The sequence below is a fragment of the Paucibacter sp. Y2R2-4 genome (assembly GCF_025717535.1).
Classification (GTDB): Bacteria; Pseudomonadota; Gammaproteobacteria; order Burkholderiales; family Burkholderiaceae_C; genus Paucibacter_A.
Genome location: NZ_JAJIRO010000002.1, coordinates 806,508 through 921,850 on the forward strand (window position 1 = coordinate 806,508; position 115,343 = coordinate 921,850).

General features: G+C 63.6%; 94 protein-coding genes and 2 pseudogenes (2 of these 96 cut by a window edge). 43 read left to right on the plus strand and 53 right to left on the minus strand.

What is annotated here, in order from left to right:
• From glyS to LNV06_RS10490, 4 genes are all read right to left on the minus strand, one after another.
• Window positions 1-189 carry the 5' end (the start) of a glycine--tRNA ligase subunit beta gene (glyS, locus tag LNV06_RS10475; RefSeq protein WP_263538188.1) on the minus strand. Its footprint begins 1,917 nt before the window's first position, so the window shows 189 of its 2,106 coding nt (coding positions 1-189); it begins with the start codon at window positions 187-189; the stop codon falls past the left edge of the window.
• Between the two features lie 3 nt (window positions 190-192).
• Window positions 193-1,134, minus strand: a complete 942-nt coding sequence (gene glyQ / locus LNV06_RS10480) for a glycine--tRNA ligase subunit alpha (protein ID WP_263538189.1) — start codon at window positions 1,132-1,134, stop codon at window positions 193-195.
• A gap of 79 nt (window positions 1,135-1,213) precedes the next feature.
• Window positions 1,214-2,686, minus strand: coding sequence for an apolipoprotein N-acyltransferase (gene lnt, locus LNV06_RS10485; RefSeq protein ID WP_263538190.1), 1,473 nt, complete (start codon window positions 2,684-2,686; stop codon window positions 1,214-1,216).
• Complete coding sequence (locus LNV06_RS10490) at window positions 2,686-3,561, minus strand: CorC family transporter (protein ID WP_411970100.1); 876 nt, start codon at window positions 3,559-3,561, stop codon at window positions 2,686-2,688. Before LNV06_RS10490 ends, lnt begins: the two co-directional genes overlap by 1 nt.
• A gap of 138 nt (window positions 3,562-3,699) precedes the next feature.
• On the opposite strand from LNV06_RS10490, the gene LNV06_RS10495 reads away from it, so the two are divergent.
• The 6 genes from LNV06_RS10495 (at window position 3,700) to LNV06_RS10520 (ending at window position 10,368) form a co-directional block, all read left to right on the plus strand.
• The gene (locus LNV06_RS10495) at window positions 3,700-4,746 is read left to right on the plus strand and encodes a CobW family GTP-binding protein (RefSeq protein ID WP_263538191.1); all 1,047 of its coding nucleotides are present in this window, start codon (window positions 3,700-3,702) and stop codon (window positions 4,744-4,746) included.
• A gap of 153 nt (window positions 4,747-4,899) precedes the next feature.
• Window positions 4,900-5,625, plus strand: coding sequence for an RNA polymerase-binding protein DksA (dksA, locus tag LNV06_RS10500; RefSeq protein WP_263538192.1), 726 nt, complete (start codon window positions 4,900-4,902; stop codon window positions 5,623-5,625).
• Window positions 5,626-5,737: 112 nt separating this feature from the next.
• A complete protein-coding gene (locus LNV06_RS10505; RefSeq protein WP_263538193.1) occupies window positions 5,738-7,543 on the plus strand; it encodes an STAS domain-containing protein in 1,806 nt (601 codons plus the stop codon).
• 66 nt (window positions 7,544-7,609) lie between these two features.
• On the plus strand, window positions 7,610-8,158 hold the full coding sequence (gene hslV, locus LNV06_RS10510) for an ATP-dependent protease subunit HslV (protein WP_263538194.1): 549 nt from the start codon (window positions 7,610-7,612) through the stop codon (window positions 8,156-8,158).
• The gene (gene hslU / locus LNV06_RS10515; protein WP_263538195.1) at window positions 8,155-9,474 is read left to right on the plus strand and encodes an ATP-dependent protease ATPase subunit HslU; all 1,320 of its coding nucleotides are present in this window, start codon (window positions 8,155-8,157) and stop codon (window positions 9,472-9,474) included. The genes hslV and hslU overlap by 4 nt, the downstream gene beginning before the upstream one ends.
• A 108-nt stretch (window positions 9,475-9,582) precedes the next feature.
• Window positions 9,583-10,368, plus strand: coding sequence for a potassium channel family protein (locus tag LNV06_RS10520; RefSeq protein WP_263538196.1), 786 nt, complete (start codon window positions 9,583-9,585; stop codon window positions 10,366-10,368).
• Window positions 10,369-10,375: 7 nt separating this feature from the next.
• Here LNV06_RS10520 and LNV06_RS10525 read toward each other — a convergent pair whose 3' ends face one another.
• Window positions 10,376-11,161, minus strand: a complete 786-nt coding sequence (locus tag LNV06_RS10525; protein WP_263538197.1) for a type III pantothenate kinase — start codon at window positions 11,159-11,161, stop codon at window positions 10,376-10,378.
• 198 nt (window positions 11,162-11,359) lie between these two features.
• Here LNV06_RS10525 and LNV06_RS22580 point away from each other — a divergent pair, with 198 nt between their 5' ends.
• Together LNV06_RS22580 and icmF are read left to right on the plus strand one after the other, a co-directional pair.
• On the plus strand, window positions 11,360-13,063 hold the full coding sequence (locus LNV06_RS22580) for a methyl-accepting chemotaxis protein (protein ID WP_318013472.1): 1,704 nt from the start codon (window positions 11,360-11,362) through the stop codon (window positions 13,061-13,063).
• A gap of 167 nt (window positions 13,064-13,230) precedes the next feature.
• Window positions 13,231-16,521, plus strand: a complete 3,291-nt coding sequence (gene icmF / locus LNV06_RS10535) for a fused isobutyryl-CoA mutase/GTPase IcmF (RefSeq protein WP_263538198.1) — start codon at window positions 13,231-13,233, stop codon at window positions 16,519-16,521.
• Between the two features lie 142 nt (window positions 16,522-16,663).
• Here icmF and LNV06_RS10540 read toward each other — a convergent pair whose 3' ends face one another.
• Window positions 16,664-17,527: a substrate-binding periplasmic protein gene (locus LNV06_RS10540; protein WP_263538199.1), complete on the minus strand. Its 864-nt coding sequence runs from the start codon at window positions 17,525-17,527 to the stop codon at window positions 16,664-16,666.
• 277 nt (window positions 17,528-17,804) lie between these two features.
• On the opposite strand from LNV06_RS10540, the gene LNV06_RS10545 reads away from it, so the two are divergent.
• The gene (locus tag LNV06_RS10545) at window positions 17,805-18,599 is read left to right on the plus strand and encodes a DUF6683 family protein (protein WP_263538200.1); all 795 of its coding nucleotides are present in this window, start codon (window positions 17,805-17,807) and stop codon (window positions 18,597-18,599) included.
• A gap of 293 nt (window positions 18,600-18,892) precedes the next feature.
• Complete coding sequence (locus LNV06_RS10550) at window positions 18,893-19,270, plus strand: rhodanese-like domain-containing protein (protein WP_263538201.1); 378 nt, start codon at window positions 18,893-18,895, stop codon at window positions 19,268-19,270.
• Window positions 19,271-19,303: 33 nt separating this feature from the next.
• Here LNV06_RS10550 and LNV06_RS10555 read toward each other — a convergent pair whose 3' ends face one another.
• From LNV06_RS10555 to LNV06_RS10585, 7 genes are all read right to left on the minus strand, one after another.
• Complete coding sequence (locus LNV06_RS10555; RefSeq protein ID WP_263538202.1) at window positions 19,304-20,251, minus strand: SMP-30/gluconolactonase/LRE family protein; 948 nt, start codon at window positions 20,249-20,251, stop codon at window positions 19,304-19,306.
• An 82-nt stretch (window positions 20,252-20,333) separates the two neighbouring features.
• The gene (locus LNV06_RS10560) at window positions 20,334-20,789 is read right to left on the minus strand and encodes an Lrp/AsnC family transcriptional regulator (RefSeq protein ID WP_263538203.1); all 456 of its coding nucleotides are present in this window, start codon (window positions 20,787-20,789) and stop codon (window positions 20,334-20,336) included.
• A 56-nt stretch (window positions 20,790-20,845) separates the two neighbouring features.
• Entirely contained in the window at window positions 20,846-22,444 is a 1,599-nt protein-coding gene (locus LNV06_RS10565) for an oleate hydratase (protein ID WP_263538204.1), read from the minus strand.
• A 109-nt stretch (window positions 22,445-22,553) separates the two neighbouring features.
• On the minus strand, window positions 22,554-23,126 hold the full coding sequence (locus LNV06_RS10570; RefSeq protein ID WP_263538205.1) for a Crp/Fnr family transcriptional regulator: 573 nt from the start codon (window positions 23,124-23,126) through the stop codon (window positions 22,554-22,556).
• A gap of 124 nt (window positions 23,127-23,250) precedes the next feature.
• Window positions 23,251-25,350, minus strand: coding sequence for an FAD-binding oxidoreductase (locus LNV06_RS10575; RefSeq protein ID WP_263538206.1), 2,100 nt, complete (start codon window positions 25,348-25,350; stop codon window positions 23,251-23,253).
• Between the two features lie 35 nt (window positions 25,351-25,385).
• On the minus strand, window positions 25,386-26,006 hold the full coding sequence (locus LNV06_RS10580) for a glutathione S-transferase family protein (protein ID WP_263538207.1): 621 nt from the start codon (window positions 26,004-26,006) through the stop codon (window positions 25,386-25,388).
• 158 nt (window positions 26,007-26,164) lie between these two features.
• On the minus strand, window positions 26,165-29,665 hold the full coding sequence (locus tag LNV06_RS10585; protein ID WP_263538208.1) for a YhaN family protein: 3,501 nt from the start codon (window positions 29,663-29,665) through the stop codon (window positions 26,165-26,167).
• Window positions 29,666-29,821: 156 nt separating this feature from the next.
• Here LNV06_RS10585 and LNV06_RS10590 point away from each other — a divergent pair, with 156 nt between their 5' ends.
• On the plus strand, window positions 29,822-30,424 hold the full coding sequence (locus LNV06_RS10590; RefSeq protein WP_263538209.1) for a 2-hydroxychromene-2-carboxylate isomerase: 603 nt from the start codon (window positions 29,822-29,824) through the stop codon (window positions 30,422-30,424).
• Window positions 30,425-30,610: 186 nt separating this feature from the next.
• On the opposite strand, the gene LNV06_RS10595 is transcribed toward LNV06_RS10590, so the two are convergent.
• The 7 genes from LNV06_RS10595 to LNV06_RS10625 form a co-directional block, all read right to left on the minus strand.
• Window positions 30,611-30,850: a hypothetical protein gene (locus tag LNV06_RS10595; protein ID WP_263538210.1), complete on the minus strand. Its 240-nt coding sequence runs from the start codon at window positions 30,848-30,850 to the stop codon at window positions 30,611-30,613.
• 80 nt (window positions 30,851-30,930) lie between these two features.
• Window positions 30,931-31,623 (minus strand): DUF3313 family protein, encoded by a 693-nt coding sequence (locus LNV06_RS10600; RefSeq protein ID WP_263538211.1) that lies wholly within the window; start codon window positions 31,621-31,623, stop codon window positions 30,931-30,933.
• Window positions 31,624-31,789: 166 nt separating this feature from the next.
• Window positions 31,790-33,064: a metallophosphoesterase family protein gene (locus LNV06_RS10605; protein WP_263538212.1), complete on the minus strand. Its 1,275-nt coding sequence runs from the start codon at window positions 33,062-33,064 to the stop codon at window positions 31,790-31,792.
• A complete protein-coding gene (gene recD, locus LNV06_RS10610; RefSeq protein WP_263538213.1) occupies window positions 33,061-35,109 on the minus strand; it encodes an exodeoxyribonuclease V subunit alpha in 2,049 nt (682 codons plus the stop codon). Before recD ends, LNV06_RS10605 begins: the two co-directional genes overlap by 4 nt.
• 14 nt (window positions 35,110-35,123) lie before the next feature.
• Complete coding sequence (gene recB / locus LNV06_RS10615; protein WP_263538214.1) at window positions 35,124-38,903, minus strand: exodeoxyribonuclease V subunit beta; 3,780 nt, start codon at window positions 38,901-38,903, stop codon at window positions 35,124-35,126.
• The gene (recC, locus tag LNV06_RS10620; protein WP_263538215.1) at window positions 38,900-42,400 is read right to left on the minus strand and encodes an exodeoxyribonuclease V subunit gamma; all 3,501 of its coding nucleotides are present in this window, start codon (window positions 42,398-42,400) and stop codon (window positions 38,900-38,902) included. Before recC ends, recB begins: the two co-directional genes overlap by 4 nt.
• 141 nt (window positions 42,401-42,541) lie before the next feature.
• Complete coding sequence (locus LNV06_RS10625; protein ID WP_263538216.1) at window positions 42,542-44,623, minus strand: hypothetical protein; 2,082 nt, start codon at window positions 44,621-44,623, stop codon at window positions 42,542-42,544.
• A gap of 224 nt (window positions 44,624-44,847) precedes the next feature.
• Here LNV06_RS10625 and LNV06_RS10630 point away from each other — a divergent pair, with 224 nt between their 5' ends.
• Window positions 44,848-45,582 carry a hypothetical protein gene (locus LNV06_RS10630; RefSeq protein ID WP_263538217.1) on the plus strand — a complete coding sequence of 245 codons (735 nt, stop codon included), beginning with the start codon at window positions 44,848-44,850 and terminating at the stop codon, window positions 45,580-45,582.
• 43 nt (window positions 45,583-45,625) lie between these two features.
• On the opposite strand, the gene LNV06_RS10635 is transcribed toward LNV06_RS10630, so the two are convergent.
• The gene (locus tag LNV06_RS10635) at window positions 45,626-47,344 is read right to left on the minus strand and encodes a hypothetical protein (protein ID WP_263538218.1); all 1,719 of its coding nucleotides are present in this window, start codon (window positions 47,342-47,344) and stop codon (window positions 45,626-45,628) included.
• Between the two features lie 193 nt (window positions 47,345-47,537).
• Between LNV06_RS10635 and alkB the strand changes: the two genes are divergently transcribed.
• Complete coding sequence (alkB, locus tag LNV06_RS10640) at window positions 47,538-48,176, plus strand: DNA oxidative demethylase AlkB (protein ID WP_263538219.1); 639 nt, start codon at window positions 47,538-47,540, stop codon at window positions 48,174-48,176.
• A gap of 7 nt (window positions 48,177-48,183) precedes the next feature.
• Here alkB and LNV06_RS10645 read toward each other — a convergent pair whose 3' ends face one another.
• On the minus strand, window positions 48,184-49,317 hold the full coding sequence (locus tag LNV06_RS10645) for an ABC transporter substrate-binding protein (RefSeq protein WP_263538220.1): 1,134 nt from the start codon (window positions 49,315-49,317) through the stop codon (window positions 48,184-48,186).
• A gap of 307 nt (window positions 49,318-49,624) precedes the next feature.
• Here LNV06_RS10645 and LNV06_RS10650 point away from each other — a divergent pair, with 307 nt between their 5' ends.
• The gene (locus LNV06_RS10650) at window positions 49,625-50,251 is read left to right on the plus strand and encodes a hypothetical protein (protein ID WP_318013473.1); all 627 of its coding nucleotides are present in this window, start codon (window positions 49,625-49,627) and stop codon (window positions 50,249-50,251) included.
• A 10-nt stretch (window positions 50,252-50,261) separates the two neighbouring features.
• Here LNV06_RS10650 and LNV06_RS10655 read toward each other — a convergent pair whose 3' ends face one another.
• Together LNV06_RS10655 and LNV06_RS10660 are read right to left on the minus strand one after the other, a co-directional pair.
• A complete protein-coding gene (locus LNV06_RS10655; protein WP_263538221.1) occupies window positions 50,262-50,831 on the minus strand; it encodes an SRPBCC family protein in 570 nt (189 codons plus the stop codon).
• A gap of 3 nt (window positions 50,832-50,834) precedes the next feature.
• Window positions 50,835-51,449, minus strand: a complete 615-nt coding sequence (locus tag LNV06_RS10660; protein ID WP_263538222.1) for a 3-hydroxyanthranilate 3,4-dioxygenase — start codon at window positions 51,447-51,449, stop codon at window positions 50,835-50,837.
• Between the two features lie 79 nt (window positions 51,450-51,528).
• Between LNV06_RS10660 and LNV06_RS10665 the strand changes: the two genes are divergently transcribed.
• On the plus strand, window positions 51,529-52,596 hold the full coding sequence (locus LNV06_RS10665) for a LysR family transcriptional regulator (protein WP_263538223.1): 1,068 nt from the start codon (window positions 51,529-51,531) through the stop codon (window positions 52,594-52,596).
• Here the strand turns inward: LNV06_RS10665 and LNV06_RS10670 are convergent.
• The 5 genes from LNV06_RS10670 to LNV06_RS10690 are packed head-to-tail and all read right to left on the minus strand — an operon-like array spanning window position 52,586 to window position 57,901.
• Window positions 52,586-53,410: an aspartate dehydrogenase gene (locus LNV06_RS10670; protein ID WP_263538224.1), complete on the minus strand. Its 825-nt coding sequence runs from the start codon at window positions 53,408-53,410 to the stop codon at window positions 52,586-52,588. The two genes, LNV06_RS10665 and LNV06_RS10670, sit on opposite strands and share 11 nt — an antisense overlap.
• Complete coding sequence (locus LNV06_RS10675) at window positions 53,407-54,222, minus strand: FAD binding domain-containing protein (RefSeq protein ID WP_263538225.1); 816 nt, start codon at window positions 54,220-54,222, stop codon at window positions 53,407-53,409. Before LNV06_RS10675 ends, LNV06_RS10670 begins: the two co-directional genes overlap by 4 nt.
• Complete coding sequence (locus LNV06_RS10680) at window positions 54,209-54,700, minus strand: (2Fe-2S)-binding protein (RefSeq protein ID WP_263538226.1); 492 nt, start codon at window positions 54,698-54,700, stop codon at window positions 54,209-54,211. The genes LNV06_RS10675 and LNV06_RS10680 overlap by 14 nt, the downstream gene beginning before the upstream one ends.
• A 5-nt stretch (window positions 54,701-54,705) precedes the next feature.
• A complete protein-coding gene (locus LNV06_RS10685) occupies window positions 54,706-55,665 on the minus strand; it encodes a dihydrodipicolinate synthase family protein (protein WP_263538227.1) in 960 nt (319 codons plus the stop codon).
• Between the two features lie 22 nt (window positions 55,666-55,687).
• Window positions 55,688-57,901, minus strand: coding sequence for a xanthine dehydrogenase family protein molybdopterin-binding subunit (locus LNV06_RS10690; protein ID WP_263538228.1), 2,214 nt, complete (start codon window positions 57,899-57,901; stop codon window positions 55,688-55,690).
• Window positions 57,902-58,191: 290 nt separating this feature from the next.
• Here LNV06_RS10690 and LNV06_RS10695 point away from each other — a divergent pair, with 290 nt between their 5' ends.
• Entirely contained in the window at window positions 58,192-59,334 is a 1,143-nt protein-coding gene (locus LNV06_RS10695; protein WP_263538229.1) for a porin, read from the plus strand.
• Window positions 59,335-59,373: 39 nt separating this feature from the next.
• Window positions 59,374-60,921, plus strand: coding sequence for a methyl-accepting chemotaxis protein (locus LNV06_RS10700; RefSeq protein ID WP_263538230.1), 1,548 nt, complete (start codon window positions 59,374-59,376; stop codon window positions 60,919-60,921).
• Between the two features lie 430 nt (window positions 60,922-61,351).
• Here LNV06_RS10700 and LNV06_RS10705 read toward each other — a convergent pair whose 3' ends face one another.
• Together LNV06_RS10705 and LNV06_RS10710 are read right to left on the minus strand one after the other, a co-directional pair.
• Window positions 61,352-61,855 carry a hypothetical protein gene (locus tag LNV06_RS10705; protein ID WP_263538231.1) on the minus strand — a complete coding sequence of 168 codons (504 nt, stop codon included), beginning with the start codon at window positions 61,853-61,855 and terminating at the stop codon, window positions 61,352-61,354.
• A 41-nt stretch (window positions 61,856-61,896) separates the two neighbouring features.
• Window positions 61,897-62,784: a GntR family transcriptional regulator gene (locus tag LNV06_RS10710; protein ID WP_263538232.1), complete on the minus strand. Its 888-nt coding sequence runs from the start codon at window positions 62,782-62,784 to the stop codon at window positions 61,897-61,899.
• A 312-nt stretch (window positions 62,785-63,096) separates the two neighbouring features.
• Between LNV06_RS10710 and LNV06_RS10715 the strand changes: the two genes are divergently transcribed.
• Complete coding sequence (locus tag LNV06_RS10715) at window positions 63,097-63,567, plus strand: VOC family protein (protein WP_263538233.1); 471 nt, start codon at window positions 63,097-63,099, stop codon at window positions 63,565-63,567.
• A gap of 9 nt (window positions 63,568-63,576) precedes the next feature.
• Here the strand turns inward: LNV06_RS10715 and LNV06_RS10720 are convergent, their stop codons facing one another.
• Window positions 63,577-64,539 (minus strand): 2-hydroxyacid dehydrogenase, encoded by a 963-nt coding sequence (locus LNV06_RS10720; RefSeq protein WP_263538234.1) that lies wholly within the window; start codon window positions 64,537-64,539, stop codon window positions 63,577-63,579.
• 226 nt (window positions 64,540-64,765) lie between these two features.
• Between LNV06_RS10720 and LNV06_RS10725 the strand changes: the two genes are divergently transcribed.
• The 10 genes from LNV06_RS10725 to LNV06_RS10770 are packed head-to-tail and all read left to right on the plus strand — an operon-like array spanning window position 64,766 to window position 72,764.
• Window positions 64,766-65,710 carry a fumarylacetoacetate hydrolase family protein gene (locus LNV06_RS10725; protein WP_263538235.1) on the plus strand — a complete coding sequence of 315 codons (945 nt, stop codon included), beginning with the start codon at window positions 64,766-64,768 and terminating at the stop codon, window positions 65,708-65,710.
• Window positions 65,711-65,759: 49 nt separating this feature from the next.
• Window positions 65,760-66,755 (plus strand): ABC transporter substrate-binding protein, encoded by a 996-nt coding sequence (locus LNV06_RS10730; RefSeq protein WP_263538236.1) that lies wholly within the window; start codon window positions 65,760-65,762, stop codon window positions 66,753-66,755.
• A 37-nt stretch (window positions 66,756-66,792) separates the two neighbouring features.
• Complete coding sequence (locus tag LNV06_RS10735; protein ID WP_263538237.1) at window positions 66,793-67,368, plus strand: VOC family protein; 576 nt, start codon at window positions 66,793-66,795, stop codon at window positions 67,366-67,368.
• A complete protein-coding gene (locus LNV06_RS10740; RefSeq protein WP_263538238.1) occupies window positions 67,368-68,111 on the plus strand; it encodes an ABC transporter permease in 744 nt (247 codons plus the stop codon). The genes LNV06_RS10735 and LNV06_RS10740 overlap by 1 nt, the downstream gene beginning before the upstream one ends.
• A gap of 25 nt (window positions 68,112-68,136) precedes the next feature.
• Entirely contained in the window at window positions 68,137-68,961 is an 825-nt protein-coding gene (locus LNV06_RS10745) for an ABC transporter ATP-binding protein (protein ID WP_263538239.1), read from the plus strand.
• Window positions 68,951-69,883, plus strand: a complete 933-nt coding sequence (locus tag LNV06_RS10750; protein ID WP_263538240.1) for an alpha/beta hydrolase — start codon at window positions 68,951-68,953, stop codon at window positions 69,881-69,883. The genes LNV06_RS10745 and LNV06_RS10750 overlap by 11 nt, the downstream gene beginning before the upstream one ends.
• Before the next feature lie 55 nt (window positions 69,884-69,938).
• Window positions 69,939-70,868, plus strand: coding sequence for a dihydrodipicolinate synthase family protein (locus LNV06_RS10755; protein ID WP_263538241.1), 930 nt, complete (start codon window positions 69,939-69,941; stop codon window positions 70,866-70,868).
• Window position 70,869: 1 nt separating this feature from the next.
• Window positions 70,870-71,292: a RidA family protein gene (locus LNV06_RS10760; RefSeq protein WP_263538242.1), complete on the plus strand. Its 423-nt coding sequence runs from the start codon at window positions 70,870-70,872 to the stop codon at window positions 71,290-71,292.
• Window positions 71,289-71,912, plus strand: a complete 624-nt coding sequence (locus LNV06_RS10765; RefSeq protein WP_263538243.1) for a malonic semialdehyde reductase — start codon at window positions 71,289-71,291, stop codon at window positions 71,910-71,912. Before LNV06_RS10760 ends, LNV06_RS10765 begins: the two co-directional genes overlap by 4 nt.
• 15 nt (window positions 71,913-71,927) lie before the next feature.
• A complete protein-coding gene (locus LNV06_RS10770; protein WP_263538244.1) occupies window positions 71,928-72,764 on the plus strand; it encodes a sulfite exporter TauE/SafE family protein in 837 nt (278 codons plus the stop codon).
• Between the two features lie 138 nt (window positions 72,765-72,902).
• On the opposite strand, the gene LNV06_RS10775 is transcribed toward LNV06_RS10770, so the two are convergent.
• Complete coding sequence (locus LNV06_RS10775; protein WP_263538245.1) at window positions 72,903-73,385, minus strand: hypothetical protein; 483 nt, start codon at window positions 73,383-73,385, stop codon at window positions 72,903-72,905.
• Window positions 73,386-73,727: 342 nt separating this feature from the next.
• Between LNV06_RS10775 and LNV06_RS10780 the strand changes: the two genes are divergently transcribed.
• Both LNV06_RS10780 and LNV06_RS10785 read left to right on the plus strand, forming a co-directional pair.
• Window positions 73,728-74,159, plus strand: coding sequence for a hypothetical protein (locus tag LNV06_RS10780; RefSeq protein ID WP_263538246.1), 432 nt, complete (start codon window positions 73,728-73,730; stop codon window positions 74,157-74,159).
• A gap of 37 nt (window positions 74,160-74,196) precedes the next feature.
• The gene (locus LNV06_RS10785; RefSeq protein ID WP_318013478.1) at window positions 74,197-74,628 is read left to right on the plus strand and encodes a hypothetical protein; all 432 of its coding nucleotides are present in this window, start codon (window positions 74,197-74,199) and stop codon (window positions 74,626-74,628) included.
• A gap of 15 nt (window positions 74,629-74,643) precedes the next feature.
• Here LNV06_RS10785 and LNV06_RS10790 read toward each other — a convergent pair whose 3' ends face one another.
• On the minus strand, window positions 74,644-75,207 hold the full coding sequence (locus LNV06_RS10790) for an ATP-binding protein (protein WP_263538248.1): 564 nt from the start codon (window positions 75,205-75,207) through the stop codon (window positions 74,644-74,646).
• A 37-nt stretch (window positions 75,208-75,244) separates the two neighbouring features.
• Window positions 75,245-75,715 carry an Lrp/AsnC family transcriptional regulator gene (locus tag LNV06_RS10795; RefSeq protein WP_263538249.1) on the minus strand — a complete coding sequence of 157 codons (471 nt, stop codon included), beginning with the start codon at window positions 75,713-75,715 and terminating at the stop codon, window positions 75,245-75,247.
• 183 nt (window positions 75,716-75,898) lie between these two features.
• On the opposite strand from LNV06_RS10795, the gene kynU reads away from it, so the two are divergent.
• The 6 genes from kynU to LNV06_RS10825 all read left to right on the plus strand — a co-directional run bounded on the left by kynU (window position 75,899) and on the right by LNV06_RS10825 (window position 88,302).
• On the plus strand, window positions 75,899-77,128 hold the full coding sequence (kynU, locus tag LNV06_RS10800; protein ID WP_263538354.1) for a kynureninase: 1,230 nt from the start codon (window positions 75,899-75,901) through the stop codon (window positions 77,126-77,128).
• Between the two features lie 119 nt (window positions 77,129-77,247).
• Window positions 77,248-78,318 carry a porin gene (locus LNV06_RS10805; RefSeq protein ID WP_263538250.1) on the plus strand — a complete coding sequence of 357 codons (1,071 nt, stop codon included), beginning with the start codon at window positions 77,248-77,250 and terminating at the stop codon, window positions 78,316-78,318.
• Between the two features lie 41 nt (window positions 78,319-78,359).
• On the plus strand, window positions 78,360-80,048 hold the full coding sequence (locus tag LNV06_RS10810; protein ID WP_263538251.1) for an LVIVD repeat-containing protein: 1,689 nt from the start codon (window positions 78,360-78,362) through the stop codon (window positions 80,046-80,048).
• Window positions 80,045-80,431, plus strand: a complete 387-nt coding sequence (locus tag LNV06_RS10815; RefSeq protein WP_263538252.1) for a c-type cytochrome — start codon at window positions 80,045-80,047, stop codon at window positions 80,429-80,431. The genes LNV06_RS10810 and LNV06_RS10815 overlap by 4 nt, the downstream gene beginning before the upstream one ends.
• A gap of 80 nt (window positions 80,432-80,511) precedes the next feature.
• Window positions 80,512-81,648, plus strand: coding sequence for a branched-chain amino acid ABC transporter substrate-binding protein (locus LNV06_RS10820; protein ID WP_263538355.1), 1,137 nt, complete (start codon window positions 80,512-80,514; stop codon window positions 81,646-81,648).
• A 483-nt stretch (window positions 81,649-82,131) separates the two neighbouring features.
• Window positions 82,132-88,302 (plus strand): SPM autocatalytic domain-containing protein, encoded by a 6,171-nt coding sequence (locus tag LNV06_RS10825; RefSeq protein ID WP_263538253.1) that lies wholly within the window; start codon window positions 82,132-82,134, stop codon window positions 88,300-88,302.
• Window positions 88,303-88,323: 21 nt separating this feature from the next.
• Here the strand turns inward: LNV06_RS10825 and LNV06_RS10830 are convergent, their stop codons facing one another.
• The 4 genes from LNV06_RS10830 to LNV06_RS10845 all read right to left on the minus strand — a co-directional run bounded on the left by LNV06_RS10830 (window position 88,324) and on the right by LNV06_RS10845 (window position 93,354).
• Window positions 88,324-89,652: an MFS transporter gene (locus tag LNV06_RS10830; RefSeq protein ID WP_263538254.1), complete on the minus strand. Its 1,329-nt coding sequence runs from the start codon at window positions 89,650-89,652 to the stop codon at window positions 88,324-88,326.
• Window positions 89,645-90,397 carry a MerR family transcriptional regulator gene (locus LNV06_RS10835; protein WP_263538255.1) on the minus strand — a complete coding sequence of 251 codons (753 nt, stop codon included), beginning with the start codon at window positions 90,395-90,397 and terminating at the stop codon, window positions 89,645-89,647. The genes LNV06_RS10830 and LNV06_RS10835 overlap by 8 nt, the downstream gene beginning before the upstream one ends.
• 89 nt (window positions 90,398-90,486) lie before the next feature.
• The gene (locus tag LNV06_RS10840; protein ID WP_263538356.1) at window positions 90,487-92,352 is read right to left on the minus strand and encodes a GGDEF domain-containing protein; all 1,866 of its coding nucleotides are present in this window, start codon (window positions 92,350-92,352) and stop codon (window positions 90,487-90,489) included.
• A 108-nt stretch (window positions 92,353-92,460) separates the two neighbouring features.
• Entirely contained in the window at window positions 92,461-93,354 is an 894-nt protein-coding gene (locus tag LNV06_RS10845) for a LysR family transcriptional regulator ArgP (RefSeq protein ID WP_263538256.1), read from the minus strand.
• A gap of 110 nt (window positions 93,355-93,464) precedes the next feature.
• Between LNV06_RS10845 and LNV06_RS10850 the strand changes: the two genes are divergently transcribed.
• Both LNV06_RS10850 and LNV06_RS10855 read left to right on the plus strand, forming a co-directional pair.
• On the plus strand, window positions 93,465-94,106 hold the full coding sequence (locus LNV06_RS10850) for a LysE/ArgO family amino acid transporter (RefSeq protein WP_263538257.1): 642 nt from the start codon (window positions 93,465-93,467) through the stop codon (window positions 94,104-94,106).
• A gap of 46 nt (window positions 94,107-94,152) precedes the next feature.
• Complete coding sequence (locus LNV06_RS10855) at window positions 94,153-95,118, plus strand: DMT family transporter (RefSeq protein WP_263538258.1); 966 nt, start codon at window positions 94,153-94,155, stop codon at window positions 95,116-95,118.
• Window positions 95,119-95,588: 470 nt separating this feature from the next.
• Here the strand turns inward: LNV06_RS10855 and fba are convergent, their stop codons facing one another.
• Complete coding sequence (gene fba, locus LNV06_RS10860; RefSeq protein WP_263538259.1) at window positions 95,589-96,653, minus strand: class II fructose-bisphosphate aldolase; 1,065 nt, start codon at window positions 96,651-96,653, stop codon at window positions 95,589-95,591.
• Between the two features lie 247 nt (window positions 96,654-96,900).
• Between fba and LNV06_RS10865 the strand changes: the two genes are divergently transcribed.
• Window positions 96,901-97,920, plus strand: coding sequence for an ATP-binding protein (locus LNV06_RS10865; RefSeq protein ID WP_263538260.1), 1,020 nt, complete (start codon window positions 96,901-96,903; stop codon window positions 97,918-97,920).
• Between the two features lie 22 nt (window positions 97,921-97,942).
• Here LNV06_RS10865 and LNV06_RS10870 read toward each other — a convergent pair whose 3' ends face one another.
• From LNV06_RS10870 to def, 13 genes are all read right to left on the minus strand, one after another.
• The gene (locus LNV06_RS10870) at window positions 97,943-98,980 is read right to left on the minus strand and encodes a TIGR02285 family protein (RefSeq protein ID WP_263538261.1); all 1,038 of its coding nucleotides are present in this window, start codon (window positions 98,978-98,980) and stop codon (window positions 97,943-97,945) included.
• A gap of 224 nt (window positions 98,981-99,204) precedes the next feature.
• The gene (locus LNV06_RS10875) at window positions 99,205-99,957 is read right to left on the minus strand and encodes a substrate-binding periplasmic protein (RefSeq protein ID WP_263538262.1); all 753 of its coding nucleotides are present in this window, start codon (window positions 99,955-99,957) and stop codon (window positions 99,205-99,207) included.
• Between the two features lie 199 nt (window positions 99,958-100,156).
• Window positions 100,157-101,590 carry a pyruvate kinase gene (gene pyk, locus LNV06_RS10880; RefSeq protein WP_263538263.1) on the minus strand — a complete coding sequence of 478 codons (1,434 nt, stop codon included), beginning with the start codon at window positions 101,588-101,590 and terminating at the stop codon, window positions 100,157-100,159.
• A gap of 94 nt (window positions 101,591-101,684) precedes the next feature.
• Window positions 101,685-104,003, minus strand: coding sequence for an NADP-dependent malic enzyme (locus LNV06_RS10885; RefSeq protein WP_263538264.1), 2,319 nt, complete (start codon window positions 104,001-104,003; stop codon window positions 101,685-101,687).
• Window positions 104,004-104,162: 159 nt separating this feature from the next.
• Window positions 104,163-105,497, minus strand: a complete 1,335-nt coding sequence (locus LNV06_RS10890; RefSeq protein ID WP_263538265.1) for a GGDEF domain-containing protein — start codon at window positions 105,495-105,497, stop codon at window positions 104,163-104,165.
• 62 nt (window positions 105,498-105,559) lie between these two features.
• Window positions 105,560-106,765 carry a phosphoglycerate kinase gene (locus LNV06_RS10895; protein WP_263538266.1) on the minus strand — a complete coding sequence of 402 codons (1,206 nt, stop codon included), beginning with the start codon at window positions 106,763-106,765 and terminating at the stop codon, window positions 105,560-105,562.
• A gap of 107 nt (window positions 106,766-106,872) precedes the next feature.
• Window positions 106,873-107,202 carry a branched-chain amino acid transport AzlD family protein gene (locus LNV06_RS10900; RefSeq protein ID WP_263538267.1) on the minus strand — a complete coding sequence of 110 codons (330 nt, stop codon included), beginning with the start codon at window positions 107,200-107,202 and terminating at the stop codon, window positions 106,873-106,875.
• Window positions 107,199-107,924 carry an AzlC family ABC transporter permease gene (locus LNV06_RS10905; RefSeq protein ID WP_263538268.1) on the minus strand — a complete coding sequence of 242 codons (726 nt, stop codon included), beginning with the start codon at window positions 107,922-107,924 and terminating at the stop codon, window positions 107,199-107,201. Before LNV06_RS10905 ends, LNV06_RS10900 begins: the two co-directional genes overlap by 4 nt.
• Window positions 107,925-108,024: 100 nt before the next feature.
• Entirely contained in the window at window positions 108,025-108,774 is a 750-nt protein-coding gene (locus tag LNV06_RS10910) for a head GIN domain-containing protein (RefSeq protein WP_263538269.1), read from the minus strand.
• A 172-nt stretch (window positions 108,775-108,946) separates the two neighbouring features.
• The gene (locus tag LNV06_RS10915) at window positions 108,947-109,360 is read right to left on the minus strand and encodes a hypothetical protein (protein WP_263538270.1); all 414 of its coding nucleotides are present in this window, start codon (window positions 109,358-109,360) and stop codon (window positions 108,947-108,949) included.
• 51 nt (window positions 109,361-109,411) lie between these two features.
• A complete protein-coding gene (gene htpX / locus LNV06_RS10920) occupies window positions 109,412-110,272 on the minus strand; it encodes a zinc metalloprotease HtpX (RefSeq protein WP_263538271.1) in 861 nt (286 codons plus the stop codon).
• A gap of 116 nt (window positions 110,273-110,388) precedes the next feature.
• The gene (gene fmt / locus LNV06_RS10925; protein ID WP_263538357.1) at window positions 110,389-111,348 is read right to left on the minus strand and encodes a methionyl-tRNA formyltransferase; all 960 of its coding nucleotides are present in this window, start codon (window positions 111,346-111,348) and stop codon (window positions 110,389-110,391) included.
• Between the two features lie 108 nt (window positions 111,349-111,456).
• Complete coding sequence (gene def, locus LNV06_RS10930; protein WP_263538272.1) at window positions 111,457-111,975, minus strand: peptide deformylase; 519 nt, start codon at window positions 111,973-111,975, stop codon at window positions 111,457-111,459.
• 262 nt (window positions 111,976-112,237) lie between these two features.
• Between def and LNV06_RS10935 the strand changes: the two genes are divergently transcribed.
• From LNV06_RS10935 to LNV06_RS10950, 4 genes and pseudogenes are all read left to right on the plus strand, one after another.
• Window positions 112,238-113,455 (plus strand): LysM peptidoglycan-binding domain-containing protein, encoded by a 1,218-nt coding sequence (locus tag LNV06_RS10935; RefSeq protein ID WP_263538273.1) that lies wholly within the window; start codon window positions 112,238-112,240, stop codon window positions 113,453-113,455.
• A 26-nt stretch (window positions 113,456-113,481) separates the two neighbouring features.
• A pseudogene (dprA, locus tag LNV06_RS10940) lies at window positions 113,482-114,273 on the plus strand (DNA-processing protein DprA); the annotation flags it as partial.
• Between the two features lie 2 nt (window positions 114,274-114,275).
• A pseudogene (gene dprA, locus LNV06_RS10945) lies at window positions 114,276-114,956 on the plus strand (DNA-processing protein DprA); the annotation flags it as partial.
• 84 nt (window positions 114,957-115,040) lie between these two features.
• Window positions 115,041-115,343, plus strand: partial view of a Smg family protein gene (locus LNV06_RS10950; RefSeq protein WP_263538274.1) — the 5' portion only. It continues 150 nt past the right edge of the window; only the first 303 of its 453 coding nucleotides appear in the window; it begins with the start codon at window positions 115,041-115,043; the stop codon falls past the right edge of the window.

Sequence of the window (115,343 nt, forward strand, 5' to 3'; positions counted from 1 at the left end):
ATTCGTCAGGTGCAGGCCGAGGCGACGTGGCGTGGCGATGGCGGTCGCTTGCGCGCCCTCGCCCACCAGGCCCTGGGCCTTGAGGCTGTCCACCAGCACGGCGGAGAAAGCCTCGCCCAGCTTTTTGAGCGCCTTGGGCGGCAGCTCTTCGACAAACAGTTCGATCAGCAGGTTCTTGTGCGCGCTCATAACTCAGGCCGCCTTTGCTTTCTTTTCAATCTGGGCGATGACTTGCTCGGCCCATTCCTTCGGTGCCATCGGGAAGCCCAGGCGTGCGCGGCTGTCCAGATAGCTCTGCGCCACGGCGCGTGCCAGATTGCGGATGCGGCCGATGTAGGCCGCGCGCTCGGTCACGCTGATGGCGCCGCGGGCGTCCAGCAGATTGAAGCTGTGGCCGGCCTTGAGCAGCTGCTCGTAGGCGGGCAGCGCCAGCTGCTGCTCCATCAGGTGCTTGGACTGCTTCTCGTGCGCGGCAAAGGCGGTCAGCAGGAACTCGACGTCACTGTGCTCAAAATTGTAGGTCGACTGCTCGACCTCGTTCTGATGGAAGACATCGCCATACTTGATGTCCGGCGCGCCGTCCTTGCCTTCGACGTAGACCAGGTCATAGACCGACTCCACGCCCTGCAGATACATGGCCAAACGTTCCAGGCCGTAGGTGATCTCGCCAGTGATGGGCTTGCAGTCGATGCCGCCGACCTGCTGGAAATAAGTGAACTGGGTCACTTCCATGCCGTTGAGCCAAACCTCCCAGCCCAGGCCCCAGCAGCCAAGGGTCGGGTTCTCCCAGTCGTCCTCAACGAAGCGCACATCGTTCTTCTTCAGATCAAAGCCCAGGGCTTCGAGCGAGCCGAGATAGAGCTCCAGGATGTTGGCCGGCGCGGGCTTGAGCACCACCTGGTATTGGTAGTAGTGCTGCAGGCGATTCGGGTTCTCGCCGTAGCGGCCGTCCTTGGGGCGGCGGCTCGGCTGAACGTAGGCGGCCTTCCAGGGCTCAGGGCCCAGGGCGCGCAGAAAAGTGGCGGTGTGGCTGGTGCCGGCGCCGACTTCCATGTCGTAAGGCTGGAGGAGCGCGCAGCCCTGCTTGGACCAGTAGTCCTGCAGGGTCAGAATGATTTGCTGGAAACTCAGCATGGGCGTGATGGTGAAAAGCCAAACATTGAGGAAAGCGGCCGCGCCAAGACTGAGCAGCCGCTAGAAACTGCGCCCGATTCTACGAGGCGCGCCGACGCCACCCGGCAAAGCCCAACAGCAAGGCCAAAGCCGCGTAGAACGGCCAGAGCCCAAAGGCCTGCAGCCAGCGTGCATAAGGGGTGCTGCCGCTGCGACCTTCGACCTCGGCCTCTAGGACGCCAGTGGTGGCAGGCGCCAGGCGAGCTGTGACGCGACCACGGTGGTCCAGCACGGCGGTGGCGCCGGTATTGGTTGAACGCACAAAGGGCCGCTGAAACTCCAGCGCGCGCATTTGCGAGAACTGCAGATGCTGGTCTTGCACCATCAGCGTGCCGAACCAGGCCAGATTGCTGGCGTTGAAAAACACGGTCGCTGCGGCCTCGCCATTGACGCTGTCCACAATGTCTTCGCCAAACAAATCTTCATAGCAAATCAAAGGGCGCAAGCGCTGGCCGGCCACCGTGAAGCTGCGTTGATGCTGGCCACGCCCCTGGTCGTCCATGGGGATTTGCATGGCGCGCACAAACCAATGGAAGCCGGGCGGTATGAACTCGCCAAAGGGCAGCAAATGGCGCTTGCCGTAGTCGTAAGGCGCATTGCCGCCGAAACTGACCAGGGAATTGACATAGCCGTCCCGCTCATTGCCGATGAACACACCCAAGAGCAAGGGGCGCTGGGCCGCGCTTGTCTGCAGGCGCAGCAAATAGCCTTCGTCCAAATAGTCGAGCGGCAAAGGCACCACCGATTCGGGCGTCAAGACCACCTGGCCTTTTGCGGATTCGATCAGCGTGGCCAGGCGATCCAAGTTCGACTCCATCAAATCGCGGTCAAACTTTTGGTCTTGCGGCACATTCGGCTGCAAGAGCGAGACCCGCAACTGGCCGGTGCTTTGGGTGAAATCTTGCGGCAAGAGCAGACCCAGGCCGATCAAGATGGCAATGGCCAGCGCAGGACGCCAGCGCTGCTGCAGGCTCAAGCCCGCCAAGGCCATGGCCAAAGCAGCCGCCAAGGCCGTGATGCCGTAGACCCCGATCCAAGGCGCCCAAGAAGCCAAGGGCCCGACCGTGTGGGCATAGCCGCCCACAATCCAGGGGAAGCCGGTCATCAGCCCGGCGCGCAGCAACTCGCCGCCTAAGAAACAGGCGGGCCAGATCAGCCAAGGCCAGCCGCGGTAATCCGACGTGCCGCGCAGATAAGCAGCCAGCGCCATCGCCGCCGCGTAATAGCAGGCCAAAAAGGCCGCCAAGAGCGAAATCGCCAGCGCCGCCAGCAGCCAGGGAATATGACCAAACTGGTGCAGACTGACCTGAATCCACCAAACGCCAGAGCCCAGCCAAGCAAAACCGAAGAGACCGCCGCGCCAGGCCGCCTCTTTGGGCGTGGCCGCCCAAGTGACGCGCGCCAACAGCGCCAGCGCCAAGGGTTGCAGCCACCAGAGTTCGGTGGGCGAAAAAGAGGCGGTGTGAAGAAAGCCGGCCAGCAAGGCCAGGCCGGCGGCGAGTCGGCCCCGCATCAGTCGGCAGGCTTATCGGCTCGAGTGACCTTGAACCAGCGCACCGCGCCGCCGCGAGTCAACATCACCGAAAAGCGCAGGCCGCCAACTTCAACCACTTCGCCCCGGCGCGGCACGCGGCCATGCTCTTGGGCGATCAAGCCGCCGATGGTGTCGAACTCGTCCTCGGGGAACTCGATCGCAAAGGCCTGATTGACGGCCGCGATGGTGGTGTCACCGGCCACACGCTGGCTGCCATCGGCCAAGGTGTAGATGCTGGATTCGCCGTCTTTGTCATCGAACTCGTCTTCGATCTCACCGACGATTTCTTCCAGCACATCTTCAATCGTGATCAGCCCGGCCGTGTTGCCGAACTCATCGATGACGATGGCCAAGTGGTTGCGATTCGAGCGGAAATCGCGCAGCAATTCGTTCAGGCCCTTGCTCTCGGGCACGAAGACGGTGGGGCGCAGCAAGGCGCGCAGATTCAACTCGGGCGCGCGCTGGATCTTCAGCAGGTCTTTGGCCAGCAAGATGCCAATGATGTTGTCACGCTGCCCCTCAAAGACCGGGAAGCGCGAGTGGCCGGCATCAATCACCAGCGACAGCAACTCGTCGTAGGGCGCCTCGATGTCCAGCAGGTCCATGCGCGGCGCGGCGACCATCACATCACCTGCGCTCATCTCGGCCATGCGCAGCACGCCTTCCAGCATCTGGCGTGATTCGGGTTCAATCAACTCACGTTGCTCGGCCGAGGCCAGGGTTTCGATCAGCTCGCTCTTGGAATCGGGGCCGGGATGGAGAAATTCCAACATACGGTCCAGCAGACCCCGTGGTTCAGCGGCTTGTTTGTGGCCCCCTCGATGAGAGGGCCGACTAGGATGAGGTTCAGACACAGGAACTTCGTGTCGTAGTTGCACAGGCCTGCAGAATAACCGATTGACATGACTACCCTCTTGCAGGACAGTCACCCGCCCCCATATCAGGGCCAGTCATTCTCTGTGCTTCTCTTCGTGCCTCGGCACCTGAACATCATGTCCAACGAACAAAAAGGCCTCATTCCCGTCACCATCTTGACGGGTTTTCTCGGTTCCGGCAAAACCACCCTGCTCAAGCGCGTGCTGACCGAGGCTCACGGCCAGAAGATCGCCGTGATCGAGAACGAGTTCGGCGAGGAAGACATCGACACCGACATCTTGGTGGCCGATACCGAAGAGCAGATCATCCAGATGAACAATGGCTGCGTCTGCTGCACCATTCGCGAAGACCTGCGCACCACCTTGTCCGACCTGGCCGCCAAGCGCCGCAAGGGCGAGCTGAAGTTCGACCGTGTGGTGATTGAGACCACCGGCGTGGCCGACCCCGGTCCGGTGGCGCAAACCTTCTTCATGGACGATGAGATCGCCGAAAGCTATCTGCTGGACTCGATCTTGACCCTGGTCGACGCGGTGCATGCTGAAGAGCAGCTGAACACCCGCCAGGAGGCACGCCGCCAAGTCGGTTTTGCCGACCAGATCTTCATCAGCAAGGCCGATCTGGTCGAGCCCGCCAAGATCGACGCACTGGCGCACCGCCTCAAGCACATGAACCCGCGCGCGCCTCAGCAAGTGGCTCATTTTGGTGAAGTGGCCCTGGCCAAGATCTTTGATCTGCGCGGCTTCAACCTGAATGCCAAGCTGGAGATCGACCCCGACTTCCTGAATGCCGACGCGCATGATCACGACCATGACCATGACCATGAGCACGGAGAGCATTGCAATCACCCGCACCACCATGTGCACGACGACGATGTGAAGTCCTTCGTGTTCAAGTCAGAGCGCCCCTTCAATCCCGCCAAGTTGGAAGACTTCCTCGGCGCCATCGTGCAGGTCTATGGCCCCAAGATGCTGCGCTACAAGGGCGTTCTTTATATGAAGGGCACCGACAAGCGGGTGATCTTCCAAGGCGTGCATCAATTGATGGGCTCGGACCTCGGACCGAAATGGATGCCGGGAGAGAAAAAGGCGAGCAAAATGGTTTTCATCGGCATCGACCTTCCCAAAGAGATTCTCTTGCAAGGCATGGAAGGCTGTTTGGCCTGAAGTGACAGATAGAAACAATCGTCATTCAAGCAAGATTTAGGCGTTCAATGAACGTGGCTACAATCCGCGGCGCCTAAAGTGCGAGAACTAGCTGGTCCCGACTGAAATCTAGCCTGACAGAGACATAAAAACTGCCAGAGCGAGGAGAGCAACGTGAACAAGACCCAGGCCCCGAAAACCGCCCTTCCGACAAGCTCAGAGGCCTCGAAATCCGACGCCGCTGAGAAGTCTGCAGCCAAAACCACGGCCAAGGCGGCTTCAAAGTCCAAGGCAGATGCCGAGGTCGGGCTTGCCACGCTCGAAGCCAGCCCCACACCGACCGGAACCAGCCGCTTCGCTGACCGATTCGCCCCTCCGAAGCCGCCAACGCGACAAATGAATAGCCCCGTGATTGAAAGCCCTCAAAACGGCAATAAAGCCGCCAAGTCCGACCCGAAACTGGCCAATGCTTGGAAGACCAAGCCCGGCAACGAGCTGACCGATGCCGAAGTGCTGGCCATGCCCGAAACGGAGTACATGGGCGCCAAGCAGATCGAATTCTTCCGCGCCAAGCTGACTGAGTTGAAGAATGGCGTCTTGTCCAATGCCGGTGAAACCACCGAGCATCTGCGTGAAGACACCTCCATCGTGCCCGACCCGGCCGACCGCGCCACCATCGAGGAAGAGCACGCCCTGGAACTGCGCACCCGCGACCGCGAGCGCAAGCTGCTGAAAAAGATCATCCAATCGCTGGCGCGACTGGACAACGGCGAGTACGGCTATTGCGACGAAACCGGCGAGCCGATCGGCCTGGGCCGCTTGATCGCCCGTCCGACCGCCTCGCTGTCGCTGGAAGCCCAGCAACGCCGCGAAATGAAGCAAAAGATGTTTGGGGACTGATCTGATGCCGAGCCAGCGGCCGCTGCTGAACAGTGGCCCGGCTTGCAGCTCAAGTCTTGGGCCCCATGGCCCAGACTGATCGTTCACCCGATTCACGACAGGTCCAGCGCGCATGACAGAACCGAAAGACGGCGAGAGCTTCTTCCGCAAAGTCGCGCGCTTTGTGGCCAACCCAACCACCGATTGGGCTGAAATCAATTCCCGCCAAGATGACCCCGAGGGGGATCAGGCCAAGGCCGAACTGCGCGCCATGGTCGACCGCAAGCGCCGCAACGACTTTGTGCGCAAGCGTGAACTCGATATGTTGCGCCGCATCCGCCGCGAAGGCCTCACACCCGAGCAGCTGGCGGCCCTGGGCTCGGCCGCATCGTCACGATTGGACGATGTCGACCGCATCAGCGAGCTGAATTCCAAGATTGATCTGGGCGTGAAGGCCAAGATCGACGAGATTGAACAGCAAATGGCGGGCGAGCATTTCCCCACCACGCAAGCGCAACCCAAGCATCCGCCCGGTTTTTTTGAAACCAGCACCCGGCCGCAGCACTTTGCGCCGACCACGACCACCGATGCGGCTGCCCCTACGGTGTTGGCCAACTCGCCAACTGGCCGGGTCAGCGAGTTCGCTTCCGCCGAAGAATTAGAGCGCCTGGAATCGGTGCCGCCGCCTGCTGCCGTGGTGATGGGCGCCGGTATGTCGCCGCTGTCGGACGCCAAGCCCAGCGTGCTGCCGAACCTGCCCCATCTGCCTGAAGCGCCTGCGCCGCGCGACTTGCCGCCCTTGGATATGCCCTTGAGCTTCAGCATCGCGCAGCGTGCCCCAATGGCAGAGTTGCGCGAGATGGTGCACGACCCCGAGTTGGACGAAGCGGTGATCGCCTTCGCCAATGCAGACTACGACAGCTGCGAGCGCAGCATTCATGAACTGATCCAAGCCGGCGGCCAGCGCAATCTACAAGGCGAAACCTGGCTGGTGATGTTTGATCTGTTCCGGGCAACCGGCCAAGCCGCCAAGTTCGAAGCGCTGGCGGTGGACTATGCGCAGTTGTTCGGCCTGTCCGCGCCGCAGTGGTACTCCATGCCCAAGCTCTTGGCCGAGGCCGCCAAATCGGTGCGTGCGCCCATGGGCAAATCGGCCGGCGTGAGCTGGGCGGCCCCTGAGCAGCTGAGCGCCGAAGCGGTCGCACAACTGAGCAAGCGCTGTCAGAACCTGCCCATGCCCTGGGTGCTGGACTGGTCAGCGCTGCGCCAACTGGACGCCGAGGCCTGCAGCCAGTTGCGCAGCTTGTTCCGCGCTTGGGCCGGCCAACAAATCGATATGCGCTGGGTGGGCGGCGATCATCTGCTGCAATTGCTGACCGAGCTGGCGCCTGTGGGCCTGCGCGATGTGGACCCGGCCTTGTGGATGTTGCGCCTGGAAGCGCTGCGTCTGATCAACCGCCCGGACCACTTTGACGAAGCGGCCATCGACTATTGCGTGACCTACGAGGTCTCCCCGCCGAGCTGGGAGCGTAGCCAGTGCCGGGTGCGACTCGGCAGCGTCGGCATGTCCACCATGGGCCCAGCCACCAACTCGATGGCCACCGAGCAGTCGACCAGCTTCCTCGAGTCCCAGATCACCGAGCAAGGCGCACCCGAGTCCAGCGTCACCCTGGAGCTGAGCGGACAACTCAGCGGCGATATTTCTGAGCGACTCAGCCAGATGACGGCGGAGATCGGCAACGCCACGGTCATCAACGTCAGCTGCCCCAAGCTGATCCGCCTCGACTTCATGGCCGCCGGCGATCTGCTGAACTGGGTCTTGAGCCGGCGCAGCGAGAACCGCAGCGTCACCTTCAGCGAGGCGCACCGCTTGGTGGCCTTGTTCTTTGTGGCCATGGGCATCAATGAACATGCCAAGATCAAGGTGCGCCAGGTCTGAGGGTTCGCGCTGCGGACAAAGTCGCAGCGCTTGAAGTCACGGTCTTTGACCTCAGATGGAGCGGCTATGGACCAACAATCTCCCCTCTTTCACGGCACGACCATCGTCAGCGTGCGCAAAGGCAATCAGGTCGCGATCGGCGGCGATGGCCAGGTCACGCTGGGCAATATCGTCGTCAAGGCCAGCGCGCGCAAGGTGCGCAAGCTGCACCGCGATCAGGTGCTGGCCGGTTTTGCCGGCGCCACCGCCGATGCCTTCACCCTGTTCGAGCGCTTTGAAGCCAAGCTCGAGAAGCACCAGGGCCATCTGACCCGTGCCGCGGTGGAGCTGACCAAGGACTGGCGCACCGACCGGGTGCTGCGCAAGCTGGAGGCCATGTTGATCGTGGCCGACCGCACCGCCACCTTGATCATCACCGGCAATGGCGACGTGCTGGAGCCCGAACATGGCATTGCCGCCATCGGCTCCGGCGGTGCCTACGCGCAAGCCGCCGCACGCGCTCTGCTCAAGCACAGCGAACTCAGTGCCGCCGACATCGTCAAACAGTCGCTGGAAATCGCCGGCGATCTGTGCATCTACACCAATCACAACCACACCCTGGAAACGCTGGAATGAGCAGCATGACCCCTCAGGAGATCGTCTCCGAACTGGATCAGCACATCGTGGGCCAGAACGCCGCCAAGCGCGCCGTGGCCATTGCCATGCGCAACCGCTGGCGGCGCCAGCAGGTGGATGACAAGCTGCGCGCCGAGATCACGCCGAAAAACATCTTGATGATTGGCCCCACCGGCGTCGGCAAGACCGAGATCGCACGCCGCCTGGCCCGCCTGGCCGGCGCGCCCTTCATCAAGGTGGAAGCGACCAAGTTCACCGAGGTTGGCTATGTCGGCAAAGATGTGGATGCCATCATCCGCGACCTGATCGACGTGGCCGTCAAGCAAGAGCGCGAGCTGCAGATGAAGCGCCAGCGCTTGCGCGCCGAAGACGCCGCCGAAGACCGGGTGCTGGACATCCTGGTGCCCGGCAGTGATGCTGAAAACACCGCCCGCCAGATCATGCGCAAGCGCCTGCGCGAAGGCAGCATGAACGACAAGGAGATCGAACTCGATCTGCTCGATGCCAAACCCAGCATGGAGATCCTCACACCCATGGGTCAGCCCGGCATGGAGGACATGGCCGAGCAGCTCAAGAGCATGTTCTCGCAGATCGGTGCGGGAAAAAAGAAAACCCGCAAACTCAGCATTGCCGAGGCCTTGAAGCATCTGGTGGAAGAAGAAGCCGCCAAGCTGCTCAATGAGGACGAGATCAAGGCGACCGCCCTGCAAGCGGCGCAAGAGATGGGCATCGTCTTCATTGATGAGATCGACAAGGTCTGCTCACGCTCCGGGCACATGGAAGGCGGCTCCGCTGAGGTGTCGCGTCAGGGCGTGCAACGTGATCTGCTGCCCCTGGTCGAGGGCACCACGGTCAACACCAAATACGGCATGGTCAAGACCGACCATATGCTCTTCATCGCCTCGGGCGCCTTCCACCTGGCCAAACCCAGCGATTTGATCCCTGAGTTGCAGGGTCGCTTCCCGATTCGGGTGGAGTTGAGTTCGCTGTCTGTCGATGACTTCGAGGCCATCCTCACCAGCACCCATGCCAGCCTGGTCAAGCAGTACCAAGCCCTGCTCGCCACCGAAGGCGTGACGCTGGAGTTCAGCGCCGACGGCATCCGCCGCATGGCCGAAATCGCCTTCGAGGTGAATGAGCGCACCGAAAACATCGGCGCGCGCCGCCTCGCCACGGTGATGGAGCGCCTGCTCGACGAGATCAGCTTCGATGCGCCCAAGCTGCAAGGCCAGACCATCACGCTGAGCGCCAGCGAGGTCAACGCCAAGCTGGGCGAATTGGCCAAGAACGAAGACCTGTCGCGCTTTATTCTCTGAACCTTGCTCTGACTGTTGCTCTGATTTTTCAGACGCAAGCGGTGGCTCCGTGCGATGCTTGACCCACATCAAGCATCGACGGGCCCTGCGGCCCTAGGCTAGCCACCCATGCCACATCGTCTGACCACGCGCACCTGGGGATTGGCCCGCCCGCCGGCCATGAATGCCGCCGCCTTGCGGACCGAAAAGCGCTGGCGTTGGCCGGTGTTGATCGGCCTGCTCTGCACCATTCCGGCCTTCTACATCGAGCTGCTGGAAAACCTGCCCACGCCGCTGGCGGTGGCCATCTATCTGGGCGCGGCCGGCTTGATCGTGTTGTCGCTCGCCCTGGTAGCGCGTCAAGTCAGCCACCCCAAGCAGTATCTGCGCAGCAATGCGATGGATCTCTTGCTGGTCATTGGTTTGCTGGCCGCCGCCTTGCTCCCCCCCAGCTTGCACTCCGAGCTGGCCCTGGGCCTGCGCCTTTTTGTGGCCTTGCTGACCTTGGTACGCATGGTCTGGGCCATCAAGTTCTGGGTGACCCGAGGCGGCTTGGGCTATTTGCTGGCCCTGGCCATGCTGGTGCTGTTTTTCTGCGGCGTCGGTTTTTGGGCGCTGGAGCCGCGCGTCAAGACCTTGGGCGACGGCCTTTGGTTGGCCTTCACGACCGCTGCGACGGTGGGTTATGGCGATATCGTGCCCACGACCTCGGCGGCCAAGATTTTCTCCGTCTTCGTGGTCTTGCTGGGCTATGCGGTGCTGTCCCTGGTGACGGCGGCCATCGCCTCATTCTGGGTTGAAAGCTCGGAGCGCCGCATGGAACAAGACATCCTGCGCGATATGCATGCGCAGCTGCGCAAGGTGCATGAAGAGCTGGCCGAGTTGAAAAGCCAGCTGAAGTCAGACCGCGACTGACTGAGGCCTAGAGCGCCAGTCGGTGCGACTGCAAGGCCAGAATGCCGTCAAAGATCAAGGAATCGAGCAGCTCATGCTCGATCTCCAGCGTGGGCGCCACTTTCCAACCAGCGCCGCCGGTCATCAGCGTCAGCGGCACTTCTTGCGAGCGTTTGCTCAAATGCCGGTGCATGCGCTCGATGGCCCCCGTGATGGCAAAGGTACCGCCGCTGGTCAGGGCGTCCGAGGTGTTGGTCGGGAATTCGCTGACTTCGCCGGTGGGCACGCGCAGACCCGCCGTGCCGCCCTCCAAGGCACGCAACATGATGCCGTGGCCGGGCATGATCATGCCGCCCAAGAACTTGCCTTCGGCGTCCAAGGCGTCCACCGTCACCGCTGTGCCAATCATCACCACCAGGGCTGCGCGCGGCTTGTCGTAGACCCCCGCCTTGCAGCGCGCCATCACATGAGAACGCGCACCGACCAGGGCCACAAAGCGATCCGCGCCCAGTCGGCCGGGATGGTCATAGCCATTGGTGACGCCGCCCGCATGGCTGCTCGACACCACCCAACGCGCCTCCACATCCCAAAGCTCTAACTGTTCCTCCACACGGCGGCGCACCGCATCGCCAGCCACATTGCAGCCCAAAACGCTGTGCGGCTCGGGCAGATGCCGCCAGTCGCCATCGGCCAGCTGATCAATGGTCTCCAGAAACACCGCCCCATGGGCCAAGAGCACCGCACCGGGTTGCGGAGAAGCGTAGAGCGCCCATTTGAGGCGGGTGTTACCGATGTCGATGGCCAGAAAGCTCATGAAATCAAGGAGAAGCTGTCAACTATTGCCAGCCTAACAGTTCTTTTGCAGTGAATCGGGGCTCAGGCTCGCTTTCAAAGCGACGATATTGCTCAACGGGAGTCAAACAGATCCGTCGGGCCTAGACCTGCTCAGCAGGCGCGGCGACAAGTGGCACAGCTGATGCCGCAATACCGACCTTTGGGACAGTTCTGCACCATGAAGTCACTTTCCATTTCGGCCCGCTTGTGGATGCCGGTGATCGTCTTGGCCATTTTTGTGGTGTTGATGACCACCGTGGCCTCCAGCCGCACCCAAGGCCTGATCGCCAAGGCCCAAGCCGCTCAACATGAGCAACAGCACAAGATCGAGATGGCCTTGCGCTGGCGCGGTCTGGTCGAGACCCAGGGCGCGCGTCTGGCCGCCGCCGGCGAGGCCGGCTTGCCCGAAGCTGCCAAGGCCGAGGCCCAAGCCAATGCGAGCGAAAGCGCCGATCTGCAAAAGCAGCTGGAAGCCCTCAGCACCGACAGCGAAGAAAAGTCCCTGCTCGACAAGATCAAGCGCGCCCATGAGGACTACAGCGCCGGCAAGAGCAGCGCGCAGCTCAAGACCTATTTGGACGCGCAGCAAGTCTTCATCAAGCTGCAACTGGACAAATCTGACCGCCTGCGCGAGGCCGCCGGCGCCGAGCGCATGCGTACCGTTTGGATGGTGGCCTTGGTGATGGGCTTGATTGTGCTGGGCCTGGCCGTAGCCACGCGCTTCTTGGTCAAAGCCATCAGCCAGCCCTTGCACCTGCTGGCCCAACAGGCCGAGCGCATCGGCAGCGGCGACTTCAGCAGCCCGATCGCGCATGACCGCCAGGACGAGATTGGCGCCATGCAAGCGGCCCTGGGCGCCATGCAAGACGCGCTCAACCGCGTGGTCGGCGAAGTGCGCCGCAGCGCCGACAGCATCCAAACAGCCAGTACCGAAATCGCTTCCGGCAACTTGGATCTGAGCCAGCGCACCGAGCAAACCGCCAGCAATCTTCAGCAGGCCGCCAGCGCCATTGGTCAGCTGACCGGCGCAGTGCATCAGAGTGCCGACAGCGCCAGCACCGCGAATCAACTCGCCAGCACCGCCGCCCAAGTGGCCCAGCGCGGCGGCCAAGTGGTCGGCCAGGTGGTCGCCACCATGGAAGAGATCAACAGCAGCTCCAAGCGCATCAACGACATCATTGGCGTGATCGACGGCATCGCCTTCCAGACCAATATCCTGGCCTTGAATGCCGCTGTGGAAGCTGCGCGAGCAGGCGAGCAAGGCCGCGGCTTTGCCGTGGTGGCCAGCGAGGTGCGCTCACTGGCGCAACGCTCGGCTGAGGCCGCCAAAGAAATCAAGGCGCTGATCGGCGTCAGCGTGGACAAGGTCGAGGCCGGCACCCGCCTGGTGCAAGACGCCGGCAGCACCATGGACGAGATCGTCGCCAGTGTTGGCAAGGTGACCGACATCATTGGCGAAATCCGCGCCAGCACCGTTGAGCAAAGCTCGGGCATCAGCAGCGTCAATGGCTCGGTCGGTCAACTCGACCAGATGACCCAGCAAAACGCCGCTCTGGTGGAAGAGAGCGCAGCAGCGGCCGAGTCGCTGCGCGATCAAGCCAGCAAGCTGGCCGGCCTGGTCAGTGAGTTCAAGCTGCAAGGGGCGAGCTACGCCGGCCCGGCAGGGAGCAATAGCTACAAGCGGCCTGCCGCAGCCCCTGAGAAAAAGGGGCACGCGTCGGCCCTCAAGCCCGCGCCCAAAGCCGCGCAGCCGAACGACGCTCAGTCAGCGCCTGTCGCCAAAGCAAAGATCCCAGCGCAAGCCCCTGTCCGCGCGCGCAGCCCGAAGCCCAGCGCGGCAAGCGAAACGGCTGGCAATGATGGGGACTGGGAAACCTTCTGACCTTCTGATGTCCGGCGCCAGCCGACAAGAATGAGCACAGCAGCCTCAACGCTGCCGTGTTTTGAATCGGCAAATGACGTTTACGTAAACGTCAATCAAGCTCTAGAATCAGCGAAGTTTTGCTGATACAAAAGGCACCCACCCTGGGCTGCCGCTGGAGACCTTCGATGACCGACTTGTCCGCCGAATCCAAAGCCCTGGCCAATTACCGCCCCAGCAACAAGGTGCGCTTCGTGACGGCCGCCAGCCTCTTCGACGGCCACGATGCGGCCATCAACATCATGCGTCGCATCCTGCAAGGCATGGGCGCCGAGGTGATCCACCTGGGCCACAACCGCTCGGTCGACGAGGTGGTCACCGCGGCCCTGCAAGAGGACGCGCAAGGCATCGCCATCAGCTCCTACCAGGGCGGCCATGTCGAGTACTTCAAATACATGGTCGAGTTGCTCAAGCAACGCGGCGGAGAACACATCCAGGTCTTCGGCGGCGGCGGCGGCGTGATCGTGCCGGCCGAGATCCGCGATCTGGCAGAACATGGCGTGCGCATCTTCAGCCCCGAAGACGGCCAGCGCATGGGCCTGCAAGGCATGATCGGCGAGATGGTGATGAAGGCCGACCAGGACTTCAGCGTCTACGCGCCCACCGCATTGACTGCCTTGCAAGGCCATAGCGAAGGCGCCTGGCGCGCCCTGGCCCAGCTGATCACCGCACTCGAAAACGACAAGGCCGACGCGAATTTGGTGGCCGAGTTGCAAGCAGCGGCCAAGACCATCAAGGTGCCCGTGCTGGGCATCACCGGCACCGGCGGCGCCGGCAAGTCCAGCCTGACCGACGAGCTGATTCGCCGCCTGCGCTTGGACCAAAACGACGCCCTGCGCGTGGCCGTCATCTCCATCGACCCCTCGCGCCGCAAGAGCGGCGGTGCCCTGCTCGGCGATCGCATTCGCATGAACGCGATTGGCCCCTGGAGCCTTGGCGCCCGCGTTTTCATGCGCAGCCTCGCCACCCGTGACTTCGGCAGCGAAATCTCCCCGGCCCTGCCCGACGCGATCGCAGCCGCCAAAGTGGCGGGCTTCGATTTGATCGTGGTCGAGACCTCCGGCATCGGTCAGGGCGATGCGGCCATCGTGCCGCATGTGGATGTGCCCATGTATGTGATGACGCCCGAGTTCGGCGCCGCCAGCCAGCTCGAGAAGATCGATATGCTGGACTTTGCCGAGTTCGTGGCCATCAACAAATTCGACCGCAAGGGTGCGCTGGACGCGATCCGCGATGTCGCCAAGCAGGTGCAGCGCAACAAGGAAGCCTGGACCACGTCGCCGGACCAGATGCCCGTCTTCGGCACCATGGCCAGCCGCTTCAACGACGACGGTGTCACCGCGCTCTACCAGGCGCTGAAACCGCGCCTGGCCGAATTGGGCCTGCAGTTCCAAGAAGGCCGCCTGCCCCTGGTCAACACCCGCCACAGCACCCACCAGACCCCGGTGGTGCCCGCTGCGCGTGTGCGTTATCTGGCCGAGATCGCTGACACGGTGCGCGGCTACAAAAAGCGCGCTCGCCAGCAGGCCACGCTGGCCCGTGAGATTCAACAGCTCTGGGGCAGCTCACGCATGCTGCTGGAAGCTAACCCCGATAAGCATCGGGCACGCGAAGCCTTGTCTGAGCTCGCCAAGCTGCGCGAGGACCAGATGGAGGCCGGCGCCCGCCACCTGCTCAAGCAGTGGCCCGATATGCAAAAGGCCTATGCCGGTGACGAGTATGTGGTGAAGATCCGCGACAAGGAGATCCGCACCAACCTCGTCCACACCAGCTTGTCGGGCACCAAGGTCCGCAAGGTCGTGCTGCCGCACTACGAGTGCCATGGCGAGCTGCTGAAGTGGCTGCTGCTGGAGAACGTGCCGGGCAGCTTCCCTTACACCGCCGGCGTGTTTGCCTTCAAGCGCGAGGGCGAGGACCCAACCCGCATGTTCGCGGGCGAAGGCGATGCCTTCCGCACGAATCGCCGCTTCAAGCTGGTGTCCGAGGGCATGCCGGCCAAGCGACTGTCCACCGCCTTTGACTCGGTCACGCTCTACGGCGCCGACCCGGCACCACGCCCGGATATCTACGGCAAGGTCGGCAACTCCGGCGTGTCGATTGCCACGCTGGACGATATGAAGGTGCTGTACGACGGCTTCGACCTGTGCAGCCCGACGACCTCCGTCTCGATGACCATCAACGGCCCAGCGCCGACGATTCTGGCCATGTTCATGAACACGGCCATCGACCAGAACATCGCCAAGTTCAAGGCCGACAACGGCCGCGACCCGACGTTTGATGAAGCCGCCAAGATCAAGGACTGGGTGCTGGCCAATGTGCGCGGCACGGTGCAGGCCGACATCCTGAAGGAAGACCAGGGCCAGAACACCTGCATCTTCTCGACCGAGTTCTCGCTCAAGGTGATGGGCGACATCGCCGAGTATTTCGTGCACCACAATGTGCGCAATTTCTACTCCGTCTCGATCAGCGGTTATCACATTGCCGAGGCAGGCGCGAATCCGATCAGCCAGCTGGCACTCACGCTCTCCAACGGCTTCACCTTTGTGGAAGCCTATCTGGCGCGCGGCATGCACATCGATGACTTCGCGCCGAATCTGAGCTTCTTCTTCTCTAACGGCATGGACCCCGAGTACACCGTGCTCGGCCGCGTGGCCCGCCGCATCTGGGCCGTGGCCATGCGCGACAAATACGGCGCCAACGAACGCAGCCAGAAGCTGAAGTACCACATCCAGACTTCGGGCCGCTCCCTGCACGCGCAGGAGATCCAGTTCAACGACATACGCACCACGCTGCAGGCCCTGATCGCCATCTACGACAACTGCAACAGCCTGCACACCAACGCGTTTGACGAGGCCATCACCACGCCGACCGAAGAGTCGGTGCGCCGCGCCATGGCCATCCAGCTGATCATCAACCGCGAGTGGGGCCTGGCCAAGAATGAGAACCCCAGCCAAGGCGCCTTCATCATCGAAGAGCTGACCGAGCTGTTGGAAGAAGCGGTGCTTGCTGAGTTCGAGAAGATCGCCGAGCGCGGCGGCGTGCTGGGCGCCATGGAAACCGGCTACCAGCGCAGCAAGATCCAGGAAGAGAGCATGCATTACGAGATGCTCAAACACACCGGTGAGTACCCCATCATCGGCGTCAACACCTTCCGCAATCCGCATGGCGACCAGGTGATGGAGAGCATCGAGCTGGCCCGCTCCACCGACGAAGAAAAGCAAAGCCAGCTGCACCGCCTGCGCGACTTCCACGCCAGCCATGCGGCCGACAGCGCCACTCAGTTGCAGCGCCTGCAGCAGGCCGTCATCGACAACAAGAATGTCTTTGAGGTGCTGATGGACGCGGTGCGCGTCTGCTCCTTGGGCCAAATCACCTCGGCGCTCTTCGAAGTGGGTGGCCAGTACCGGCGCAGCATGTAAGCGCTGAGGCGGGCCCGCGTCGCCCCGTCGCCCCGTCGCCCCGTCGCCGAGTTCAGCCCAGCTCAACTCAAAGTGCTCTGCGTCATAAAAAAAGGCCTCCGCGTGAGGCCTTTTTTGCGAGCGCCAACGCCGGCCTAGGCGGTCAAGTACTCAGGCGTCCTGGCTCTTCCCACAACTCGGGGCGGCGCAGCGGTGTGGCGGCCGGCAACAAGGGGTTGCGCAGCGCGAGCACATGGCGCTCATGCAAGTCCAGCCGTTTCGACTGCGTTCGCATATGTTGGTTGAACAGCGCCAGCAAACTTCCGTCGCTCAAGGCTCGTTCCAAGCCGCGGCTGAGGTCTTCTGCCAAGCGCGGTTCGCGAGGACTGACGAAGAAGTAAAAAGCCGTCGGATAACGCAAGAGCAAGCCGGGTGCAATGACCAGATCATGTGAGGCGCCGAAACGCGCCAAGTCATCTTCGATCTCCAGCACCGAACGCGGAAAGTAATCGGTACGCCCGCGCTCCAACATCGCAAACAAGCTGCTGTAAGAGCTGCCGGTGCCCACTTTCAGCCCATTGGCGCGCAGGATCTGCGTGTCAGGCCAGTCATGCATCTGGCCGGCGGTCATGGAAGCCAAGCCGTCCAGGCTGCGGATACCGGCAAAGCGCTGCTGATCGGCCCGTCGCACCAACAAAAGGCGCCAACCCATCAAACCGCGGTCGAGCGGAAAACGCAGCGGCAGCAACTCTCGTTCGCGCACATCGCTGGTCATGCTCCAAAGTACATCGACGGGGCCCTGGCCCGAACTCAGCTGCCGGATCGCCCGGCCCTGCCCGACCGGCTGCGGCACCGGCTGCAAGTGATAAGGCACTCCGCAATGCTCAAGCGCCAGCTTCAAAACCTCAATGCAGTAGCGGCGGAACGGGTCTTCCAGCCCACCGAACAAGGGGTAGCGGATTTGCCGCGACACGGCGGTCGACGCTGACGAAGCCACGGCCGGCGCCGCTGCCGAAGTCCAAGACAAGGCAGGTGGCAAAGTCAAGCGGAGCAAAAGCGAACGTCGATCCATCGGTGCACAGCTTGCAAAAGAAGGCGAGAAGTCGAGCAGAACCAGCGCGCATTGTGCGGTGGCCCTGTGTCACTGTCATCAGGGCAAATCAGCGCTCGGCCGCGAACTGCGCACCTGGCTGTGCAGGTAATAAGCACGCTACACGGGGGTCCATTGGCTTGTCTGCGCCCTCTAGACTGCCAATCAGAAAGAGTTGAGCTCAAGCTTGCTTCGCTACGATGAGGAGCCCGAAATGTCACAAATTGGATTGAGGAGGCAGCAGCGCCGGTCGCTGTCCTTGGTGTCGCCGGTTTTTCTGTCCCTGCTCTTAAGCCTGATGGGCAAACCGGCTCTGGCCTTTGACATCCCGCCACCGCCACCGCCGCTCTACCAAGGGCTGATCTTTCCGCTGTTCCCTGGCTCCTCAGCCCTGCCCTTCTCCAGCAGTTCAACGCGCAACGCCTCTGGCGACAAGGCAGACAAGACCGTCAAGGCCGCTGCGCCGGTGTCGCCAAGTGGCACCGCCACCTCAACTCAGACCCCTGCGCTCGACCGCGCCAAGCTCCAAGCCCATGCTCGTGAATTGGCGAACTTTGCACCCTCAGCGCAGCGTGAAGCTGTGGCGCAGTCCTATCTGCAGTCTTTTGAGGGCTATCTACAGCTCGAGCGCAAACTGAGCCTGCCAGAGAACGATGTAGCCAACGGCTTGGCCGCCTTCATCGCTGGTAACTATATGGCGCTGAATCAAGTCGAGGTGCCGGACGCTCACTTTGCCCGTTTGGCAGGCCAGCTGCGCGAAGCCTTGCCCAAGAACCCGGGCTTCCAAACCATGACAGCCCAGGCCAAACGAAAGCTCTACGAGCAAGGTGCCATGCAAGGCATGTTCATGGCCCTGGCCCGCCTGGCCTTTTTGAAGCAGCCCCAAGCCGCAGCCGAGCAGAACTATCGGGCCGCCGCACGCGCCGCTTTGGAAGCGGCGCTGCAACTGCCGGCAGAACAGGTTCGCATTGATGCGCAAGGCCTGCACCTGGGCACGCGCGCGCCCTGAGCTCGATCAGGTCGACAAGGCGAGGATGAAGCGCCGCTTGGCCAGCTGCTGCACGGTCTGCACTGATGGCCCGCCGCGCAAGGCGGAGGCTTGCTGGGCTATTCCGCGCTGACACCTGCAGAAATTCGCCTGGCCGCCAAAAGCCTGCAAGCATTGAAGCACCGTCTTTCATAAGCCCAACTATTGCTGATCTTGGCGCGCACGATGCGCGCGGCGTGCTGGCGTTCCCGCCGGGCTTGCGGTAAAACCGGCGCTGGCTTTGATTGTTTTCCCTCAAGTTCAAGGAGCAGACCATGAACTGGAATATGAGCTTGTTGCCGGTGGAGGCGCAGCCCCATCCGGCGGTGCATGAAGACCATTCGCACGCCGAAGCCGCTGCAGCGACGTCGCAGCCCTTGCCGCCCGACTGCTTGCTGATCGATGTGCGCTCCTACGCCGAGTACATGGCCGGCCATCTGCCCGATGCCCACTGCCTGCCCCTGCCGCAGATGGCGCATCTGGTCAGCCAAATGGCGCCTGACCACGAGGCGCCCATCGTGCTGTATTGCTCCTCCGGCGGACGCGCCGAGCAAGCGCTGGGCCTGCTGCAACGCCTGGGCTACAAGAATGTGCGCAATGGCGGCGGCGCGATTGCGCTGGGCAAGAAACTGGGCAAATCCATCGAGCATTGAGGCGCCGGGCGCATCACTGCGCCGCCGCACTCCTCAAAACGTCTTGGCTCCACTGACCGCCAGCAAAACCGCGTACAGCGAACTGCTGGCACAGATGAACAGACGATTGCGCTTGGGCCCGCCAAAGACCAGATTGGACACCCGCTCGGGCATCACGATGCGGCCGATCAGCGTGCCGTCCGGCAAGTGGCAATGCACCGCGCAGCCGGCGCTGGTCCAGATGCGGCCCTCCTCATCGCAGCGAAAGCCATCGTAAAAGCCGGTCTCACAAGTGATGAAGACCTCGCCGCCACTCAAGTCGCCCGTCGCCCCCACCTGGAAGCGCCGCATCGTGCCGATGTCCTGCTCCGTATCGGCGATGTAGAGCGTACATTCATCGGGCGAGAAGGCCAGGCCATTGGGGCCTTTGAAGTCGTCGGCCACGACGCGCAAGTCGCCCGTCGCCGGGTCGAGCCGGTAGACGTAGCAGCCCGGCAGCTCTTGCTCGGCCTTGATGCCCTCGTAATTGGAGGTGATGCCGTAGTTCGGGTCGGTGAACCAAATCGTGCCATCGGACTTGACCACCACATCATTCGGGCTGTTCAGGCGCCGGCCCTGATAACGATCCGCCAGCACGGTCAGGCGGCCATCATGCTCGGTTCGCACGACACGGCGGCCGCCATGCTCGCAGCTGATCAGCCGCCCTTGGCGATCGATGGTGTTGCCATTGCTGTAGCCACTGGGACTGCGGAACACACCGACCTGGCCTGTGCACTCGTCAAAGCGCAGCATGCGCTCATTCGGAATATCGCTCCAAACCAGCGAGCGCAGCGCCGGAAAATACGCCGGCCCCTCGGCCCAGCGGCAGCCGGTGTAGAGCTGCTCAAGCCGGGCGCTGCTGCGCACACAGTCTTCAAAGCGAGGATCGATGAACTCGAACGGGCACCTTGAGGGCACGAGTGGGGGCGGGGCAAAACTGGTGGTGGAATTGAGCGTCGTCATGCCCAAAATTCTCGGTCGACTCGCATGCGGCGGCGCGGCGATTGGCGTGTCGAAAACGCAGCTTTGCGGCGTTCTCTCGGGCCTAGAGCGGCAGGTTCAGCCCGCGCTTGCTGGTCTCCAGCACAAAGGTCGATCGGAACTTTTTGATATTGCCTTTGTCAAAAAATAGGCGTCGCGTCAGCCGCTCAAAGCCGGCCATATCGACCGCATTGACGATGAGCACAAAGTCGCTCTCGCCGGCCACGTAATAGCACTGCTGCACCTCGGGCTGCGCATCCATCTGGCGCTTGAAGCCATCGATCACCGCCTCCCGGCTGGCCTCGGCCAGTTGCACCTCGACGATGGCGGTGACGCCAAAACCCAAGGCACGCGGATCCAAGACCGCCACCTGGGCCTCGATCACGCCGTCCTCGCGCAGCTTTTTGATGCGGCGCTGCACCGCGGTGGCCGACAAGCCGACCTCGGTGGCAATCGCCTCCGAACTGAGGCGCGCATCGTGTTGCAGCAGGGCCAGGATGCGGCGATCCAATCGATCCATTTCAGGCATGGCTGAAGTATCGACGATGCCGCACCCCGCCCCTAAAGCAAGGCGCCTTACTTGAAGGCCTTCAGCAAAGCCTCAAACTTGGTCTTCACCGCGTGGTCATGCGGAATGATGGCCGGCACTGCACGCTTCACCTTCAGCAACTCATAAACCGCCATTTGCGCAGCACGCACCGAGTATTCGACGGTGAATACCACGTCGTCGGCGATCTCCACGAACTGGCTGACGAAGGCCAGATTCTTCGAGCTCTTGGGCACCGGCAAAGGCCGGTCGCTGAGCGCACGCGGCATGAACATGCTGGTGATGTAGGGCATGTGGCAAGGGATGCAATTGGCTTGCGCCACGGCATCCAAATCAAAGCGCAGATGGCCGCAAAGCTCGCGCAAGATCTCTTCACCCGTGCAATCAGCCATGGGCTTGGCCACGAAGTTGCCGACGCGATCGGGGAACAAGGCATAACCCCAGAACACCTGCACATCGGCCGGCTGATTGGCAAAGTGCGGCTGATGCGCCAGCACGATGGACATCAACCAGTTGGAGTCCTTGAAGGTCACCAAGCCGCCTGTCCCCGGCTCATTGCCACTGAAGGCGCGCATCTTGTCGAAGAACACCGTGTCCTTGAGGGTGACGGTGAAGGAGTTCCACATCGACTCGGCAATGCTGCTGTTGAAGGCGGCCGGGTTGCCAAACTCAGGCCGATCCTTGGCCAGCTTTTCCCACAGGGTCCAGCCGCCGCTGTCGCGCTTGCTCAAGGCAGGCGGCGCGCTGTGCATGGAGCCCAGGCTGGAGGCATCGGTCATGGAGGCGTTCTGGAAGAAGACCAGATCATCGGCCCCCACCTCAACGCGTTCAGTGGCGCCCGCGCGTTGCAGCTGAATCGCCGTCACCACGAACTTGCCGCCCTCTTCACGGTGCTCCAGGTCGGTGGCCTTGGCGTCCATCACGAACTGCACACCCTGGGCTTGCAACCAAGCTTGCAGCGGGCGCACAAAAGAGTCGTACTGGTTATAGACGGTTCGCTTGACGCCGCCCAGCGTCTCGATGCGGGAGAACTCCAGCATGAAGCGATGCAGATAACGCTTGAACTCCACAGCGCTGTGCCAAGGCTGGAAGGCGAAGGTGGTGGCCCACATGAACCAAAACTCGGTCTGGAAGAAGGCGGGCGAGAGCCAGTCGGTGATGGTGGAGGTGCCCAGCTCTTCTTCACTGGCATTGCTCAGGCGCAGCAGTTCTACCCGGTCATGCATGGAGAAGCCCATGGACTCGACCGGCATCTTGGCGCGCTGGCGATTGACCAAGCGCGCCATCGAATGGGCCTTGTACTTCTCGTTGAAATCCAGGGTTTCGTCGAACACGCTTTGCCCAGCATGCTCCAGCGAAGGGATGGTCTTGAACAGGTCCCAGGTGCACTCGTAGTTATCGGTGGTCAGCATGCGGCCGCCACGCAGCGAGTAGCCGCGCTCGGCGTCGCCGGCGCCGTCCAGGCTGCCGCCCATCAGCGGGGAGGCTTCAAAAATGGTGATGTTGGCGCCGGGCACTTGGGCGTCCCGGATCATGAAGGCCGCAGCGGCCATGGAACCGATGCCACCGCCGAGCAGATAGGCTTTGATGAAAGACGTGGCGCGATTGGAAGCAGGTGTTGTCGACATGGCGAAAGAGTGGAATCAACAAAGAGGTGCTCAGCTTCGTCGCTGCAAGCCGCACTTCAAATGATTCAAATCAATCGCTCGGACTCCTGCGTTCCGGCTTTGCGCCAGATCAATCCCGCAGGCGTTTTCGGATCCGGCTCAAGGCCTCGGGCGTCACGCCCAAGTAATGCGCGATATCGCGCTGCTGAATGCGCCCGGCCAGCGCCGGGTAACTGTTCAAGAAGGACTGATAGCGCTCTTCGGGCCGCATGGTCAGCAGCTCACGCTCGCGCTGCTCCTTGCGCACGATATGCCGCTCCAGCAATTGCAAGACCGCGCCTTGCCAGCTGGCGTGGCGATCCATCAGGGCGCGCAAGCTGGCATAAGCGATCTGCTCGACCTGGCAAGACTCCAGCGCAATGGCCGAGTAGTCGGTCTTCTGGCCGGCCACCAAGACATTCGGGCAGGCAAAGAAATCGCCTTCGCCAATGAAGGACTTGATCCACTCCTCGCCCTGCTCATTGAAATAGCTGAGCTTGACCATGCCACGGCGGATCACATAGACGAAGGGCTGCCATTCGCCTTCGGCAAAGATGTCGGCGCCCTTGTCGAAGTGGGCCAATCGATACACCGGGGCTAGCTGTTCCCAATCCGGAAGCGGTGCCGCGGCGGCTTGTTCAAAGAGAAGTCGGGTCTGATGCATGAAGTGAGACAAAAGGATTCAGCGCTGGAGACACGCGTGGGCGCCAACTCCAGCCCAGGCAGCCGTCCGAACGTTTCGATCGGCCAGGCTCTCCAGCCCTCTCAGTATCGCTGCTGGCCTTCACTCACAACTTCAAGACCAGCTTGACGGGCTGCCCCTCGCCACGTGGTGCCGCCGGCATGGCGCAGCAAATCAAGGCCTCCCCCGGCGCAGTCTTGAAGGCTGGCGCTGTCGAATAACTTACCTCGCCTTCCAAAACCAGGGTGCGGCAGCTGCCACAACTTCCGACCCGGCAGCTGAACTCGGGGCTGAGGCCGCGCGCCTCGGCCAGATCGAGCAGCGTGCCGCTGCCCGGCGTCCAGCGCGCTTCTTTGCTGGAATCGGCAAATTGCACCGCCACATCGACCTGCGCCACCGGTGCCAAAGCAGGCTGGGCGGGCAGGATGGCCGCCAAGTCAAGCCGCCGCTGCAGCGAGGCCGGCCCAAAGGCTTCGGCATGGATGCGCTCATCGGCCACCCGCTGATCGCGCAGCCCGTCATAGAGGGCCTGCATGAACGGCGGCGGGCCGCAGAGATAGAAATCGTGGTCGCCAAAAGGCAGCGCCGCTTGCAAGAGCGCCATGTCGATGCGGCCCTGCAAATCGTAGTCGCGCCCCTTCAGGCTGTCCGTCTCGGGCGCATGGGTCACACGCACGATCTGCACGGCGCCACCGGCGCGCAGCTGCAACTCGGCCAACTCCCGATTGAAGGCGCGATCGGCGTTGTTGCGTGTCGAGTAGAACAGGTAAGTCGGCCGGACGCGCCGCTTGCGCAGGCCCTCGAACACCACATGGCGCAACATTGCCAACATCGGCGTCACGCCGATGCCGCCGGCCAAGAGCACCAGCGGCCGGCGCTGCAGCGCGTCAACGATGAAATCGCCCTGCGGGGCACGAGCCTCGATCAGATCGCCGACCTTGAGCTGCTCATGCAAATACTCGGACACCTGCCCGCCGCGCTTGATGCTGAGGCGATAGAAACCGTCGCTCGGCGCCGCCGACAAGGTGTAGCTGCGGATCAAGACCTTGCCGTCTATCGTCAAGCGGATCGGCAGATGCTGGCCGGCCTGAAACGGCGCCAGCGCATGGCCATCGGCCGGCTCCAGATAGAAGCTGCGCACGCTGATGCTTTCATCCTCCACGCGAGCGAGTTTGAAGGGCCGCCAGGCCTTGCGCAGGGCCGCAGTGGCCAAGCGCGCCGCGGCCTCGTCCCAGGAGCCGGTCATCAAAGAATTGGGCGAGAGCTCATCGAGGCGCCAGCGCAGGGCCAGCGTACCGCGGCGTCGAATCACCTGCTCGACGCGAAAGGTCCAGATCCGCTCGGCGCCTTGGAAGGCATCGATCTCCGCGCCCTCGAACTGAATCTCGGTCGCGCCGCTCAGCTGCAAGACATCGCCATTGCTGAAGTCAATAAAGATCAAGCCGGCACGCGGATTGAGCAGCAGATTGCCAAAGGTGTTGAAGTGCATATTGCCGGCAAAGTCCGGAATGCGCAGCAAATCTCCGCCCGCCTGCACTTTCAGCTGAACAAAACCCGGCTTGCCGCCGCGGTGCGAGACATCGACCGAGCGCTGCGGATGCTCAGGCTCGCCGCCGGGGTGGCTGCTGGCCACAAAGAAGGTGTCGGCAGCGGCGATCAGCGCACGCGCTTCATCGTCAAGCCCGCTCAGCCGCTCCAGCGGCGCCCGGTATTCGCTATCCGGCGCGCGAGCAAAACTGAAGGCCCGGTCTTGGATGTATTGCGGGCAGTTGCCGAAGGAATGGCCCACCTCAAGCGAAAAGCCCTGGTCCGAGGCCGCCGAGATCCGTCCATTCAGCCGGTTACGCCGACGGGTGTCCAACTCGATACCCAGCATGCCCAGCGGCGCGCCGGCCCGAATGCTCTCGCGCACCGGGTCGCCCAAGCCCGGCAGCGCGGCCACATCGAGCCGACGAGGGTCGGGCGAGTGCATAAAGCCGGGCTGGCCCTCGATCAGGCTGGCCCAGGGCGCCCCCTGCTCGTCCACCGCGCCCACCACCATGAATGGCAATTGGCCGTAGAAGATGCGATGCTGGTCGGGCATGTAGTCGCGGATGACCCGCCGGCCGAAGCTGTCCAATTGCGCTGCATTGCCCATGCGTTGATGGATGCGGCGTTCGCCGCTGTGCCAGGGCGAGCCGACTGCGGGAATGAATTCATTCGACATGGCGGGCCTCTTCAATCAAAGCGCAAGCAAGCGACTCAGGCGGCCAGACCGACCGGGGTCTTTTGCATCGCCACGAAGCCGGGCAAGGCTTCGATACGGGCCAACCAGGCACGCACATTCGGGTAGGCCTCGAGCGAGACATTGCCCTCCGGTGCATGGGCGATATAGCTGTAATTGGCAATATCGGCAATGCTGGGCTTGGCGCCAATCAGGAAGGCCTTGTGGCTGAGTTCCCTGTCCATCACGGCCAGCAAGCCATGGGCGCGAGCAATCACTTCCTCAGCCTTGAAGCCGGCGCCGAACACCGTCACCAAGCGGGCAGCGGCGGGGCCAAAGGCTACCAGTCCAGCGGCCACCGACAACCAGCGTTGCACCGCGGCCTCACCGACCGCGTCACTGGGCAGCCAGTCGGCATTGCCATAACGGCGAGCCAAGTAGACCAGGATCGCATTCGAGTCGGCCAGCACGACCCCGGCGTCCTCTATCACCGGCACTTGGCCAAAGGGATTCATGGCCAGGAACTCGGCACTCTTTTGTTCGCCCTTGCGCAGATCGACCTCGATCAAGTCGGTGGGCACATGAAGCAGGGACAGGGCCAGACGCACACGGTGGGCGTGGCCAGAGAGCGGGAAGGTGTAGAGCTTGACTGCGGACATGAGGGATTCTCCAAATCAGAAGGGGGATGGCGCCGGCTGCTTGTTGCACCGATTCGCCGTTCAGCGAATGGCTGAACTGTCCCGTATTCCGACCAACAGCAGAAGTCACACCAAGATCAACTCACCCTTCCACATTTCGGAACAATCGCCAACTAGCCTCATAGGCGAATGATGTTCACCTCAGCGCCCACCGCCTGCCGAACCAAACCCTCCAAATGCTGGTGGTGGCTCAAGAAAATCACCTGGGTGCGCTCCGACAAATCGGCCAGCGCTCTCAAGCCCGCCTCGGCACGAGCGTCGTCGTAATTGATGAACAAGTCATCGGCGATGAAGGGCAAGGCATGGCTGGCGTCCTGCCCCAGATGCAACTCCAGCGCCGCCAAGCGTAGCGCCATGAAGAGTTGATCGCGAGTGCCTTCGCTCATGCCGCCAATGGCCACCAGGCGGCCATCGGCGCGCAGACCTTGCAAACTCAGCGGCGTCACATCGAAGTCAAGCGCCAGGCGCTGGAAAGAGCCGCGCGTCAAGGCGGCAAAAATCTCGCCAGCACGACTCAGCATCGGGCCCTGCTTGGTTTCGCGGTAACGATCGATGGCCCACTTCAGCAAACGGGCCGCGGTGTAGACCTTGACATAACGTTCTGCCGCATTGGCCATCTTGGCCAGCGCATCCTGGCGCTGGCCTTCGGCGCGCGCTGCATCGTCTTGACCCGCAATCTGCGCCAAGGCCGCATCGGCTTGGGTCAGCTCGGCCATCAAGGCGTCGCCTTGCTGCTGTGCCTCCGCGATCTGGCGCCCCAAGTCGGCCATCTGCACCGGCAGCTGCACCAAGTCCACCGCCGCCATCTCGGTTTGCAAAGCTTCGACCGAGAGGCCGTCACCGCCTTCTTGCAAAGCCTGGCGCGCCGCCATCACTTGCGCATTCAGGCGACGCCGCGCTTCGCTTGCCTCAATCACGGCAGGCAGCTCTGAGGCATCGTCCAGCCCCGCCAACTTGAGCAAAGGCTGCAGACGCGCTTCTGCTTTGGCGCACTGCAGCGCCGTGGCAGCCAACTGCGCCTGCAGGTCTTGCACCGACTGCTCCAAGCGCTGTGCTTCCTGGGCCGCGGCACGCGCCGCGCTGAGGTCCAAGCTCAACTGGCGAATCCAGGCCTCGGCAGCCTCGCCCTCGGGCGCCGCCTGGCCCAAGACCGCACCGCAGCGCGCGAGATCGCGCTCAAAGTCAGCCCACTCGGTTTGCATCACTTGAATCTTGTGCTGGCGCAGTTCCAGCACCGCGCGCAGCCCGGCCTCTACCCGTGCCATGGCCGCACAGACCTCGTCAGCCAGGGCCGGATCCAAACCAGAGGCCAAACGCAGGCGCTGGCAGGCTTGCGTCCATGCGTTTTGCCAGGCTTGCATTTGCTGCCCCGCGACCGCGCACTTCTCGCGCAGCCCGGCTTGCGTCTGACTGGCAAGTTCGATCTGCCTTTGCAAGGACTGCGCCTGAACCTGGGCCGCAGTAGCAGCCTCCACTGCAGCGCCGGCCTGCAAGACCAGACTCGCCAAATCCAGCGCTGCGTCGGCACTGGCTTCAAGTGGCCCACCGGCAAGAGCCTGCAAGGCCACCCTCAACTCCTTGCAAGCCGCCTGTGTCTGCTGCTCGTTGGCCAAGGCTTCTTGCTGAGCAAGTAGCAGGGCTGCGCGCGCAGCCAGCACCCGCTCGCGCGCCAGGCGCCAAGCCTCCACATCGAGCAGGTCCAGTCCTGCCAGCCCCAGGCGCTCGGCGCTCGCGGCCCAGTCCTGCTGCTGCGCCAGCAGTTCGGCCTGCTGCGTCGACAAGTTCGCGGCGGTCTCATCAATCATCAGGCTCAAGCGCGCTTGAGCATCCAGCTTGGCTTGCAACTCACTGGCCTCACGCGCTTTGGCATAACGGCGATCGGCCACACCATCGGCTGCTTGTACGGCCGACTCAAAGGCCGGCGCCGCCTCAAGCAAATTCAGCGCGCCGTCGCGAATACGCAGCCATGCGGCGTCACGCTCGGCTCGCTGTTGCGCCACGTCCTCACTGCTGACCGGTTGATGGGCCTGACGGTATTGACTGAGCGCCAGCTCAGCACTGGCCCGCTCGGCGCGCAATGCCGCCAGACGCTCCTCCAGCGCGCTGCAACGCGACTTCAGCTCGGCCACGCGTTGCAAGCGCTGCTGCATGGCGGCCTCGGAGGGCAGCGCCAACTCGGCCAAAGCCACATCAGACAAAGCCTGGGCGCCCAGGCCGCGCCGTGCAATGTCCAAGTCGGCTTGCAGCCGCAAGAGTTGCGCTTGTTCGCGCCGCTGCGTTTGTTGCACATCGCCCAGCGCGCGAGCCCGCGCCAGCCCGGCCTGCAGCTGGGCCGAAGGGGCCTGCACCGCCAGGCTCTTCAGCTGCAATTGCAGCGCCGCCAACTCCAGGCCCTTCTCGGCCAGCGCCGCCTCGCTGAGGCGACAGGTCTGGTCCAGCAGCTCATAACGCTTGGCCAAAACGGCAAAGGCCGCACGCTCAGGCAAGCTCGGCAGCTGCTCGCTCAGGCTTTGCTCATCGCTGGCCCGCCAGCCCAGATAGCGCGCGTCGGCCTGCAGTTGCGAGCCGTACACCTTGATCTCGGACTGGCAACGTTCGATATCGCGCCCGTGGTGACGCACCTGAAAAGCAAGTTGCTGCAAGGCCTCAATGGCGGACTGTTGCTGCAGCAGACGGTGATCGACGTGCAAGGCGTCCAAGCGCGATTGCGCCCGCTCCGCCTGCGCCGTCAGCAACTGCCGGCTGCTGGCGGCGGCGGCCAACTCCAGCTCCAACTCGGCCAACACACGGCCGGCGTCCTCGGGCAGTTGCAGCGCCGGGCTCAGCCCGCTGAGGGTCTGCAGTTCTTCCAAGGCTTGCTGGCCGTGATCCAGCTGACGCAAGGCGGGTGCCACACGCCGAACTCGTTCCAAGGCGCTGCGCTGCAGGTCCAGGACCTGCAGTTGTTGACGCAGGGCTTCACGACGCTGCTGCAAGCTTTCGCTGCGCTGGCGCGCGTCCATCCAATCCTTGGTGCGCACGGTCGCGGCCTTCAGCGCGGCCTCCGCGGCGGCCAACTCGTCGCTGGCCTGGTAGTAGGCCCGGTCGCCCGAGCGACGCTTGGCCCAGAGCTTGTCGGCCTCGGCCTCTAGGCTCTCACGCACCGCACCCAGGCTGCCGATGCCGGCCGCCGACTGGAACAAGATCTGCCCGATATCGTTCTGAGCACTCAGAATTGCCTGGCCGCCCGCCTCCAAGCGGCCATGGTCCAGGCCAAACATCTGCTCGAAAAAAGCCCGGTCACTGCTGGCCAAGAACGCCGCCAATGCGGACTCTGGCAAGACCTGACCCTGCGCATCCAACAAGGACTTGGTCCTCGCCTTGGTGCGCACAAAGTCCAGACTTTGCTCGCCGAGCTCAATACGGCCGCCCAGGCGCATCTCGGCCTTGGCATGCAAAAAATCGTAGTTGGAGCGGTTCTCGATGCCGAAGAGCAGATCAAGAATCGCCTGCCGCGTGGTGGACTTGCCGGCCTCGTTGGCGCCAACAATCAGATGGAAGTCACGCTTGGCTTGCGGAAACACCAGACGCTGGTCGGTGAACTTGCCGTAGCGACTCAGATCGAGGTGTTGGAAGCGCATGAAAAGGACGGCTGGGCAGAGTTTTTAAGGGCGGATTCACAGCGCAAATCTCCCGTGATTCCTGCCGTGAAGACGGGCACTGTACTGCCTACCGGCGCCTTTGATCTGTCACACAATGCCCGCCTACAATCCGCGCCAATTCAAGGGAGTGAATCCATGTCAGCACCGATCGATTTCTTTTTCGACTTTGCCTCGCCCTATGGCTATATCGCCTCGCAGCAAATCGACAAGATTGCCGCGCAATACGGACGTTCGGTGACTTGGCGCGCCATTGTGCTGGATGCCAATTTCCAATCGCTGGAGCGCATCCGCATTCCCAGCAACATCATGCGCAGCGACTACATCCGCCGCGATGCCGAGCGCTTGGCGGCCTATTACTCAACGCCCTACAAGACGCCCAGCAACCTGGGCGCCCATACCGAGCAGGCCGCGCGTATTTTTCACTGGGTGCATGACCGCCAACCCGAGCAGGGCCGCGACTTTGCCCATCGGGTCTTGAAAGCCTATTTCGTCGATGACCAAAACATCGCCGCCGAAGAGGTGCTGCAAGCCATCGCCACCGACATTGGCTTGAGCGCGGATGACTTTCAAGACGCCAGCGCCAATCCCGCCAGCCGCGCCCGCCTGAAGGCGGAAGTGGACATGGCGGAAGCTCGCGGCGTATTCGGCTCGCCCTTCTTCATCGTCGAGGGCGAGCGCTTTTGGGGCAATGACCGCCTGCCGCAGCTGGAGCGCTGGCTGGCCAACGGCCCATATTGAGTTTGTGAGTTTGCCCCCAAGGCCGCCGCACAGCGGCGGCCGCCCCCCGAGGGGGAGCAAAAAGCTCGGGGCGGCCCTTCGCTTTTTCGTTTGCCCCCAAGGCCGCCGCACTGCGGCGTCCGCCCCCCGAGGGGGAGCAAAAAGCTCGGGGCGGCCCTTCGCTTTTTCAATCGCGCAATTCAGAACTCAAGCCAACAGGCCCTGCGCCAGCTTGCGCAGCGCGGCGGCGTCCAGCGTCTTGCCGGGGCTTTGTTCGCAGATGACGGCCACGCGATTCAAGAGGCCGGCCGCGAAACGGTGCGCTGCGGCCAAGGTTTCCTCATCGGTGTCGTAGGTGTCATAGGCCTCCACGGCCACGCCGCTGTCATTGGCGATTGCCTTGACATTGATCTTGTGAGCTGGGTTGGCTGCGCCTGAAGTGGCCATAAAGAACTCCTGAAAAAGGTCGATCCGGCCAATGTACAGGCAGCCTCGGTCCCCCGCGGCTGCCCCTGCGCGAAACGCGCTTACTTTTTGCCGATCTCGTGCGCCTTGTCGAGTGACTTGCGCAAGACCTTGGCCCAGGCCGAGGCCATGATTTCGGCCTCTTGGGCGTTCATCACGCGGTTGCTCCAAGTCAGCTGACCGGGGAAGTTACGCGCTTCGCGGCGGTCCACCATGCGCGCCAAGACCTGGCCGGTTTCTGAATCGCGCAACTCAGCCACCAGCGTGGCTTCGCCAGCCGAGGCCACATAGGTCCGGGTGCGGCCCGCCGCCAAGGTGTCGGGCGCATTCACATACAGATCGATGATGCTGACCTTGACGCGCAAGACGTCTGGCCCGGCGCCCTTCACCAGCGGATAGCCCTCCTTGGCCTGCAAGGTCTTGGCGAACTCCTCTTGCACGATAGTCGCCATGCCGCTGCGGATGTCTTCGCGCTCTTCATTGCTCAGCTTGAAGTTGCTGCCGGTGCGCTTGGGGTCCCAGTATTTGGAGAAGCTGACCTCCACCGGGTCGAGAATCACCTTGCTGTAGCCGGCCAAGCTGGCGCCAGGGCGCGCATAGGCCAGGTCCACCTCTTTGAGCTTGATCTGCTGCAGGCCGTCATGGCTCATGCGCTCTTCCACCTCTTTGCTCAGCTTGGCGGCAAAGGCATTGCTCATCAACATCGACAGAGAAATCAGCACGGCCGCGCCGGTGCTGCGTGAGGAAATCTTCATGGCTTACCCTCCTGGCGTCTATGACAAGTACAGCGATGGCGCCCAAGGCGTTCTTCATGCTGCTGAAGTCCAACTTTAGCGGCGCAGGAGGCCGCTGCCCAGGCTCTGTACGCAATCCATACAAAGAGCGCACCGAATCCCTACCTAAGGGGGAACTCCGGTGGAGCTAGTTCGCCTCGTTCGCCTGTTCAGCCGTGGCCAACTGTGCCAACAAGGCAGGCGTTACGGCATCGATCAAGCCGAGCACCTCGCCGCGCCGAATCGCCTGAAACTCGGGCAAGGCCTCAATCAAGGCCAGCGGCGCCTTGGCGGTCAAGAGTTGCAGGTCCTCGCTGAGGCTGCGCAGAAAATCGGCATCCTCCGGCACCTCGGCCAGCAAGGCCTGCAGGTCAGCAATCGCATCGGCGCGCGCCGCCAATTGGCCAGCGTCCAGCGCCGGCGAGGTTTCGAGCTTGAGCTTTTCAATCCACAAACGCCCGCCTTGCAAAGCCGCGGCCTGGGCCAAGATCTCCTCGCGCAACTGCGCCTCCAGACCAAAGAGCAGGCCGTGCGCCGAGGTGCGCCCCTGCAAGCAGACCCGCACCGCCAGCGGCCAGTTGCCGCATTGGCTCAGCAACAAATGCTCCAGCGCCCGCCCGGCCAGCGCCACCACGGCGGGCAGGTCGGCGGCTTCGCTGACATCGATGTCAAGACGCTCCCAGCGCAAGACGTCCACGATCAAACGCTCCACCGTTTGGATGCCGCTGTGATCGGCCGTCACCAAAACCGCGCCGCGCGGCCCGGCCTCGCGAATATGGCGCCCTTGCAGATTGCCGGGAAAGACCACCCAGGGCGACTCGCTCAGCACCGCATGCTCATGCACATGGCCCAGAGCCCAGTAGTCATAGCCCTTGGCGCACAACTCGGCCAGGCTACAAGGGGCATAACGGGCGTGCGCAGCGTAGCCCTCCAAAGCCGTATGCAGCACGCCGATATTGAGCCAGCCGCTCAGCGGGTCGGGGTACCCCAGGGCCAGGTTCTCGGTGGTAGCGGCATCCTTGAAGCTGCGGCCATGCAGGGCCACGCGCAGATCTTCGATGCGATGGGTGCTGGGCTTGCGGCTGTCGAACAGATGGACATTCGGCGGCAGCGTCAACCGACGCGTCATCTCGCTCTCGGCATCATGGTTGCCATAGAGCAGATAGACCGGAATGCCGGCCTGATGCAGGCGCACCATCTCGCCGACGAAGAAATGACCGGTGTTGTAGTCGCGCCAGTCGCCGTCGTAGAGGTCGCCGGCGATCACCATGAAGTCCACCGCCTCGTCGATGGCGGCGTCGATCAATCGGGCGAAGGCCTCGCGGCTGGCCGAGCGCAGGGTCTGCAGCGGCGCATTGGGATAAGAGGCCAGCCCGCACAAGGGGCTGTCCAGATGGATGTCGGCGGCGTGGATGAACTTCATGGCTGAGCGGGATTGTCGGCGCTCTCGCCCCCAGGTGCTTCGGCCAGCAACTCCAGCAAGCCGCTGGCGCGCCGGGTGCGCTGGGCCAAGGCCATGGCGAAGGCCGGCGCCCGGCCGCTGACCAGGGTGAAGGCTTTGCGGGCGCGAGTGATGCCGGTGTAGACCAGCTCGCGCGTCAGCCCGCCGCCACCCTCGGCCGGCAGTACCAAGACCGTGTGCTCAAACTCCGAGCCCTGCGATTTATGTACCGTCAGCGCAAAAGCGGTTTCCACATCGGCCAGGCGACTGACCGCCACCGAGCGCAAGCTCTGCCCGTCAGAAAAATAGGCGCGCAGACGATTGCTGCCACCCGCCGCTTCGTCCTGCCCTTGCGGGCGCAGCACGATGCCAATATCGCCGTTGAAGACGCCCAGCCCCGCATCATTGCGGGTCACCATCACCGGCCGGCCCTCATACCATTCGCCGCGTTTGCTCAGCAAGCCATCGGCGATCAGGGCGCGTTCTACGGCCAGATTCAAGCCCTCGGTGCCCCAGTCGCCCTCGCGCACCGCGCAAAGCAAGCGGAAGCGCTCAAACGCCGTCAGCACCGCCAAGACCCAGGACGCAAAGGCCTCGGCCGTTCCTGGCCGCTGCGCCAATAACTTCAGATAACTGCGGTAACCACCTTCAGCGCCGGGGCGCCCCTGCAGCGCCAAACGCACCGCCGCCTCAGCAGAAGCCGCCTGAACGTTCAACAAGACTTGGTCTTGGCCTTCACTCAAAAGCTGCTGCGCCTGCCGTGCGTCGCCACGGTTCACGGCCAGAGCCAGCTGACCAATCGGGCCACCAAAGCGCCGGCTCTCGCGCAGCATCACGGTTTGCTGGGCCAGCGGGGAGGCGCCTTCACCTGCTGGCAAAAGGAACTCGTTCGGCAAGGTCTGCCCCGTCACCGCCGCGGCATAGGCCGCCGTGCGGGGCAGATAACGGCCCAACTCCGCGTCACGGCACAAATCGCCTAGCACCGCGCCCGCTTCCACCGAAGCCAGCTGGTCTTTGTCACCCAGCAGAATCAAGCGCCCGCCCGGCGGCATTGCATCCAAAAGCGCCGCCATCATCTCCAAATGAATCATCGAGGCCTCATCGACGATCAAGACATCCAGGGGCAGCGGATGCGCAGCGTCGGCGCGCAGCTTACGGGTGTCGGGCCGAGCGCCCAGCAAGGCGTGCAGAGTGCGGGCGGCGCCCATCTGGCCGGCCAGCTTCTGCAGATCCAGGGAAACCCCCAGCTGGCCTTGCAACTGGCTAAGGGCCGATTCGATGGACTGCTTCAGCCGCGCGGCCGCCTTGCCAGTCGGCGCAGCTAGGCCCACGCGCAAGCGCTGGGCGTCCGGGTCAATGGCGAACAACAAGGCCAGCAAGCGAGCTGCGGTGTAGGTCTTGCCGGTGCCGGGGCCGCCGGTGATGACAGACAGGCGCCCGGCTACTGCAACGCCGCAGGCGAGCTTTTGCCAGTCCAGTGGGGCTGACTCGCCTGCGCTGGGGAACATGCGATCCAACCATTGACGCACCTGGGTGGTGTCAGCCCTCGGCCCCACCGTCGCCCGCGCCAATAGCTGCGCCGCCACCCGCTGCTCATAGGCCCAGTAGCGGCGCAGATACAGCTTGCTGCCGCGCAAAACCAGCGGTTCGCCCTGGCCCGCTTGCGTCGAGCCCTCAGCGCCCGGTGCATCGACAAAAACCAAGGGGCTGGCTTGCAAGGCGCTCAGCCACTCGGCCAGGCTGGCAGGTAGGCAGCCCTGCAGCAGCTCGCGCAAGGCCTGGGCTTGCGGCGGCTTCCAGCCCAGCAGGCCTTCGGCATCGGCCAATAGCTCATCCAAAGCCAGACAGCTGTGGCCGCGCCCCTCCATATGGGCCAGCAGCGCGCTGGCCAGCAATAGCGCGGCAGGCGCATCGGCCTGCTGCTCGCGCACAAAGCCGGCAAAAGCAGCATCCAAACGCCGAATCGTGCCGGCATCTCGCCAGCTCCCCAGCGCTTGCATCACCTGCGCGGCGGCGTCCCTAGGCATCAGCTCTTCCCCACTCATCGCACGCCCCCGCTGTCCTGCAGCGCAGCTTGCTTGTCCAACAAAGCATCCAGCTCATTCAGCATGGACTCACTGGGCTTGACCCAATAGCAGCCCTGAGCCGGGCCTTGCATGCCGCGCATGAAGACATAGACCGCGCCGCCCAAATGCTGCTCGGGTGCATACGACTCACCGAGTCGCGCTCGCAGAAGCCGGTGCAGGGCCAGCAGATAAAGCGCGGCCTGCACGTCATAGCGATGCTGGGCCATGGCCGACTGCAAAGCGGGATCGCTGTAATCGGCGTCGCTCGCGCCCAGATGGTTGGACTTGTAGTCCAGCACAAAGTAGCGGCCCTGGTGCTCGAACACCAAGTCGGCAAAACCCATCAGCAAGCCATGCAGCTGGCGCTGCGGCAGTTCGGGCCGCGCCTCCTCGCCCAGCAGATGGCGCCGGCAGAGCGCATCCAAAGCGCTCGCATTCAGGTGATCGGCCGGGAACCAGAACTCCATTTCCGGCAGATGGCCGCTCAAGTCTTGCAAGGCACAGCCCACCGGCGGCAAGGGCGCCGCACAGACCTGCTGCAACCACAGCAGCACATCGGCCGCCCAATTGCCCCAACCCTGGCGCTCGCAGCGGCGCATCAGCTGCGCCTGCAACTCGCTGGATTCGGCCAGACGGTGAAAGCCCTCTTCGGCCAACCACTCGAGCTGATCGTGCAAGAAATTGCCCGCAAAAGCGCCGCGAGGGAAACGGTGCCAAGGCGGCAAGAGGCTTTGCTCCGGCTGCTGCTGCTGCTGCGTTTGCGGCAGCATCAATTCAGCAGCGGATTGATCTTCGTCCGAACGCGCCACTTCCGTGGACACCGCCCGTACCGGCAGCGCCCGCACCAAAGCCGAGAAGCTGCCAATACCCCAGCGCCGCTCAAACTCCGCTTGGTAGGCCTGGGGCTCCTTCAGCGGCGTGGGCGCGCCGCGCGGCATCACCAAACTCGGGCCCAAGGACGCGGCGCTGGCAGCGGTCTTCACTGCAATCTCGGGGTTGGCAGCAGCCAAGGCCTCGGCCAGTTCTTGCAGCTGATCTTCCGAAAATCGCGCGGCCCCGCCCAGCACATAGCCGATGGCGCTGCGCCAGCTTTCGCAACTCTTGCCGTTGCGTACTTTCAGCGCCGCCACGCCCAACCACAAGGCATGGCGAGCGCGAGTCAGGGCCACATAAAGCAGACGCAGGTCTTCCCGCAAACGCTCGCGGTCGGCCTGGGCAATCTGCTCGGCCGTGGGCTCCAGATAAAGCTGGGCTTCGCCGCTTTGCGACTCGGGCAGCGCTTGCTTGACGAAGCGCGTGCGCGCCTTGTCCACCGCCCGGAAGCTGGCCGCAAAAGGCATGAAAACCAAGGGGTACTCCAAGCCCTTTGACTTGTGCACCGTGACCACCTTGACCAGATCCGCATCGCTTTCCAATCGCAGCACCGCGCCTTCGCCGGCAGCGGCGCCGGGCACTTCGGCCTCTTCAATCTGCGCCGCCAGCCAGCGGATCAAGGCCTGCTCACCGCCCTGTTCTAGGCTGGCTGCTTGCAGCAGCTCGGCGAGATGCAAGACATTGGTCAGCCGACGTTCGCCGTCAGCATCTTTGGCGCCGCGCTCGTCTTGGGCCAGCCATTGCGCCGGCAAGTCAAAGGCATGCAGCAGCTCGCGCAACATGGCAAGAACGCCCTGGCTGAGCCAAACACTCTGCAAAGCCTTCAGCTCATCGCTGCGAGCATCAAAGGCCTCATCGTCTTGCGCCAGATGGGCCAGCTCGGCGAGACTCAGGCCCAGCAAACGGGTCGCCAGCGCGGCGCGCACCAAGCGCATATTCAGCGGCTCGGCCACCGCCTGCAGAACGCGCAAGAGATCGCGCGCCTCGGCGCTGGCAAACACCGAGTCTTTGTCTGACAAATAGACCGAGGCAATATTGCGCCGGCGCAGCTCGCGCCGCAGGGTGGCAGCCTCGCGGCCGGTGCGCACCAGCACGGCGATATCGGCCGGCCGCAAGCGCTCAAAGCTACCGCGCGCCGGGTCGGAAAAACCAGCGGCCTTGTCGTTCAGCAGCTGCGCAATCTGCTCGGCACATCGGGCCGCAAACAAGCGCTGGCTGCTGTTGGCGTCGCGGAGCTGCGCGTCCAGCTGCAGGCTCAGCGCCGGAACCGGCCCCTGGCTGCTGACGAACACCTCGGCCCGGCCCCGCGCGGCCACCGACGCAAAAGGCAAGGGGTTGGCCGCCGTGTCGGCCGCCGCCCGAAACATGAAAGCCCCCTCGCCCTCGCGCTGCTCGGCATGCGCAAAGACCTGATTCACCGCCGCCACCAGGGCAAGGCTGGAGCGGTGGTTGGTGCCCAGCATGTAGTGGCGCCCGGCGGTCTTGTGACGTGCGTCCAGATAACTGTAGATGTCCGCGCCACGGAAGCCGTAAATTGACTGCTTGGGGTCGCCGATCAAGAGCAGGGCCGTGTCGCGCGAGTTCTCGGCCAAGCGATAGAGCCGGTCAAAAATGCGCGCCTGCAGCGGCGAAGTGTCTTGAAACTCGTCGATCAGCGCCACCGGATACTGGGCCAGCATGCCTTGGCGCAGGCGCTCGGCGCTGGCCCCCTGGGTGGCCGGGTCGAGAGCACGGTCCAGCCGGTTCAACATATCGGCAAAGCCGAACAGGCCCGACTTGGCCTTCAATTCGGCCAGGCGCGCGCCAATGCAAGCGGCGGCATGCAAGCGCATCGGTGTGCCAACGCTCTCCAGCGCTTGCAAGGCCTCCAGCAAGTTCGCAAAAGCCTCAAACTCAGGAGGCACTTCGGGCGCTGCCGCATCCGGCTTCAAGGCCTCGGCCAACCCAGCCGGGCTGAGGCGGCGCAGGCCCGCGTCTGAGATTTCAGGCTCGACCTGTGCCTCGTCCAGCGCCCATTCGCGCAGGCTTTGCAGCCAGGGCTGGTAGTAGCCGGGGCGCAGCTTGGTCTTGTTGAAGGGGCAGGTCTTGCCCTCCATCTGGCCATCCAGCCAGGCTTGCATGCGCTCGGCGGCTTCGGCCCAGCCATGCTTCAAGGCGGCCAGGGCCGCCGCATGCTGAAGCTCGGCGCGCTCAATCACCAAACCCAAGGGTTCCGTCACATCGGCCGCCAAGGGCAGGTCTTGGGCCAGCAGCTGGCGGGCGTCTTGCGCCAGCGCGTCCACGCGATTGAACACCGCCAGAGCCTGATCCAAGCACTGAGCGCCGAGCGGATAGACCTGGGCCCGCCAATAGTCTTGCGTGGCCTCCAACAGCAGCTGCTGCTCGTCGCCAATCAGGTCTTCGTTGAAAAGACAACCGCTGTCAAAAGCATGCTCGCGCAGCATGCGCTGGCACCAGGCGTCGATGGTGTGAACCGCCGCATCGTCCATGCTCTCGGCGGCCAGGCCTAAGCGCCAAGCCGCTGCGCTGCGCGCCGGTCCGTCTGGGTAATCGCTTAGCAGGGCGCGTAGCAAAGCATCGCCGGCGGCGGGCTCGGCCTCGCCACGGAAGACCTTGGCCGCCTCCAGCAAGCGGGCGCGGATGCGGTCCGACAGCTCGCGCGTGGCGGCGCGGGTGAAGGTCATCACCAGAATCTCTGAAGGCAGCAAGGGCCGCAAAAAACCGGTCTCGCCGGCCTCCCCGTCCGCACCCCCATGGCCCAGCACCAGGCGCAGGTAAAGCGCGGCAATCGTCCAGGTCTTGCCGGTGCCGGCGCTGGCCTCGATCAGGCGACTGCCCCACAAGGGGAAGTCGTGCGGATTCAGCGTGCTGCTGTTGTTCATTCGGCGGCCTCCTCTTGCTCCGCCTGGGCCGAGGCATGCAATTCCAAACTGACGCCCTGCTGCAACCACGCATGCAGCGGACCATAGAGACGCGGGGCCAAGGTCTCGAAACGGCCATCCGCCGCGAGTGCCGCAAAGTCGGGGTAGAGCCGCGCCAAGCAGGGCTCGCTGACCTCGCCCCGGCTGTTGAAGCCGCCCTCAAACACCGAGGCCACATCCTTGTGCTCGGCCACCTGGGCCAAGCCGGTCAAGGCCGCAATCGGCAAGGGCGACAGCATGCCCTCCTGCCAGACTTGCAAAAGCTCAGCCAAATCAGCCTGGGCCTGCTCGGGTGGCAGCGGCTGCAGCGTCAGCTGCGCATCGCGCCCGATCAGCACGCCTTGCAACTGCAGGCCATGGGCACTGGCCACCAACTGGCGCACCCAAGCTTCCAGCAGGCGCTCGGCGCGAGCCGACTTGGATTTTTCATCAGCGCACAAGCGGCTGGGGATCAGTTCCAGCCAGACGCGCTGGCCGCCCAGCGCTTGGGCTCGCAGATCGGCCAGCCAGTCCTCCAAGAGCGGCTGCTCAAACGGAAAACGCAGCATCTCCTTGGGCGCTTGCACCGGATACAAGGCTTGCAGATCACGCCAGGCTTTCAGCATGGGCGAGACCGTTTCGACCAGGGCGCGCTCGGCGCGGCGACCCTGCTCGGCCATGGGCAGGCGGCCCGCCTCGCGCATGCGCGCCGCCAGACCGGCCACACGCATTGGCACATCGGTTTCGGCATGCAAGTCCTGCAGGGCATCGTCCAAGAGCTCGCGCAGCATCTCGTATTCCAGCAAGCCGTCCACGGCAAAAGCCTCGTCGTCCTCGGCCGCGCTGGCGCTCTCGGCGAACTGCACATCCAGACGCTGGCGGAAGAAGCTCTTGACCGGGTTTTTCAAGAAGGCGGCCAGGCCCTTGATGTCGAGCAGCGGCTGATCGGCGTCCACTTCCAAGGGCGGCAATGGGGCAGTTTCGCCCTCCGCTTCTGCCGGCGTTTGGTGCGCTTGGCGCCACTCGCTGGCGTGAGTGAAGAGCGTACTGCCCTGCTCGAAGTAGCGGCGGCTGAAGGGCTGCAAAGGATGCTCGGTGCTCAAGGGCGCCAACACCGCCTCGCCCCAGCCCGAGGCCAGATAGTCGCGCAACTGCGAGACCAGCACCGAGGGCGGCTGCTCGCTGTTGTCGCGCACGCTGCGGCCGCTCCAGCTGATGTAGAGCTTGCGTCGCGCCGAGAGCAGCGCCTCAAGAATCAACTGCCGGTCATCGTCACGCCGGGCGCGGTCACCAGGGCGCGACAGGCCGGGCAGGCCCATCAGGTCGAAGTCGCTGCGGCTGCCGCGGCGCGGGTAGTCGCCATCGTTCATGCCCAGCAAACACACCACCTCGAAAGGCACGGCGCGCATGGGCATCAAGGTACAGAAGGTCACGCCACCGGCCTTGAAGCGGCGATTCAGCATGGGCACATCCAGCCCGTCCAGCCAGGCCTCTCGCACCACGGCCAGATCCACCGCTTCAGCAAACTCGGCCGACTCACAGGCCTCCAGCCAGCTGCCCATCGCGCTTTGCAAGGCCGCCAAAGTTTGGCGCTCGCTGTCGTCCGCCGGCTGGAAAAAATCTTCCATCAGGCGCCGGCCGCGTTCGGCCCACAGCACCGGGCTGGCCGGCTCGGCCACCTGCTGCCACCAGCCCTCCAGCGCCGTCAACAGGTCGGCCAGCGAACCGGCCAGCGCGGCATCCAAGCCGCCCACTTCGGTATAGGGCTGAATGCCTTGGAAGGCCGGCCCCTGGCCCGCGCTATAGCCCAGCAACATGCGGCGCAGACCAAATGACCAAGCGTTTTGCTCGCCACAGGCGGCCAGGCCCAGTTCGGCGCGTTGCTCGGCGTTCAAGCCCCAGCGGATGCCGGCGCCTTCCATCCACTGACTCAGGCGCGGCAGATCGTCGGCGCTCAAGCCAAAGCGCGCCGCCAGCCCCGGCACCTCCAACAAGGCCTGGATCTCGCTCAAACGGCAGCGCTGCTGCGGCAGGCGCAGCAGCCACTCCAGCGCCAGCAGCAGCGGGTTGTGGCCGCGCTCCTTCAGGTCGGCAATGTCGTAGGGGATGAAGCGCGGGTCTTGGCTGCGCCCGTACTGGCCAAACACTGAACGGATGGCCGGCGCGAAGCTGTCGATATCGGGCACCATGACCACGATGTCGCGCGGCGTTAGCGGTGCCTGGCCCGGCGCGGGAGGCTCGGCCAGCAGGGCCAACAACTGGTCGAGCAGGATCTCGACCTCGCGCTGCGCGCCGTGAGCGATGTGGAAAACGATGGAGCGATCCTGCGGCGCCAGCGGTGTGCGCGGATGCTCGGCCAGCGGCGTCAGGTCGCGAATATGCGCTTGCACCTGGGTCAGCAAGCTCTCGCCGGGGCCTTCGTCAAAGAGGTCGATCTTGGCGATGCCGAAGCGCTCTTGCGCCTGGGTGGCGTCGTCAAAGGCGTCGAGCTGGCGCACAAAGTCGCGCCCCTGGCGGCCCCAGCTGGCCAGCAAGGGGTGGGCATGGGCATGCATCTGCTCCAGCGAGAGCTCGGCCAGGTCGAGCCCGCCGCGCAGTGGCTGACGCCGCTTGTTCTTCTCGTTGCGCAGCAGCTCGCGGCCGTCGATGATGTCGGCCCAGTGATAACGGCAAGGGTTCGGGATCGCCAGAATCACCTGGCAATGCTCGGACAGCGCCGCCAAGGCCTGCAAGGTTTGCATCGGCACATGGGTCATGCCAAACAGCACCAGGCGGCGCGCCATCGCGCTTTGCGGCTTGCGGCCTTCTTGCAGCGCCTGCACAAAGCGCTGATGCAACTGCGGCCGCGAGGCTTCGCGCTGCTGCGCCGACAAAGGCGCCAGCAAAGCGCGCCACAAAGCCGCTTGCCAGCGCTGGTCGGTCGGCAGCGGCGTGGCCGCCGACAGCGGCTCGCCCGCGCTGCGCGGCAGCACGTCATGGCCTTGCGCCCAGGCATCGAGCCAATCGCTGCGGTAGACCTGGTATTGGTCAAACAAATCGGCCAGGGCCTGGGCCAGCTGCAAGCGCCGCTCCATGTCCCCCAATCGTAAAAAACCGGCCAGCGGCTCAAAGCCCGGCTGCTGCGCTAACTCCGGCAGCAAGCGCATCAAGGCCCAGGTCAACGGCAATTTGTCCAGGCGCGACTGCGAGGGCACCGAGTCCCGACCCAACATCTGCCGATACGCTCGCCACAGAAATCGCCCCGGCAACTCCACCCGCGTGGCGGAGCAAATGCCGCTTTGCTCGGCCAGCGTCATCTTCAGCCATTCGGCCACGCCATTGCTCTGCACCAGGAAGATCTCTTCTTCCAAAGCGCCCAGCGGCTGGCGGCGCAACCATTCAAACACCGCATCCCCCAGCAACTCGGCGCGATTGCCGTGCAGCACCAAGAGGCCCGGGGTGATGGGCGTGTTTGAGTTCAGAGTGCTGTTGCCGCTCATAGAGTCGTGGGGGTCCTGCGTCTGCGGAGGTGGCGGGTGTTTAGGAAAAAGCTTTTGCGAAAAAGCTCACAGCTCTTGCTTGAAACCCATCACTCTGCAAGAGGCCGAGCGATGGAGAAGCGTCATTGCAAGGCCCGCACTTTAGCTGGCGCGCGAGCCGCCCCCGCCCTTGCGAGCCAGCGCACTGATGGCGCTCAAAGACGCCAAGTCCAAGGGCTGCTGCGCCTCCAGCGGCTGCCGCTGGGCTTGCAAGGCATTCCGCAGCGCCTCGCTGGCCTGCCAATCTGCGCCCGGCCCTGCAGAACTTGGGGCTTCATGCGCCTGATGCGGCTGATTCGACACCGTCGCCTGCTGACTGACCTGGCTGACTTGATTCAGCAAGGCGCGGAAGTCTTGCAAATCCGGCGCCGGTTTGGCCTGCGGCTGAGCCCGGGCCGCCAAGCCCGACAAATCCAGCTCCGGCGCGGCGGCAGGCGAGCTCTGCCGCGCCAGACGCGACAAACCCAGGCTGCTCAAGTCCAAGTCCGGCGCATCCGTTTTCTTGGCTGCCTGGGGTGCGAGCTTTGGCATGTCGATGCGCAAAAACGGCGCCGCCGCCTCGGCCTGCAAACGAGCGCGCTCGGCCGCCTGAGCCTGCCGCTGCGCCAGCGCCTGGGCTTCGCGCAAGGCAAGCTCCGCGGCTTTTGCTGCTTCGGCGGCTTGGGCTGCTTTCGCGGCTTCGGCAAGTCTTGCGCGCTCTGCAGCTTCTGCAGCTTCTGCAGCTTCTGCAGCTTCGGCAGCTTCAGCGGCTTGCGCTGCCAGAGCGGCAGCTTCTTGGCGCTGCTGCTCTGCCTGAACTGCCTGAGCTGCGGCTAGCGCTGCCGCAGCTTCACGTGCTTCGGCCTCCAGTTTTGCTGCAGCCTGTTTTGCGGCCTCTTGGGCTGCAGCTTCTCGGGCGGCGGCCTCAAGGGATGCTGCCTCTCGCGCGGCTGCAGCACGTGCCTCGGCTTCGCGTGCCTCAGCTTCGCGCATCGCAGCGTCGCGTTCAGCCGCTGCTATTTCCGCCGCTCTCAAGGCAGCCATGGCAGCCGCTTCTTCAGCCGCCTGTTCCGCGGCTCTTTGCTCAGCGGCGTGGCGCTCAGCGACAGCGGCCTTTCTCCTCTGTTCTTCAGCTGCGGCTTCTTGCGCGGTGGCCAAAGCTGCAGCCGCACGCAAGGCGACTTCGCGCTCCTCAGCTTCTCGCTTGGCGGCTTCTCGCGCTTCAGCCTCCGCTTGCGCGGCCGCCTGTTCTGCGGCGCGGCGCTCAGCGGCTATGCGCTCTGCTCGCTCACGCTCGACCAGCTCACGTTCAGCAGCAAGCAATCTCTGCTCTTCTTCAGCCGCCGCACGCTCCGCCTCGAGTTGGGCCTGCAAAGCCTGTCTTTCCAATTGCTCGGCTGCTGCCTTTGCTTCTTGCTCTTTCTTGCGCTTGGCCAACTCAGCCTGCTCAGCCAACTTGGCTTGCTTGGCTGCGCGAGCTTGGGCCTGCGCCACTTGCTTTGCTTTTCTTTCTTCTTGCAGTTTTTCCAGCTTCAAAGCCTTGACGCGAGCTCGCTCGGCCTTGGCTTGCTGGGCTGCCTGTTCTCGCTCAGCCAACAATTCTTGCTGCGCAGCGCGCCTTGCTTCCTCCTCGTGCGCTTCGGCGGCAGCAACAGCGGCGACCTCGGCATCTGAGGCGATCGCCGCTTGCAAGGGGGCTTCAGCCGCCTCCGGTTCCAAAACTTGCCCAACTTGAGCAAATGAATGGGGCGGAGTTTCTTCATCTGCACGCAGCGGCACGTCTTGCTTTGCTTGCAGTTCTGGCTCTTCTTCTACGACAACCTCTGCTTCTTCAATCACCCAGTCTTGCGCGGCCCCTGTGGGTTGCGAGAGCAATGGTGCAGCCAAGGCCGGGCGGCGCTCGCTGATGTCCTCCACATCGCTGACATCACTCATATCCCAGCGCCCCACCGCTGCGCCAAAACGGGCGCGCGCCTGGTTTAGCGATGCAGTGCCAAGGCCTTGTTCGCCCGGGCGCAGCGCCGAAGCCGACAAGGGGCGCTTGACGCTGCTATTGGCACTCAGCGTGGCCTGCGAGATGGACAGATCAACCGGCTTGTCGCGCTCGCGCAAGCGCTCGGCAAAGACTTGCAGAATCGTGTTGGGGTCGAAGTCGCCGTCCGAGCTTTCAACCAAGCTCGGACCCGCAGCGGATTTCTCTGTCATTCAGCCATTGTGCCGGGCCTTAGTGACAGAAGTTGATGGGGACAAGCCCCGAGGCCACGCCTGACATGAGCCGGAAAACCCAGAATTCAGCAATTTGCCGGCCGCATCGGCGGCACAATCCCTGTCAGCTCAGCGGGGCCACCTGTGCCCCATCGGAGTCTATCGATGCCTTACCCGCCTTATCGTCTTGACTTGGCCCCTTGCAGGGGCGGGCCTGCGTCCGCATGAAAGCAAGTCTTGCCGGCTTCGCGGCCGCCTTTGCATTGCTCGCCGTCGCGCATGGGCAGGAGTCTGAGCGCGAACCACCAGATGGCACGATCGGTTTGCTCAAGCTGCCTTTGCTCTTGGGGGATGGGCCCTGCGATGCGTTTCGCCCCGCGCCGGTCAAGCTGTTCGCCAAAACCCATCAAAGCAGCTATATCGGCTTTGCCTTCGTGGCTCAGCCCTGGTCCTTCCCTGATGAATTGAGCTGCGAGGGCCTTGAAGTGCGGGTTCGCCTGCACTCAGGCACTGAAGAGTCCCTGCCTACACTCGAATACGACTACGAAGCGGCAGCCGCCATCGTCCTTGCCCGCCACCAGGCTTGGTGCCAGGTCTTGCTACGCTCGGGTTCAGCCTGGGTCCATGAGGAATGTTCTGCCGGTTTCGTTTCAATCGAAACGCTGCTCCAAACCAACAGAACCATGCTGTACCTGCGCCACGGTGCTCTGAAGCAAGCGAAGCTTCGCCCCAAGGGCGCCAAGTTTGAAGCCCCCAGGTCTTTGGTGGCCGCCCAGCTGTTAAGCGCAGAACTTCTCGGCATCAAACGGATCGATGGTGCGGTCTGGCTACACCTGGCCGTCTCGAACAAAAGCATCTGCGATAGCGACTTCGAGCTCGCAGAAACCCGGCGGCTTTGGCTGCCTTTGCGCGACTCGCTTGGCCGCATCACAACTTGGTACTTTGCTCGTGGGTGCTAGCGCGGCGCTGCCTTGAATCACGGGGGGGAGTGCGAGAACGCCCTTACCAGCTGCAGCCCTTGGTCCCACCCCGCACCGCGTCCACCGCCAGCGGCACCACGGCCAAGAGGCCGAGCGTTTCACCATAAGCCTTGCGGCAATCCGCGCGTTTGGCTTCTTCCATGCTTTCGCTGAGCTTGGACTTGCGCTCCGGCGGCAGTGGCATCAAGGGCAAGACACCGCGCGAGCCGTGCGCCGACAACTCGCCGCCGCGTGGCAGGCTCAGGTTCAAGGGCTTGACCTCAGGCGAGGCGGACGCGGGCGTGGCCACATCACGGCCCAGACGCGGCCCGGCGTCCGGGGCGCCCAAGCGGGGGCGGGAGCCGCCAGGATCTAAGAGGCTGGCCGCACTCGCCTTCTGAGCCGGCGTCTCGTTTGAAGGGCTGGGCTGAGCGCTCGTCGGTGTTGCTGAAGCCCTTGTTGCAGCAGTTGTTGGTGCAGTTGTTGGTGCAGGGACAGGGTTTGGCGCCGGCGCTGCTGGCACCGGGGTCACGGCTTGGGCAGCCGCAAGCGCGGCAGACGAGGCCGCCGGCTCGGCGGCCTTGGCGGCCACGGCGCTCGACTCAGCGGGCGCCTGCACCGGCAGCGCAGCGGGGATTTCGGGCGCCTTGGCCAGGGGCTCGTTCGGCATGGTGGGTAAGGGCGGCAGCTTGGGCACGGCAGCGCTTCGGCTGGCCGGCAGACGGGCAGCAGGCAGGGCCAGCGGCGGCGACAAAGTGGCTGGCGGCAGCGCCGCGCTGTCGCTCTTGGCGATGGCGGGCAGGCGCTCGCTCAGAGCTGCAGGCCGGGGCGGCGGTGCGTCGAGTCTGCGCGTTAAGGTAGGCGCCTGAAGAAGCTCGGCGAGCGGCCTAGGTGCATCCGGCACAGACAAGGGCGCCGGCAAGTCCTCAATTCGCCGCAGCACTGGCGGCAGGCTGGGCAGGGTCTTGGCATCCAAGGCTGGGGCGGCCAGGGCTGCGGTCTTGGGCAAGACCGGCACGCGGCCGAGCGACTCGCTGGGCGCACGGTTTTTACTGAGCCTGGGGCCAGATGGCAGCTCGCGGCCCGACGGCGCGCTCAGCACCGCGGTGCTCCGCGTGGGCTCGGCCAATGCGGCTGTGGCGGGCAAGGCCTCCGCATCGAGGGAGCGCAGCTCAGACAGCTTGGGTGGCGTCGGTGCAGCGGCAAGCACAGGCACAGGCACAGGCGCCGGAGCAGCTGGGGGCGCAGGCGCCTGCGCAACATCCGCCTTGGCCTGAGCCATGATCTTGGGCGTGACTTCGCTGGCGTGTGCGGCGTCTTTCACCTCAGGCGAGATGCTGGCCAAAGCATCGGTCGCCTCACCGGGCTCGGGCACGCGGCTGGCCCACTCGCCCTCGCGAGCGGCGCCGGGCGTCATGGGCAGAGGCTGCGGCGCCTCGGCCGGCCTGACGGTGCCGCCATGGCGTTCTTGCCTGCCTTTGCCCACGGGGCCCTGCTGCGCCTGTGTGGGCGCAGCTTGCGGGCTCACCGCTTTCTGATCGCCTGTTCCACCCGTCAAAGTCACATTGAGACGGCCCCAAACGCCGTCGCCGGGCTTGGCGGTGCCGCCGGGCGCGGTGCCAATCCACAAGAGCAGCAAGGCGTGCAGCAAAACCGCCAAGAGCAGGCATTGACTGAGCTTCTCTGCCTGCGGGGCGGGCTGCGTATTGGAAGACAAAGCGGACGGCCACAGGCGCGCCGCGAGGATGCGCGGAGTCAGCACGGTTGGGCAGTCATCTTCTTCATCATCAATGGGCGAAAGACCCTGAACTGCTGGCCGACAAAGCTGTCGCCCCTTCAAACAGGCATCGTGCTGCGCAGTCTAATGGCCCGGCGCCATACTGGCGGATGAAACCTCCTCACAAAATGCATGCTGCTTGCATCGAAGCGCCACGGCGTTTTTCTTGAATCGATCCATGACCGAGTCTTTGTTTGGGCCGCCGGCCCCCTTGGAATTTGCCCCCGGCGCCTGGCTGCTGCCCGGCTTGGCCCTGGGCGCCGAAGCGGCACTATTGGCGGCGGTAGAGGACGTCTTGAGCCAAGCGCCGCTGCGCCAGATGCAAACACCGGGCGGCCAGACCATGCAAGTGGCGATGAGCAATTGCGGGCCACTGGGCTGGGTGTCTAGCCGCGCCGGCTACCGCTACCAGGCGCTGGACCCACTGAGCGGCCAAAACTGGCCGGCCATGCCGCCCGAGCTGAAAACGCTGGCCCGGCACGCCGCCGAGCTGGCGCATTATGTGAGCTTCGAACCCGACGCCTGCCTGATCAACCGCTACCTGCCCGACACCAAGCTGAGCCTGCACCAAGACCGCGACGAACGCGACTACAGCCAGCCCATCGTGTCAGTGTCGCTGGGCCTGCCGGCGGTGTTTTTGTTTGGCGGCCTGCAGCGCAGCGACAAAACCCTGCGCCTGCCGCTGACGCATGGCGATGTGTTGGTCTGGGGCGGGCCGTCCCGGCTGCGCTTTCATGGGGTGATGCCGGTGGCCGAGGGCCAGCACCCGCTGCTGGGCGAGCAGCGCATCAATCTGACCTTCAGGCGCGCCGGCTAGGCGCCCCTTATTTGTCGCCCTTGAGCTCCACAAACTTGGGCTGGGCGCCCGAACCCATGCCGACGTTGAGCTGAAAGCCGCCCAGATCCTGCGACCCCAGATGTGCCAGTGACTCCAGCACCGAGGCTCGGGTCAGTGGCGCCTTGGCATGGCGCAGGCCTTCGACCATGATGCGGGCGGCGATAAAGCCCTCCAAGCTGATCGAATCAAACTGCTTTTCGCCCGCTTGACGCATGGCTTGTTGATAAGCCGCCACCACGGGCACGGCGGCGTCCGTCGGGTCCGGCACCACTTGGGCCATCGTCACGCCCTTCAAGCTTTTGCCCAAGGCCTCTCGCAAGGGCTCAAGACCTGCAAAGGACAAGGTATAGAAATGACCGCGGTAGTTCAGGCCGCGCGCCGACTTCACAAAGGCCGCGCAAGTGGCATAGGTGCTGACCATGAAGATCGCGTCGGCCTTGGATTTGCGCACCAGTTCGGTGGCGACATCGGCCACGCTCTCGGTGTTGCGCTTGACGGTGGCGCTGGCCAAGACCTGAATGCCCTGCTCCGTCGCCGCCGCCTTGATGGCCTCTAGCCCCGAGCGGCCAAACATATCGGCCTGATACATCACATTGACCGTGCGCACTCCCGCCGCTTTCATGGCCTGCACCATCTTGCGGCCTTCGTCGGCATAGCTGGCCCGTACATTGAAGACATAGGGGCTGGGGGGCTCGCGCAGCACCTCAGAGCCGGTATAGGCGCCAACAAAAGCGACCTTGGCGCGCCGCACATAGGGCAAGGCCACAAAGCTGGTGGGCGTGCCGACATAGCCGAACAAGGCCAGAGTGCGCGGGTCATCAAGCAGTTGCCGGGTGTTGGCCTCGGCTCGCTCGGTCTCGTAGGCATCGTCGAGCAAGTTCAAGGCGATCATCGCGCCGCCGACACCGCCCTGCCGGTTCAGCTGAGTGAAATGAGCTTGGGCGCCGACATGAAAGCGCCGCCCCAAAAAGGCCGCCGGGCCACTGAGCGCGGCCGAGCCACCGAGGTAGATCACCGACGCCGGCCGGCTGGCACCACCGCTGCTGCCTGAAACCTCGGCGTCCGATTCGGCGCGCGCAAGGGAGCCCAGCGTCAGGCCAACAGGCCAAAGCGAGCTCAAGAGAAAGGTCCGGCGGCGCCTTAGCATGGGTATCGTCGCAATGGCCTAGGGGTTGGCGGGGGGGATTGAGCGCAGTCTACGTCCTCGCCCAGCCTGGTGCCAGGTCTTGCCTGCATCGAGACCTTTTTGGACTCGCATGCCGCACAAATCAGCGGGCCCAGCGCGGCCACTTTGACCTTGGTCAGACTTTGTTCAGATGCCATCGCCATGCTGGGCCTGCGTCACTTGAGCGTCATTGAGCGCGGTCACGCTGCCGTCATGCAGCTTTCCTGCCCCCCATCTCATCTGCCAACAAGGAACTTCCGAGATGCTCTTGCATGACTTCCACCAAAAAATCGAAACCCTGCGCTGGGACGACCACCGCTACTACCACCAGTGCCGCATCAACCAGACCCTGCACCTGATCAGCGCGATCAGCTTTTTGTGCGCCTATGGCCTGCTCTTCATCGACCCGGCCGCGGCCGGCATCATCGGCTGGACCATCGGCATGGTGACGCGACAATCGGGTCATATCTTTTTCGAACCGCGCGGCTATGACCATATCAACCAGGCCAGCGACGCCCACAAAGAGGCCATCAAAGTGGGCTTCAATATGCGGCGCAAGGCGGTGTTGATTGGCGTTTGGCTCGCCTTGCCCTTGGCTTTGTGGGCCAGCCCCAGCTTGTTCGGGCTCATCACGCCCAGCCACAGCTGGCAGGGCTGGGTGCACGATGTGGGTCTGAGCTGGTTGGCACTGGGCGCCGCCGGCTTGCTGGCGCGCACCCTGCATCTGTTCTTCTTGCGCAGCCCGGCTTGGGGCCTGGCCTGGGCTGCCAAAATCATCAGCGACCCATTTCACAACGTGGCGATCTACTGGCGCTCGCCCATCGCCCTGCTGCGCGGCCAGCGCCTGGACCCGATGAGCGAAGGCGCGCCGAAGTCCAGCGCTGCCTGAGCCGCAAAGCTCAGGACTGCGCCCCAGCTTGGCCGCCGCGCCACAGCGCCAGCAGCCAGGCCCGCAGACGCGCCAGCCAACCGAGCCCGAGTTCAGGCTGCGCAGCCGGGCTGGGTTCGGCCAGGGCCGAGACAGAGGCCACGCTCAGCTGCGCCTCAAAGCGCTGAAAAAACTCGCCAATGATTTTTTGCGCAGCGGCGTCCACCACCCGCGAGCCGATCTGCGCCAGCTTGCCGCCGATCTGCACATCGGCGCTGTAGCTGAGGCGGCAGCTCTGTGCGGACAAAGCTTCCAGACTCACCGCCGCGCGGCCCTTGCCAAAGCCCGCCACGCCGCCCTGCCCTTCAAACTGCACGGCATAGCTTTGTGGTGCCACCACGTCTTGCATCTGTAGCGTGGCCTTGAAGCGCGCCCGCACCGGGCCCACCGCCGCCATCACCACCAGCTGCAGCTGGTCATCGGCGCTGCGCTGCAGCGATTCGCAACCGGGGATGCAGGCCTGCAGCACCGCGTCGTCATTCAGCGCCGCCCAGGCTTGCGCCTGCGAGCAAGGCAGCTCGCGTTGGTTTTCGATCTTCATGGTTCAGGCCTCCTGCGGTGACAGCGGCGCGAGTGGCGACAGCGGCACGGCGGCATGTGGGTGTTTTTTCGCGATCACGCCGTGCCAGCTGCGCCAGTCGCGGCCGGGATGAACTTCGCCGCAAGATGCACAGGTGCGCGAGGCTTCATCGCTGGAATAGAACTGCTGATACAGCGGCGGCAAGTCGCCAACAATGCTTTGCAGCTGCACCGCGTGGCGCTGGATCAGGCCGCCGCAATGGGCGCAATACCACTGGAAGGCATCAAGGCTGCCGGGCGCGCGCTGACGTTCGATCACGGTGCAAAGACTGCCAGCCTCGGGGCGCTGCGGCGAATGCTGAACATGGGCCGGCAGCAAAAAGACATCGCCCTCTTTCAAGTCAACCCGCTCGAACTGGCCGCGGTCCCAGAGGATCAGATGGGCATTGCCCTTGAGCTGGTGAAAGAACTCCTCGTGCGGATCGTCGTGAAAGTCGGTGCGCTGGTTGGGTCCACCCACCACGGTGCAGATGAAGTCCGCGTCTTGCCAGATTTGCTGGTTGCCCACCGGCGGCTTCAGCTCGGCGGCATGGTCCGCAATCCAGCGGGAGAAGTTCAAGGGACGTCCGTATTTCAGCATGATGGGCTTTCTATGGAAGTGGATTGTGAAGGAGGCCCAAGGCCGAACTGACGTCGCCCTGGGTATGATGCGGCCGCCCATGTCCAAGGACGACTTCAAAATTCAAATGCCCGTGCTCAGCGGCGCAAAGCCCGCCAAGAGCAGCACGGCGCGCCCGGCCAATGTCTCGCTGAAACAGCTGCGCGGCTTTGCGGCCGTGGCGCGCGAGGGCAGCTTCACGCGAGCTGCGCAAACGCTGTTCCTCAGCCAATCGGCACTGTCGGCGCTGATCCGCGGGCTGGAGAGCGAGCTGGGCCTGCGCCTGTTTGACCGCACCACGCGGCGCCTGGAGCTGACCGAAGCTGCGCAGGAGTTGCTGCCGGCCGTGCAGCGCCTGCTGGCCGATCTGGACCGGGTGGCCGGTGATTTGCGTGATGTGGCCGAGCGCCGCCGTGGCCGGGTGCGCCTGGGCACCACGCCTTTGTTGGCCGCCAGCCTGATGCCGGGCTTGATGCAGAGCTTCAGCCAGCGTTACCCCGAGATTGAGCTGACGCTGATGGATGCCAGCACCGACCAGCTGCTGGCCGCCTTGCGCCAAGGCGAGCTGGATTTGCTGCTCTCCACCTTTGACCAAAACGAGCCCGACCTCAGCGCCGAGGCGCTGCTGCGAGACCCCATGGTGGCGGTCTGCAACCGCGCCCATGCGCTGCAAGCCTTCGGAATGAAAGGCACGCTGCCGAACAGTCTGGACTGGGCCGACCTGCTGGACCAGCCTTTGCTGCTGCTGCGCGAAGGCAGCGGTTTGCGCGCCCTGGTGGAACGCTGCTTTGCGCCGCTGGGCGGTGCGCCCAAGCCGGCGCAAGAGGTCAGCCATATCGCTACCGCCATGGCCATGGCCGCGGCCGGCCTGGGCCTGGCGATCCTGCCGGCCTATGCCCTGAAAGTGTCGACGCTGCAACATGGCAACGACTTGCTGGGCCTGCCTCTGAACAAGCCGGCCGTGGCCCGCGAGGTCTCGCTGGCGCATTTGCAGCAGCGCTCGCTGTCGCCGGCGGCGCTGGCGATGCAAGAGCATCTGCGTGAGCAACTGAGCTTGGCCGAGGGCGCACATCAGCTGGGTTCGAGCGGCAAAAAGATCAAAGCCAAGGCCAGCAGCGTCAAACGCTGAGGCGAGCACGCCGACTCAAGATGCTGCGAATCACGCTATAGGGCGTGACCAGCGAGGTCTTGGGGTTGTCGGGCGAGGCCGCGTTGTCCAGTCTGAGCTTGATGGCGCCTGCCGCACCCTCGGCCTCGATTTCATGCACATTGCCGGCCAGGCCGGGGTCGGCCACCAACTCCACAAAAGTGCCTTCCATGCCCAAGGTGCACAGGGCCAGAGTGGCGGCCACATTCGCGTTCTTGGGGTACTGGGCAGCGGCCTCGCGTGCTGTGCCACGGAAGAACACCGTGGGCTCGGAGATAGCGGCCAGATCCAGCAAAGCCTCGGCCGGCGTACCGCGCCAGGCCAGCGGCGGCTTGCTCGAGCGCAGGCACACCCGGCTCAAGCCCGCCATGCGCGCGGCTTGCAAATAATCCAAGCCCGCTAACGCGCCCGAGGGCAGCAGCAACTGCCGTCCCGCCTCGGCTGCGGCCTGCTCCAACTCGGCTTGCAAGATCGCGTCCGACAAGACGCCCACTGAGACCAGCAGCAGGTCACAACCGGCTCGCAGCACCGCTGCGCCATGCGCCTTGACGGCACCATGGCCGGCGGCCTCCACCACCAACTCAGGCTCCAGGGCCAGCAAGGCCGGCAAGCTGGTGACCACCGGCAGGTCCAGCCCAGCGCCCTCCTCCACATGCTGACACATGGCACCGACCAGTTGCACGCCCTCGCCGCGACGCTGCAGCAGCTCATGGGCGATGACGCGGCCAATGGCGCCCAGGCCGATCAGCGCGACGCGCACCGGAGCCTGGGTCTTGTGTTGATGGGTATTGCTCATGACTGTTTCTCCAACAATGCTTGTTGCACCACCCGGCCCGCCAGAACGGCAGCCAAATGGGATCGGTAATCGGCCTCGGCATGGATGTCGCTGGACATCAAGCCCTCGTCCACCCGCAGGCCACGCAAGGCCTCGGGTCTGAAATCTCGGCTCAGCGCTTGCTCAAACGCGGGCAATCGCACCGCGCCTTGGGCGGTGCCGGTCAGAGCCACACGCACCTGGCCGTCCTCGGCCTGGGCGATGGCCACGCCCACGAGGGCAAAGCGCGAAGCCATCTGCTCAAACTTTTGATAGGCCATGCGGCGCGGCTTGCGAATGCGCACACTGCACAAAATCTCATCGGGCTCCAACGCGGTGCCGAACAAGCCCGTGAAGTAATCGTCCACCTCAATGGCGCGGCGATCGGTCTGCAGCGTGGCGCCCAGAGCCAGCATGCCGGCCGGCCAGCAGGCTGCAGGGTCGGCATTGGCCAACGAGCCGCCCAGCGTGCCCATGCTGCGCACCTGCTCGTCAGCGATGTGGCCGGCGAGAGTCGCCAAGCCCGGCGAGAAGCGGCGCAAGGCTGGGCTGGCGGCCAGCTCCGCATGGGTCTGCATGGCGCCCAGTTGCAAATGGCCAGCACTGGGCTCGCTGAACTGCTTCAGCTCCGCCACGCCGCCCAGATCGATCAGGCGCGCCGGCGCCATCAGGCCCAGCTTCATGGCGCCGAGCAGGCTCTGGCCGCCGGCGATCAGCTTGCTGTCGACCCCGTCGCGCAGCCAGGCCAGGGCCTGGGGCAGGCTCTCGGCGCGGCAGTAGTCAAAGTCTTGCATCTCGCCCGCCTCCTTGCGCTGAGGCCAGCCATTCGCAGATGGCGGCGACGATGCCCTCGTAGCCGGTGCAGCGGCACAGATTGCCGGCCAGCGCGCGGCGCACCGCCTCCGGCTCGGCCGGCACGCCTTCGCGCTGCATGGCCACGGCGCGCATCAACATGCCCGGCGTGCAAAAGCCACATTGCAAGGCATGGTGGCGCGAGAAGGCCTCTTGCAGCGCATGCAGTTGCTCGCCCTCCGCCACACCCTCGGCCAAGCCCTCCACCGTTTCCACACGGGCACCGCAGGCCTGCAGGGCCAAGACATTGCAGCTTTTGACGGCGCGGCCATTCATCACCACGGTACAAGCCCCGCATTGGGCGGTGTCGCAGCCTTGGTTGGTGCCGGTGAGCTTCAGCTGATCGCGTAAGACCTCGATCAAGAGGCTGGCCGAGCGCGGCTGAAGTTGGGCCGGGCGGCCGTTGACATGCAGCTCCATGCGGCTCAACCCAGCTTCAGGCCACTGCGGGCGAATTGCTCGCGGATCAGGGCGCGCTCGTCTTCAGTGAGTTGCAGCAGGGGGCGACGCACCGGCCCGCCCACCTGGCCCAGCAACTCCAGCCAATACTTGCTGTGCGCCTGCGGCTTGCCTTTGGGCTTGCTGGCCTTGAAGGCCTGGCGGGCCGATTCCAGGCTGTCGCGCACCACGCGAGCCTCCGCGAACTTGCCTTCAAAAGCCAAGCGGGTGTAGTCGTTGATGCGCTGATCGGCGGCGGTCTGCAGCAGCAGCGGCGGCGTTGAGCACAAATACAGACGCCAGCCCAGCTCCTCGATATTGTCCAGCCACTCTTCCTCGGAGGCGGTGCTGACCTGGATTTTGTCGCCCACCAAACGGCTCAATTCGACGTACATCTCACGCGGCACGCTGTACTTGATGGCCACGATATTGGGCAGCTCGGCGATGCGGGCGCAGAGCTGAGGGCTCATCAAATAGCCGCAGTCGGGATGGTTCCACATGGCGATGCCGATATTGAGCTGCTCGCTGATGTGGCGGTAGTACTCGTAAATCGTCTCGTCGGTGTCGGCCCCGAAGTGCAGCACCGGGCTGTGCACCACGATCCAATCGGCACCGCAGGCCTCGGCGTGGCGACCCAGCTCCAGCACCGTGTCCAGATTGGTGTCGGAGCAAGACATCACCGTGCGCGAACCCTGGGCACGCGCCACTTCGGCCGCCAGCGTGAAGCTGCGCTTGCGTTCTTCCAGCGACATCGAGAAGAACTCGCCCTGCTTGCCGCAGACGAACAAGCCGCCCAGCTTGAGGGTGCCGGTCCAATGCGCGACATTGGCGCGAAAGCCTTCTTCGTCCACGCTGCCATCGGCCTTGAAGGGCGTCAGCATGGCGGCCCAAACGCCGGTGAAATGGGCTTTGGCATAGGCCTTGGCGTCTTGCTTGTTGTAGTTCATGGGGTCGCTGCTTTCTGAAATATCAAAGAGAAGAAGAGGGAGAGGCAGGCGCGGCTTGCATGGCGCGCCACAAGGCAGGAGCACTCAAGGGGAAGTCCAGCTGCGCCTCGGTGATACCGATCTGCGCCAGGGCGTCATGCGCGGCATTCAAGAGCGCCGCCGGCAGGCCGATGCAGCCGGCTTCGCCCACGCCCTTGGCGCCCAGCGCATTGGCGGCGCTGCGGGTAGGCAGGCTTTCGATGTGCACCGGCGGCATGTCTTCGGCGCGCGGCAAGGCGTAGTCCATCAGCGAGCCGGTGAGCAGTTGGCCGCTGTCGTCGTAAACGATTTTTTCCATCAGCGCCTGACCCAGGCCCTGGGCCAGGCCACCGATCAGCTGGCCGTGCACCAGGGTCGGGTGCACCAACACACCGGCGTCGTCGACCCAGACCACGTCCTTGATCGTGGGCGCGCCGGTGTCGCGGTCGATGTGCAGCTCCACCATCAGACAGCCGGAGGCCCAGGCTTCATTCGGCGCGGTATGAAAGAGCTCAACGGTGCAGGGACGCGGCGCGCCCTCAGCCAGCTTTTGCTTCAGTTCGGCCGCGGCGGCCAGGATGGCCGATCCGCCAATCGCAGTGCTGCGGCTGGCCAGGGCGCCAATGCCGGCCGGGCATTGCGCGGTGTCGCCATGCAGCACCTCGACCTCGCCGGGTGCGCAGCCCAAGGCTTCGGCTGCGATCAAAGAAAAAGCGGTCTCGCGCCCCTGGCCCTGCGCTGTAGCGCCGGTGGCCAGCAAATAGCCGCCACCTTCTAGCGCGGTCAGGCGCACACTCTCGCCGCCCTGGCCACAGGGCTCCACATAGAGGGCGATACCCAGGCCGGTGAGCGTACGAGCATCGCCTCGGACCGCTTGTTGGCGGGCTCGGCGCTCCGTGTAGTTGAACCGTTCGGCCGCCCGCAGCAAAAGCGCGCTCGGGTCGCAGCGGTCCAGCCATTCACCGCTGGGCAGCTGGCGCGGCAGGTCCTCGGCGGCCCAAACATTGGCCAGACGCAGGGCCAAGGGGTCGATGTCGCAGCGTCGCGCTGCCTCGTCCACCAAGCGTTCCATCAGGACACAGGCCTCGGGCCGGCCGGCACCCCGGTAAATACCCACGGCCGCTGCATGGCTCAACAAGCCCTCGGCCTGCACCTCTTGAGCCAGCACCCGGTAGGGGCCGGGCAGGATGCGGGTCGCATTGCGCAGCGGCGCAGCGGCGCTGAAGGGCAGCCAATGGCCCAGGGTGAATTGCATCTGCGCGGCCAGGCCTATGAATTGCGGGCTGCCGGGCGCCAACCATAATTGCCCCTGCAGCTGCGAGCCTCGGCCATGGGTGCCGGCCAGCAAGTCTTCGCCGCGACTGGCCAGCCATCGCATGGGGCGCTGCAAACGGAGCGCGGCCCAGGCCAGCATCAAGTCTTCGGCAAACACCGAGGCCTTGGCCCCAAAAGCGCCACCCACATCGGTGGCCACCACGCGCACCTGGGATTGGGCCAGCCCCAAGGCATGGGCCAGGTCCTCGCGGGCACGGCTGGGCGTTTGGGTGGACAGCCAGGCGCTCAGCGTTTGCGCGGCTTCGTCCCATTGCACAAGGGCAGCGCGCGGCTCCAAGGGGGATGCAGCCACGCGAGGCAGCCCCAGTTGTACCGCCGCGCTGGGCGCATGCTTGGGCAACTGACCGACAGCGATGTGCTGATGCAAAGCTTGACGGCTGGGCATGCCGGGGTAGAGCGTCTCGGCCGCCGAGTCCGGCGCAAAGTCCAGCACCGGGCTCAGGTCTTGGTAGTCCACCCAAATCAAATCGGCCGCAGCTTGGGCTTCTTGGCGAGAGTCGGCTAAGACCAGGGCCACCGGCGCGCCCACGGCCAACACCCGGTCCAGCGGCAACAACTCCGCTTGCGGCAAGCACATGCCCGGCAGCAAGGCGTTGACGCGCGGCTGACGCAGTCCGACAAAGTCCTCAGGCAAGAGCACCGCACGCACGCCGGGCAAAGCCAAGGCATCACTGGCTTCGATGGCCGTGATGCGGGCGTGAGCATGCGGGCTGCGCACAAAGACGGCGTGCAGCATGCCGGGCACTTGGCGGTTCGCCACAAAGCCGCCCTGGCCGCGCAGCAGGCGGGCGTCTTCACGACGCAGCAAGCCGCAAGCCGCCGAATCGCTGAGGGCTTGGGCGCCGCTAGGGTGCGCGGGAATCGAAGTGTCTGCATATGCCATGGGTGGCGATTGAAGCCGCAAGACGACATTTACACAAACGCATAATTTTTGTTGACTCAGTCAACAACTCAATAAATCAAGCAACAAGAAACAGCAAGCCCTCATCGTCGAAACAGTGCGCCGCTGAAGTGCGCCACTTCCAACAGGCCCCGCAGCCTCCGAGAGCTCAGAAAAAGAGCGCCGCACCGGATGCATCCGCGTGGCACGGCCGCAACGGGGTAGCAGCGGCCGCTATGCGCCTTGAATTTTTATGCACATAAATTTGTTTTTATGTATACATTGCGATATGTATGTATTCCATAAATTCAATTCAAAAGCCCGCCAACCGACGCTTGCAGGTCTCGCTTGGCCTGGTGTGGCTCGCCGCCTGCAGCACGGCAGTACAGGCCGGCGAGGCTGGGCAGTTGCAGGTCTATGGCTTTTTGAAAGCCAATCTGGAACAAGTACAGACCGCCGGCCCGGCAGCGCCTGGACCACTGCGGCGCGTCTCCAATGATTTGTCGGTGCTGGGCTTTCGCGCCAGCGAGGACCTGGGCGGCGCCTTGAGCGTTTGGGCTCAGATCGAGACCAATGTCAAAGTCGACACCGGCGAAGGCCCCTGGGGTGGACGCAATACCGGCATCGGCCTGCGCGGGCCTTGGGGCGAATGGCTGCTGGGCCAATGGGAAACGCCCTTGCGCTTTGTGTCGGTGTATGCGGTCGACCCCTTCACCGCCGGCATCTTTGCCTCCAACAGCATCATGGGCAATGGCTTCGTCACCGCGGGCAACGGCGCGAGCCCCAGCTCTTTTGACCGCCGTGCGCCCAATTTGCTGCAATACAGCAGCCCAAGCTGGGCCAGCACCTCCTTTAAGCTGGCCTACGCCTTGCCCGAGGAAAAGAGTCCCAGCCTCTCGCCCGACTTGATCTCGGCCCTGCTCAGCCATGTGCAGGGGCCGCTGATGCTGGCTTTGGGCCATGAGCGGCATCGCGACTACTTCCACGCTGGCAGCCAAGACTGGGCCACCCGCTTGGGCGCGAGCTACAGCTGGGGCAGCCTGCGATTGCGCGGCGCCTGGGAGCGTCTGCATTACCAGCCCCAGCCGGGCAAGACCTTGGAGCGCGATGCCTGGCAGTTGGCGCTCAGCGTCGACAGCAGCAGCGGCCAATGGCGCGCCAGCTATGTGAGGGGCGAGCGGGCGCGAGGCAATGCCAGCGTCGGTGTTGGCGGCATTGCCGCGCCAACACTCAGCAACAAAGACGGCAGCACCGCCCAACAAGTGTCGCTGGGCTATGGCCACCGCCTGTCGGCACGCAGCGAACTCTGGGTCGCCTGGACCCAGCTGAGCAATGGCGAATCAGCCCGCTACAACCTCGCCGCCAACCCGGTGCCCGGCCTGCAAGCGGGCCAAAGCCCGCGCGGCCTGGGCCTGGGCATGACGCACAAGTTCTGACCCCGCCCACCCCTCTCTCCTCCTGCCCCCAATTTGATGATGCGATTTAAGAACATAAGCGTGGCCCGCAAGCTCTGGATTGGCGCCCTGACCGCCCTGAGCTTGATGACGATATGCGCCTTGCTGAGCCAGCGCCATGCCGCACAGGCGATGCAGCAAGCCATGGACGAACTCGGCCGGCGCCAGCACAACATCACCTTGTCGACCCGCTGGGGCGGGGCGCTCGAGGCCAATATCCAACGCGTGCTGGCCATGGCGCTCAGCGATGAGCCCATGCTGAACAGCAGCTTTGTTGCGGCCCGCAAGCAAGCAACCGAACAGATTTCAAAGCTGCAGCAAGAGATCGATCAGAGCGCCAGCTCCGAAGAGGAACGACGAGCGCTGGCCTTGATCGCTGAACGCCGCAGCACCGTGGTGGCGGCGATGAAGAAAGTGGATGCACTGAAGAAGCAAAGCAGCGCCGCCACCTCGGCAGCGAGCGTTGTGCAAGCAGAGTTATTGCCTGGCGCAAGCGCCTATCTGGCCGCGTTGCAAGACTTTGTGAATCTGCAAATCCTGCTGGCCGAGCAGGCCGAAGCCTCGGCCCAGGCGGCGGCAAGCCGCGCCGCGCAACTGGGGTTGGGCGCGATGCTTTGTGTGTTTGGCCTCAGCCTATTGGGCGTGGCGCTGCTGGTGAAAAGCATCAGCCAACCCTTGGCCGAGGCGGTACGAGTGGCCGAGCGCATTGCCGCCGGCGATCTGCGAGCGCAGCACTTGCCCGAGCGCGGCGATGAGTTCGGCCGCTTGATGCGGGCGATGCGCGAGATGGGCAGCAAGTTGCGCGGCTTGGTCGATGAAGTAAGGCTGGGCGTGGATTCGGTCTCCACCGCCTCGATGCAGATCGCCAACGGCAACCAAGACCTGAGCCAGCGTACCGAGCAAACCGCCGCCAATTTGCAAGAAACTGCCAGCTCGATGGAGCAACTGACCGGTGCGGTACAGCAGTCCTCACAAACCGCGCAGCAGGCGATGCACATGGCAGACAGCGCCGCCGAGGCCGCCCTGCGCGGAGGCCAAGTGGTGGCCGATGTGGTGGCGGCCATGGGCGACATCAGCTTGAGCGCTCGTCGCATCGGAGACATTACCGGCGTCATCGACGGCATCGCTTTTCAGACCAATATCCTGGCCCTGAACGCGGCAGTAGAAGCTGCGCGAGCCGGTGAGCATGGCCGCGGTTTTGCCGTGGTGGCCAGCGAAGTGCGCGCCTTGGCGCAGCGCTCCGCCGAGGCGGCGCGTGAAATCAAAGGCTTGATTCAAAGCTCGCTCAGCACGGTGCGCTCAGGCGCCGAACTGGCCGAGCAATCGGGCACGGTGATGCGTGAAATCGTCGCCAATGCGCGCTCGGTCGCCAGCTTGGTCGGCACGGTGGCCACCGCCGCCAGCGAGCAAGGCGATGGCATCCAGCAAGTCAATCTGGCCATCAACCATTTGGACCGCATGACCCAGCAAAACGCCGCCTTGGTGGAGGAGTCGGCCGCGGCGGCCGGCGCCTTGGGCCAACAGTCGCTGCGCTTGGGCGAAGCCGTCGCGGTGTTCCAGCTGGCTTGAGTGGAAGGCAGGTCTGCCCTTAGGGCGCTGCGCTCATAATGCCGAATCTGCCCGGCTTGGCTCGGGCCTTGATTCATCAACATCGCCCACCCGCCGATGCGCAAGACACCGCCCTTGATTTTGAGCCTGACCCTGGCCGCCCTGAGTGCAAGCCACAGCGCCGCGCTGCCCACACCCCAATACTTGTCCATTGCAAAGTTCGAGCAATGCTTGGGCACACAGACCCAAGGCAGTTTTCAAAGCTGGTGCCTGCCAGCCAAGCCCGCAGCGAATTGCCCGTCAAGCAGTTGGCAGCAATTGCAAGCGCTCAGCGCCAGTGACCGGCTCCCGAACTGCCCGAGCACAAAACAAAAGACCGGTACCCAAGCGGCCTCAAGCCCAGCTTCTGCAGCTTCTGCAGCGGAGAACCCTCAGTAAGCCGAGACAAGCCTCAGCCCTGTTGCTGACGCTTGGCCACCCGGGCCTTGACATCATCGGGTGACCAGAACATCCAGGCCCGTTCGTTCATGTGCTCGCGGATCGCCTCGCTCTGGCCCTGGTTGACCTTGCCGGCCACCATGCCCAGCAAGACCTGGGTCTCAGCATTGGCCATGCCCAAGCCGATCAGGTCCTGCTTCAAGCGTGTCAGCACAATCTGACGGTAACGCTCAGAGGTGAAGAGTTTGTAGCGACCGGCCGGCACCTCATGCTCTTCTTGTAGCTGCGCCAGCTTGACGCCGGGTGTGTCCAGATAGGCCTTGACGTCCAGCGCCAGAACCTCGTTGCGGCCCAGATGAAAGGCCAGCATATCGATCTCGGGGCGAGGGCTGGATTGCTTGCCGATTTGCTTTTTCTCCTCCAGCGAGACATTCACCTTGAAGCCGCGGCGCACCCAAAAGCCCTCTTCTTCGAGCAAGGTGGCCACGATGTTTTCAAACTTTTCGATCATCATCATTGTCGGAATTCCTGTCATTCACGGGCTGCTCTGGCGCGGCTTCAGGCGCGCTTGCGCGGCGCGCTCACCGGTTGGGCTGGTTTCGCTGCTTTCGCTGCCGCAGCAGCCGGCCTCTTGACCACTTTGGCTGGCGCCTGGTCGGTGACTTTCTCCGCCGCCTTGCCTGCGCTTTTGCTTGCCAGCTTGGGCGCGCTCGCCGGCTTGGCCTTGCTTGCGGGCTTGCTTGCGGGCTTATTGACTGCCGAGCCGACATCTGACCCGGAAGCCGCAGGCGCTGCGCTGCCGCCCTCTTGCTGCTGACGCAAGAGATCAATCACATTGATGCTCAAGCGCGCCGTGTGATTGCGCATCGCTTCGTAAGAGGCTTCCGCGTCGCCGGCCTGAATGGCGGCCAGAATCGCCTGATGCTCGGCATGCGAGACCGACAAGCGGCGCTCAACCTTGGTCTGCGCGGCACGGAAGGGCGCCAGGCGCTCGCGCAAGCCGTCGAGCATGGCCGTCAGCGAACGGTTCTGCGCGCCGGCGCTGATCAGCTGGTGGAACTGGTGGTTGAGCTGCAAATAGCCGGCCTCGTCGCCGCGCGCCACACAGTCTTCGCTTTGCTGCTGCACCATGGCCAGCTGCTTCTTCTGCACCGCACTCATGCGCTCAGCGCTGATGCGGCAACACAGCGCATCCAGCTCCACCATGGCCTCCAGCATGTCGGACAGATCGGCCAGGCCAATGCTGCGCACGATGCCGCCTTTGCGCGGCTGCAGATCAATCAAGCCGCGCGCATGCAACTCGCGCAAGGCTTCACGGATCGGCGTCCGTGAAACCTGAAAGCGCTCGGCCAGCACCAACTCCTCCAGCTTCTGCCCAGGCGGCAGTTTGCCGCTGACGATGTCTTCGGTAAGGCTGCGGCAGATGCCTGAGGATGCATTTCCCATGAAAGTTCCTGCTGTGATTGAGCGTTACGCCAGGGAGTGAAAAGGGGCGAGAAGGGCCAAGAAAGCCCGCCACGGCAGCTAAGCCGTGGATTGGCTGCGATTCTAGCGGTGGCGCGCACAAGTGCTTTGCCAAAGCACATTGTTGCATACACATATTGTTTGATGTATACATGCGAACTATGCGGCGCGGGCGGCAATCCGGTGCGGGCCAGTCCTGCCATCAAACGATTGCCGAACCGCTGCTGCTGACTCCCCTCTCCCATCTCCTCAACCCAACGTCACTCCGACACTTTCTTAAAACTGGAGGCCATCATGGCTGGCAAGCTGCGTCATCTCGCAATTTCTGTACCCGACCCTTGGGCAGTAGCGCCCTTCTACGAGCAGGCGTTTGGCATGAAGAAGGTCGGCGAGACCGATTCTTCCTTGGCGCGCGGCGTCTACCTGAGCGACGGCGTGATGTGCGTCGCCCTGTTGAACTACAAGACCGACCAAGCTGCCGGCGATCGCGGACGTGACTATGTGGGTCTGCATCACATCGGCTTTTGGGTCGATGAAATCGGCCAAGCCCGTCAAGACTGCGAGGCCGCGGGCGGCAGCTATTACATGGGCGAAGTGCCCGTGAAGGGCAATATCTTTTACGAGGTGAAGTACAAAGACCCGAACGGCGTCATCATCGACCTCACCGATCACGGCTGGGGCGGTGCCGCCAAAGATGTGGTGGGCGCCTCTGAAGCGCCGGCCCTGCGCCATCCTGAGCTGAAGGCGAATCGAGACGGACTCTGAGCTTCTCGACTAAAGCGCAAGCGCGTTCGTCAATCCATTCGGCAGCTGACGCCCCGCAAAGCAGGCGTCAAGATTGGCCAACAGGCAATCAAGCTGCGCTCTTTGCGCTTCCGGCGAGCGACCCGACACATGCGGTGTCAACAGCACCTGAGGCATGCCGCGCAGCTCCGGCGGCACCTCGGGCTCTGTCTCCAGCACATCCAGTCCGGCGCCGGCGATCTCACCGGCTTGCAGGGCGGCGATCAAGTCGCCGGTGTGCAGCACCGAGCCGCGCGCGATATTGACCAGAAAGCCCTGCGGCCCCAAGGCCCGCAGCACCGGCCGGCGCACCAAATGCCGGGTGGCGTCGCCGCCGGGGCAGGCCAGCACCAGATAGTCGGATTGCTCGGCCAGGCCCAGTAAATCGTTGATATGGCGATAAGGCAAGTCAGCGCGCCGCTGGCGGGTGCAATAGGCCACCTGCATATCAAAACCCAGTGCTCGCTGTGCAATCTGCTGGCCGATATTGCCCATGCCCAACAGGCCAAGGCGACGGCCATTCAAGGTCGGGCGCTCGGCCCGGCTGCTGAGCCAGGCACCCGACTTCACCGCACGATCCAGCGGCACGATGCCGCGCGCCAAAGCCAGCATCAGCATCAAAGCATGGTCAGCCACCGTGGCGTTGTTGATGCCCGGCGCATGGCTGAGTTGAATGCCGCGTGCGCGTGCTGCGGCCACATCGATGCCTTCATAGCCAGAGCCAAACGCACTGATCAAACGCAGGCCCGGCAAAGCGTCCATGTGTTCTGCCTTCAAACCCACGCTGCCATTGCTGAGTACGGCATCCACCGCATGTCCTTGCAGGCGCACCCACAGCGCTTCGTTCGGCCCCTCCTGGGCTTCAATCACTCGGTAATGCCGCTCAAGCTCCGCCACAAAGGCAGGCTGCAAGGGAATCAAGATCAAGAGCGTGGGGCGGCTGTTTTCGCACATCAGGGCTTCTCCGGCATGACGGATTCCGCACCACACAGCCATTGCGCAGCATCGACACCCGCCCAGACTCAGGAGATACCCTGAATCGCTTGTTATGTATACATGGCAATGTTATTGTATTCAAAACACGCAAGCAAGACAGCAAAGCCAGACAGCGATTCGACCGCTGAATCGACTGTTCTGCGAGCTTGCAAACCTCCCACCGCTAGACACGAACGGACCGCCGATGAACTGGTATGCACTGGCCTCTTACGATGCGGGCCTTGGCCCCCGCCCCGCCCTGGTGCTGAACGAGCGTTTGTACGATGTGCAGTCCGCGCTGCAGGCTTGCGGCTTGAGCGAGCACCCGCTGCAAAGCGGCGTTCAAGAGGCGGTGGAGCAATGGCCGCACAGCGCCGAGGCCATCGCCTCGCTGGCCGAGCAGGTCGCACAACGGGCGGCCCAAGGTGAGTTGGCGCCGCTGGCCACCGCCGCCTACCGCCTGTGCACGCCCTACCGCCCCGGCCGCATCTTTGGCGCCGCCTCCAACTATTACGAGCACGCCAAGGAAATGGGCACCGAGCTGGCGCCACGCAGCGAAAGCTCGCCCTATGTCTTCATGAAGGCCGACAGCAGCGTCATTGCCACCGAGCAAGACGTGGTCAAACCCGCCTCCACGCAAAAGCTGGACTGGGAGGTGGAGCTTGGGGTGGTGATCGGCAAGGAATGCCGCCATGTCTCGGTCGAGCAGGCCTATGAGGTGATTGCCGGCTACACCGTCTTCAATGACATCAGCGCCCGCGACCTGAACCGCCGCAGCGACTACCCCTTCACCCACGACTGGTTTCGCGGCAAGAGCTTCGACACCTTCGGCCCCATGGGCCCCTGGCTGGTGCCGCGCGACTGCATTGCCGACCCGCAACAGCTGCGCATGCGCCTGCAGGTCAACGAGCAAATGATGCAAGACGACAGCACCGCCGGCATGATCTTCAATATCGCCGAACAGATCGCTTACCTGTCCTCGATGTTGACTTTAAGGCCGGGCGATTTGATCGTGACCGGCACGCCAACCGGGGTCGGCATGGCGCGCGGCGTCTTCCTGCAGCCCGGAGATGTGATGATTGCCAGCATTGAGGGCATCGGCAGCATCCGCAACCGGGTGGTCGCCGCCGAGGCAACAGCGCTCGCCTAGGGCCAAACTGAAGCCGCCGCCACGCTGACAACAACAGGAGGGGACACGCATGAGCAAGACTTTTTGGCGAACCGGCCTGCTTTGCGCCGGATTGGCGCTGAGCTGTGCGCAAGCTTTGGCCCTGGACAAAGTGCGCTTCAACCTCGCCTGGTTGCCGCAGGGCAGCACCGGAGGCGTCTTAGTGGCCGCGGCCAAGGGCTTTTACAGCGAGGCCGGCATCGAGCTGCAAACGCAACGCGGCTATGGCGGCCAGCGCACCGTCAACGAAATCGACCAAGGCCTGTTCGAGTTTGGCTATGGCGACCCGATCAGCGTGATGCTGAACCGCGCCAGCGGCGGCAAAACGGTGATGGTGGGTGCGATCAACACGGTCTGGCCGGCGGCGCTGTGTTTCTTGGAAAGCCCCAAGAAGAAGATCAGCAAGCTGGCCGACCTGAAGGGGCTGAGCATTGGCGGCGGCGCGGCCTCGCCGCTACAAAACATCGTGCCGGCCTGGCTGGCGGCGAACGGCCTGCCTGCCAGCCATGTGAAGCTCTTGCGCCTGGACCCGTCGGTGATCAACCCCTCGTTTCTGGAGGGCAAGATCGACCTGGCGGAATGCTGGGAAGGTGCCAACAAGCCCTTGCTCGACGCGCTGGTGCAGCGCGAGGGCAAGACGCTGGGCGCCCTGCGTTACCGCGACTTCAATCTGAACATCTACGGCAATGGCATTGTCACCAGCGAAAGACTGATCAATAGCAACCCCGATCTGGTGAAGCGCTTTGTGCGAGCCACTTACAGGGGTTACGAGTACATGCGCCAGAACCCGGCCGAAGCGGTGGACCTGATCGCCGCCAGCAACAAGCTGATGGCCAAGCCGATTTTGCTGGCGCAGATCAAAGAAACGCTGGCCATCATCAGCGACCCCGGCGCCGACAACAAAGCCACCGGCTACATCCGTGCCGACCGCATGCACGGCACCATCGAATTTGCCAAGCAGGCCTTTCAAGTGACCACCGCAGTGCGCGGCGGCGAGGTCTACACCAATCGCTTCATCGTCGACTGACGATGCCGCACGACGAACAAAGACTGAAAGAACTCCCATGAGCGACCGCATCCAAACTCGCAAGCTCGGCCACCTGGTGCTGATGGTGCGCGACATCCACAAGTCGGTGCAGTTCTACACCGAGGTGATGGGGCTGACCGTTTCCGACTGGATCAGCGATCAAATGGTCTTCCTGCGCGCCGGCAGCGACCACCATGATCTGGCGCTGTCGCAGTTGCCGGCCGGCTCGGACTTTGAAGACCTGCCGCGCTACAACCGCCCAGGGCTCGAGCATTTCTCCTACTTGGTGGACGACGTCGCCGAGATGGAGCGTGCGGTCAAGATTTTGCAGGCGCGCGGCATCGAAATCGTGCGCGGCATCGGCAAGCATGGCCCCGGCGAGAACCTGTTTCTGGTCTTCAAAGACCCGGACGGCAACAACGTCGAGCTGTATTGCGAGATGACACAGATCACGCCCGAGCAGCCCTATGAGTCCAAAGTCTGGGAACGCAATATCGACTCCTTCGACCAGTACCGCTTTGCCCGCTTTGTAGTGCCGCCGCCAGCTGCCGTGGTGGCAGCCAAGAGTGGCAAACCGGCGCCCAGCAATGCCGACGAGCAGGAGCCCGCCTGATGAAGCGCTGGCTGGAGACACTGATCTTCTGGGGCCTGCTGGCGGCCTTGTGGGAATACGGCGTCGGCTACCTGGGCGTGCGCCGTTATCTGCTGCCGCCGCTGAGCGCGGTGCTGGCGGCAGGCTGGGAGCAGCGCGAGATGCTGCTGAGCGAAACCTGGATCACGCTCTTGGAAGTGGTGGCGGGCTTTGCCGCCGCCGTGCTGGGCGGGGTCTTGATGGGCGTGTTGATTCACCTCAGCCCTTTGGCGCGGCGCACGCTCTACCCGCTGATCACCGCGCTGCAAAGCATGCCCAAGATCGCCTTGGCGCCGCTGATGATTGTCTGGTTCGGCTATGGCTTTGCGTCCAAGCTGGCCTCAACCTTTTTGTTCGCCTTCTTCCCGGTGGTGGTGGCCACGCTGGGCGGCATGGCCAATGTGCCCATCAATTTGGATGAGCATTTCCACGCCCTCGGGGCCTCGCGCTGGGACCGCTTCTGGCGCCTGCAAGTGCCGGCCGCCCTGCCCGCCTTTGTCGACGGCATCAAGATCGCCATGCCCTTGGCCGTCATCGGCGCCATCGTCGGTGAGTTCATCGGTGCCGAAGAGGGACTGGGCCATTTGATGACCTTGGCCACCGCGAACGCGCAAACCGATTTGATGTTCGCCGCCATCTTGGTGATCACCGCCCTGGCCGTGTTCTTGTACTGGCTGGTCGAGCGCCTAGCGCGCGCCGTCTGGTGGCGTGGCATTTCCTTTTGAGATTTCCTTCTGAGTGATGCGTCCCATGAATCTGGCATCTCCATCTCCACAGACATCCGCGACCCGCGCGACCTCCACAGCAGCACCTGCCATCGAGGTGCGCCAGGTCTTGAAGACCTTCGCTGGCAAGCAATTGGTCAAGGCCTTGGAAGAGGTGGACCTGACCGTTGCCCCGCGCGAGTTCGTCTCCATCCTCGGCCCCAGCGGCTGCGGCAAGAGCACGCTGCTGCGCATCGTGGCGGGGCTCACGCCCTACCAAGGTGGGCAGGTCTTAGTCAATCAACGCGTGGTCAAGGGGCCCAGCCCCGAGATCGGCGTGGTGTTTCAAAGCAGCAATATGTTGCCCTGGCTGACGGTGGCGCAAAACATGGCGCTGGGCGCCAAGCTGCGCAAACTGCCCGAGGCCGAACTGGCGCCCAAGCTGGCGCAACTGACCGAGACCTTGGGCCTGAAGGGCTTTGAGAACCATCACCCGCACCAGCTCTCGGGCGGCATGCGCCAGCGCGCCGCCATCGGCCAGATCCTGGCGCTGGACCCGCAGATCCTGCTGATGGACGAACCTTTTGGCGCGCTCGACGCGCTGACCCGAGACCGTCTGAATGTCGAGTTACTGCGAATCTGGCAAGAGCTGCGCCAGACCGTGCTGCTGGTCACCCACAGCATTGCCGAGGCCGTGTTCCTGTCGGACCGCGTCGTCGTGATGTCGGGCCGGCCCGGGCGCGTCATCGAAGAAATCAAGATAACCCTGCCGCGCCCGCGTCACCCGGCCGAGATCAAGGCCGACCCGCGCTATGGCGAATACATCGCGCAACTCTCCAGCCTGATGGGCGTATTTGCCGATGGACACTGAAGCGCTCGCCGCTGAATCGCCGGCCGCGCTCTTGCAGCGCATCGGCCCGATTTGGGCGCAAGACATCAACGCGCATCGCGACCAAGTGGTCCGCGCCTACACGCCGCTGCTGGCTGCGCGGCCGCTGGCCGGTCTGCAAGTCAGCCGCGATCTGTCCTATGGCGAGCACGCTCGCCAGGTGCTGGACGTGTACCAAGCGGCTGCCGCGCTGAGTCCCGGCGCGCGCTTGCCCATCATGGTCTTCGTCCATGGCGGTGCCTTCTTGCGTGGGCAAAAAGACAGCAATGCGCAGGTCTATGGCAATGTGCCGCGCTTCTTCGCTCGCCACGGTTTTCTGGGCGTGAACGTTGAATACCGGCTGGCGCCCGAGGCGCCCTACCCGGCTGGCGCGCGGGACGTGGCCGCCGCGGTGCGCTGGGTGCGCACGCATGCGGTGCGCTTTGGCGGTGATGCGCAGCGCATCGTCTTGATCGGTCACTCCTCCGGTGGCGCGCATGTGGCCAGCTATGTGTGCGACCCGCTGTGCGCGCCGCCGCAGGCGGAGATCGCCGGCGCCGTCTTGATCAGTGCCCGCCTGCGCGCCGATGTGCGCACCGACAACCCGAACGCCGCCGGCGTGCGCGCCTACTATGGCGATGACCCGGCCGCTTATGAAGCCGGCTCGGCCGTCAGCCATGCGGCGCGCCTGAAGGTGCCCACGCTCTTGGCCGTGGCCGAGTTCGAAAACCCTTGGCTGGATGTGTATGCGGCCGAGTTCTGCCACCGCGCCGGCCTGGCGCTGGGGCGCATGCCGCGCCTGATCTGTGTGCCCGCGCACAACCATACCTCCATCGTGGCGCACCTAGACAGCGGTGACGATGACCGCCTGTTCGGCCAGCAGCTGCTGGACTTTGCGGCCGGCCTGCCGCCCTGCCCTTCATAGGGACCACAAGGCCGCGCGCCTTCTCTTTCTCTTTTTTATTCTTGGAGTCATCCCCATGCAATCAGACGCCCAGCTCTCAAGGAGCGGCGGACTGACGGGTGCGTTCGCGCCTGTCATTACGCCCTTCCTGCCCGACGGTAACCCCGACGTGGCCCGCTTCATCCAGCATTGCCGCTGGCTGATTGGCGAAGGCGCGGGCCTGGCCCCTTTTGGCACCAATAGCGAAGCCAATTCCATGAGTGCCACCGAGCGCATGGGCCTGCTGGCCCACCTGGTAGAAGCTGGACTGCCGCCTTCGCGCATGCTGCCGGGGACCGGCGCTTGTGCCGCGCCCGAAGCCGCTCAACTTAGCCGTCAGGCGCTGCAGCTGGGTTGTGCCGGTGTGCTGATGCTGCCGCCCTTTTTCTACAAAGGCATCAGCGACGATGGGCTCTACGGCTACTACGCCGATGTGATCGCGCGTATTGGCGACTCGCGGCTCAAGCTCTATCTGTATCACATCCCCGCGCTCAGCGGCGTTCCCATCAGCCACGCGGTGATCGAGCGCCTGCTGCGCGACTTCCCCGGCACCGTGGTCGGCATCAAAGACAGCTCGGGCGACTGGGACAACCTGAGCGCCATGCTGAGCCGCTTCCCCACGCTGGAGATCTTCCCAGCCTCCGAAAGCTTGATCTCCAAGACCCGGCCGCTGGGCGCGCGCGGCTGCATCTCGGCCACGGTCAATATCAACCCCGGCCGCATCAGCCGCCTGGTGAATGAATGGAACAGTCCCAAGGGCGCGGCACTGCAGGCCGAGGTGGACGGCGTTCGCAAGATCGTCCAGGCCCTGCCGATGATTGCGGCCTTGAAGGAGGTGTTGGCCCAGGGCTTGAGCGATTCGGCTTGGCGGCGCGTGCGCCCGCCGTTGCAGCCGCTCTCTGCTGAGCAGGCCGCCCAGCTGCAAGCGGATCTGGCCGGCATTGGCTTTTCCTTGGTGGCGCGCTGACATGATCGAAGACCGCATCCGCCCCTTGGGCGCCTACCCCAGCCTGCGCCGCTGCGGCGACTGGCTGTTCTTGTCTGGCATGAGCGCCCGCCAGGCCGATGGCGGCTGCGCTGGCGTGACGCAGCTGGCCGATGGCGAGCTGCAGATCGACGTGGCGCTGCAGACGCGCGTCGTGATCGAAAAGATCCGCAAGGCCTTGCAAGAGGCTGGCGCGGCTTTGAGCGACTGCGTCAGCCTGAATTGCTACCTGACCGATATGCGCGACTTCGAGGCCTATAACCGCGCCTATGCCGAGGTGTTCGACGAAGCCACAGGCCCGGCCCGCACCACGGTGGCCGTGCACCAGTTGCCGCACCCCCATATGCGCATCGAAATCACCGCCACGGCTTTCTGCGCGGCGATGGACAGGGCTGCGACCCCATGAGCGAGTCAAGACTTGACCCCGCTGCCTGGCGCCTGCTGTTCAGCGAGGCGCGCAGCCACAACGGCTGGCTCAACCGGCCCGTGGCACCCGAGCTGCTGCATCAGCTGTATGCGCAAATGAAGATGGGGCCTACCAGCATGAACTGCGCGCCACTGCGTCTGCTGTTCCTGTGCACGCCACAAGCGCAAGCGCGCTTGCTGCCGCATCTGCTGCCCGGCAATGTGGAGAAGACTCGCAGCGCACCAGTGACGGTGCTGCTGGCCTATGACCGGCAGTTTCAAAGACGCCTGCCGGAGCTGTTTCCGCACCGCCCCACGGCGCGCGGCATCTTTGACGCCAACACGGCACTGCGCGAGACCACGGCCTTTCGCAACAGCAGCCTGCAAGCCGCTTACCTGATGCTGGCGGCCCGCGGCTTGGGCCTGGATTGCGGGCCGATGTCAGGCTTTGATGCCGAAGGCGTGGAGGCTGAGTTCTTTGGCCCAGACTCGGGTTCGAACAGTGATGCAGGCGAACAACTGGCGATCAATTTCATCTGCAATCTGGGCTATGGTGACCCTGCGGCGCTGTTTGATCGCTTGCCGCGCCTGAGTTTTGAGCAAGCCTGCAAGGTGTTGTGAGTGATGGAGATGGCAATGGGTGTGGGAATGAATGAGCTGGCGGCCTACCTGGCACTGGGAGCTTGTACCGGTGTACTGGCCGGCCTCTTGGGCGTGGGCGGCGGCATTGTGATCGTGCCTATGCTGGTGTGGATTTTCAGCGCCCTGCCCTGGGGCGAGGCCCAAGCGGCCAGCATTGCGCACCTGGCCTTGGGCACCTCGCTGGCCAGCATTGTGTTCACCTCCATTTCCAGCGTGCGCGCCCACCACCAACGCGGCGCAGTGGACTGGGGCCTGGTCAAGCGCCTGAGTCCCGCCCTGCTGGTCGGCACCCTGGCCGGCACCTGGGTGGCCAGCCAGATGTCTACGCCGCTGCTGAAGGCGGTGTTCATCGTGTTTGCCTTCTATGTGGGCCTGCAAATGCTGTTCAACCTGAAGCCCTCGGCCGGCCGCGATCTACCCGGCACTTGGGGCTTGAGTGGCGTGGGCGCGGGCATCGGTGTGTTCTCCAGCCTGGTGGGCATAGGCGGCGGCTCAGTGTCGGTGCCCTTCATGAGTTGGTGCCGGGTGCCCCTGCACCGGGCCATTGCCACCTCGGCCGCGCTGGGCTTCCCCATCGCCGTGGCCGGCGCCACCGGCTACATCCTCAATGGCCTGCATCTGGTCGAGCAACAAGGCCCCCAAGCCCTGCCCGCTCCACATCTGGGTTATGTCTACCTACCGGCCCTGGCCGGCGTGGCCCTGGGTTCGGTCTTGACCGCTCCCTTCGGCGCCAAGCTGGCCCACGCGCTGCCGGTGGCACGGCTCAAGCAGTGCTTCGCGGTGCTGCTGCTTTTGTTGGGCAGCCGGATGTTGTGGAGCATGTTGCGCTGAAGGCTTGGGGCAAACAGGATGCGGCAAATCCGGCTGACTGCCGGCCTGGGCAGCATGACCTGGCTTACGCTCTTCAGCCTCTAGGCATCTGCTGGCACAGCAAGTTCGCTCGACCGCTGAGTCCTCGCCCCGATCCGCCTACAAGCACTTGAGGCCCGCAATGCCAAAGTAGGCCAAGATCAAGAAACCATGCATGCCGATGAAAAAGCGCACCGACGTTGGCGCTTTGACTGGCAAGGCCATCAGGTCTACCGAAAGCAAGGGGCCTTGATGGTCCACCGACTGGAACTTGCTCGCATCGAAGCAGCCCAGCAGGCGTTCGAAGCGAATCATGCGCTCGATACACGCCGCATAGAGCTTGAAAAGCGTCTGCGTCAGAACCATGCCGATGACAGCCATCCCAATCGGAATGGCCATCATGGCGAGCGCTTGAGTCAAGGTCACCTTGTCACCAAAGGCAAGCCCTACAAAGATCAGGCAGGCCGACACAATCAGCACATTGGCATTCACGATCAGCTGCTCGTAGTGGCGCGTCCAGTTTTGCGCTTCGGAGTACAGCTGGCGCACCGTGGCCAGGTCTCGTTCGTCAAGAGGCTGCGGCGATGTGTTGGCGGAGGTCATAACAATGCTTTGCGTTTGAATGGAGTCGCCCAAGCCTTGGGCGACTGAAGCGCGCCGGGCCGCAGCGCTGATGCAAGGAAGACGGGCCGGGCTGATCTGGAAGTGAAGCGCCATTGTGCCAAGCGCAGTCCATGCCAGGCGGCCCGGTTTCCCTGCATACCGGCCCAAAGTTCCAGTACTCAAAATGAAGTGCAAAACAGACACGGAGACACGGAGACACGGCCTCGCCTCTTGATTACAAAGCTTTTCTGGGAGCGAATCAGCCGGATCCGGGTCGAAACTCTCAACGCTCAGACGCCACTAAGATTCGCGCCATCATGACCTTCAGGCTCGACAGACCTCTTGAACTGCCCTGAACTAGCTCGCCGCCTAGAGGAAGAAGGCTGCAAACCCAGCTCGTACGCCATTGGCAACAGCGGCGGCGCTTCCGACGCTTACTGCTTGGTTCTCCAAGCGAAGCAGTGGCAGGTGTTCTACACCGAGCGCGGCCGGCAGGGCCCACCGATCTTCAGTTCGGAGCGCGAGGATGAGGCTTGCGAGTTCTTCTTGCAACACCTCTTGTCCTTGCAGCACGATCACTGCGTCGGCCTCTTTCGTTCTCAGCAAAGGGCCGAGGCCTTGAGCACCCAGCTGCAAGAACTGGGGCTGAGCCCTTGGCAAGACCAGATTCCCTTTGGCGGGCCTCAGAGCCCTCGCTATCGCGTCTTTGTGAGCGGCAAAGCCATCTTCGTGGCGCAATCCCATTTCCCCGAACTGCCGCTGAAGGATGAGTAAGGCTTCCACCCTGCAACAGGCCTCTGTGCCGGGCCAGATGGCCAGACCCGGCGTTTACGCCATCAAGACCGAGCTCCGCACCTTGCAGTCCGAGCAATGGCAGTTCTTGCGCCAGAAGACCATGTACGGCGGCAAGGCCATCACAGCCGGCGACACGGTCTACCTCTTCGCCAGCGAGAACTCAGGCGGAACGGGCCTGGTGGCGAAGGGCTGCGTGATAGCCGCCGAATCCGTCCCGCGCCTGATCGGGGTAGAGCGGCAAACACCGCGCGTCAGCCTCATCATCGCGCGGACAGCGTTCGCTCGACAAACGCTCGGACGGGTAGAGCTCAAGGGCTTCACGCAATGGGACGACGGTCGCCCAGAGACGGAGCTGAACTTCAAGCTCTATCGCCAAGCCACCGACAAAATCATTGGTCTCTCGGACGTGGCGACGGCCTATCTCGAAGGGTTTTTCTACGAGCCCTGAATGACAAGGGCGGCCTCAGGCCGGCTCCTCCTCATTGAAGCGAATGCACACCCCCGGCAGGCTAGGCCGCAAACCCTCCAACCACTGTCCCAAGACCACCTCATCAATGGGATGCGCCGCCAGCGCCGCGCAGAGTCGGCCGCGCAAGTTGTTGCCCGAAGCCTGCCCCGGCGCGGGCTCCAGCGTTTTTTGCAAGAGCCGCCCGTGGGCGTAGCGATAGCTGGCTTGCTGCTCGCCGCGCCGCACTTGCACGAGCAATTCCTCACAAAGGCTGTTGATCAGCGACATGCCCAAACCCTGCAGTTGCACGGCACCGGGCGCGCTCAAGCCGAAGGGATAGGCCAGGTGTTCGTAGATGAAAGACAAATAGGGCGTGCCATCGATGGTCTTGCCGGTCGAGTGCCCACGGCCATCGTCTGAGACCGCAAAGCGCTTGCCCCGCGCCTGCACGGCAATTTTGCGGACATGGCCCGCCTGGGCCTCGGCCACCGAATACAGCACCAAGCTGCGCACAAGGGCGCCGCCCAAGTCCGAGCCATCGCTGGGCCCGGCGCGCTCATCGATCATTGAAGCTTCCATGGGGTGCAAACATCCAAAGCGGTGAACGAGGCCGACTTCATTCTGGAATCGGCATGCCGTCCAGGCCCTTGACCTCTTGCATCGAGAAGCTCGTGCGCATCATCTTCACTCCGGGCAGGCGGCGCAGCTTGGTTTGCATCAGCTGCGAATAGCTGTCCAGGTCTTGCGCCACCACCACCAGCACAAAGTCCTCCGGGCCCGAGACGCCGTGGCACATCACCACCTCGGGGATGTCGCGCACCGCGCGCTCGAACTCCAGCGAATGGTCTTCATCCTGACTGTCGATGCTGATGGTGACGAACGCCATCACGCCATAGCCGAGGGCACGGCGGTCCAGCCGCGCGTTGTAGCCGGCAATCAGGCCAGCGTCTTCCAAGCGCTTGATGCGCCGCCAGCAGGGCGACTGCGACATGCCCGTCAGCTGCGCCAGCTCCGAGGTCGTGAGGCGCGCGTTGTCTTGCAGCGCTTTCAACAACACCCGATCGGTCGCATCGATCTCGATTTGCATAAGAAAACCTCAATTGCATAGAAGCGGGGATGAATTTACCCCAAACGGAAGTGGGTAGGGTTAGCTTGGTAATAAATCTGAAAAACAAAACATAGACTGGCCTCGTTGTATACATGAAAGCCTGTGCTAATACAGCTGCACAGCAACCCAACCATGACGCTTGCTTCCACATCCGCTGACTCCCTGATCTCTCGCCAAGACTGCTTGGCGCTCGACGCCAAAGACCCGCTGGCCGCCTGCCGCGAGCGCTTCGCCCTGCCCCCGGGCGTGATCTATCTGGACGGCAATTCGCTCGGCGCCATGCCGCGCGCCGTGCCCAGCCGCATGCAGCAAGCCATCGAGCAGGAATGGGCCGTCGGTCTGATCCGCAGCTGGAACGATGCCGACTGGTACCCGGCGCCGCAGCGTGTTGGCGCCCGCATCTCGGCACTGATTGGCGCCAAGCCGAACGAAGTGATCGTGGCCGATTCGACCTCGGTCAATCTGTTCAAGCTGCTGGTCGCGGCCCTGCGCCTGCGCCCCGGCCGCAAAACCATCTTGGGCGAGAACGGCAACTTCCCCACCGACGCCTATGTGGCCAGCGGCGTGGCGGAGCTTTGTGGCGTGCAGCACCGCCCTGTGGCGCCTGCCGAGGTGATGGCCGCGCTGAATGAAGACGTGGCGGTGCTGACGCTGACCCATGTCAACTACAAGAGCGGCCAGACCTTTGATATGGCCGCCATCACCCGCCGTGCGCATGAAGTCGGCGCGCTGGTGATCTGGGATCTGGCCCACACGGCCGGCGCCATGCCCTGCGATCTGAATGGCTGCGAGGCGGACTTTGCCGTCGGCTGCGGCTACAAGTATCTGAACGGCGGCCCTGGCGCCCCCTCCTTCGCTTTTGTGGCCGAGCGCCATCACGAAGCGCTGCGTCAGCCCATCACCGGTTGGCACGGCCACGCCAAGCCTTTTGCTTTTGGTCAGAGCTATGAGCCGGCGCCCGGCATCGACCGCATGTTGGTCGGCACCGCGCCTCAGATGGGCTTGTTCGCGCTGGAAGCGGCGCTGACCGCCTTTGACGGCGTCGACCTGCAGCAGCTGCGTGCCAAGAGCCTGGCGCTGACTTCGCTGTTCATCCGCCTGGTCGATCAGGAGCTGAGCGAGTACGGCTTCGGCCTGGCCACGCCGCGCGAAGACGGCTTGCGCGGCAGCCAGGTGTCGCTGACGCATGAGCAGGGTTACGCCATCGTGCAGGCCTTGATCGCCCGCGGCGTGATCGGCGACTTCCGCGCGCCCGACATCTTGCGCTTCGGCTTTGCCGCGCTCTACCTGAGCCACGCCGACGTCTGGGACGCCATTGCCTTGCTGAAGGACGTGATGTCCAGCGGCGACTGGCAAAAGCCCGAGTTCATGGCCAAGAAAGCCGTCACCTGAGCCCGGCGCTCACCCACCCCGTGTCCACCCGAATTTGATTTAGCTCCCCTCCCTTTTCCCCCTAAAGCCCCTACCGCTCCCCCGGCAGACCCTGTTCCAGCCCCTCGAAGGAGATTCCCGTGAGAGAGAACCTGTCCACACTTCGCAACCCTCTGGCCTTGGCCGTCCTCGCACTGACGGCCAGCGCGCCAGCCCTGGCGCAAGTGACCATTTCTGGTTATGTCGACGCCGCGCTTGAGCACATCAGCTCCGGCGGCAAGACACTGAATCGCGTCAGCCCGGGTGGTCTGACCACCTCGCGGCTGGAGTTCACCGCCAAAGAAGACCTGGGCAACGGCCTGTCCGCCAAGATCCGCCACGAGATGATCCTCAAGCCCGACACCGGCGCCATGGACGCCAACTCGCGCGAGACCTATATCCAACTGGCGCACAAGGACTGGGGCGATATCAATCTGGGCCGCCTGAACCTCTCGTCCTACCACTTGTACGGCTACGCCGACCCGAGCTATGGCTCCGCCTACAGCCCGGTCAACAACATGATGGTGTTCTATGCGCCCTGGCGCGAGTCGAATGCCATTTCCTTCAACTCGGCCAAGTTCGCTGGCGGATTCCAGGTCCGCGCCACTGTCACGGCCGGCAAGGAAGAAAGCGATAACAGCAAGAACGGCCGCGTCATCAGCGTCGGCGCGTCTTACTGGAACGGCCCCTTGTTCTTGAGCGTGGCCAATGACATCCACAACAAGAGCAATATCTGGGACAAGAGCAAAAAGCAGAACGAGACCTCGCGCGACACCTATGTCTCAGGCGTGTACCGCATCGGCAGTTTCGATCTGACCGCCATCCTGCACGACTACAACGGCTACTACGCCTATCCGCCCTATGTGGACTTCCAGACGCATGGCAAGAGCCTGCAGCTGGGTACCCGAATCTCGGTGAACGAGCAGATTCGCTTGTTCGCCAGCGTGGTGCGCCGCGATGACGCCACCGGCGCCTTGGCCGACGCCACCGGCGTGACTCTGGGTGCCACCTATCACTTCTCCAAACGCACCACGCTGTACGCCGCCTACGGCACGGTGCGCAATGGCACCCCCGGCAGCGCCGGCGCTGAATACCCCATTGACTGGGGCCTGACACCGAAGGCCGGCGAGAACCCCGAGGGCTATATGTTTGGCCTGCGCCACGCCTTCTGATCTATTTGCTCGAAACACACGCAAAGAAAGCCAAGACCATCATGCTGAAACTCAAACCCAGCTTGCTGCTGAGCGCCGCCTTGTTGAGCAGTGCGGCACTGGCCCAAGCCCCCAAGTCCGGCGCCAATCTGAACGCCCCAGACGCGCCTCCGGGCAAGCCACTGAACCACAACCTGCTCCCCGGCGAGCCGGCTCACCCCGCCCCCGGCAGCTATGGCTACGACGCCAAGACCGGCAAGTTCAAGATGCCGGAAATAACGCCAGACGCCTACGGCGCGCATCCGGTGGAAGGCAGTCTGCCCTATCTGGACCAGAACACCTACGCCAAGAACTTCAAGCAAGAAGCCTTCTACCCCTTCGTGGCCGGCGCGGGCCACAGCTGGCAAGCCAGCTTCGACTGGCAAGGCCGCCGCTACCTCTACGACTACGAAACCTGGCACTACAACCTCTTCGACATCACCGATCCCAAGGACGTCAAGCTGGTCGCCAAGAAGTACTTTGATGTGAAGGGCGGCGAGCACCAGTTCGGCCCCTTCACCGTCAAGTACAACAAAAAGCTCGACAAGATGATAGCGGTGCAGTGCTACGAGACGCCGCGTTATGGCGTGGTCTGGAACAAGTACGGCAACCCCGACCAGGTGAAGGCCTTGCGCGAGCGCAAGATGCTGCGCGGCTTCCGCATGTTTGAAGTGACCAGCCCGCAGTGGACCGACTGGAAGCTGCTGAGCGAAACCTCGCTGGACCCCTATCACTCGGCCAAAGAGCCGGTGCAACAAGGTTCCGGCTGCCAGGACGTGCCGGTCTACGACGGTGACCAGTACCTCTTCGTCGCCGGCGCACCGGACGACACCTTCGCCAACACCGAGTACAAGACTTATATGTTCGCCGGTGGGCAGCTGGCCTTCGATGTGTCCAACCCCAGCGAGCCCAAGCGCTTGTCGATGTGGTGGGCGCCGGGCTCACGCCTGGGCGAGGAAGAGGAATACAAGAAGAACCCGCGCGCCGGCAACAAGACCTCGTGGATGGGCGCGCGCATGCCGCTGTTCATCCCCACGCCGGTCGAGAAGGGTGGCAAGTACGGCTATGCAGCGATGGGCGGCTTCGGCTTCTATGTGATCGACATCAGCGATCCAAAGAATATGAAGCAGGTGGCCCATATCGATATGCCGATGAGCGTGACCGGCACCGAGGGCGACAACATCGACGTCAGCAAGGTCGAGTCCACCGGCATGGTCTATTACAGCGGCTACCCGATGAGCGAGGACTGCTACGAACCCTTCAAGGACATCTACGCCATCGATGTGCGCGATCCCAAAAACCCCAAGATCGCCCATACCCTGCCGCGTCCAGTGCCTGACAAAGCGGCGCCCTTCACCGATTTCTGCCAGCGTCGCGGCAGCTTCGGCCCCAAGCGCAGCGGCTATGCGCAAGTCCAGCCCGGCAAGCCCAGCTCGCGCTACATGCCTTACAGCTACTACAACGCCGGCATGCAGATGTTTGACCTGAAGGACCCGGCCAAGCCTGTTATCGCCGGCTACTTCACGCCCAAGATGATTGGCGAGATCCCCGTCAAGGACGGCCAGACCCAAAGCATCCGCGCCCTGCCCAACCCGGTGCACAGCATCTTTGTGGAATGGGACCGCAATTTGGTCTGGGTCTTCTCCAACCACGGCATCTATGTGACCTCGTCTGAGCTGCTGGGCAAACCCGTGATGGGCCTGCCGAAATGATGGCGCGGCGACTCTCCCTCGCCGCAGGCTTGAAGCTGGGCCTGCTGATGCTGAGCCTGGCCAGCAGCACAGCCCAGGCCGCCCCGGCCACAGATTGGCGCGCCTTTGACGCCTGCATGGCCTGCCATGCCAGCGATAAGACGTTGGTCGGCCCCTCGTTTGCCGCCATTCGAGAGCGTTATGCCGCACAGCCCGATGCCCCCGCTCAGCTGGCGCAGCGCATCAAGGACGGCAGCAGCGGCCGCTGGGGCAGCGTGCCAATGCCGGCCAACAGCCAGCTAACGCCCGAACTCGCCAGCGCCGCAGCGCGCTGGATCTTAGGGCTCAAGGCCCCGGCAGCGGCCAGCGCTTCCGCAGCCACATCAAGCCCTCAAGCGCAGTAAATCCTTTCACCCACCACCGCCGCCCATTTTTGAAAAAAGAAGCGCGGATCTCTCACCAAGGACTGAAGACCATGAAGAAGATGACTTTCACTTTCTCTCTGCTGGGCGCAGCCGCCCTGTTGGCCGCACAAGCCGCCGGCGCACAAGAAGTCGTGAAGATCGGCCACGTTGGCCCGACCAGCGGCGCCATCGCCCACCTGGGCAAGGACAATGAACTCGGTGCCCGCATGGCCATCGACGAGCTCAACGCCAAGGGCGTGGTCATCGGCGGCAAAAAGGTCAAGCTGGAACTGCTGGGCGAAGACGATGCCGGCGATCCGAAGCAAGGCACGCAAGCCGCACAAAAGCTGGTGGACTCCAAGGTCAACGGCGTGGTCGGCCACTTGAACTCGGGCACCTCCATCCCTGCCTCCAAGGTCTATTCGGACGCCGGTGTTCCGCAGATCTCGCCCTCCAGCACCAACCCCAAGTTCACCCGCAACGGCTACAAAACCACCTTCCGCGTGGTGGCGGATGACGTGCACCTGGGCGGCACCCTCGGCCGCTACGCCGCCAAAGACTTGAAGGGCCAATCCATCGCCGTCATTGACGATCGCACCGCCTATGGCCAAGGTGTGGCCGATGAGTTCGAAAAAGGCGTGAAGGGCTCGGGTGGCAAGATCGTCGGCCGCGAGTTCACCAATGACAAGGCCACGGACTTCACCGCCATCCTGACCAGCTTGAAGGCCAAGAAGCCCGATGTGATCTTCTTCGGCGGCATGGACGCCGTGGCCGGCCCCATCCTGCGCCAGATGAAGCAACTGGGCATCAATGCCAAGCTGATCGGTGGCGACGGCATCTGCACCGCCGAGCTACCCAAGCTGGCGGCCGGCACCATGGCCGATGGTCAAGTTTTCTGCGCCGAAGCCGGCGGTGTTGACGCTGCACAGAAGCAGGCGATGGAAGACTTCCGCGCCCGCTTCCGCGCCGCCACCAAGCTGGAAGTGCAGGTCTACGCGCCTTACTCCTATGACGCGGTGGGCGTGCTGGTGGCCGCCATGGTGAAGGCGGGCTCGGCCGACCCGGTCAAGTACCTGCCGGTGCTGGCCAAGACCGAGAACTACAAGGGCGTGACCGGCAATATCAGCTTCGATGCCAAGGGCGACATCAAGAACGGCGCCCTGACGCTTTACACCTACAAGGGCGGCGCCCGCGAAGCGCTGTCGGTGGTTCGCTAATCCTTGAATTGAACGGCCAGGCCCAGCCGCAAGGCTAGGCCTGCCACACACCGGAGTTCATGGGCCCGACCCTGGCGCGCATGGGGAGAGCGTGCAAGCCCGGGTCGGCGCCCGTGAACGCCACCGGTTGAATCATTCGTTATGCGATTGAGTTGTTGGCAGCCTTGAAGCCCAAGTGGTTTCAGGCTGCTTTTTTTTGGCTGCTTTTTCAATTGCCGTTTTTCGGCAGCCTGTGATCGGCATCTTTGGGTGAGGGGTATGCAGCTTCGCTGCCGGTCATCTGAACCGCACTACCCCGCGGCAAGCGCAACAAAGCCCAGATAAGCAACTAAACCCCCACTCAGTTCAAGCGTTCGCCCGAATTCGCGCCACAGTTGAACCAAAGGGCGGCCTTATTTCACAGACCGGCACAACGACAGGCTTCGTACATTCTTCGAACGAGAAATCCAAAACTTGAGCGGATTTTTCAAATCGGAGTTTCAGATGTCTTCCATCCCGTCCTTGTCAACCAGCCAGATTGCCGCATTGAGCACGGCCACCATCGCCGCTTTTGGCAGCACGGACTGGCTGGCCTTCAGCGGCGAGCAAATGGCCGCATTGACGGCCGCGCAGCTCAGCGCAATGTCAGTCACGGCTTGGAACACCATCAGCACTAGCCAGCTGACGAACCTGAACGACGATTCGCTGCACGGCATGAATGCGCATGCGATCTCGCTGTGGCCGGTCAAGCTGCTAAGCGCGCTGCAGGCCGACCAAATAGCCGCGCTCGACACTAGCGCCTTCCGGGCACTGACGTCCAACCAAGCGCCGGCCCTGCAGCCCACTTGGCTGCAAGCCTTAAGCACCCCGCAGGTGCAGGCCCTCAGCAGCAGCGCGCTGACGGCGATGGCAACGACGCAGATCAACGAGCTCAAGCTCGAAACCGTGCAGGCCCTGGCCAGCTCCCAAATTCAGGTGCTGCGCACCCAACAAGTGGCGGCCCTGAGCACCGAAAACGTGGCCGCGCTCAGCATCGATCAGCTGCATGCCGTGAGCACGGCGCAGATCGTCGCCATGAGCAGCAGCCAGGTGCAAAGCCTGGGGCTGGAGCAGGTACAAGGCCTGGTCAGTCAACAGGTCGCCGCGCTCAGCAGCACACAGCTCAACACCTTCTCGGATCTCGAACTGCAAGGTCTGGGCAGCGCGCAGCTGCGCGGTCTCAGCGGCCAACAGCTCAATGCCTTGGGCACCGGTCGTCTGGCCAACTTTGATGAGAGCCAAGTCTCGCTGCTGGGCTCGCGCCAGCTCAGCGGCCTGAGCTCCGACACGCTGGCATCCTTCAGCACCGATCAATTCCAAGCCCTCAGCACCGCGGCCCTGCATGCCTTGAGCAGCAGCCAGCTACAAGGATTGGACGCAGGCCAGGCAACGGCACTGACGCCGGAGCAATTGGCCTCGCTAAGCAGCCAAGCGATACGCGGCTTGTCTGACAGAGCCTTGGGTGGATTGGAGGTGGGCGACCTGGGCTCACTGACGTCCAGCCAGCTCAATGCCATGAGCACCCATCAGCTGCAGCAGCTGAGCCCGGAACAAATCGGTGCGCTCAGCACCAGCGCGCTGCGTGGCTTGGCCACGCTGGGTGCATCCGTGCTGACCACCTTGCAGCTGGGCGCGCTCAGCTCCGATCAGCTCGGCGCCTTCAGCACCCAGTCGCTGCGGGCCTTCCAGCTGAGTCAGCTGAATGCGTTGAGCGCCGATCAGTTGGACGGGCTGTCTGGCACCCAAGTGAGCGCACTCAGTACTGCGCAGCTGCAGGGCATGAACGCAGCATCGATTGACAGCTTCTCGGTAAAGCAGCTGCAGTCGCTGAGTTCCGCTCAGTTTGGACGTTTGAGCAGTGCTGCGATCGAAGGTTTCACGGCCGAGCAGTTCGCCGGCTTGAGCAGCAAACAACTGCTCGGATTGAACAGTGCACAGTTCAGCCTGCTCAGCGCGGACGAGGTGGCTGCGCTCAGCTTGAGTGCCTTGCGCGGCCTGAGTAGCGCCCAGGTGGCCGGCTTCAATGCCGACGATTTCGCCGCGCTCAGCAGCAGCCAGATGCAAGCCTTGAATGCCAATAGCCTGCGAGCCCTGGGGGACGGACTGCTCGACAAGCTGGGCTTGGATCAAGTGGGCGAGCTGAGCTCGGCGCAGCTGGCGGGATTGACCATCAGCCAGATTCGCCACCTGAGCCCCGAGCAAATGGCCGCGCTGAGCACCTCGGCTTTAGCCGGTCTGGGCGCCACCACGGCTGCTGCGCTTTCAACGGCACAGATCGCAGCGCTAGACAACGATCATCTGCGTGCGCTCTCTCCAGCCGCCCTGAACGCGCTGAGTAGCGCGGCGGTGGGCGGCCTCACACCAGCGCAGTTGGCCGGACTCAGCACCAGCCAAATCGCCGCCTTGGGCAGTGCTCAAATCGCCGCCTTGGGCGCAAGCCAGATCGATGCCCTTAGCGCAACCCAGGTGGCCGCACTGAGCAGCCAACAGATCAGCCGCCTCAACGATCAAGCGCTGGATGCGCTGAATGCCGACCAGCTGGGCGCACTTAGCGCACGACAGTTGGCCGGTATGAGTGCCCACCAGATCGGCATACTCAGCCCCGACCAGTTCCGTTTTATTGCGCCGCAAGCCTTCTCGGCCCTCAGCAACACCCAGTTGGCCGCTTTGAGCAGCGCCGATATGGCCGCCCTCAGCGGCGCCCAGATTGGTGCGCTCGGCGCCAGCCAGCTGCGGGCCCTGCCCGATGCCACCATGGCGGCCCTCAGCATCGACCAACTGGCCGGCATCAGCGCGGCCCAGGCAGCAGGCTTGGGCGCAAAACAAATCCAGGCACTCAGCCCCACCCAACTGGCGGCGCTGCCCCAGGCCGCCTTGCATGCCTTGAGTGCCGCCGCGGGTGGCGCGATGAGCGTGGCGCAAATTCAGACCTTGAGCCCAGAGCAGCTCGCGACCCTGCCCAATATCGCCATGAGCGGCTGGACCTCCTCCCAGCTACACGCCTTAAACGCCGACCAATGGGCCGCCCTAGGGACCAGCCACATCAGCGCGCTCAGCCTGGCCCAAGTGGCCACGCTGGACGGCAGCCAATTGCAACAGTTCACCAGCGCCGAACTGGCCGCGCTGAGCGCCAGCCAGTGGGCCAAGCTCGGCAGCCAAGCGCTACAAGGCTTGGAAAGCGAACAGCTGGTCGCACTGAGTGCCAAGCAGTTGCAGGCGATGACGGCCAGCCAGCTGCAAGCCTTCAACAAGGACCAGCTGAGCGCTTTGAGCCCTGCAGCGCTGAGCGGCTTGTCCGTGGCGACGGTGGCCGGATTGAGCACCACACAGCTGTCGGCCTTCAGCCCCAGCCAGTTGGCGGGTCTGAGTGCGACGCAGTTGCACGCACTCAGCGATAGCAATCTGGCGTCGTTGAGTACCCAGCAGGTCAATGGCTTGCTAAGCAGCCAGTTGTCCAGCTTGACCACGCAACAGTTCGCGCAGTTCACGCCCGTCCAAGTGGCCGCCATCAACGTGGCGGCTTTTGCGGCCTTGCCCAGCAGCGCGGCCGCCGCCCTGCTGCCTGCCCAGGTCAGCGCCATCAAGGCTGAGCAATGGGCGGTCTTGAGCACTCAAGCGGCGCACGCGATGAGTGCCTCCAACTGGGGTTTGCTCGGCAGCGCGCAAGCTGCGGCGCTCAGTAGTGTGGCCCTTGGAGCTCTCAACAGCGCCCAGTTCAGCAGCTTGACTGCCGACGCGCTGCATGCGTTTGGATCCGCTCAGTTGCTCGCCTTGAACAACGCTGAAATGCGCAGCCTCGGCACGCAAGGTCTTGCCGCTTTCAGTGACACGCAATGGGCCAGCATGGGCTCACGCCAGCTACAAGCCCTCAGCAGCAGCCAGCTTGCAGCGCTCAGCCAAGGGGAAATGAAGGCCTTGAACAGCAGCGCGCTGGCCGGCCTGAGCACCCAGCAAATGCAGAGCCTGAGCACCGATCAGGTCCAGGCCCTGAACACCTCGGCCGTTCAAGCACTCAGCGGCAGTGCACTCGCTGGCCTGAACATCAACCAAGTGCATGCGTTTGACTCGGCGCAGATCCGAGCCCTTTCAGGCGCTGCATTGCAAAAGCTCGACAGCCAGCAGCTGCAAGAGTTCAGCAGCACGCAGTTCCAGGCCTTCAGCAGCAACCAGATCGGCGCCTTGAGCGCTAATGTGTTCCCCGCACTGACCGAGCAATTGGCTTGGCTGGGCAGCGCCCAAGTCGCAGGGCTGAGCGCCAGCCAAGTAGCCGCCTTCAGCAGCGCAGACTTGTTGGCCTTGAACAGCAGCCAGCTCGGTGCGCTCAGCGCTGGCGCGATTGCCGCCATCAACACCGGCGCCATCGGCGTGTTGACCTCGGCGCAGCTGGCGGGCTTAAGCACCGGCCAGATGCAGGCCCTGACAGTGGCCGAGGTGCAGGCCCTGAACACCGCCCAGCTCGATGCCTTGAGCAGCCGGCAGATCAGCGCGATGGCGCCCGCCACCATCGCCGCGCTGAACAGCGATCAGCTCGCCGTTGTCGCTGCGCATGACCTGGCTGCCATCAGCCCCACGGCATTCGCCACGCTGGGCAGCGCAGCGATTGCCCAGCTGACCTCCATCGCCCGGCCTGAGCTCAGCAATGAGCAACTCGGCGCCCTCACCTCCATCCAGGCGCTCGGCCTGGGCACCGCCGAGTTGGCGAGCCTCAGCGCAACGCAGATGGCCGCGCTGTCCGTCGCGGCGCTGCAAAACCTCAGCAGCGCGCAGTTCAGCGTGTTCAGCAGCAATCAGACGCTGGCCCTGAGTACCGCACAGATTGGCGTCCTGAATGCCAAGGAACTGCAGATTCTGGACAGCGCCACCATGCAAGGCCTGAGCCCCGCTCAGGTGCACGCGCTGAGCAGCAGCCAGGTCCTGCAGCTCAGCGATGCGCAGCTGCAGGCGATCAGCCCGGACAGCATGGCCGGCCTGACCCCGAATGCCCTGCATGCGCTGGGCGCGGTTCACTTTGGCGCCCTGCGTCCGGCGCAAGTGGCCGCCTTGGGGGCCGAGCAACTGGCCGAACTGGACAGCAGCCAGATTCGTGCCCTTTCTAGCGCGGCCTTGCAAGCGATGAATCTGGTGCAGATATCGCAGCTGAGCGCCGCCCAGGTGCAGGCCCTGAGCCTGAGCCAGGTGGGCGCCTTGCTGCCGCAACAGGTGGTGGCCCTGAGCGTGCCCGCCGTGGCCGCGCTCAATCTGGACCAATTGCAGGCCCTCAGCCCGGAGCAACTGGGCAGCATGAGCGCGACTCAGCTGGGCTCGATCTCGGCCTTTCACCTCAGCAATCTGGGCAGCGCCGCGATTGTGGCACTGAGCGTCGAGCAACTCAGCGGACTCAGCGTCTTGCAAGTGCTCAGCCTCAAGCCAGATCAGTTGGCGGCGCTAAGCCCCGAACAGATGCCAGGCCTCAGCACTGCGGCCCTGCATGCGATGGTACCCAGCCAGTTTGACGACTTCAGGCCCGATCAAGTGGCGGGACTGAGTTCGGCCCAGTTTGCAGCGCTAACGCCGGCCGAAGTTCGCTCCCTCAGCCCTAGCCACATCACGGCCCTGGAGGCGCAACATCTGCAAGCGATGACGCCCGCGCAGGTCGCCACGCTGAGCGTGGATCAGGTGCACGCCATTGGCGCCCAGGAACTGGCCCTCTTCTCCACCAAGCAGATCGCCGCCCTGGGTCCGGAGGAGGTGGGGACCTTATCGCCCCAGCAATTGAACGCCTTGCCACTGACCAATGTCGCGGCCCTCACCCAGGCACAGATTGCGGCCATGAGTACCGAGACGCTCTCCAGCATGGACATGACCCATGTGGCCGCCTTCACAGGCTTGCAGCGCGAGGCGATGACGCCAGCCCAGTTGGCCGCCCTCAGTGCGGCATCACCGCTCGTACTGGATCTCAGCGGCATTGGTGTGCAGACGGTGGACGCCGCGCATGGCGTCAGCTTTGACATCAATGCCACCGGTCACGCCACACAGGTGGGTTGGGTGGATCAAGGCAGCGGCCTCTTGGCGCTGGACCGCAATGGCAACGGGCAGATCGACAGCGGCGCCGAGCTCTTCGGCACCGCCACCCGCTTGGCCGATGGACATCTGGCCGACAACGGCTTCCAGGCCTTGGCCCAGTTAGACAGCAATCACGACGGCAAGATCAATGCCGCCGATGCCGAGTTCCAACATCTGAAGGTCTGGGTCGACAGCGGCCACGGCGCCGCCGGTAAATTGCTCAGCCTGAAAGAGCTCGATGTGGTGGAGCTGGACCTGCACGCGACCGCGCAAGACAAGATCCAAAACGGCAATTTGATCGGTCTGGAAGGCGCCTACAAAACCAGCGACGGCAAGAGCCACGAGCTTGCCGATGTGTGGTTCGGCCAAACCTCCAGTAGCAGCGCGGCCCATTCCTCATCTACGCCGCTCTTGAGTGATTTACTGCAAGCCCCTGCCGGCCCGCTTTTGTCAGAGCCGAATGTGGCCACCCATGCCGATCCACAGCTGAGCCACAGTCGCTCACCGGCCACGGAAGGCTGGCTGAGCAGCTACAGCATGGAGCAGCTCAAGCAGCACCAAGACCATCAACAAAGCAATCACTGGTTGATCTGAGGTCGGCTGGGCGCGTCGGGCTCAGGCCGCGGCGGCGCTGCGGTCACGGATGCGGCGGATTGGCGTCAAGCTGAGCCCCAGCGCCACGATCATGAGCAGCGCAATGCCGCTGCTCATGAAGAGTCCGGCCGGCGTCAGCACCCGCAGTGCGGCACCCGCCGCAGCGGCGGCCAGCGGCGCCAAGCCCATGAAGATGAACATGAAGACGCTCATGGCCCGCCCCAACATGGCCGGCGGCACACGCTGCTGCATCCAGGTGAAGACCGCTACCTGCACAAAGCCGCCTAGAGCGCCGAGCGGTGCCAGCAATGCCACACCCTGCCAAGTGGCCGAGATCTGACCAAAGGGCAGAAAAACCAAACCGGCCACAGCGTCGATGGCCAGCACCGTCAGACCCAAAGTCTTGAGTCGCCAGTTCGGCCGCAGGCCGGCCACGGCCATGCCCAGCAAAGCGCCCACGCCATGGCCACCCAGCAAGAAGCCCAGCGAGGCGGCGCCATCTGGCAACTGGCTGTTGGCCAACACCGGCAAGGCTACCTGAATGGGCCCACCGACAAAGAAGCCGATGGCCGCAAAGTAAAGGCAAAGGCTGCGCAACTCGACATCGCGCCACATCGTCGCCATCGCTTCGCGCACAGCGTCCAGCACCGACTGGGCCGCCGCATGCGTCGTTCCCTGCTCACCGGATGCACTCAACTGCACTCGGCTCAGCGTCCAGGCGGAGATGAAGAAGCTCGCTGCATCGAAGGCGAACGCCAGACCTAAACCCTGGGTACGCTCCAAATGCGGCTGTGACACGGCCGGGGCATCCCCAAAGGAGGCGATCAACAAGCCGGCCATCAGCGGGCCGATCAAGACCGACAGCTGGCGCAAGCCCATCAGCGCGCCGTTGGCGGGCTGCAGCATCTCGGCCGGCACGGTGCGCGGGAGGATGGCGCTGCCGGCCGGATAGCTGAAGGCCGTCACCAGGCCGATTGCCAGCGACAGCGCATAAACCATCCACAGCTCAACCGAGCCACTCCAGACCAACAGCGCCAGCGCGCCGATCAGTCCGCCATTGAGCAGCTTGGTCGCGAACAAGACCCGTTTGGGCGAATAGCGATCGACGATGGCGCCGCCGACCAGAATAAAGATCGCGCGAGGTAGCCCGACGATGGCCAGAACCAGGCCAAGGCTGAGCGGATCCCCCGTCAGCTTCAAGACCAACCAGGGCAAAGCGATCAGGGTGAACTGATCGCCCAGCATCGACAGCGCGCCGCCGCCCACCAACCAACGGAAATTGGCGTTAGCAAACAAGCGTTTTTTAAGCTCGGCTGCCGGAGCTGCAGCCTGAGTCATGGATTCAGTCATGGGAAGAAGGCGTCGTATTGTGTGAAGCGTTGCCACCCGTCAGAGATGCGCGCAGGAAGCCGATCAAATCCGGCGTCACGCCGGTGTCGCGCTGCAAGCCGGGCTCATTGGCCCACATGGTTTGAAACTTGGCTTTGACCTGGCTGTCATCCCCGGTGAACTGCGCCAGCAGCGCCTGCCAGCGTGCCGCCAGCGTTTGGACCCGCGCGGACTTCGGGTCCGTGCCGCGCTCCATCTCCAGGCGCACGGCTTGGATCAAGGCCGGCCACTCCTCCTCGCTGGCGCGCACTTGCGCATCGCCCAGCTCAGCGCGCCGGCCGTCCAAGCGCTGTAGATCGTCCTCGTTGAAGTACTTTTCGTAGCTGCGCATCAAGCTCATGGTGACCAGCAGATCCTCGGTCAAGCTGTCTTCGTTCTGCGCAGCCCGGTCCGCCACCCGTTGCAGCGCGGCCAACAAGCGCTGCTGGCGACGCAGCTGCGACTGCACCTGCGCAATATGGCTTTGCAAGACTTCCAGCAAAGGCGGGTTCTCGGCATCCAGCAGTGGGCCAATGTCTTTCAAGGCCAGACCCGAATGGCGGTAAGCCAACAAGCGATGCAGGCGCAAGACATCGGCCTCGTTGTAGAGCCGGTAGCCGGACTCGCTGCGGCCCGAGGGGCGCAGCAGCTCCAGTTTCTCGTAATGGTGCAAGGCCCGCACGGTCAGCCCGCAACGTTTGGCCAGATCACCGACGGTGTATTCCATGGCAAAGATTCACTCTGTTTTCATGTCGAGGTCGGCATGATGAACCCTCCCCTTGCGTGAGGGTCAAGCGATTTCCTGTTCGCCCTGAATCAAACGCTTTGGGGGATTGGCCTTGCAAGTTCGCCCTGCGCAGAAGGGCAGGCCGCCTCGACGCGATTGCGCCCCTTGTGCTTGGCCGCATACAAGGCCAGATCGGCTTCGCGCAGCAACTGCGTCATGGACCAATCGGGCTGCAAAACCACCAGACCAAAGCTGGCGGTCACCGGTCGGCCGGGTGCGGCATGCAACTGGGTTTCGAACAGGTGCCGCAAGCGCTCGGCCAGATGGAGCGCCGCCGCGTGGTTGGTATGCGGCAAGACCAGCACGAACTCCTCCCCGCCCATGCGTCCGGCCAAATCCCCCTGGCGCAAGGTGCTGTGACACAGCTGCCCCAATTGCTTGAGCACCCGGTCACCCGCCGCATGGCCGAGCTCGTCATTGATGACCTTGAAGTGGTCCAGATCGAAGCTCAACACTGACAAAGCCAGGCCGTGGCGATGCGCTCGCTCGACCTCTTGCTCGCAACGCTCGGTCAAGCGACGCCGATTCATGAGCCCGGTCAAGCCATCCACTTGCGCCAGCCGACGCGTCACCCAATACAGGCGAGCCAAAGCCACGGTGGCGGCCAGCAAAAGAGCCGCCAGCAAGGAGCTGATCGACAAGGCCCACGTCAATCGCTCTTGTTCACGTTGCTCGTACCGCAGGTGCTCTTGCAGACGCTCGCTCTCAAAACGCTCGCGGAGGGCGGCGGTTTGATTGCTCAAGCTCACGGCTGAATTTCTCAGCAACGCACGCTCAGACCTCTGCATGTGCGCCAAGGCTTTGGAATAGTTACCCCGCGCTTCATACACATTGGCCAACTCCCCGTGTGCATCCCATTGCAGGACTGAACTGTCTCTGTCGTCTGCCATTTCCGCCGCTCGCTGGCAGGCGGTCAAGGCTTCGTCCAACAAGCCGACTTCGCGCAAGCATCCACACAAATGCGTCAAGCCATTGATCACGTCCCGCTGGCTCTTCAAACGTTCTCGCAAAGCCAAGGCCTCGCGGACAGGGGCCACAGCGTTCTCCTTCTGCCCATCGCGCGACAGAAAGAAGCTCTGCAGCACCAAGGCATCGGCCTCGCCCCTGAGATTGCGGCCGGCTCGAAACGCCACCAAGGCCTGGTCCAGCTCCTCAAAAGCCTGGCTGCGCGGCCCCACCATATTGCGCATTTGCGCCATGCCCATGCGCGCCATCGCCTTGAGTTGCGACGCCCAATCCGGCGCCTGATGCAGCGCGGCTTCGAAATAGTTCAAGCCCTGCTGGTAGTCGCGCAACTGGTATTGCACATCGGCCAGTGCCAACCACGCCTGAGCCGCTAGGTCAGGCCGACCCGCGCGGCGAAGCTCCTCCAACAACTGTGTCAGCGAGGCGGTGGCCTGATCGAACAAACTGAGCTCAGTGTCCAATTGCGCCTGAGCCAGCCGCAGCTGAAAACTCAGCTCGGTGTCTTGCAGGCCGGGCAACTCCTTCAACAAAGGTGTTAACAGCTTGGCCGCAGAGGCGATGCGTCCGTCGGCAATTTGCATGCGCGCCTGAGCCATGGCCAGCTCAATCTTCAAGGGCGAGGAAAGGGTCGCGCCAGCGCTATTCGCCTCCGACAGCAGTCCTTTGATCTGGTCGTAGCGCTCATACAAAGTGTTGAGCGCCAGGCGGCGCCGCAAGACCTGCTGCCGGCCGGCTTCGTCCGCTGCCAGCGCTTGCTCGCGCTGCAATTGCTCGCTGGCCTCGGTGTAGGAGCGCTGCATCAACGCTTGCCACTGCGCTTGCGGCATCGTTGGCGCGGCCTGGCAGATCGGCCCCAAACAGGCGCCCAAGGCTAGCGCAAAGGCCCAGCGGCACCAGCAGCGCATTCCACGAAGAAATTCCAGCAGCATCGTCGTCAAGCCTCCCTGGAACTCCTTATGCGCGGGTCCACAGATAACGCGAAATATACCCGGCATATCGTCTGCCGCGCATAGCCGCGCCAGGCTTAGGGCTCTGACCTAAGCCTCGAGGCCAAGGCCTGCTGCGTGCAAGACCGCTTGCGTCAGCCGATCCAACATCGGCAGCGCCAAGCGAGGGGTTTGCCAATACAGCGGCAAACGCAGTTCGGCGTTCGGTCGCAACACTCGCAAGCGCCCATCCGCCAGCGCCGGGGCCACCGCTGCGGCCGGATTCATGCCCCAGCCCAGACCCGCGCAGGCGGCGTCAACAAAAGCCTGGCTGGACGGCAGCCAATGCGTCGGCATGGCGGGCGCTGCGCCCCATTGCGACTCGACCCAAAGTGCTTGCAAACGGTCTTGGCGATTGAAGCAAAGGCAAGGCGCGGCGGCCAAGGCCTCCAGCGTCACACCGTCCTTGAAGTAACGGTTGATAAAAGCGGGGCTGGCGGTGGCGAGATAGCGCATCGCGCCCAAAGGCAGGCTGCGGCAGCCCTGCACTGGCTCGGCCAGATCGGTCACTGCCGCCAGGACTTCGCCCTTGCGCAAGCGCTCGGCGGTATGGGCTTGGTCTTCCAGGCTCAAATCCAGCAAAGCCGATTCAGACTCGGCAAAGGCGGCAAGCGCGGGCACCAACCAGGTCGCCAAACTGTCAGCATTGACGGCCAGACGCAAGGTGGTGCGACCCAGGCCATCTGGCGCCAGAGCCGGCATCTGGGCCAACAGCTCTTGCTCCAACATGCCGACCTGCTCGACATGGCGACACAAATAGCGGCCCGCTTCGGTGGCCTCGCAGGGTGGGCCGCGCACCACCAAAACCTGCCCCAGGCGTTGCTCCAGCAGCTTGATGCGCTGAGAAACCGCCGAGGGCGAAATATGCAAGGCTCGCGCCGCACGCTCGAAACTGCGCTCGCGCACCACTGCGGCCAAGGCCGCCAGAAGGGAGTAATCGAGCATCGGAGGGGCGCTCAGTCAGAAAGAAAAGTGGAGGCCACATCAGCCCTGCTTCATTCGCTGAAGCAAGTCTAACTGGCCGCCAACGCAGGCCTGCGGCATGCTTCGCCCCCATGAAAGATGCCTTCTCCCTCTTGAACGAAGCCCCCAGCTATCTGCACGGCCTGAGCCTGGGCCTGAGCTTGATCATGGCCATCGGCGCCCAAAACGCCTTTGTCTTGCGCCAAGGCTTGCGGCGCGAACATGTCCTGCTGATCGTGCTCTGCTGTGCAATGGCCGACGCCGTCTTGATGGCCGCCGGCGTCTACGGCCTTGCCGCCCTGATTGGCGAGCGCCGCTGGCTGGCCCAAGGCCTGACGGCCGGTGGCGCGGCCTTCCTGGCGATCTACGGACTGCAGGCGCTGCGCCGCGCCGCGCAGTCCGGCTCCTTGCAGCCGGGCCAGGACTCGGCCCAACAGAGCCGGAGGCAAGTGCTGCTGCAACTGGCGGGCTTCACCTTGCTCAACCCGCATGTCTACCTGGACACGGTCTTGCTCGTCGGCTCGATTGGCGCCCAGCATGTGGGCACGGCCAAGCTGGCTTTTGTAATCGGGGCGGCCAGCGGCAGTGTGCTGTGGTTTGCCGGCTTGGGCTTTGGCGCGCGCTGGTTGGCCCCGGTGTTCGCCAAGCCGCGCGCCTGGCAGGTCTTGGATGTGTTGATCGGCTTGACCATGCTGGGCTTGGCGGCCCTGCTACTTCGCCAGTTGCTGGCCTGAACAAGGGCTGAGCCATTGCTGCGGCGAGAGCGGCGACACTGCAGTCATGTGGACTGGAATTGTTTTTGCACTCGCCGCCGGCCTGATGTGGGGTTTGGTTTTTGTCGCGCCTTTGATGCTGGCCGACTATCCACCGCTGATGCTGACCATAGGCCGCTATCTGGCTTTCGGCCTGATCGCGCTGCCACTGGGCTGGATGGACAAGCGCGCGCTGCGCCGCTTGAGCCGAGGCGACTGGTTGCAGGCCTTGAGTCTGAGCCTGGTGGGCAATTTCTTGTACTACCTGCTCTTGTCCAGCGCCATCCAGATGGCCGGAGCGCCGCTGCCTACGGTCATCATCGGAACGCTGCCGGTGGTAATCGCCATTTGCGCCAATCTGCGCAGCCACCAGCCCCTGCCCTGGCCCAAGCTGCTGCCGTCCTTGGGACTGATTGCCCTGGGCATCGGCTGCGTCAATCAAGATGAGCTGCGGCTACTGCTGCAAGCGAACGGTGGATCCGCCGCGCTGCGCAGTTATGGACTCGGCGCTCTGCTGGCCTTGGGCGCGGTGGCTTGCTGGACCTGGTATCCGATTCGCAATGCCGATTGGCTGCAGGCCCACCCCCAAGCCAGCCCGCGCGTCTGGGCTACCGCCCAGGGGCTGATGACTTTGCCGGTTGCTTTGCTTGGGCTTGGCATGCTGCATTTGAGCCAAGCATTGGGCTGGCCCTTGCTGGGCGCCGGCTTTCAGCTGCCGCTCGGCCCTCGCGCGCTCGACTACATCGGGCTGATGCTGGCGGTGGGCCTGTTTTCTTCCTGGCTGGGTACGCTGTGCTGGAACGAGGCCAGCCAAAGGCTACCCACCTCTTTGGTCGGGCAGCTGATCGTCTTCGAATCGCTGGCAGCCTTAGCCTATGCCTTCATGCTGCGCGGGCAATGGCCGTCGCTGCTGACGATTGCCGGCATTGCCCTGCTCTTGGCCGGGGTCATTTGGGCACTGCGTGATGGCGCGCGCCGCAGGCCGGCGATTTAGTTTCGAGTCACCCCTCGGTGCTTCGACAGGGTGTTCCTTGGGCCTCAAATTTCCCATCAGCCGAGTCTGCTGTAAGCCGCATCAAGCTGGGCCTTAGCGCAGTGCTCGGAGCGGGGCTATGGTTTTCATTGACCAAGGCCATCGGGTGTGCGCTGCCGTTCGTGTCCTCCGGCCTGCGGCCGCCCCCTTTACCTCACTTCACCGCACACCCGACGCCCTTGGCGTTCGCGCTTCCCGCAAGAGCCCTTCAGCCGCAGAGGGTCGGCTGGGTGTTCTGCGAAGTGAAGTAAAGGGGGAGGCCCGAGCTTCGCTCGGGACGGAGGACATGAACGGAGTAGAGCACCCAGTCGGCCCGACCAAACATCGCAGCTAGCGCCTAGTCCAAACGGCTGATCGGGGCGCAAAGCCGCCCATGAAAAAGCCCACCCGGCTCGCGCAGGGTGGGCTGAGAAAAGCTCAGATCGTTTGGCTTACTTGACCAGCTGATTCAGCTCGCCACGGGCGTAGGCGGCAGCGATATCGACCAAGGTGCGCGGCTGGATCTTGCCGGCTTGGCCTTCGCAGCCGAACTCCATGTAACGCTGTTTGCACACGGCCTTGGCGGCTTCGCGGGCGGGCTTGAGCCATTCGCGGGCGTCGAACTTGTCGGGGTTCTCAAACAAGAACTTGCGCACCGCGCCGGTCATGGCCAGGCGGATGTCGGTATCGATATTGATCTTGCGAACGCCATGTTTGATGGCTTCTTGGATCTCTTCGATCGGCACGCCGAAGGTTTCCTTCATCTGGCCGCCGTACTGGTTGATGATGGCCAGCAACTCTTGCGGCACGCTCGACGAACCGTGCATCACCAAGTGAGTGTTGGGGATGCGGGCGTGGATTTCCTTGACCCGGCTGATGGCCAGGATGTCACCCGTGGGCTTGCGGCTGAACTTGTAAGCGCCGTGGCTGGTGCCGATGGCAATCGCCAGCGCATCCAGCTGGGTGGCCTTGACGAAGGTGGCGGCTTCTTCCGGGTCGGTCAGCATCTGGCTGTGGTCCAGCTTGCCGACGGCGCCAATGCCGTCTTCCTCGCCGGCGTCGCCGGTTTCCAAATTGCCCAGGCAGCCCAGTTCGCCCTCGACCGTGACGCCGACCTTGTGCGCCATCTCGACGACGCGGCGGGTCACGTCCATGTTGTACTCAAAGGACGAGGGCGTCTTGCCGTCTTCCATCAGCGAGCCGTCCATCATCACCGAGCCAAAGCCCAGGTCGATGGCACCCTGGCAGATCTTGGGGCTGGTGCCATGGTCCTGGTGCATCACCAGAGGGATGTGGGGGTACATCTCGGCCGCGGCCTGGATCAGGTGCTTGATGAAGGGCTCGCCAGCGTATTTGCGGGCGCCGGCCGAGGCCTGCAGGATGACCGGGGCGCCGACTTCATCGGCGGCAGACATCACGGCCTGCACTTGCTCCAGATTGTTGACGTTGAAAGCTGGGATGCCGTAGCCGTGTTCGGCGGCATGGTCCAGCAGTTGGCGCATGGAAACGAGAGCCATGAGAGAGTCCCTTGGGAAGTTAAAAACCTTGAAAACCCTGCGAACGCAGCCTACCGCCAAACCGGCCCGGCGGGTCATGTAACCGCGTTGTAACTGGCGGCGATTCTAGCGGGGCCCTGTGGCCAACAACCCCGGGCAGCCTCGCTTGCATGAGGGGGGTGTGAGCAATTAGGCTGAGAGCCGGGCTTTTTCGAGGTTTAGGGCTTGCAGCTTTGCGCCCACACTCGTCAGCCCAGGAGCCCACCGCATGACTCGTCTCGCCCTTGACCATTTGACCCTCTGGATCACCGCCGCCTCGCGCGAACACTCGCACGACCTGGCCAGCCATCTGGAGGAGCGCACCGGCTGCAGCCGTCGCTCGGCCCTGGCCGCGCTGCGCCGCTTGGTCGACGCCCATTGGTTGACGCGCAGCGGCAGCGACCGCCGCCCGGTCTATGGCCCCGGACTGCTGCGCCAGGTGGCGCGCACTTACAGCTTGCATGGTTTGCAAGAAGACATCCCCTGGCAGCGCGACTTTGCGCCTCATTTCGAACTGCCCAAGCATGTGGCACGCATGGTTCAGCATGGTTTCACCGAACTGGTGAACAACGCGGCCGACCACAGCGGCGGCAGCAGCGTCACCGTCTCGCTGCGTCAAACGCCCAGCCATGTGCAATTGCTGGTGTCTGACGACGGCTGCGGCGTGTTCGACAAGATCTGCTCGGCCTTTGACATTGCCAATGCCCAGCACGCCATGCTGGAGCTCAGCAAGGGCCGCCTGACCAGCCAGCCCGAGATGCACACCGGCCGCGGCCTGTTCTTCAGCTCGCAACTGGCCGACGTCTTTGACATTCATGCCAACGGCACCGCCTTCCAGCGCCGCGCCTGGGAAAGCGGCGGCTGGCAGCCCGGCCGGCCGATGCCGCGCCAAGGCAGTTCCATCTATATGTCGATCTCCTTGGACACCAAGCGCACGCTGGACCAGGTGCTGGAAGCCTGGAGCCTGGACGGCAGCGGCATCGAGTTTGACCACACCACCATCGCCCTACGCCTTTTGGCCGGGCCGGGCCAGCCGCTGGATTCACGCGCTCAGGCACGCCGAGTCGCCGCACGGTTGCCGATGTTTCGCCGTGCGGAGATCAATTTTGATGGCGTCGAAGACGTGGGCCACGGCTTCACCGACGAGTTGTTCCGCGTCTTCGCGCGAGCCCATCAAGAGGTGGAATTGATGCCCACCCATATGACGCCGCGCATTGCTGCGCTGGTGAAAAGCGCCCAAAACGGCTGAGGCGAGATAAGCCTTGCAGGCCTCAGCGCGGCGTGGCGCGAGCTTCGCTACTGCTGGCTGAAGCGTTCGCGGCGGCCGCGGTTGCCGCAGCTGGAGTCAGGACGCCTGCGGGAGCAAGGGTACTGGCCGATGAGGGCACTGCGGCCACCGCGGCCATGCGCGCCCGATAAACTAGCCGCTCCTCAGGCGGCAGCATCGACTCGTATTGTTCTCGAAGGCGGCTGCGTTCGGCGTCCATGCCGGGCAGGCGATCGATGGCCTGAATCACCTGCTTGCCCCAGGGCGTGAGGCTGCAGGCGGCGTAGGTCGGAATCAAGGGCGGCGATTCAGCCAAGGGCAGGTACTGGAAATCCTCCAATCCCCCTTGATGCTTGCGCAATTGCTCCACCTCAATCGCGTAGCCCAAGGTCACATCGAAGCGTTTGCGGCTCAGGGTGTGCAGCAGGCCGGACAACAAGCCGTATTCGCCAAAGTCCAGCACCTGCTCGGGGCGCGCCGTACGCGCTTGCTTCAGCGCCTCATCCAGGGCCTGGCCATAGCGGCGCTTGGGTAATGTCCCCACCCTCACCTCGCCAGACCGCAAAAGCTCGACCAAGGACACTTCACCGCCCGGCCGCTTTTTCCACCCCCCCGGCGGCGCATAGCCGCGGCGCACGATCAGCACCGGCGGTAACTGCATGAAATAAGGCTCAGCACCAAAGCGGGTATAGGCCTCCCGCTCGGGCACTTTCAGCGTGGACAGCGAGCAAACCGGCTGCCCGGCCTGCATGAACTGAGCGATCCGCTCGGTGCTGCTGACTTCCAATTGATGCTGATACTCAGGCATGCGTTTGGCCAAGGCCCCGAGGTAGATATCCCGCAAGCCAGTGCCTTTGTTCGGGCCATCAATCACGTGATAGGGCACAAAGTCGAGCAGGAGCCAACGAATCGCGGCGGGCGGCACGGGCGCAGAAGCCGGCGTTGGAGCGCTCGCCTGAAGCGCCGGACTCGCGGGCTGAGCTTGGCCCTGCAAAGGCGCCGCCAAACCGCAGGCCCACAGCGCCAGCGCTAGGGCATTCATCCCGCTCAAGAAGCGGAACAAACCCAAGGGACCCAGCGAACCCCAAACACGCACCATCCTGAAGCATGACCCCATGCACAGCCCCCGGAGCTCAAACTCACCACGCCTCGAACATGAGGCGCTGGTCACTATAGCGAGCAGCGTGGCGCGCGCACATCGGCGTTTTGTCCTCTTGTCAGCACGTCATTTTTCATTTCGGCACTGGAAGTTACAGGCTCAAAAACTCAAAGATCGCTGTTGACCAAGGCCTGAATCGCCTTCGCCTGCTGGCGCATGGCGGCATTCAAGCGCGGCAAGGCTTGCGCCAAAGGATGGTCTCGCGCCACGGCGAAATGAATCGGGTCCACCTGCAAAGGTGTGGGCAAAACCGAGACCGCCGCCGAGTGCCCGGACTCTTCACGCAGCAGGCGCTCAAACAGCCAAGGCTGAGCGCTGCGGTGCGAACTCAACATCACATCGCAGCGACCCGCCATCAACATGCGAACCCGTGCGTTCAGATCGCCATTGGCCAACTCGACCTTGAACAAACTGCCCCTGGCGGCCTCGAAGCTTGGGCCATAGCTGGTGCCACGGCTGACGCACAGCGTGCGTCCGCTCAAGTCGCTGAGTTGGCGGTAATCCATCGCTTGGTCGCGCCGCACCACCATCCACACATGGTTGTCGAACACCGGCTCGCTGAAGGACAACACTTGCTCGCGAGCGGGCGTGCGAGAAACGCCAAAGACCATCAGCTGCCCGCGTTCGGCCAAGAGCATGGCGCGCGCCCAGGGCAAGGGCTGGATCTGCCATTCGATCTGCGCCGCTTCGCCAATCAGACGCAGAATGTGCTTCACAAAAGGGCGACGGCTGGCCTCATTGACGGCAATCGGCACCTGCAGACGACTTGGAGCTTGGGCTGGAGATTGCGCTAGCACTTGGCCCGAGAGCGTCCCCAAGGCCGAGCAGGCGGCCGCCCCATGCAGCAGCTGCCGCAGCATTTGGCGCCGCAGCCGCAACACATCGTTCCTCGGAAAACAGGGGTCTGGCATCAAGGGTCTACCGAAAAACGGTCGCCCCAGAATAGCAGCCGGTACCCCGGTCGATTCAAAAGCGAGCCGCCTCAGATGCCTGCTTTTTCACAAAGCTGCCAGCTGAGCCCTTGGACTCCAAGGCCAACTCAGCCGGGCTGGCTTGGCTTCAGTCTCCGACGCGGCAGACCTTCAGCATATTGGTGCCGCCGGGGTAGCCCATCGGCTCGCCGCAGGTGATGGCATAGGTGTCGCCGGGCATCAGCACGCCCTTGTCCACCAGAATCTTCTCGGCCGCCTTCAGCGCCGTGTCGCGGTCTTCAAACTTGGGCATCAAGAGCGGGCGCACATTGCGGTACAGCGTCATCTTGCGCTGACTCACCTCTTGCGTGGTCAAGGCGTAGATCGGCACCTGAATGCGATGGCGGCTCATCCACAAGGCGGTGGAGCCGGACTCGGTCAAGGCCAGAATCGCCTTGCAGCCCAGGTGATGGGCGGTGAACAGCGCGCCCATGGCGATGGACTGGTCAATGCGGCCAAACTGGCGGCCGGCGAAGTCGGTGTCCAAGGTGACGAACTCGGCGCGCTCGGCTTCCAGCGCAATGGCGGCCATCTGCTCGATGGTTTCAACCGGGAACTTGCCAGCCGCAGTTTCGGCACTCAGCATGACCGCATCGGTGCCATCAAGTACCGCGTTAGCCACATCGCTCACCTCGGCGCGCGTCGGCACCGGGTTGACGATCATGGACTCCATCATCTGCGTGGCGGTGATGGCCACTTTGTCCAGCGCCAGCGCCATCTTGATCATGCGCTTTTGCAGAGCCGGCACGGCCGCATTGCCCACTTCCACCGCCAAGTCGCCGCGCGCCACCATGATGCCGTCGCTGGCCTTCAGAATCGCTTCGAGGTGAGGGATGGCTTCCGAGCGCTCGATCTTGGCGATCATGCTGGGCTTGTGGCCGTAGGGCTCACCGGCCATATTGGCTAGTTGGCGCGCCATTTCCATGTCGGTGGCGTTCTTGGGGAAGCTGATCGCCAGGTATTCGCAGCGGAAGCTCATCGCGGTCTTGATGTCTTCCATGTCCTTGGAGGTCAAGGCCGGGGCAGTCAGGCCGCCGCCCTGCTTGTTGATGCCCTTGTTATTGGACAGCTCGCCGCCCAGCTTGACGATGGTGTGCACCGCCGCGCCGCGCACTGCTTCCACGGTCAGCACCAAGAGGCCGTCATTCAGCAGCAAGGTGTCGCCGGGCTTCACATCGCGCGGCAGTTCCTTGTAATCGAGGCCGACGGCTTCTTCATTGCCAAGCTCGGTGCGGTCGGCGTCCAAGATGAAGCGGGTGCCGTTGACCAGCTCGATCTTGCCGTTCTCGAACTTGCCGACGCGGATCTTGGGACCTTGCATATCGGCCATGATGGCCACTTCTTTGCCGGCCGCCTTGGCCGCTTCGCGCACCAGACGGGCACGGTCGATATGGTCTTGGGCCTTGCCGTGCGAAAAGTTCAGCCGCACCACATCGACGCCGGACCGGATCATCTGCTCCAAGATCTCCGGTGAAGAAGAAGCTGGGCCGAGGGTGGCAACGATCTTGGTGGCACGGGTCATGGCGGGCACTCGCTGAAATAAAGTTACAGGCTTTGATTATGGCCCCCACCGAGGGCCATAAGTTTCAGAGAGTTACTGCAGCGCGCGAGAAAACTCAGCCTTTGGCGGCCAAGACATCGGCCACCGCCAGCGCCGTCATATTGACGATGCGACGCACCGTGGCCGAGGGCGTCAGGATGTGCACCGGCGCGGCGGTGCCGAGCAGGATGGGGCCCACGGTCACGCCCTTGCCGGCCGTCACCTTCAAGACATTGAAGAGGATGTTGGCGGCGTCCAGCGAAGGCAGCACCAAGAGATTGGCCGCGCCCTTCAGCGTGCTGTCGGGCAAGAAGGTGTTGCGCACCGATTCCGACAGGGCGGCATCGCCGTGCATTTCGCCATCGCACTCGACGTCGGGTGCATGCTGGGTGAAGAGCTCACGGGCGCGGCGCATCTTCACCGCCGACGGCCGCTTGCTGGAGCCGAACATCGAGTGCGACACAAAAGCCAGCTTGGGCGGCAGGCCGAAGCGGCGCACCTCGTCGGCCGCCATGGCGGCGATCTCGGCCAGTTGCTCGGCATCGGGCTGGTCGTTGACGAAGGTGTCGGTCAGGAAGAGCGTGTGCTCGTCCAGCATCAGCGCATTCATGGTGGCGAAATTGCGCGCGCCGGGCTTCAGGCCGATCAGGTCAGACACATGCTCCAGGTGGTTGTCAAAGCGACCCACCATGCCGCAGATCATGGCGTCGGCATCGCCGAGCTTGATGGCCAGGGCGCCAATGGTGGTGGCCGAGCGGCGCACGGCGGCCTTGGCCATCTCGGGCGTCACGCCCTGGCGGCCCATGACCTGGTGATACGCCTCCCAGTACTGACGGAAGCGCGCGTCGTTGCTCGGGTCGATGATGGCCACATCCTCACCCAGCTTCAAACGCAGGCCGGCGCGCTCAATGCGGCTGGCGATGACCTCCGGGCGGCCAATCAGCGTCGGCTTGACGATGCCTTCGTCCAGCGCCACCTGCACCGCGCGCAGCACGCGCTCGTCCTCGCCCTCGGCGTAGATCACGCGGGCCGGGTTGGCCTTGGCCGCCGTGAACACCGGGCGCATGAACATGCCGGTTTGGTAAACGTAGCGCTCCAGCGACTGGCGGTAAGCGGCCATGTCCGTGATCGGGCGCTCGGCCACACCGGAGTCGGCGGCGGCCTGGGCCACGGCCGGTGCGATGCGCAGAATCAAGCGAGCATCAAAAGGCTTGGGGATCAGATAGTCGGGGCCAAAGTGCAGCTCTTCACCGGCATAGGCGGCCGCGACTTCATCGCTGGTCTCGGCCTTGGCCAGGGCGGCAATCTCTCGCACGCAGGCCAGCTTCATTTCCTCGGTGATCTTGCTGGCGCCGCAGTCCAGCGCGCCACGGAAGATGTAGGGGAAGCACAGGACGTTGTTGACCTGGTTCGGGTAGTCCGAGCGGCCGGTGGCGATGATGCAATCCGGGCGCACGGCCTTGGCCAGCTCGGGGCGGATCTCGGGTTCGGGATTGGCCAGGGCCAAGATGATGGGGCTGGCGGCCATGGTCTTGACCATCTCGGCCGTGAGCACGCCGGCGGCCGAGCAGCCCAGGAACACATCGGCGCCATTGACCACATCGGCCAGCGTGCGCGAGGCCGTGGTCTGGCAATAGCGCTGCTTCGATTCATCCAGCTTGCCGGCCTTGGCGTCCTCACGCTCGGCGTGGATCACACCCTTGGAGTCGCAGACAAAAATGTTCTCGCGCTTGACGCCCAGGCCCACCATCACATCCAGGCAAGCAATCGCCGCCGCGCCCGCGCCGGACACGGCCAGCTTGACGGCGGCGATGTCCTTGCCCACCAATTCCAAGCCGTTCAGCAGCGCGGCGCTGGAGATGATGGCCGTGCCATGCTGGTCGTCATGGAAGACCGGGATGTTCATGCGCTCCTTGAGCTTCTTCTCGATGTAGAAGCACTCGGGCGCCTTGATGTCTTCCAGGTTCACACCGCCCAGGGTCGGCTCCATGGCGGCAATGATGTCGACCAACTTGTCGGGGTCGCGCTCGGCCAGTTCGATGTCGAACACATCGATGCCGGCGAACTTCTTGAACAAGCAGCCCTTGCCTTCCATCACCGGCTTGGCAGCCAGGGGGCCGATATCGCCCAGACCCAGCACGGCCGTGCCATTAGTGATCACGCCGACCAGATTGGCGCGCGAGGTGTAGTCGGCGGCCAGCGAGGGGTCTTTCTCGATATCCAGGCAGGGATAAGCCACACCCGGCGAATAAGCCAGCGAGAGGTCGCGCTGGTTCGACAAGGCCTTGGTCGGCGTGACGGCGATCTTGCCGCGGCTGGGACTGCGGTGGTATTCACGCGCTGCATCCCGCAGGGCGGCCTCGGCCGGCGACAGCAAAGCCTTGTCATTGCTCATTCAGTGCTCCAGGAAAAATTGAGTTCCGGGAGGTTACATCGGCAATTAGCGCTTGCCGATGCCGGGAGCTTTAACTGTTATGCAAAGATGGCAAGTCAGGCGTCGCAAAACCCGAAACGCAGCGAGAGGCTGCACCGCAGAGTCTTGAATGCCCAAGGCCTACGCGAGAGCGTTTGCTTCATCGCCCACGGCCCCCGCCCGAACGACGCGGTCACGCCCTTCGCGCTTGGCCTGGTACATGGCCTGATCAGCCGCGCGCATGGCCGCGTCAACGCCGGCTTCGCCCTCGCTGTGCCGCTGGGCCAGTGCAACGCCAAAACTGGCGCTGACCTTCAATCCACCCGGCCAGCTTTGCTCGCTCAAGACCTTGCGCAAGCGTTCGGCGACCTCAAAAGCCTCTTCGTCAGTGGTTAAAGGCATCAGCAGCACAAACTCCTCGCCGCCCCAGCGGGCCAACAAGTCCTCGCGCTGGATATGGGTCTTCAAACACTGCGCGAACTGCTTCAGCACCTCGTCCCCGGCATCGTGACCCAAGCTGTCGTTGATGGCCTTGAAATGATCGATATCGGTGAAGACCACCGCCAAGGGAAACATCTGCTCTTCCTGCGCCCGCATCAGCAAACGCAAGTCGTGCTTGAGACCCAAACGGTTCGACACGCCCGTCAGGGCATCGTGGTGTGCCTTGGCCTCGTACTCGCCGGAGATTGCTTTCAGGCGCGCATTGGCATGCTTCAACTCACGCTTGCCGCGCAGTGCTTGATCCAGCTTGCGACGCGAGCGGCGCCAATCCCAGAACAGAAAGCCGCCCATGCTGAACAGCCAGACCGCAATGATGGCCAAGCGGAACTGAGCGGGCGCGACCCACACGCCGACCAACTCCACCGCATCCAATTCGATGCGATGCGGCCCCGGCTGGGCGGTGCCCGAAGTCGTTAAGGTGAGGTAGACGGTGCGATCCAATTGCGGGCCGAGCAGATGCACCGGCAAGGGGTGTTCTTGCACCCACCAAGAGGCCACCATGAATTGCTCAAGCCGGAACTCCACCGGCTGCGCTTGCGCCGCCGGGTCGTAGACCACCTCATGGGGCTTGAGGTCTGCCTCCTTGCCCGAGCCCGCATAAGCCGGATCAAAGTGGCGCAAAAACACCCGCACATATTGCTTGGGCTCAGGGCCGCTGGCGCGCAACCAAAGGCGCAGACTGTTGAACTGAGTCAGATCCAAGCCCTGCTCTTTTTCGCCCAACTGGATCTGTAGGGCGCAAAAAGGCCACTCGTAACCGGGCTGGATGTCGCAGTCCAAAACCCATCCCGAGCCCTGACGCTCGACACGGCCAACGCTATTGCCGCCGTCCTCGCGGTCATTGACGGCCTCCACCCAATCGGCCCGCTGGGAGTTCGCGTCAATGCGCAAGACGCGCTGCATCCAATGTTCATTGGCATACAGCGCCAAGAGCGTGGACAAAAGCAAGAGCAACAAGAGTCGGCGAAGAATCATGAGGCTCTTGCGGCGTCAGGCATCACAGGGTCGAGTCATTCATCCGATCGACCAAGAGGAGCTCAGCTGGCCTGAGCATCCTGAGCGCGGCGGCTCAGAATCTCAAAAGCCGGCAAGGTCTTGCCTTCCAGGATCTCCAGGAAGGCGCCGCCGCCGGTGGAGATGTAGCCCACATCTTTTTCAATGCCGTACTTGGCAATCGCGGCCAGGGTGTCGCCACCTCCGGCAATGCTGAAGGCGCTGGACGCCGCAATGGCGCGAGCAATGGTCTCGGTGCCATGAGCAAAGGCGTCGAACTCGAAGACGCCGACCGGGCCGTTCCAGACGATGGTGCCGGCGGCCTTCAGTTGCTCGGCCAGCAGGGCCGCAGTCTTAGGGCCGATGTCCAGGATCAGATCGTCTTCAGCCACATCGGCCGCGTCTTTGACGGTGGCTTCGGCATCAGCAGCGAAACGCTTGGCCACCACCACATCGACCGGGATCGGCACGGCCGCGCCGCGCGCCTTCATCGCGTCGATCACCGCTTGAGCCTCGGCCACCAGATCGGGTTCGGCCAGCGACTTGCCGATCTTCAAACCAGCGGCCAGCATGAAAGTGTTGGCGATACCGCCGCCGACGATCAAGCCGTCAACCTTCTCGGACAAGGCCTTCAGGATGGTCAGCTTGGTCGACACCTTGGAGCCCGCAACGATGGCCACCAGCGGGCGCTTCGGGGCGCTCAGGGCCTTGCTGATGGCGTCGATCTCGGCGGCCAGCAGCGGGCCGGCGCAAGCGATCTTGGCGAATTGGGCGATGCCGTAAGTCGTGCCTTCGGCGCGGTGGGCGGTGCCGAAGGCGTCATTGACGAAGATGTCGCAAAGTGCAGCCATCTTCTTGGCCAGCTCTTCGTTGTTCTTCTTTTCGCCCTTGTTGACGCGGCAGTTCTCCAGCAGCACCAACTCGCCCGGCGCCACAGCGACACCGTCGACCCAATTGGCCACCAGCTTGACTTCGCGGCCCATCAGCTCGCCCATGCGCTTGGCCACCGGGGCCAGCGAGTCTTCCGGCTTGAACTCGCCTTCGGTCGGGCGGCCCAGATGCGAGGTGACCATCACCGCAGCGCCGGCCTTCAAGGCTTGCTCGATGCAGGGGATGGAGGCGCGGATGCGGGTGTCTTCGGTGATCTGGCCGGCATCGTCTTGCGGCACGTTCAAATCGGCGCGGATGAAAACGCGTTGGCCGGCAACTTTGCCCTGGGCGATCAAGTCGGTGAAACGAATAACGTTCATGGGGATCAGCAATCAAGAGTTGGAAATTTGGGGCAGCCCAGTCCATAGCTCGGCTGCGATGAGCGCTAGCTTACCAAGGCCCGCAGGCCATCGTGGCAACAAGCCGGTTACCAGCCCAGGCCAATACGCAGGCCGAGCATGACCACCGTGCCACTGATGATGGTGCCCAGAATGCCGCGTTTCCAGAAGAAGTAGGCGGTGCCCACCGCGGCGGCATAGAGGCGCGCGTCCTTCCATGTATCGATCAAATGGCCTTGGCTCATCACGATCTCCGGGGCAATCACCGCCGCCAGGGCCGCCAGCGGTGCATAGCGCAAGCCCTGTTTGGCCCAATCGGGCATGGGCAATTCTTGCTTGGGGATCATGAAGAAGCTGCGGGTGATCATGGTGATCAAGCCCATGCCGACAATGCCCAGTGCGATTTCCCAATCACTCATGGTTTGGCCTCCTGCTCTGGCATCCAATGCTCCATCAGCAAGCCCGCGGCCACGGCCGCTGCAATCGCCACCAAGATATTGAGTCGCAGCGGCAAACCGTAAGCCGCCACTGCCGCGCAGCAAGCCACGCCGCCGGACACCCAGGCGTTGCGATCTTTCAGCAAAGACAGGGCCAAACCCAGCAGCGCCAGCACACCGGCAAAACCCAGGCCCCATTCGGTAGGCACTCGGTCGGCCGCAAAGATGCCGATGATGGCCGGCACTTGCCAAGACATCCAGGTCCAGCTGGCGCCGCCCCAGAAGTAGGGCAGTTGATCGCTGGCCTGCTGTTTGGGCTCAGGAAAGCGCCGCATGAAGGCGACGTAGTTCAGGTCCGCCGCAAAATAGCCCAGGCTCAAGCGCTGCAGCCGTGGCAAGTGGCCGAAGTACATGCGCCACTGCGCGCTGAAAATCACAAAGCGCAGATTGACGCAAAAGGCCGTGGCCCACAGCACCCACATCGGCGCGCCGCTGGCCAGCAAGGGCAAGGCCGCCAGCTGAGAGCTGCCAGCGAACACCACCAAGCTCATCAACAGCGCCAAAGGCACCGACAGGCCGCTCTTGACCATGGCCACGCCGGTCACCAAGCCCCAGGCGGAGATGCCCAGGCCGATGCCCATCATTTCGCGGGCGGCATTCTTGAATTCAGGATGGCGCCAAGTCGCCGCGATAGAACTGCTCATGGAGCGATTGTCGCTGGATGCCAAGAACGCCCCTGTCGCGCCCGCGTCTCGCGGGTACATCCGGGGGCGCCCTGCGCCCGGTCGAGTGAAGCGGCTTGCTTCAGTTCAGCTTGGTGATATTGCCGTGCCCCGCCACCGAGCTGCTGACCTGGGGCGAACCCAAGTAGGCGATATCGCCCGAGCCCGCGATCGAAATCTTCAAGGTCTTGACCGCATGAACGGTGGCACTGCCGCTGCCGGCGATGCTGGCCCGAACTTCATCCGCCTGCAATTCGCGGGCATGCACATCACCCGAACCCGCCACCGACAGACTCAGGCTGCCGGTCCGGCCGCGCGCCTTGACATCGCCGCTGCCACTGACTTGCAGGCCCAGACGGTCGCTGCTCATGTCCACCAGATCGACATCACCCGAGCCGGCAATGCTGATGTCCACCGACGGGGTCTTCATCGCCTCGACCCGGATATCGCCCGAGCCGGCAATCGCAATCTTGCGCAGCTGCGCGACCTCAAGCGTGATTTGCGGCTCGGTTTTGGTGGAAAAGCTATAGCCCTTCTTCGGCGAGATCTCCAGGGTGCGGCCCTTGCTGCTCTCTACGATGCGGGTTTCGATCAACGGCAACAGGTTTTTATCGGCCTTCAGCTCCATCTGGCTGCTCGGGCCTTGCCGCACCAAAACCTTGAAAGACCCGGCCAAGCTGATGCCGTCGAAAGCGCCCAGATCACGCGTCTCGGTACTGATTTCGCCCGAGCCTTTAACCCGTTCGGAAATGCCCCAACTCCAGGCCTGTGCGCCCGCGGTGAAAGAAAGGCTTCCAATCAAGGCCAGGGCAGCGATGCGACGATTCAACATGATGGGGTCTCCGGTGTGGGGCTTGTTGCTGAGTGTCGCCATCATCTCGAAGAAGTCGGGCAGAGCCCAAGCCCGAGCGACAGGATGCAGCGTTCAAGGGCTGGAAAGCAAAAAAGCCACGGCGAATCGTCACCGTGGCCTTCAAATTTTGCAGCGCTCAGGCGTGAAAAGGCTAGTGTGAGCCCGCCTTCGCCTTGCTGTCCTTGGCGCCCTCTTTGGCACCGTCCTTGGCGCCCTCTTTCGACTTGGGCGGATCTTCCTCTTCTTCATCGGCCTTGGGCTTGACGGTCGAGGGACGCGGCACCACCGGGGCTACGCCCTCGATTTTGTTCTCGCGCATGTACTCGTCCATCTCCTTCCAGCCATTGAAAACAGCCGCCTTGTGCGCCTTGGGGTTGAGCACATAGCAGTCTTCAATGGCGCGCAAGGCATGCCGGCAGGCGCTTCCGATGGCCTTGCCCTCGGCCTCTTTGGTGGCCTGCACCTTGGCCGGATCTTCAATTCCCAGCTGCTCACAGCCCGACAGCAGCGCCGCCATCGCCAGCAAGAGCGACGCGGGAATGGATGGAATGGCCTGATTTCTCATGGCAGTGATATCGGCGTGAAGCCTTGTCCCTTGAGTGGGTTTCGAGTTCACTCAGCGCCCGCCTGGATTCGCTGCGCTCATGGCCATCAGCCGGGCCACGCGCTCCTCGGTGGCCGGGTGGGTGCTGAACAAGCCTGCAAGGCCTTTGCCGGAGAGCGGATTCATGATCATCATCTGCGCTGTCTCGGGGTGGCGCTCGGCGCCATCCATCGGAATACGCTGGGCGAAATTGTGAATCTTGGTCAAGGCGGAGGCCAGCGCCTGGGGGTCGCCCGAAACCTCGGCGCCGCCACGGTCGGCTTCAAATTCACGCGCGCGGCTGATCGCCATCTGGATGACGCTGGCCGCCAAAGGCGCCAACATCGCCACCAAGATGCCGACGATGGGGTTGTGGCTGCGGCCCTCGCTGTCGCGGCCCCCAAAAAACATGGCGAAATTGGCCAGCATGGAGATCGCGCCAGCCATGGTGGCGCTGACGGTGCTGATCAAGATGTCGCGGTGTTTCACATGGGCCAGTTCGTGCGCCATCACGCCGCGCAACTCGGCCGCAGACAGCACCCGCATGATGCCGGTGGTGGCCGCCACGGCGGCGTTCTCGGGGTTGCGCCCGGTGGCAAAGGCATTCGGGGCGTCTTCGTCAATGATGTAGACGCGCGGCATTGGCAGCTGGGCCTTGGCGGCCAACTCCTTGACCATGGCGTAGTACTGCGGCGCCGAGGTCTCATCGACCTCGCGTGCCTTGTACATCTTCAGCACCATCTTGTCGGAGTACCAGTAGCTGAAGAAATTCATGCCCAAGGCGACCAGCAGCGCCAGCAGCATGCCGCTCTGCCCGCCGATCATGCGGCCCAGCACCATGAACAGCGCGGTGATCGCCGCCATCAGGATGGCCGTCTTCATCAAATTGAACATGCAAGTCTCTCCGTCACTCTTTCGCGCACTGACTCGGTGCGCGGCTGATGATAACGAAACATCACATCGGGTCGACCGGGCTGATTTTCAAGCCGGGCCGGCCCGGCGGGCCTGGCTCAAGCGCCGAAACGGTCGCCCACTTGAATTGGCCTCGACTGCAAAAAGGCTGCGGCGGGCAGGCGCTTGCCACCGGCGCGCTGCAACTCAGTCAGTCGCAAGGCCTGCTGGCCGCAGGCCACCAGCACGCCGGCTTCATCGACCCGCAAGACCGTACCCGGCGCGCCGCCCAGGCCTGAATCCGCCACGCAATCGCCCTGCCAGCATTTGATGGGCTCGCCGCCCAAGCTGCTCAGCCCGCCCGGGAAGGGATCAAAGGCGCGTAGGCGTCGAGCAATCTGAGCCGCGTCCTGCTGCCAGTCAATTTGCGCTTCGGCCTTTTCGATCTTGTGGGCGTAGCAGACGCCCTCAGCCGGCTGCACTGTCGCCTTCAGCTCGCTACGCGCAACACGCTGCAGCGCTTGCACAATCATCCGGCCGCCCAGACTGGCAAGCTTGTCATGCAAACGGGTGGTCGTGTCATCGGCGGCAATCGGCAGGGCTTCGATCAGCAACATATCGCCGGTGTCCAAGCCCGCGTCCATCTGCATGATGGTGATACCAGTCTCAGCGTCGCCGGCCTCAATGGCCCGGTGGATAGGCGCGGCACCGCGCCAGCGCGGCAGCAATGAGGCGTGGATATTCAGGCAACCCAAGCGAGGCAAGTCCAAAACCCATTGCGGCAAGATCAGGCCATAGGCGGCCACCACCATCACATCGGCCCGCGCATCGAGCAAGGCTTGGCGAGCGGCAGCCGCTTCGTCGGGGTACTTGCCGTCCAGCCGTAAGCTCTGCGGCTGCGCGACTACGATGCCATGGTGAAGCGCCAGTTGTTTGACCGGTGAAGCCTGCAGCTTCATGCCGCGCCCGGCCGGGCGGTCCGGCTGGCTCAGCACCAGCGGCACGCTAAAGCCCGCTTGCAACAAAGCCGCCAAGGCGGAGGCCGCGAACTCGGGGGTGCCGGCAAAAACGACACGCAAGGATTCAGTCATGGATACCTTCAGTCAAGCAAACACGCGAGCCAACAAGCAGTCAGACAAGACCTGACCCCAAGAGGCTCCAAGAGGCGCCGAGTGGCGCCGCGGGCTTCAGCGCTTGCGACCCTCTTCTTCCCGGGTCTTCTTGATCATCTTGGTCTTGATGCGCTCGCGCTTGAGCGGGCTCAGGTACTCGACAAAGACCTTGCCCATCAAGTGATCCATCTCATGCTGGACGCAAACCGCCAGCAGACCTTCGGCGTCAAACTCATAGGTCTTGCCCTCGCGGTCGAGCGCGCGCACCGTCACCCGCGAGTGGCGCGGGATTTTGTCGTAAATCTGCGGCACCGAAAGGCAGCCCTCTTCGCCTTCGGTGAACTCGGCGCTGGTCTTGACCAATTCCGGGTTGATCAAGACGCGGGGCGTGTCGCGCTCTTCGGAGGTGTCGATCACCACCACGCGCTCATGCACATCAACCTGGCTGGCAGCCAGGCCAACGCCTTCGGCCGCATACATGGTCTCCAGCATGTCGTCGACCAGTTGACGGATGCGCTCATCCACTTGCGCCACGGGCTTGGCCACGGTGTGCAGACGCGGGTCGGGGTATCGAAGAATATTCAGTTTCGCCATGGCTCTCGCGCTGTGGACTCGGCACAACGCCTGTTTGTAAGTGCTTGCAAGAGGGGTGAAAGCCCCCGTTATGTTCGTTGCGACGCCCTGTTTTTGGGGGCAAAATCGTCGCGACCCAGGGGGATTTTCGCCGAAGTGGCAAAACCCGGTGGACTGCAGCCCAAAGCGGGCGCCCTTTTTGACATCCAACGCGCCCGGTTCTCGCCGACCGAGCGCCCAAACGACCCAGCAGGCCGCCTCCCGCGGCTTTAGAGAGTGCTCGATGCCTTTTTGTGAATGCCCGAAGAATCTGCCCCTGCGTCGCAACTCGGCGGCGCGCCTGCAGCTCGTCATGGCGGCCCTTCCTCTGGCCCTGTCCTTGCTGAGCACCGCCAGCCAGGCCCAGACGAGCACTTACCCCATCACTGAAAAGCAGCGTGCCACCGCCGCCCAGGTCGCGCAAGCCGGCGTGCCCTTGAGCGAGTTGGCCGCCGATGCGCCCGAGTCTTACACCGTCAAACGCGGCGACACGCTGTGGGACATCTCCAAGCTCTTCCTCAAAAGCCCCTGGCGCTGGCCCGAGCTCTGGGGCATGAACCGCGAGCAAATTGCCAACCCGCACCTGATCTACCCCGGCCAAATGTTGGTCTTGGTGAAGGTAGATGGGCGAGCACAGCTGCAATTGGCCCGGCCTTTGACGGGTGCCAGCGCTGCAGCGCTTGGCGAGGACGGCAAGCTATCGCCGCGCATCCGCGTCTCTCCGACGGATGAAAACGGCATTGCGGCCATTCCGCTGAATCTGATCGAGCCCTTCTTGAACGACGCGGTGGTGTTTGACAGCGATGAGCTGGCTCGCGCGCCGCGCATCGTTGCCACGCCCGAGGGTCACGTCTTGCTCTCGCGCGGCGATCTGGCCTATGTGCGCGGTGAATTTGGGCAGAGCTCAGAGTTCCGCGTCTTCCGCAATACCCGGCCCTTGGTGGACCCCAGCACCCGGGAAATTCTCGGTTATGAGGCGCCCTATCTCGGTACCGCAGATTTGATTCGCGCCGACCAAAGCCAGCAACTGCCGGACGGCAAATCCGAAATCGTACCCGCCACCGTGCGGATCAAAACCGTGCGCCAAGAAATCGGCGTCGGTGACCGCCTGTCTCCGACTCCACCGCGCAGCTTCTCACGCTATGTGCCGCATGCGCCGGCAACGCCGATCAGCGGGCAGATCATTTCCATTTATGGCGATGGCCTGAATGCCGGCCAAAACCAGATCGTGGCTTTGAACCGCGGCAAGAACGACGGCATGGAGCGCGGCCATGTGCTGGCCCTGTGGCAGCAAGGCCGCCGCGTCATCGACAGCACCAGCGAAAAGCGCGAGGAAATGAAGCTGCCGGACGAACGCCACGGCGTGCTCTTCGTGTTCCAGGTGTATGCACGGGTCTCCTATGCCTTGATCATTTCGGTCAAGGACCCGGTGCGGGCCGGGGATAAGTTCACTCAGCCCTGAATCCCTCGGGCCAAGCTTGTTGAGCAATGCTGGCCTTTGAAGAACTCGGCGCTTGGCTGCGATTGCTGGAAACACCCAGCATCGGCTTGGAAAGCGCGCGCCGCCTGCTCCACTGCTTTGGCTCGCCGCAGGCCGTTTTTGAGGCCCCAGGTCAGGACTGGCAAGTCCTGCTGAACATCAGCCAAATCACAGCCCTGAGCACGCCGCCACCCAACATCGACCAACAGCTAGAAAAGACCTGGGCTTGGCTGCAAGCCGGCGAAGGACGCGATCTGCTCTTGCTGGGCGACCCCGACTACCCCGAGGCCTTGCTGCAAACCGCTGACCCGCCGCTCTTGCTGTATCTGCAGGGGCGACGAGCGCTACTGACCCAGCCCAGCTTGGCCATTGTGGGCAGCCGCAGCCCAACAGCCCAAGGCCGCGACAACGCTCGCCATTTCGCGCAAGAACTGAGCGAGGCCGGCCTATGCATTGTGTCTGGCCTGGCTTTGGGCGTTGACGGCGCCGCGCATGAGGGCGCCTTGAGGGGCGAAGGCAAGACCATCGCCGTGCTGGGCACCGGCTTGGACTGCATCTACCCGAGTCGGCATCGTAAACTGGGCCAGATGGTGATCGAGCAAGGCCTCTTGGTCAGCGAGTACGCCCTGGGCACACCACCCCTGCCCCCCAACTTTCCGCGCCGCAACCGCATCATCGCCGGCTTGAGCCAAGGCTGCTTGGTGGTGGAGGCCGCGCTGCAATCGGGCTCTTTGATCACGGCCCGTTTGGCCAGCGAGGCCGGACGGGAAGTCTTTGCCATTCCTGGCTCCATCCATGCGAGGCCGGCCTATGCATTGTGTCTGGCCTGGCTTTGGGCGTTGACGGCGCCGCGCATGAGGGCGCCTTGAGGGGCGAAGGCAAGACCATCGCCGTGCTGGGCACCGGCTTGGACTGCATCTACCCGAGTCGGCATCGTAAACTGGGCCAGATGGTGATCGAGCAAGGCCTCTTGGTCAGCGAGTACGCCCTGGGCACACCACCCCTGCCCCCCAACTTTCCGCGCCGCAACCGCATCATCGCCGGCTTGAGCCAAGGCTGCTTGGTGGTGGAGGCCGCGCTGCAATCGGGCTCTTTGATCACGGCCCGTTTGGCCAGCGAGGCCGGACGGGAAGTCTTTGCCATTCCTGGCTCCATCCATTCCAGTCTCAGCCGGGGCTGCCATGCCTTGATACGACAAGGCGCCAAGCTGGTCGAGAACGCACAAGACGTACTGGAAGAACTGCCGCCCTTGAGTCGCACGACGCGTCCAGGCGCCAGTCAGCCGGAAGTAGGCTCCGATACATCAGCCCAACATCAGCAGGTCTTGCGGCTGATGGGCTTTGATCCGATCTCTCTCGACAGCTTGCAACAACGCGGCGGCTGGCCGGTGGCCGAGCTGAATACTTTTTTGTTGGAACTTGAGTTGGCGGGCGCGGTGGCGCGCTTGCCGGGCCAGCTTTTTCAACGCCGCGCTTCGTCCTAGCCAGGGAAAACTCGGGCCTTCTCCCCCCGTGGCCCGGGGCTTTTCTGAGCTTAGGGCTGAAGGGGCCTGGGGTATCATGGCCCCATGTTTGACGTGCTGGTCTATCTCTACGAAACCTATTGGCGCCCGGACGCTTGCCCGGATCACGCCCAGCTGACACGTAAATTGTCGGCGGTTGGCTTCGAGCGCGACGAAATCCAGGAAGCCCTGGTCTGGCTGGATGGTCTCGCCGCTGGCGCCGCGTCCTACCAAGGCACGCAAGGCAGCCTGAGCCTGCGCGTCTATTCCGAGAACGAACTGGACCATCTGGGCGAGCCCTCGGTGGGTTTCATCAGCTTCCTGGAATCGGCTGGGGTCTTGCCGCCGCCAATGCGCGAAATGGTGATT

Bases quoted from the DNA above. Each gene is read 5' to 3' on its own strand.
- LNV06_RS10765 (WP_263538243.1), top strand. From the start codon at position 71,289: ATGAGCGAGTCAAGACTTGACCCCGCTGCCTGGCGCCTGCTGTTCAGC.
- LNV06_RS10585 (WP_263538208.1), bottom strand. From the start codon at position 29,665: ATGCGCTTCCAACACCTCGATCTGAGTCGCTACGGCAAGTTCACCGAC.
- LNV06_RS10700 (WP_263538230.1), top strand. From the start codon at position 59,374: ATGCGATTTAAGAACATAAGCGTGGCCCGCAAGCTCTGGATTGGCGCC.
- LNV06_RS10705 (WP_263538231.1), bottom strand. From the start codon at position 61,855: ATGATGATGATCGAAAAGTTTGAAAACATCGTGGCCACCTTGCTCGAA.
- LNV06_RS10900 (WP_263538267.1), bottom strand. From the start codon at position 107,202: ATGAGTGATTGGGAAATCGCACTGGGCATTGTCGGCATGGGCTTGATC.
- def (WP_263538272.1), bottom strand. From the start codon at position 111,975: ATGGCGAAACTGAATATTCTTCGATACCCCGACCCGCGTCTGCACACC.
- LNV06_RS10690 (WP_263538228.1), bottom strand. From the start codon at position 57,901: ATGGCATATGCAGACACTTCGATTCCCGCGCACCCTAGCGGCGCCCAA.
- LNV06_RS10630 (WP_263538217.1), top strand. From the start codon at position 44,848: ATGAAAGCAAGTCTTGCCGGCTTCGCGGCCGCCTTTGCATTGCTCGCC.
- LNV06_RS10590 (WP_263538209.1), top strand. From the start codon at position 29,822: ATGTCAGCACCGATCGATTTCTTTTTCGACTTTGCCTCGCCCTATGGC.
- LNV06_RS22580 (WP_318013472.1), top strand. From the start codon at position 11,360: ATGAAGTCACTTTCCATTTCGGCCCGCTTGTGGATGCCGGTGATCGTC.
- LNV06_RS10650 (WP_318013473.1), top strand. From the start codon at position 49,625: ATGCTCTTGCATGACTTCCACCAAAAAATCGAAACCCTGCGCTGGGAC.
- LNV06_RS10710 (WP_263538232.1), bottom strand. From the start codon at position 62,784: ATGGGAAATGCATCCTCAGGCATCTGCCGCAGCCTTACCGAAGACATC.
- LNV06_RS10550 (WP_263538201.1), top strand. From the start codon at position 18,893: ATGAACTGGAATATGAGCTTGTTGCCGGTGGAGGCGCAGCCCCATCCG.
- LNV06_RS10870 (WP_263538261.1), bottom strand. From the start codon at position 98,980: ATGAATGCCCTAGCGCTGGCGCTGTGGGCCTGCGGTTTGGCGGCGCCT.
- LNV06_RS10595 (WP_263538210.1), bottom strand. From the start codon at position 30,850: ATGGCCACTTCAGGCGCAGCCAACCCAGCTCACAAGATCAATGTCAAG.
- LNV06_RS10820 (WP_263538355.1), top strand. From the start codon at position 80,512: ATGACTTTCACTTTCTCTCTGCTGGGCGCAGCCGCCCTGTTGGCCGCA.
- LNV06_RS10560 (WP_263538203.1), bottom strand. From the start codon at position 20,789: ATGGATCGATTGGATCGCCGCATCCTGGCCCTGCTGCAACACGATGCG.
- LNV06_RS10580 (WP_263538207.1), bottom strand. From the start codon at position 26,006: ATGTCCGCAGTCAAGCTCTACACCTTCCCGCTCTCTGGCCACGCCCAC.
- LNV06_RS10575 (WP_263538206.1), bottom strand. From the start codon at position 25,350: ATGTCGAATGAATTCATTCCCGCAGTCGGCTCGCCCTGGCACAGCGGC.
- LNV06_RS10830 (WP_263538254.1), bottom strand. From the start codon at position 89,652: ATGACTGAATCCATGACTCAGGCTGCAGCTCCGGCAGCCGAGCTTAAA.
- LNV06_RS10600 (WP_263538211.1), bottom strand. From the start codon at position 31,623: ATGAAGATTTCCTCACGCAGCACCGGCGCGGCCGTGCTGATTTCTCTG.
- hslV (WP_263538194.1), top strand. From the start codon at position 7,610: ATGGACCAACAATCTCCCCTCTTTCACGGCACGACCATCGTCAGCGTG.
- LNV06_RS10935 (WP_263538273.1), top strand. From the start codon at position 112,238: ATGCCTTTTTGTGAATGCCCGAAGAATCTGCCCCTGCGTCGCAACTCG.
- LNV06_RS10735 (WP_263538237.1), top strand. From the start codon at position 66,793: ATGAGCGACCGCATCCAAACTCGCAAGCTCGGCCACCTGGTGCTGATG.
- LNV06_RS10495 (WP_263538191.1), top strand. From the start codon at position 3,700: ATGTCCAACGAACAAAAAGGCCTCATTCCCGTCACCATCTTGACGGGT.
- htpX (WP_263538271.1), bottom strand. From the start codon at position 110,272: ATGTTCAATTTGATGAAGACGGCCATCCTGATGGCGGCGATCACCGCG.
- LNV06_RS10885 (WP_263538264.1), bottom strand. From the start codon at position 104,003: ATGAGCAATGACAAGGCTTTGCTGTCGCCGGCCGAGGCCGCCCTGCGG.
- LNV06_RS10770 (WP_263538244.1), top strand. From the start codon at position 71,928: ATGGGTGTGGGAATGAATGAGCTGGCGGCCTACCTGGCACTGGGAGCT.
- LNV06_RS10655 (WP_263538221.1), bottom strand. From the start codon at position 50,831: ATGAAGATCGAAAACCAACGCGAGCTGCCTTGCTCGCAGGCGCAAGCC.
- LNV06_RS10865 (WP_263538260.1), top strand. From the start codon at position 96,901: ATGACTCGTCTCGCCCTTGACCATTTGACCCTCTGGATCACCGCCGCC.
- recB (WP_263538214.1), bottom strand. From the start codon at position 38,903: ATGAACAACAGCAGCACGCTGAATCCGCACGACTTCCCCTTGTGGGGC.
- LNV06_RS10760 (WP_263538242.1), top strand. From the start codon at position 70,870: ATGATCGAAGACCGCATCCGCCCCTTGGGCGCCTACCCCAGCCTGCGC.
- LNV06_RS10790 (WP_263538248.1), bottom strand. From the start codon at position 75,207: ATGGAAGCTTCAATGATCGATGAGCGCGCCGGGCCCAGCGATGGCTCG.
- LNV06_RS10675 (WP_263538225.1), bottom strand. From the start codon at position 54,222: ATGCAAGACTTTGACTACTGCCGCGCCGAGAGCCTGCCCCAGGCCCTG.
- glyQ (WP_263538189.1), bottom strand. From the start codon at position 1,134: ATGCTGAGTTTCCAGCAAATCATTCTGACCCTGCAGGACTACTGGTCC.
- LNV06_RS10565 (WP_263538204.1), bottom strand. From the start codon at position 22,444: ATGTCGACAACACCTGCTTCCAATCGCGCCACGTCTTTCATCAAAGCC.
- LNV06_RS10750 (WP_263538240.1), top strand. From the start codon at position 68,951: ATGGACACTGAAGCGCTCGCCGCTGAATCGCCGGCCGCGCTCTTGCAG.
- LNV06_RS10685 (WP_263538227.1), bottom strand. From the start codon at position 55,665: ATGAACTACAACAAGCAAGACGCCAAGGCCTATGCCAAAGCCCATTTC.
- fba (WP_263538259.1), bottom strand. From the start codon at position 96,653: ATGGCTCTCGTTTCCATGCGCCAACTGCTGGACCATGCCGCCGAACAC.
- LNV06_RS10905 (WP_263538268.1), bottom strand. From the start codon at position 107,924: ATGAGCAGTTCTATCGCGGCGACTTGGCGCCATCCTGAATTCAAGAAT.
- LNV06_RS10915 (WP_263538270.1), bottom strand. From the start codon at position 109,360: ATGAGAAATCAGGCCATTCCATCCATTCCCGCGTCGCTCTTGCTGGCG.
- LNV06_RS10845 (WP_263538256.1), bottom strand. From the start codon at position 93,354: ATGCTCGATTACTCCCTTCTGGCGGCCTTGGCCGCAGTGGTGCGCGAG.
- LNV06_RS10680 (WP_263538226.1), bottom strand. From the start codon at position 54,700: ATGGAGCTGCATGTCAACGGCCGCCCGGCCCAACTTCAGCCGCGCTCG.
- LNV06_RS10720 (WP_263538234.1), bottom strand. From the start codon at position 64,539: ATGTGCGAAAACAGCCGCCCCACGCTCTTGATCTTGATTCCCTTGCAG.
- LNV06_RS10520 (WP_263538196.1), top strand. From the start codon at position 9,583: ATGCCACATCGTCTGACCACGCGCACCTGGGGATTGGCCCGCCCGCCG.
- LNV06_RS10785 (WP_318013478.1), top strand. From the start codon at position 74,197: ATGGCCAGACCCGGCGTTTACGCCATCAAGACCGAGCTCCGCACCTTG.
- LNV06_RS10875 (WP_263538262.1), bottom strand. From the start codon at position 99,957: ATGCTGCGGCAGCTGCTGCATGGGGCGGCCGCCTGCTCGGCCTTGGGG.
- LNV06_RS10555 (WP_263538202.1), bottom strand. From the start codon at position 20,251: ATGACGACGCTCAATTCCACCACCAGTTTTGCCCCGCCCCCACTCGTG.
- LNV06_RS10910 (WP_263538269.1), bottom strand. From the start codon at position 108,774: ATGTTGAATCGTCGCATCGCTGCCCTGGCCTTGATTGGAAGCCTTTCT.
- LNV06_RS10810 (WP_263538251.1), top strand. From the start codon at position 78,360: ATGCTGAAACTCAAACCCAGCTTGCTGCTGAGCGCCGCCTTGTTGAGC.
- LNV06_RS10525 (WP_263538197.1), bottom strand. From the start codon at position 11,161: ATGAGCTTTCTGGCCATCGACATCGGTAACACCCGCCTCAAATGGGCG.
- LNV06_RS10625 (WP_263538216.1), bottom strand. From the start codon at position 44,623: ATGACAGAGAAATCCGCTGCGGGTCCGAGCTTGGTTGAAAGCTCGGAC.
- LNV06_RS10545 (WP_263538200.1), top strand. From the start codon at position 17,805: ATGTCACAAATTGGATTGAGGAGGCAGCAGCGCCGGTCGCTGTCCTTG.
- LNV06_RS10795 (WP_263538249.1), bottom strand. From the start codon at position 75,715: ATGCAAATCGAGATCGATGCGACCGATCGGGTGTTGTTGAAAGCGCTG.
- LNV06_RS10715 (WP_263538233.1), top strand. From the start codon at position 63,097: ATGGCTGGCAAGCTGCGTCATCTCGCAATTTCTGTACCCGACCCTTGG.
- LNV06_RS10890 (WP_263538265.1), bottom strand. From the start codon at position 105,497: ATGATTCTTCGCCGACTCTTGTTGCTCTTGCTTTTGTCCACGCTCTTG.
- LNV06_RS10775 (WP_263538245.1), bottom strand. From the start codon at position 73,385: ATGACCTCCGCCAACACATCGCCGCAGCCTCTTGACGAACGAGACCTG.
- recC (WP_263538215.1), bottom strand. From the start codon at position 42,400: ATGAGCGGCAACAGCACTCTGAACTCAAACACGCCCATCACCCCGGGC.
- LNV06_RS10730 (WP_263538236.1), top strand. From the start codon at position 65,760: ATGAGCAAGACTTTTTGGCGAACCGGCCTGCTTTGCGCCGGATTGGCG.
- LNV06_RS10825 (WP_263538253.1), top strand. From the start codon at position 82,132: ATGTCTTCCATCCCGTCCTTGTCAACCAGCCAGATTGCCGCATTGAGC.
- LNV06_RS10670 (WP_263538224.1), bottom strand. From the start codon at position 53,410: ATGAGCAATACCCATCAACACAAGACCCAGGCTCCGGTGCGCGTCGCG.
- LNV06_RS10815 (WP_263538252.1), top strand. From the start codon at position 80,045: ATGATGGCGCGGCGACTCTCCCTCGCCGCAGGCTTGAAGCTGGGCCTG.
- recD (WP_263538213.1), bottom strand. From the start codon at position 35,109: ATGCCTAGGGACGCCGCCGCGCAGGTGATGCAAGCGCTGGGGAGCTGG.
- lnt (WP_263538190.1), bottom strand. From the start codon at position 2,686: ATGCGGGGCCGACTCGCCGCCGGCCTGGCCTTGCTGGCCGGCTTTCTT.
- LNV06_RS10725 (WP_263538235.1), top strand. From the start codon at position 64,766: ATGAACTGGTATGCACTGGCCTCTTACGATGCGGGCCTTGGCCCCCGC.
- hslU (WP_263538195.1), top strand. From the start codon at position 8,155: ATGAGCAGCATGACCCCTCAGGAGATCGTCTCCGAACTGGATCAGCAC.
- LNV06_RS10895 (WP_263538266.1), bottom strand. From the start codon at position 106,765: ATGAACGTTATTCGTTTCACCGACTTGATCGCCCAGGGCAAAGTTGCC.
- pyk (WP_263538263.1), bottom strand. From the start codon at position 101,590: ATGACCCGTGCCACCAAGATCGTTGCCACCCTCGGCCCAGCTTCTTCT.
- LNV06_RS10660 (WP_263538222.1), bottom strand. From the start codon at position 51,449: ATGCTGAAATACGGACGTCCCTTGAACTTCTCCCGCTGGATTGCGGAC.
- LNV06_RS10755 (WP_263538241.1), top strand. From the start codon at position 69,939: ATGCAATCAGACGCCCAGCTCTCAAGGAGCGGCGGACTGACGGGTGCG.
- LNV06_RS10855 (WP_263538258.1), top strand. From the start codon at position 94,153: ATGTGGACTGGAATTGTTTTTGCACTCGCCGCCGGCCTGATGTGGGGT.
- LNV06_RS10605 (WP_263538212.1), bottom strand. From the start codon at position 33,064: ATGAAGTTCATCCACGCCGCCGACATCCATCTGGACAGCCCCTTGTGC.
- LNV06_RS10570 (WP_263538205.1), bottom strand. From the start codon at position 23,126: ATGCATCAGACCCGACTTCTCTTTGAACAAGCCGCCGCGGCACCGCTT.
- LNV06_RS10695 (WP_263538229.1), top strand. From the start codon at position 58,192: ATGTATTCCATAAATTCAATTCAAAAGCCCGCCAACCGACGCTTGCAG.
- LNV06_RS10745 (WP_263538239.1), top strand. From the start codon at position 68,137: ATGAATCTGGCATCTCCATCTCCACAGACATCCGCGACCCGCGCGACC.
- LNV06_RS10740 (WP_263538238.1), top strand. From the start codon at position 67,368: ATGAAGCGCTGGCTGGAGACACTGATCTTCTGGGGCCTGCTGGCGGCC.
- LNV06_RS10835 (WP_263538255.1), bottom strand. From the start codon at position 90,397: ATGGAATACACCGTCGGTGATCTGGCCAAACGTTGCGGGCTGACCGTG.
- LNV06_RS10840 (WP_263538356.1), bottom strand. From the start codon at position 92,352: ATGCTGCTGGAATTTCTTCGTGGAATGCGCTGCTGGTGCCGCTGGGCC.
- LNV06_RS10850 (WP_263538257.1), top strand. From the start codon at position 93,465: ATGAAAGATGCCTTCTCCCTCTTGAACGAAGCCCCCAGCTATCTGCAC.
- LNV06_RS10665 (WP_263538223.1), top strand. From the start codon at position 51,529: ATGTCCAAGGACGACTTCAAAATTCAAATGCCCGTGCTCAGCGGCGCA.
- icmF (WP_263538198.1), top strand. From the start codon at position 13,231: ATGACCGACTTGTCCGCCGAATCCAAAGCCCTGGCCAATTACCGCCCC.
- LNV06_RS10505 (WP_263538193.1), top strand. From the start codon at position 5,738: ATGACAGAACCGAAAGACGGCGAGAGCTTCTTCCGCAAAGTCGCGCGC.
- alkB (WP_263538219.1), top strand. From the start codon at position 47,538: ATGACCGAGTCTTTGTTTGGGCCGCCGGCCCCCTTGGAATTTGCCCCC.